Here is a 112,056-nt window from a genome sequence, read left to right as displayed (position 1 = left end):
GCCGTGGCAGCGCGGCGCCTCCTACTTCCGGCGCGCGCTGCTCGACTACGACCACGCGCAGAACCAGCTCAACTGGCAGTGGGTGGCAGGCACCGGCCGGGACGCGGCGCCGTTCTTCCGGATCTTCAACCCCGCGTCGCAGGCCGACCGCTACGACCCGGACCGCCGCTACGTCCAGCGCTGGGTCGCCGAGGTCGACACCCCCGCCTACCCCGCGCCGATGGTCGACCATGCCGCCGAGCGGGCCGTAGCACTCGCCGACCTCAAGCGCGGCAAGGCGGCCCGCGCATCGTCCTGACGTAACAGAGTTATTTCCCGGCCGTCACGTGCCCGACACACGCCGGCCGTAGCGTGGAGCCCGCCAGCGAGGGCGCCCCCGGGCGCACGGCCCCGGCCGCCGCCCTCCCTAGCGGCGCCGGGAAGGAGCTGCCATGACACCCGCACCCCCCGAGTACCTCGGCTACGTGGGACACCCCGAGCTGCCGCACGGCTACTACCCGTATCTCGGCCGCCGCCCCGGCGAGCGCAGGGACTGGCTCGCGGACGCCTCGGTGGCCGCCGGGGCCGCCCTGCTCTTCCCCGCCGCGATCGTGCTCGGCCACCTCGCCCTGCGCGCCGTCCGCGCGGGCGACGCGCGGGCCGAGAGCCGCGCGCGGCTGGGACTCACGCTCGGCTACGGCGTCGCCGCGGCCGCCAACGTCGTCTACCTCGTGCTCGCCGCGAGGCATGCGATGACGCCTTCAGCACCCTCCACCTGACCGACCGACGGCGCCGGGCCGGGATCGCCGCCGAGGGGCGATCCCACCCCGCCGCCATGTCCGATCACCGCGAGCGCGAGCACGCCCGCATGCGTCACACTCGTGGGCATGTGGGACGACGAGACGCGCTACGCGGTGATCCGCGGCAAGGACGCGCGCTACGACGGGCAGTTCGTCACGGCCGTCCGCACCACGGGCATCTACTGCCGGCCGTCGTGCCCCGCGCGCACCCCCGCGCGGGCGAACGTCACGTTCTACCCGAGTGCCGCGGCGGCGCAGCGGGCGGGCTTCCGCTCGTGCCGGCGCTGCTTCCCGGACGATGCGCCGGGCTCGCCCCGCTGGAAGGTGGGCGAGGACGTCGCGAGCCGCGCGGTGCGGCTCATCGACGACGGCGTGGTCGAGCGCGAGGGCGTCGCGGGCCTCGCCCGCCGGCTGGGCTACACCGAGCGGCACGTCTCCCGGGTGCTCGTCGACGAGCTGGGCGCGAGCCCGCAGGCGCTCGCCATCGCGCACCGGCTCCACCACGCGCGCACGCTGCTCGAGACGACCGCGCTGCCGGTCGCCGACGTCGCATACGCCGCAGGATTCGGCTCGGTGCGGCAGTTCAACGACGCCGCGCGGACCGCGTGGGCGCTCACGCCGAGCGAGGTGCGGCGCCGCGCGGGCGGGACGGCCTCCGCGGGCCCGACGACCCTCGAGCTGCGGCTGCGCCACCGGGCGCCCGCCGCCGCGGGTCGCACCCTCGCGTTCGTCGGCGCGCGGGCCGTCGAGGGCGCCGAGACCTGGGACGGCCGCACGTACGCGCGGACGATGCGCCTGCCGCACGGCGGTGGCACGGTCGCGCTCGAGGCAGCCGAGGGACACGTGCGGGCGCGGCTCGCCCTGGCGGACGTGCGCGACCTGGGCGCCGCGGTCGCGCGGTGCCGGCGCCTGCTCGACCTCGACGCGGACCCGGCGGCGGTGGACGAGGCGCTCGCCGCATCCTCCCTCCTCGCGCCGCTCGTCGCGGCCGTGCCAGGACTGCGCGTGCCGGGCGCGGTGGACCCGTTCGAGATGGTGGTGCGGGCGATCGTCGGCCAGCAGGTGAGCGTCGCCGGGGCGCGGCGGACGCTCGGCACCATGGTCGAGCGCTTCGGAGGAGTGCTGAGCGTCCCGGGAGAGGCGTCGGGCGCCGATCCCGGAGTACCAAGCGTCCCGGCCGGGGTGGGGCGCGTGTTCCCCTCCCCCGAGGCGCTCGCGGACGTCGACCCGGCGATCGGCCTCGTGCCGCAGGCGCGCTGGCGGGCGATCTCCGCGGCGGCGCGCGCGATCCTCGACGGGTCGCTGGACCTCGGGCCCGGCGCGGATCGCGCCCAGGCACGTGCGGCGCTGCTCGCGATCCCCGGCATCGGCCCGTGGACCGCGGAGTACGTGGCGTTGCGGGCGCTCGGCGACCCGGACGCGTTCCCGGCGGGCGACCTCGTGCTGCAGAAGGCGGCCGGGCTCGACGCCCGCGCCCTCGCGGCCTCCGCCGAGGCCTGGCGGCCCTGGCGGGCCTACGCGGCCATGCACCTGTGGACCGCGGTGACGGAAGGACGGATCCCATGACCACGCTCACGCGACGCGACGTCGCCACCCCGCTGGGCCCGCTCACGCTGGTCGCCGCCGACGGCGCCCTGCGCGGGGCCTACTTCGCCGACCACCGGCGCCGGCCCGAGCTCGACGCGCTCGAGGCGCCCGCGGCGGACGACGCGCTCGACCGCGCGGAGGCCGCCTTCGCGGCCTACTTCTCGGGCGAGGCCGCCGACGTGCCGGTCGACGCGGTCGCCCCGGGCACGGACTTCCAGCGCGAGGTGTGGGAGGCGCTGCGCGAGATCCCCGCGGGCGAGACCCGCACGTACGCGCAGGTCGCGGCCCGCATCGGGCGGCCGACCGCGACGCGCGCCGTCGCCGCGGCCATCGGGCGCAACCCGCTCACGGTCGCCGTGCCGTGCCACCGGGTGGTCGGCGCGGACGGGTCGCTCACCGGCTACGCGGGCGGCATCGAGCGCAAGCGGTGGCTGCTCGCGCACGAGCGGGGCTAGCCTCGAGGGATGGCGGACAACGAGGTCGACGCCTGGATGGCGTCCTACGACAACCCGATGAAGGACGTGGTCGAGCGGGTGCGCCGCATCGTGCTCGACGCGGACCCGCGCATGGGCGAGTGCATCAAATGGCAGGCGCCCACGTTCACGTACCGCGGCAACCTCGCGAGCTTCTTCCCGCGCTCGCGCCAGCACGCGACGCTGATGTTCCACAAGGGCGCGCTCATCCCCGGCGAGCACCCGCACCTCACGGGCGACGGCAAGGAGGCGCGGACCATGACCTTCGCGTCCGTCGACGAGGCGGAGGAGCGGCGCGAGGAACTCGCGTCGATCGTGGCCGCGTGGATCGCGCTCAAGGACGGCGACTGACGGATTCGCCCGGTTGGTCACGAAATGGTCACAACCGCCGCGCATCGGCGCCGACCTGTGCCTAGCCTGGCGGGGTGAGGCGCCCGCGGGTTCGACGGCCCGCGAGGGGCGCCACAGCTGAGGGGCGGTGCCTTCCCCGCGGAAGGGGGGCTTACGCGGGGAAGGCGCCCATCATCACGAAGTTGACCGGGTCGTCGCCGTGCCGTCGCGCCTCCACCTGCGCGCGCACGAGGTCCGTGTAGCGCCGGTTGGTGAGGTGCTCGACGCCGGCGACGTGCGGCACGATGATGCAGTTCGGCGCCGACCACAGCGCGTGACCCTCGGGCAGCGGCTCCGGGTCCGTGACGTCGAGCGCGGCGCGCAGGCGGCCGGTCGCGAGCTCCGCGAGCAGCGCATCGGTGTCGACCACCTTGCCGCGACCCACGTTGACGATCAGCGCATCGTCCCGCATCGCGGCGAGGAAGCCCGCGTCGACGAGCTTGTCCGTGTCCTCGCTGTGGGGGGTGACCACGATGACGAGGTCCTGGTGCGGGAGCAGGCTGAGGAGGTCGTCCGCGGCGTGGACGACGGTGCCGTCCGGCGCGATGCGCGCAGTGCGGGCGACGCCCTCTACCTGCACCTCGCACGCGCGCAGGCGGGCGGCGATCGCCGCACCGATGGAGCCGTAGCCCACGATCAGCGCGCGGGAGTCCGCGAGCGACGGTGCTTGGAAGTCCTGCTCCCACACGCCGCGGCGCTGCGCGTCGAGGAACTGCGGGAGGCGGCGCTGCGAGGCGAGCGCGAGGGCGAGCGTCATCTCCGCGACGCGGGTGTCGTGGACCCCGCGGGCGTTCGCGAGGGACACGCCCGGCGGGACGAACGGGACCGCATGCTCGTACCCGGCGGACGCGATCTGGATCACCTTGAGATCGGGGCAGTCCGCGAGGCGCCCGTAGAGGCGGCGGCCGCCCGTGAAGTGCGCGAGGCACGCGATGGTGATGCGCTCGCGCTCCTCTTCCGGCGGGTCGGACTCGGCGGGATCCCACACGATGACGCGGGCGTCGGGGCCGACGTCGCCGAGCGCGTCGGCGACGGCCTGGGAGGGCACGGAGACGGTGATCATGCCGCCAGTCTGCCAGGGACGGCGAAGTGCGCGGGCCGCGCGCCGGTCGCGCGTCGGCCGCACGTCGGCGAGGCGCGCGCTCGGGTCAGAGCGCGACGAGCGGGACGCCGGCCGGGTCCTGGAGGAGGGCCGCGAAGGCCCGCTCGGCCGCGCCGATGAGCAGGCGGTTCCCGCCGAGCGCGGTGCGGGCGATCGCGACGTCCTCCGCCTCGGGACGGAAGGCGAGCTCCGCCACCCGGGCGTCGACGAGGCCGCGGCGGACGTCGTAGAGCGCGCCGAGGTAGCCGCCGAGGAGCACGAGGTCGGGGTCGAAGGCGCACTCGAGGTTGGCGATCGCGGCCGCGAGGGTCGCCGCGAGCACGTCGAGCGCGGCGTCGTCGTGGGCGGCGGCGTCGAGCCGCTCCGCGTTGAGCTCGGTCTCGAGGCACCCGAAGCGGCCGCACGAGCAGCGATCGCCGTCGGAGCGGATCATCATGTGGCCGAACTCGCCGCCGTAGCCGCGGCCGCCGCGCAGCATGCGGCCGCCCACGAGGGCAGCGCCGCCGATGCCGGACGCCGAGCCGTTGAGGTACACCACGGTGTCGACGCCGCGCGCCGCGCCGAAGCTCCACTCGGCGCGCAGGCCCATGTTCGCGTCGTTGCCGACCACGACCGGCAGCGTGAGCGCCTCCGCGAGCAGCTCCCGGAAGTCGACGCCGCGCCAGCCGAGGTGGGGCGCGTCCACGACCGTGGCGCTGTCGACGGCGACCAGGCCGGGGACGGCCGCGGCGGCGCCGACGACCCGCAGGCCCGCGAGCTCGTCGGCGATCTCCCGCGCGGCCTCCCACGCGAAGGCCGCGGCGTCCTGCGGGGTGGGCGGCGCGTCGACCGAGGCGCGGCGGCGCGCGAGGACCGTGCCGTCGATCGCGACGGCGCCGAGCTCGATCGCGTCGACGTCGGGGTGCAGCGCGAGCGCGGCGACGTCTCGGCGGGGGCGGACGATGAGGCTCGGACGCCCCACGGCGCCGGTCTCCGCCGCGGCGTCCTCGACGACGAGGCCGAGCTGCGCGAGCTCGGTGACGAGCCCGCCGATGGTCGAGCGGTTGAGACCCGTGTCGCGCGTCAGCTGCGCGCGGGTGAGCGGTCCGCCGTAGTGGACGGCTGTGAGCAGGGACGACAGGTTGTGCCGTCGCGTGTTGTCGTTGCGGCTGCCGCGCGCCACCGACGTGTGCGCCGGCACCGCCGCGCTTGCCAGATCGTCGCCCATCGCTCCTCCTCCGTGCCCGCAAGTATGCCCGTCCCGCCGCCCCGACCGGGACGCGCCGCGCATGCGGCCGGGGCGCCCGGCGCTCGGTTCCGGGACGCCTCGAGACCGGGCCCGGGGCGCCCTGCACGCGGCTCGAGGCACCCCGGCACCCCGCGGGACGGCCGCCGCTCGGCCGCGGCCCGCATCGTGCCGTGGCGCTTTGACGGGACCCCGGCGCGGGTATATGTTTTCTGCGGGAACATTTTAACCCGCTCGACGACGACTGGAGAAGCGATGTCCTTCACCCCCACCCCCGCCGACCACTTCACGTTCGGCCTCTGGACCATCGGTTGGCCCGCCGCCGACCCGTTCGGCTCCGCCACCCGCGGCGCCCTGGACCCGGTCGAGGCCATCCACAAGCTGGCCGAGCTGGGCGCGTACGGCATGACCTTCCACGACGACGACCTGTTCCCGTTCGGGTCGTCGGACGCGGACCGCCGCGCGGCGATCGACGCGCTCAAGAAGGCGTGCGACGAGACCGGGATGAAGATCCCGATGATCACCACGAACACGTTCTCGCACCCCGTCTTCAAGGACGGCGGAGTCACCTCCAACGCGCGCGACGTGCGCCGCTTCACCATCCGCAAGATCCTGCGCAACATCGACCTCGCCGCCGAGCTGGGCGCGAAGACCTTCGTCATGTGGGGCGGCCGCGAGGGCGCGGAGTACGACTTCTCCAAGGACATCCGCGTCGCGCTCGAGCGCTACCGGGAGGCCGCCAACATCTTCGGCGACTACGTGCTCGAGAAGGGCTATGACCTCAAGTTCGCGATCGAGCCCAAGCCGAACGAGCCCCGCGGCGACATCCTGCTGCCGACCGTCGGCCACGCGATGGCGTTCATCAACACGCTCGACCACCCCGAGCTGGTGGGCCTCAACCCCGAGGTGGGCCACGAGCAGATGGCCGGCCTCAACTTCACCGCGGGCATCGCGCAGGCGCTCGACCACGGCAAGCTGTTCCACATCGACCTCAACGGCCAGCGCGGCATCAAGTACGACCAGGATCTCGTGTTCGGCCACGGCGACCTCATCAACGCCTTCTCGCTGGTCGACCTGCTGGAGAACGGCGGCCCGAACGGCTCGCCGGCGTACACCGGCCCGCGCCACTTCGACTACAAGCCCTCGCGCACCGAGGACTTCGACGGCGTGTGGGAGTCGGCCAAGGCGAACATGCGGATGTACCTCATCCTCAAGGAGCGCGCCGCGGCCTTCCGCGCCGACCCCGAGGTCCAGGAGGCCATCGCGGCCACCCGCCAGGGCGAGCTCGCGCAGACCACGCTCGGCGAGGGCGAGACCACCGCCGACCTGCTGGCCGACACCTCCGCCTACGAGGACTTCGACCCCGACGCGTACTTCGACGGCAAGGGGTTCGGCTACGTCCGCCTCCAGCAGCTCGCCGTCGAGCACCTCATGGGTGCCCGCTGATCCTTCCCCCCTCCCGGCGTCCCGCCCGTCCTTCCTCCTTGGGGCGGGCGGGGCGCCTCTCCCCTTCCTGACCGCTGAAAGGCCCGCCGCATGACGCTCGTCGCCGGAGTCGACTCGTCCACCCAGTCCTGCAAGGTCGTGGTCCGCGACCTCGAGTCCGGCGCCGTGGTGCGCCAGGGCCGCGCCTCGCACCCCGACGGCACGTCCGTCGACCCCGAGCGCTGGTGGGACGCGCTGCAGGCCGCGCTCGAGGAGGCCGGCGGCCTCGACGACGTCGCCGCGATCTCCGTGGGCGGCCAGCAGCACGGCATGGTCGCGCTGTCCGAGGACGGCACGGTGGTGCGCGACGCGCTGCTGTGGAACGACACCCGCTCGGCCGGTGCCGCGGCGGACCTCGTGGCGGAGTTCGGGGCGGAGGCGCTCGCCGAGCGCACCGGCCTCGTGCCTGTCGCGTCCTTCACCTCGACCAAGCTGCGGTGGCTGCGCGACGCCGAGCCGGAGAACGCGGCACGCGTGGCCGCCGTCGCCCTCCCCCACGACTGGCTCACCTGGCGGCTGCGGGGCTACGGGCCCGCCGCATCGTCCCCGCTGGGGCCGGTGCTGACGGAGCTCACGACGGACCGCTCCGACGTCTCCGGGACGGGGTACTGGAATCCCGCCACCGGCGAGTACGACCGCGACCTGCTGGTCGCCGCGCTGGGGCACGATGCGGTGGTGCCGCGCGTGCTCGGGCCCGGCGAGTCGGCGGGCACCGTGCACGGGCTCGGCTGCGTGGTCGGGCCGGGTGCGGGCGACAACGCCGCGGCCGGCCTCGGGCTCGGCGCGACCGTGGGCGACGTGGTCGTGTCGCTCGGCACGTCCGGCACCGTGTTCGCCGTGACCGAGCAGGGCTTCCGCGACGCGACCGGCATCGTCGCCGGCTTCGCGTCCGCATCCGGCGAGCACCTGCCGCTCGTGTGCACGCTCAACGCGTCGCGCGTGCTCGACGCGTTCGCGCGCGTGCTCGGCGTCGGCTACGACGAGCTGGGCGACCTGGCGATGGCGGCCGAGCCCGGCGCCGGCGGCCTCACCCTGGTTCCCTACTTCGAGGGCGAGCGCACCCCCAACCTCCCCGACGCCACCGCGACGCTGTCCGGGATGACCCTGTCGAACACCACGCGCGAGAACATCGCCCGGGCCGCGATCGAGGGCATGCTCGCGGCGCAGGCCGTGGGCATGGAGGCGATCCTGTCCGCGGGCGTGGTCGCGAAGCGGGCGCTGCTGGTGGGCGGCTCGGCGCAGAACGCCGCCGTGCAGGCCATCGCCGCCCAGGTCTTCGACGTGCCCGTCGAGGTGCCCGAGCCCGGCGAGTACGTCGCCGCGGGCGCCGCGGTGCAGGCCGCGTGGGCGCTGACCGGATCGCGTCCGGAGTGGCCGCTGGCCGTGGTCGCGGCGCCCGCCCAGGACACCCGGCCGGCGATCATGGAGGCGTACTCCGCCGCCGCGGGGGCCTACCTCTCCTGACCCCGCGGGCGTCGCATCGTCCCTCCCCAGGCGGCCGTCGGACCTCGCGCGTAATGTCAGCCTGAGGGGCCGACGGCGGCCCCGAGGGGGACGGCGATGGGGACCGAGCCATGACCGTGAGCTTCGTGCTCGAGGCCATCGTGGTGCTCGGGTCGATCGTGCTCGGCACCCGGACCGGCGGCATCGGGGTCGGCATCTGGGGCGGCGTCGGCACCTTCATCCTGGTCTTCCTGTTCGGCGAGGCGCCGGGCGCGGCGCCCATCACCGCCATCGGCATCATCCTCGGCGTGGTCACCGCGGCGGCGCTCATGCAGGCCGCGGGCGGGATCGACTGGATGGTCGCGATGGCGGCGAGGGTGATCGAGAGCCGGCCGAAGCAGATCACGCTCATCGCGCCGCTGACCGCGTTCCTGTTCTGCGCGGGCGCCGGCACGGGCAACATCGTGTTCCCGCTGCTGCCCGTGGTCTACGACCTCTCGGTGAAGAACGGGATCCGTCCCGCGCGGCCGCTGACCGTGACGGTGGTGCAGTCCGGCATCGCGCTGGCTGCCTCGCCGGTGTCCGCCGCGATGGCGGCGATGCTCGCGTTCACCGACGTCGCGCCCTACAACCTCGGGCTCGCGCAGATCCTCGCGATCACCTTCCCCGCCTGCGTCATCGGCATCGTGGTGACATCCCTCGTGGTGAACCGCATGTGGAAGAACATGGACGACGACCCCGAGATCCAGGAGCGCATCGCGGCCGGCGCGGTCGCGGCGCTGAGGGACGATGCGGGCACGCGCGCATCGTCCGCCCTCACCTACACCGCCCGCGGACGGAATGCGGCGGTCACGTTCCTCATCGGCGTGTTCGCGATCGTCGCGTTCGGGATCTTCGAGGGCCTGCGTCCGACGTACACGGTCGACGGCGAGAGCGTCCGCGTCGACATGGGGGTCACGATCATCCTGGTGATGCTCGTGGTGAGCGCGCTCATCGTCTTCGTGGGCCGCCCCAAGGTCGGCTCCGTGCCCGACCAGTCGGTGTTCAAGGCGGGCATGGTCGCCGCGATCGCCCTGTTCGGGATCGCGTGGCTCACCGCGACCTTCATCGCGGCGCACGAGGAGTTCATCGTCGAGTCCGTCGGCTCGTGGGTCACCAGCGTGCCGCTCCTCTTCGCGCTCGCGGTGTTCCTCGTGGCGGCGATGACCACGAGCCAGTCGACCGCGACGAACACCATCGTGCCCATCGGCCTCGCAGCGGGCCTGCCCGTGGGCGCGGTCGCGGGCATGTGGGCCGGCGGGCTCGGCGGCGTCTACACGCTGCCGGCCAACGGCCCGCAGATCGCGGCGGCGAACTTCGACGAGACCGGGTCCACCAAGCTGGGCACCAAGCTTCTCGACCACAGCTTCTTCGTGCCGATGCTCATCCTCTCGGTCACTACAGTCGTGGTCGGAGCGGTGATCGGCGCGTTCTTCTGACCCGGCACCCCACGACACCTCGACATCTCGAACGGAAGGCGACCCCTCATGCCCGCAGCGGAGATCCAGGAGAAGGTCCGGGCGCTCATGCCCGGCGTCATCGCGGACCTCGAGGAGCTCATCTCCATCCCGTCCGTCGCGTTCCCCGGCTACCCCGAGGAGCCGATGCACCGGATGGCCAAGCGCACCCTCGAGCTGTTCCGCGAGGCCGGGTTCACGGACGCGCACCTCGCGGAGGTGCCGCACGGCTACCCGCCGATCTACGCCGAGCTGCCCGGGCCTCCCGGGTCGCCGGTGGTCGTGCTGTACGCGCACTACGACGTGCAGCCGGCACCCGAGTCGCAGGGCTGGACCACGGACCCGTGGACGCCGACGCGCAAGGACGACGGCCGCGTCTACGGCCGCGGCGCCGCCGACGACAAGTCGGGGCTCGCGACGCACCTCGGGATGATGCGCGCCTTCGACGGCAAGCCGCCGGTCACCATCCGGCTCATCCTCGAGGGCATGGAGGAGACCGAGAGCAACCTCGAGGAGTTCGTCGAGGCGCACCCCGACCTGTTCCAATGCGACCTTTTCGTCGTGTGCGACATGGGCAACCTCGTCGCGGGCGAGCCGGTGCTCACCACGGCGCTGCGCGGCGACGTGTCCTGCACCGTGACCGTGCGCACGCTCGACCACCCGCTGCACTCGGGCGTCTTCGGCGGCGCCGCGCCGGACGCGATGATGGCGCTCGCCCGCCTCCTGTCCACGCTGGTGGACGATGCGGGCGACGTGGCCGTCGCGGGCGTCACCACCGGCACGTGGGAGGGCGCCCAGCAGAGCGAGGAGAGCTTCCTCGAGGGCGTGCCGCTGCTCGACGGGGTCTCGCTGATCGGGACCGGGACCGTCTCCGACCGCCTGTGGGCGAAGCCGTCGATCAACGCGATCGGCATCGACACGACCTCCATCGCGGGCTCCTCGAACGTCATCCTGCCGCAGGCGAGCGCGAAGATCTCGATGCGCATCGTCCCCGGGACCGACCCGGAGGCCGAGCTCGACGCGCTCGTCGCCCACCTCGAGTCGCACGCGCCGTGGGGCGCGCAGATCGAGGTGAAGCGGGTCAAGGCCGCGCCCGCGTTCCTGGTGCCGAGCGGCGGCGCGGGCGTCTCCGCCGCCCGCGAGGCGATGTCCGAGGCCTTCGGGTCGGAGGCGAGCGAGGTCGGGTCGGGCGGGTCGATCCCGCTGCTCCAGACGCTCCACGAGGCGTGTCCGGCCGCGGAGTTCGTGCTGTGGGGCCCCGAGGACATGGACAAGGCGCGCATCCACGCGTCGGACGAGAGCGTGGACCCGGCCGAGATCGAGCGCATCATCGTCGCGCAGGCGCTGCTGCTGGAGAAGCTCGCCTCACGCTGACCTCGGCGGCGTCAGCCGGCGACGTCCTCGGGCTTGAGGCTCACGCGCCGGAGCAGCTGCGCGTTCGCGGCGACCACGATGGTCGACAGGCTCATCGCGATCGCCGCGACCGCGGGCGGCATCGTGATGCCCGCCCACTGGAGCGCGCCCGCCGCGACGGGGATCGCGACGGCGTTGTAGCCGGTGGCCCACACGAGGTTCTGGCGCATCTTGCGGTAGGTCGCGTGCGAGAGCTCGATCACGCCGACGACCCCGCGCGGATCCGAGCCCGCGAGCACCACGCCCGCGGCCTCCATCGCGACGTCGGTGCCGGCGCCGATGGCCAGGCCGACGTCCGCGCGCGCCAGGGCCGGCGCATCGTTCACGCCGTCGCCCACCATCGCGACCCTCTTGCCCTTGTCCTGGAGGTCGCCGACGGCCTTGTCCTTGTCGTCGGGGAGGACCTCGGCGAAGACGTCGTCGATGCCGAGCTCGCCTGCGACCGCGTCGGCGACGGCCTGCGAGTCGCCGGTGATGAGGGCGACGTCGATGCCGCGGGCATGGAGCGCGTCGACGGCCTGGCGGGACTCGTCGCGGATCGGGTCGGCGGTGGTGAAGGCGCCCACGACCTCGCCGTCGGCCACCACGTGCAGGACGGCGCCGCCCTTGTCGCGCCACCCGGCCGCCGCATCGTCCAGGCTGTCGGGCGCCTCGATGCCGAGGTCGTCGAGCAGCGCGGGACCGCCGACGGCGACGTCCTTGCCGTCGACGCGTGCGCGGACGCCGCGTCCGGGGAGGGTGTCGGCGTCCTCGGCGGTCGGGATGTCGAGGCCGCGGTCCTGCGCGGCGGCGACAACGGCACGGCCGATGGGGTGCTCCGAGTCGCGCTCGACGGCGGCCGCGAGGGCGAGCATCGTGTCGTCGTCGATGGCGCCCGTGGTGGCCGTGTCGGTGAGCGCGTGCTCGCCGCGCGTGAGGGTGCCGGTCTTGTCGAAGAGGACCGCGTCGACGGTGCGCATCGCCTCGAGCGCGGCGGTGTCCTTGACGAGGATGCCCTGCTTGGCGGAGGTCGAGGTCGCGATCGCGATGACCAGCGGGATCGCGAGGCCCAGCGCGTGCGGGCACGCGATCACGAGGACGGAGACGGCCGCGGTGAGCCCTTGCGCGGGGTCGCCGAGCGCGGCGTGGACCGCGAAGGTGATCGCGGCGGAGCCGAGCGCGATCCAGAAGAGCCACGCGGCGGCGCGGTCCGCGAGCTTGCGGGTGCCGGAGCGGCTGTCCTGGGCGTCCTGGACCATGCGCTGGATTCCGGCGAGGGCGGTGTCGTCGCCGGTCGCGGTGACCTCGACGCGCAGCGAGCCGTCGGTCGCGACGGTGCCGGCGACGACGTGGTCGCCCTCCTTCTTGGCGACGGGGGCGGACTCGCCGGTGACCATGGACTCGTCGAGGCTCGCCTCGCCCTTGGCGATGGTGCCGTCCGCGGGGATGCGTCCGCCGGGGCGGACCACGACAGTGTCGCCCTCCTCGAGGTCGGCGATGCTCACGTGCTCGGTGCCGCCGTCCGCGGTAGTGCGCTCCGCATCGTCCGGCAGCAGCTCGGCGAGCGCCTGCAGGGCGCCCTGCGCCTGCCCGACGGCCTTCATCTCCTGCCAGTGGCCGAGGAGCATGACGACGATCAGGGCGGCCAGCTCCCTCCAGAAGCTCAGGTCGCCGATGCCGAGCGTGGCGGCGGCGGACGCTCCGAAGGCGACGGTGATCGCCAGCGAGATCAGGGTCATCATGCCGGGCTTGCGGACGGTGATCTCGTCGCGCCAGGCCATGCTGAGGAACGGCCAGCCGCCCCAGAGGAAGATCACGGTGCCGAGCACCGGCGGGATCCACGCGGAGCCGGGGAGGTCGTAGCCGAGCCAGCCCTCGACCATCTCGCTCGTCGCGATCACGGGTACCGCGAGGAGGAGGTTCCACCAGAACAGCCTTCTGAAGAGGGCGGCGTGGCCGCTGTGGTCCGTGCCGTGGTGGGCGTGGGCGTCGTGGTTCTCGTGGGTCTCGTGGTTGCTGTGGGCTTCGTGCTGATCGCGCGTGGAAGCGTCGTGCTGCATCGTGGCGTGGTCGTGTGCCATGGGGACCTCCTTGGAGTGGCAACAATTCCGCACGCTATTCCTTCCATCCCGCTGGAAGGTCAAGAGGCTGCGCGGCCGGGCGCCCCGCGTCGCCGGACGCCCCGGCGCGGCGTCGCGCCGGCTCGCCAGGGAGCTGATGCCCACAGGCCCCGGCTCAACGTGTTTTTCCACATCTACCTGGGATGATAGTCGGAGCGCGTTGTCAGACCCTGGTGATGTGATGGATCCATGGACGCCTCGTACCTGTTCGATGCCGATCCCGGTGGTGCCGCCGCCGGGGTCGATGCGTTCGGGCACGCGTGCCGAGACGCGCGTGCGGCGGTGGGGACGATGCGTGGGCTGGCCGCGTTGGGTGACGCCGGGGCTGCGGTCGCGAGGCTGGGGGATGCGGCGCAGCTGGCCCGCGAGGTCGACATGGTGCTGGCACGGACGGCGCGGGATATCGAGACCGGATCGGATGTGCCCGGAGGTGGGGTCGCGAAGCAGCACGGTCATCGATCCGCGGCGGATCTCGTTGCCGCGACGATGGGCACCACCCGCGCCGAGGCGTTCCGGCTGATCGAGGTCGGGCGGGCGCTCGAGGAGATGGAGAGCGGCAGGCCCGGGCCCGACGACCCCGAGGACGATCCGGATGACGCAGGCGACCCGGACAACAACCCGGACGACGATCCGGACGACGACCCGCCGCCGGCTCCCAAGCCGAAGCCCAAGCCTCAGCCGCGCTACCCCGCGGTCGCCGCGGCCCTGGACGCCGGTGAGATCTCCGCCGACTGCGGCGCCCAGATCATCACCATGCTCGACTCGCTCTCCCCCGACGTGCCTGCTGAGTTCAAGCAGGACGCCGCCGCCCAGCTCGTCGAGCGCGCCAAGGGGTTGGACGCGACCCGGTTCGCCCGTGTCGTGGGGCGGTTCAAGGCGGCCCTCGACGTCGAGCAGCACGAACGCAACCTCACGCGCATGCGCTCGCGACGCCACCTACGGATCTACGAGAACCGTGCCGGGATGCTGGTGCTCAACGCAGAGCTCGACCCCGAAACCGCCGCCCCCGTGCGCGCCGCATTGGACAAGCTCGTCGGCGATGCGATGCGCGCCAGCCGCGACATCCCCGGACTGGACGGGCGCACCACCGACCAGATGCGCGCCGACTCCCTGGCCGACCTCGCCCGCCACGCCCTGGGCTGCGAGACCACGACCGCGCTGTTCGGCACCACCACCGTCGTCGTGCGCGCCACCGCCACCGACCTGCAGCACGGCACCGGATTGGGTGAGGTCGACGGCTGCACGCAGCCCATCGGCATGACCACCGTGCACCGCATGTTCACCGCCGGCATCCTCGTCCCCGCGCTGGTGGGCGACAACGGCGAGGTCCTCAACCTCGGACGACGCCAATACCCCTTCTCACGCGCGCAACGCGTCGCCCTCGGCGAACGCGACGGCGGCTGCGCATTCTGCGGAGCCCCTCCCGCCTGGTGCGAGGCCCACCACATCGTCTACTGGTCCCGAGGCGGCCGCACCGACCTCGCCAACGGCGTCCTCTTGTGCTCCCACTGCCACCACGTCATCCACGACCAAGGCTGGCAGATCCGGGCTACCGACACCGAAATCTGGTTCATCCCACCCGCATCCGTCGACACCTCGAGAACACCCCGCCAAGGCGGACGCGCCAGATTCGGCACACCCCGACCCTGGAACACCACCCGCACCGGCGACAACAACGGCGAGGACGAACCCGGCGCTCCGCCTGAACCCTCGTAGCTGGCCCGCCCCGCGGCGCCACCCCTTCGGGGCGGTGCCGCACACGCACGTCCCAGCGCCCTCAACTCACGCCCGGAGGCCCCGAATGCACAAGCGGGCAGCTGGCCGGCGTGGACGTCGCGCGAGAGGACTGCGGTGGCTGCCGAGGTTCCTACGGCATCTCGGGAAGGACGAAGCTCCATCCCTCGTCGAGGCGCTCGGAGACCACCTCGATGACGGCGTCGACCGTGCCGGCGCGGTTGCCGCCGCCATCATGCAGGAGCACCAGCTCCCCCGGCACCATGGCGAGCCTCAACCGCGACGCCAGGACAGCAGGGTCCTGCTCGACCCAGTCCTCAACCGTGTTCGCGACGTCGAGCGGCTGCATCCCGAGCCGCACGGCGACGGGCGCGGTGACTCCCCACGAGCCGTTGGGCGCACGCCAATACGGGACGGGCACGTCGTCGCCGACCGCACCCTCGATGATCTCGAGGTTCTTCAGCATGTCGTCGCGCACGTCGAGGGCGTTCCACTGCCCCATGTCCTCGTACGAGGTGGCGTGGTTGCAGAGGATGTGCCCGTCGGCGACGATGCGGCGCAGCACGTCGGCACCGGAAGGGATCGTGGTGCCGTCGGCGGAGATCCCGGAGGGCCGCAGGATCTCCTCGCCGATCACGGCGAACACCGCGCGGATGACGCGCGACTTGAGGAAGTCGAGCAGCCGGATCGTGTCGAGGCCGTTGGGCCCGTCGTCGAACGTGAGGGCGCAGGCGGGGCCGGAGCGCGCGAGACCTCCGCTCGCGACGCGACGGACAGGGGTCTCGGTCAGCATGTTCCGAGGCTAACGCTGCGAGACGGTCGGGGCCGCCCGCAACGCACGCGACCCCGCCCGGAGCCGGGCGGGGTCGCGAGACGGTGCTGCGTGACGGGAGAGGTCAGCCCTCGACGCCGGCGCGCTGGAGGATGATCTCGCGCACGCGGCCCGCGTCGGCCTGGCCGCGCGTGGCCTTCATGACCGCGCCCACGATCGCGCCCGCGGCCTGGACCTTGCCGTCCTGGATCTTGGCGAGGACGTCGGGCTGGGCGGCCAGCGCATCGTCCACCGCCTTCTCGAGCGCCGAGTCGTCGGAGACGACCTCGAGGCCGCGCGACGCGACCACCTCGGCGGGCGAACCCTCGCCCGCGAGGACGCCCTCGAGCGCCTGACGCGCGAGCTTGTCGTTGATCTTGCCCTCATCGATGAGGCCCTGGAGCTCGGCGATCGCGTCGGGGGTGACGGGCAGCGCGGTGAGCGCGACCTCGCGGTCGTTCGCGACGCGCGACAGCTCGCCCATCCACCACTTGCGCGCGGCCTGGGCGGTCGTCCCCGCCTGCACGGTGGCGGCGATGAGGATGAGCGCGTCGGCCGCGACCACGTCGCGCATCTCGAGGTCGGAGAAGCCCCACTCCTCGCGCAGGCGGGCCCGCATCTTGGCGGGGTGCTCGGGGATGGTGCTCCGGAGCTCCTCGACCCACTCGCGCGAGGGCTCGACCGGCAGCAGGTCGGGCTCCGGGAAGTAGCGGTAGTCCTCCGCCTCCTCCTTCGAGCGGCCCGGCGTGGTCGACGAGGTGTCCTCGTGCCAGTGGCGGGTCTCCTGCACGACCGGCTGGCCGCCGAGCAGCAGCGACGCCTGGCGGGCGGCCTCGAAGTGCACCGCACGCTCGATCGCGCGCAGCGAGTTGACGTTCTTGGTCTCGGAGCGCTTGCCGAACGGCACGTCGTCCTGCGACTCCCCCGCGACCGCCTTGGGGCGCAGCGAGAGGTTGACGTCGGCGCGCACCGAGCCCTGCTCCATGCGGCCGTCCGAGATGTCCAGGGCGCGGACGATGTCGCGGATCGTGGCCACGTAGGCGCGCGCGACCTCGGCGGTGCGGGCACCCATGCCCGTGATGGGCTTGGTGACGATCTCGACCAGCGGCACGCCGCCGCGGTTGTAGTCGACGAGCGAGTAGTCGGCGCCCTGGATGCCGCCGGTGCCACCCACGTGGGTGTTCTTGCCGGCGTCCTCCTCCATGTGGGCGCGCTCGATGCCGATGGTCACCACGGTGCCGTCGTCGAGGACCACGTCGAGGGAGCCCTCGTAGCAGGTCGGCTCGTCGTACTGCGAGATCTGGTAGTCCTTCGCGAGGTCCGGGTAGAAGTAGTTCTTCCGGGCGAAGCGCGAGGACTCGCGGATCGAGCAGCCCAGGGCCAGGCCCAGGCGGATCGCGGACTCGACGGCCTTGTCGTTGGTCACCGGCATCGCGCCCGGCAGGCCCAGGCAGACCGGGCAGACCTGGGTGTTGGGCTCGGCGCCGAACTCGTTCGCGCAGCCGCAGAACATCTTGGTCTTGGTGTTGAGCTCGACGTGGACCTCGATGCCGAAGACCGGGTCGAACTCCTCCATCGCCTGCTCGTAGGTCATCGTGGTCACTCGGCCACCTCCAGCTCGGGCGCCTGCGCGGACAGCGGACCGCCCCACTCGGCGGTCAGCGACGCCTCGAGGGCGGCGCCGATGCGGTACAGACGGGCGTCCTCGTGCGCCGGCGCCAGGATCTGGAAGCCGGTGGGCAGGCCGTCCTCGGGCGCGACGCCCGACGGCAGCGACATGCCGGGGATGCCGGCGAGGTTCGCGGGGATGGTCGCGATGTCGTTGAGGTACATCGCCAGCGGGTCGTCGATGCGCTCGCCGATCTTGAACGGCGTGGTCGGCGTCGTGGGCGACACGAGCACGTCGCACTGCGCGAAGGCCGCGTCGAAGTCGCGCTGCACCAGCGTGCGGACCTTCTGCGCCGAGCCGTAGTAGGCGTCGTAGTAGCCGGCCGACAGCGCGTAGGTACCGAGGATGATGCGGCGCTTGACCTCGTCGCCGAAGCCCTCGGCGCGGGTCGCGAGCATCGTCTTCTCCACCGTGGTCTTCTCGACGCGGAGGCCGAAGCGCACCGAGTCGAACTTCGCGAGGTTGGAGGAGGCCTCCGACGGGAGGATCACGTAGTACGCGGCGAGCGCGTACTCGAAGGACGGGCACGAGACCTCGACGATCTCGGCGCCCATGCCCTTGAGCCGCTCGAGCGACTCGTCGAAGCGCTGGGTGACGCCGGCCTGGTAGCCGCCGTCCGCGCCGCTGAGCTCGCGCACCACGCCGATCTTCACGCCGGTGAGGTCCATCTGCGCGCCCTCGAGGGCCGCGTCGACGCAGGCCGGGACCGGCTCGTTGAGCGAGGTCGCGTCCATCTCGTCGTGGCCGCCCATGACCTCGTGCAGGAGCGCCGTGTCGAGCACGGTGCGGCCGCAGGGGCCGAGCTGGTCGAGCGACGAGGCGAGCGCGATCGCACCGAAGCGGGAGACACCGCCGTAGGTGGGCTTGACTCCCACGGTCGCGGTGACCGACGCGGGCTGACGGATCGAGCCGCCGGTGTCCGAGCCGATGGTCAGAGGCGCCTCGAAGGCCGCGAGCGCCGCGGCCGAGCCGCCGCCCGAGCCACCGGGGATGCGCTCGAGGTCCCACGGGTTGCACGTCGGGCCGTAGCCCGAGTGCTCCGTCGACGAGCCCATCGCGAACTCGTCCATGTTGGTCTTGCCGAGGATGGGCATGCGCGCCTCGCGGACGCGGCGGGTCACCGTCGCGTCGTACGGCGGGATCCAGCCCTCGAGGATGCGCGAGCCGGCCGTGGTGGGCAGGCCCTTCGTGACGAGGACGTCCTTGATGCCGATCGGCACGCCCGCCAGGCGGGGCAGCTCCTTGCCGGCCGCGCGGTCGGCGTCGACGGCGCGGGCCGTCTCGAGCGCGCCCTCGGCGTCGATGTGGAGGAAGGCATGGACGGGCCCGTCCACGGCGGCGATGCGGTCGAGGTGCGCCTGCACCAGCTCGACCGACGTGACCTCGCCGGCGGCGAGGGCGTCGGCCATCCGGGCGGCGGTGGCCCGGGTCCAGTCGACGGTGTGCTCCGACATCAGGCCTCCTCCCCCAGGATCTGCGGGACGCGGAAGCGCCCGTCCTCCGCCTCGGGGGCGGCGGCCAGCGCATCGTCCTGCGAGAGCGACGGGCGGACCTCGTCCTCGCGGTGGATGTTGGCCATCGGGATCGGGTGGCTCGTCGCCGGGACGTCCTCGCCGGCGACCTCGGCCACCTTGGCGACGGCGTCGACGATCACGGCGAGCTGGCCCGAGAGGCGGTCGAGGTCCGCGTCGGTCATGTCGATGCGGGCGAGCGCCGCGAGGCGCGCCACATCGGATCGCTCAAGGGAAGACATGGCGTCGAGTCTAGTGGCGCGAGGTCGGGCTCACTGCTCCGCTCAGGGTTCCCACGAGTAGCCCAGCAGTCGCACCGCGCCCTCGGGCGGCTCGCCGTGCTCGAGCGGCACCCGCGTGACCGAGCCGTCCTCGTTGTCGAACACCACCCAGTCGAGCTCCTCGCGCCGGCGGAAGCCCATCCGCTCGTACAGCCGGTGGGCCGCGTGCATCGTGTCGAGGGTCGACAGCACGATGCGCGTCGCGCCCTGCTCGACGGCGCGGTCCATCGCCGCCTGGGTGAGCGTGCGGCCGATGCCGCGCCCGCGCTCGATGGGCGACACCGCGAGCATGCGCAGCTCGAACTCGGCGTCCTCCGCGAGCTCGATGAACGGGCTGCCCGGCGGCACCAGCGTGATGGTGCCCACGATCGAGCCCTCGCCGCGCTCGCCGTCGATCATGGCGAGCAGCTCGGCGTCCTGGGCCCGCGCCGCGGCGTCGCGCAGCTGTGGGAGATAGGGGTGCGCGTGGTCGATCAGCCCGTCGGCGAGGTAGGCGAGAGCCGTGAGCTCTCCGATCTCCTGAAGGCGGGACTTCTCGTCCGGCCCGACCTTGCGCACCGCGAATCTCACTGTGGACCCTCCCGGGGATCGATGCGACGGTCCCACTGGGGCGTCGACGTGTCCGATGGCGTGCCCTCGACGGGGTCCGGATGCTGGCCCGTGGGCCCGCGTCCGGCGTCCTCCTCCGGCGATGGCGGCGGGGTCGTCTGGCGCTTGCCGACCGCGATCACGATCGCGATGACGAGCACCACGAGGACCACCACTCCGGCGACAGCGCCGATGATGAGTGCGGTGTTCATCGTGGCTCCTCACTCCCCCTCCCGGCCAGACTACCCACGGCGCCGCGCGGGCGGGTGGGGAATCTGCGGGGCGCTGCGCGGGCGATCGTGCGGGGTCGCGCATGCGTACCGGGGAACGGGCCGGGGGTCAGTCCAGCGCCGCGGGCCCGCCCTCGAGGAGCCTCACGAAGGCGGCCTCGTCGAGGGTCGGCACGCCCAGCTCCTCGGCCTTCGCGGCCTTCGAGCCCGCGTTCGCGCCCACGACCACGTAGTCGGTCTTCTTGGACACGGACGATGCGGCCTTGCCTCCGCGGGAGATGATCGCCTCCTTGACGGAGTCGCGGGTGAAGCCCTCGAGCGAGCCGGTCGCGACCACGGTGAGGCCCTCGAGGGTCCGCTGGACGGACTCGTCCCGCTCGTCCTCCATGCGGACGCCGGCGGCGGCCCAGCGGTCCACGATGTCGACGTGCCACGGCACCGTGAACCACTGCAGCACCGACTCCGCGATCACCGGACCGACGCCGTCGACCGCGGCGAGCTCCTCCTCGGAGGCCGCGCGGATCGCGTCCATCGACCCGAAGGCGGTCGCGAGCGCGCGGGACGCGGTGGGCCCGACGTGCCGGATCGACAGGGAGACCACCACGCGCCACAGCGGCTGGGTGCGGGCGCCCGCGAGGTTCTCCAGCAGCTTGAGGCCGTTCGCGGACACGTCGCCGGCCTTGCGCCCCTCGACGCCCGCCTCCTGCTGCTTCCTCGTGAGCTTCTCGTCCACCTCGTAGGTGAACAGCGGCACCCGGCGCAGATCCTCCTCGGTGAGGTCGAACAGCCCGGCCTCGTTGGGCAGCACGCCCGACTCGACGAGCGCCGCCGCGGCCTTCTCCCCCAGCACCTCGACGTCGAGCGCGCCGCGCGAGCCGATGAACGCGATGCGGTCGACGATCTGCGCGGGGCAGCCCTCGGCGTTCGGGCAGCGGAGGTCCTTGTCGCCCTCCTTCTGCTCGGCCAAGGGGGTCCCGCAGGACGGGCACTCCCCCGGCATCGTCCACTCGCGCTCCCGCCCCGTGCGGGCCGCGACCACCGGGCCGACGATCTCGGGGATGACGTCGCCCGCCTTGCGCAGCACCACGGTGTCGCCGATGAGCACGCCCTTGCGGGCGACCTCGTGCGCGTTGTGCAGCGTCGCGTAGGTGACGGTCGAGCCGGCGACGAGCACCGGGGTCATGACGCCGTAGGGGGTGACGCGGCCGGTGCGGCCCACGTCGACGCGGATGTCCTCGAGGGTGGTGTGGACCTCCTCGGGCGGGAACTTGTAGGCGATCGCCCAGCGCGGCGCGCGGCTCGTGGATCCCAGCGCGCCCTGAACGCCGCGGTCGTCGACCTTGAGCACCGCGCCGTCGATCTCGTGGATGAGCGCGTGGCGGCGCTCCTCGAGGTCCCGCAGGTACGCGTCGACCTCGTCGACGCCCGTGACGACGCGCGCGTGCTCGGTCACCGGCAGACCCCACGACGCGAGCACCTCGTAGATCCCGTGCTGCGTGCCGGCGCTCGGGTGAGGCTCGGTCGCCCCCCACTCGAGCGCGCCGAGCGCGTACGTCGTCACCGCGAGCGGGCGGGTCGCCGTGACCGCCGGGTCCTTCTGGCGCAGCGAGCCCGCGGCGGTGTTGCGGGGGTTGGCGTACGGCGCCTTGCCCTCCTCGAGCAGGCGCGCGTTGAGCTCCTCGAAGGCCGCGACCGGGAGGTACACCTCGCCGCGCACCTCGACCAGCGTCGGCACGTGGTCGCCCGCGAGCGTGCGCGGCAGGCCCGCGATGGTGAGCACGTTGGCGGTGACGTCCTCGCCCGTGGTGCCGTCGCCGCGCGTGACGCCGCGGACCAGGGTGCCGTTCTCGTACGTGAGCGAGATCGACAGGCCGTCGATCTTGGGCTCGCACACGACCGCCTGGACGCCCGCCTCCTTCTCGACGCGACCCAGCCACGCCTCGACGTCCTCGATGGAAAACGCGTTGTCGAGGCTCATCATCCGCTCGCGGTGCTTGACCGAGGCGAAGCCGGTCGCGACCGCGCCGCCGACCGTCTGGGTGGGGCTCTCCGGCGTCGCCAGCTCGGGGTGCAGCGCCTCGATCTCGCGCAGCTCGCGCTCGAGGGTGTCGTACTCGGCGTCGGAGACGGTGGGGGCGGCGAGCTCGTAGTAGGAGTGGCGGTGCGCCTCGATCTCCTGGACGAGCTCCTGGTGGCGGGCACGGGGGTCGGTCACCGTCCTATCCCACCACGTCCCCCCGACACCGGACGCCCCCCCGACACCCGGCGCCCACCCGGCCCTGGCATCGTCCCTCTCCGATCAGTAGCGTGTGCGCATGCGCTCCGCCGTCCTGGCCGCCTCCGCGGCCCTGCTCCTCGCCGCCTGCACGACGGCCGAGGCGCCGACGCCGCGCGCCACCGTGACCGCGACCCCCGAGCCCCAGCCCGCGATCACCGCGACCGTCACCCCGGAGCCGGTCGCCGATCCGTCCATCGACGTCGTCGCGAACCCGTTCGCGCGACCCGACTGGCTGGGCACCACCGTGCTGAAGAAGCAGGACAACGACCTCGGGAAGCCCGTCGCCACGCCCGAGGAGCTGCGCGACCGCCGCCTCGAGCCCGGCAAGACTTCCTACCCGGACCCCGAGACCGACGACTGGTTCGTCGAGATCTCGGCTATCCCCGACGACGTGCTCAAGCGCTCGAGCTGGCGCGAGCAGTGCCCCGTCGAGCCCGAGGACCTCGCCTACATCGTCATGCCGTTCTGGGGCTTCGACCTCCAGGCCCACACGGGCGAGATGATCACCAACGCGGCGCATGCCGAGGAGCTCGCGAGCGTCTTCGAGAAGATGTACGAGCGCCGCTTCCCCATCGAGGAGATGCGCGTCACCTCGTGGTCCGAGGTGCGCGGCGACCACACCGGCGACCAGAACGTCACCATCTCGTTCGAGTGCCGCAAGGTCACCGGCGGCTACGACGTCTGGTCCGAGCACGCCTCCGGGCTCGCTGTCGACATCAACCCGTTCCACAACCCGTGGGTCCGCGACGGCTACGTCTTCCCCGAGCTCGCGGGCGCGTACCGCGACCGCGAATGGCTGCGGCCGGGCATGATCGAGACGCAGCGCAAGATCATCGAGGACTTCGCGGCGGTCGGCTGGGAGTGGGGCGGCACCTGGACCGACCTCGACGACTGGATGCACTTCTCCGCCACCGGCCTCTGACGGGACGATGCGCGGCTCACCCTGGGAGGGTCCATGGCAGGCAGCACGCTGATCGAGGGCGGGTACATCGCGACGATCGACCCCGCCGGCACCGAGATCGCCCGCGGCTGGATCACCGTCCGCGGCGGACGCATCGTGTCGATGGGCGAGGGCGCCGCGCCGTCGGACGTGCGTGACGCCTTCCCCGACGTGATCGACGCGCGCGGCACGCTCGTGACGCCGGGCCTGGTCAACACCCACCACCACCTCTACCAGTGGCTCACGCGCGGGTGGGCGCAGGACTCGATCCTCTTCGACTGGCTGGTCGCGCTCTACCCCACGTGGTCGCGCATCGACGCCGACACCGCGGGGGCGGCCGCCGCCGGGGCTATGGGGGTGCTCGCGCGGTCCGGCTGCACCACCGTGGGCGACCACCACTACATCTTCCCGCGCGGCTCCGGCGACATCGTCGGGTCGATCGTGCACGAGGCGTCCGAGCTAGGGCTGCGGCTCCACGCCACGCGCGGCTCGATGGACCTGGGCGAGTCCGACGGAGGGCTCCCGCCCGACTTCGCGGTCGAGACGACGGACGATGCGCTGGCCGCCTCCGCGGAGGCCGTCACCCGGTACCACGACGCGTCGTTCGACTCGATGGTGCGGGTCGCGATAGCGCCCTGCTCGCCGTTCTCTGTCACGAGCGACCTCCTGCGCGAGTCAGCGTCCCTCGCGCGCGACCTCCACGTGCGCCTCCACACGCACGGCGCCGAGACCGTCGAGGAGGAGGCGTTCTGCCGCGAGCGCTTCGGCATGTCCCCCACCGACTACCTCGAGTCGCTCGGCTGGCTCGGGCCCGACGTGTGGATGGCGCACTGCGTGCACCTGTCCGACGCGGACGTCGCGCGCTTCGCCGAGACCGGGACCGGCGTGGCGCACTGCCCGTCATCGAACGCGCGCCTCGCCGCGGGGATCGCGCCCGTGCGTGCGCTGGTGGACGCGGGAGCACCCGTGGGCCTCGGCGTCGACGGCGCCGCCTCGAACGAGCACGGCCGGCTCGGCTCCGAGATCCGCCAGGCGGCGCTGCTCGCGCGCCTGCGCGACGGGGCCGGCGCGATGCCGGGGCGCGACGCGCTGCGGATCGCCACCATGGGCGGCGCGCGGGTGCTGGGACGCGAGAAGGAGATCGGCTCGCTCGAGCCGGGCAAGCTCGCCGACATCGTCCTGTGGGAGCTCGACGAGATCGAGCACGCGGGGATCGCGGACCCGGTCGCGGCGCTCGGGCTCGGCTCGCTCCCCCGCGTGCGGCGCATGCTGGTCCAGGGCGAGGACGTCGTGATCGACGGGCGGCTGGCGCGCGGCGACGAGACCGTCATCGCGGGCCGCGTCGTGGAGGCCGCGGAGCGGCTCAGGGGCTAGGCGGCCGAGGCTGCGCTGCTGAGACCGCCCGGCTCGCGCGACGCCCACCGGCGCGCTGCGAGGTGCTCAGCGCCCAGAATCGGCCGATCCGGGCACCGAGCGCCTCGCAGGATGCCTGGAGACGGGCTCGAGCCGCGCCGGGGGCGCCGAGGCAGGCGGCAGGCGCTACCGGACCTGCTGCTTCACCACCAGCAGCCGGTACGGGCCGCCCCACCAGCGGTGGCGGACCCCGCCCGCGTAGTAGACCGAGTCCCCCACGCCCAGCGCGTGGGCCTTCCCGTCGGTCTCGACCTCGGCCGCGCCCTCGACGACGAACACGAACTCGTCTTCGGCGTGGACGAAGACCTCGCCGGGGTCGACGGCCTCGGACTCGACCAGGATCGGCGTGAACGGCCGGGTGCCCCGGACCAGCGAGACCGCGGGACCGCGGGCGAAGCCCTGCGGCGTCGGGCGCCGCGATCCCGCGCGCGACACCTCGACCCGGCGCGGGGGCGCGCCGTCGTCGGCCTCGGCGGCCGCGACCAGCTCGACCGGGCTCGTCTCGAGCGCGACCGCGATCCGTCGCAACGACTGCAGCGACAGGTTCGCGAGGCCGCGCTCCACCTGCGACAGGAACGGATGCGACAGCCCCGTCGACTCGGCCAGCGACACGAGCGTGAGCCCGCGCGCCTTGCGCAGCTCCCGCAGGCGCGCCCCGAGCCGCGCGGCGGCCTCGTCGGGACCGTCCTGCGCGTCTCCCACGGTCACACCCGCTTCGACGGGTGCATGCCCATGCGCACGAGCACGGTGTTCTCGAGGATCTGCACGAGGTTGTAGAGCACGAGCGACACGAACGTCACCACGACCACGGACGCCCACAGCTCGTCGAACTTCGCCGAGGTGGCGTAGCCGTTGATGACGCCGCCGATGCCCGATCCGGTGGCGAGCCACTCGGCGAGCAGCGCGCCCGTGATCGCGCCCGGCACGGACACGCGCACCGCGGCGAAGAACGCCGGCAGCGACGCGGGCAGCGCCACCTTGACGAGCTGCTTCATCGAGCTGCCGCCGTAGACCTGCACCACCTCGAGCGTCTGCTGCGACGCCTGCTGGAGGCCGTACGCGATGTTCACGAGCGCGGGGAACAGCACCACGATGCCGCCCATCACCGCGACCGTCATGAACTCGCGTCCGAAGATCATGATGATGACCGGGGCGAACGCGATGAGCGGGACCGAACGCAGCAGCAGCGCGATCGGCATCATCGCGTGCTCGAAGCCCTTCGACAGGCGGAACCCGATCGCGCCCGCGAGCGCGAGCAGGAGGCCCGCGACGAAGCCGATGACGGCGTCGCCCAGGGTGACCCACAGGTTCGCCATGATCTCGGCGCGGTTCTCCGCCGCATCGTCCTCGACGAAGAAGAAGTTCCACACGTCCGCCGGGCCCTTGGCCACGTAGGGCGACAGGTCGGAGACCCACAACGCCACCTGCCACAGCACCACGACGGTGACGAGCGTGAGGCCGAAGGTGAGCAGCGAACTGCCGAGCGACTTCAGGGTGCTGCGGCGGGCCTGGCGGCGGACCTGGGCCGCGAGCTCCGCGGTCTGCTGGGCGTCGGCCTTCGATGCGGCGATCGTGTCGGTCATGCCGCGGCCCCCTTCGACCAGGGGGTCGACAGCCGCGTGAGCATGCCGACCAGGAGGTACAGGAGCAGCGCGATCGCGCCGGAGGCGAGGGCGATGCCCCACACGCGCGGCGAGTTGAGCGACTGCTGGGCGATGATCATCGCCGGACCGATGCCCGTCTCGACCTTGCCGAAGTACTCGCCGAGCACCGCGCCGAGGAAGGCCGCGGGCACCGCGATCTGGAGGGCGGTGAGCACCGCCGGCAGGGCCGCGATCACGCGCACCTTGCGCAGTTGCACCCACGCGTTGCCGCCGTAGACGTGCACGACGTCGAGGCTCGCCTTGTCCGCGGCGTGCAGGCCGAGCAGCGAGCCGACCACGGTGGTGAAGAACACCGACAGCGCCGCGATGAAGATCGCGGTACCGGACGGCTCGCCCTTCTTGGGCACCTCGAAGATCAGGACGAGCAGCGGGCCGATCGCGACGATCGGGATGCAGTACGAGATGACCGCGAGCTGCATGACGGCGCCCTCGAGGCGCGGCAGCACCATCACCAGCGCGGCGAGCACGAGCGCGACGCCGTTGCCCCACAGGTAGCCCTGCACGGCCTCGTTGAGGGTGACGGAGAAGTTGGTGACGTAGAAGTCGAAGCCGACGTTGCCGTACTCCTCGACCACCTGCACGGGGCTCGGGATCGCCTTGGTGTTGCCCGAGCCGACGTTCGCGAAGATCGTCACCGAGGCGATCCACCAGAACGCGACCAGCCCGAGGGCGCTGAGGGACGCGGTCGCCCACGCCGGCAGCCTGCGCCCCATCAGTGGTCCTCGGTGGCCGCGCCGCCGACGCCGAAGAGCAGCTCGGAGGCCTGGTCGACGTAGGCGTGGAACTCGGGGCTGCGCTGGATGTCGGGGGTGCGCGGGCGCGGCAGGTCGATCTGCATGACCTCCTTGACCCGGCCCGGGCGCGGGCTCATCACGGCGACCTGGTCGGCGAGGAAGATCGCCTCCGAGATGCCGTGGGTCACCAGCAGGGTGGTCGCCGGCTTCGCGGCGAGGATGCGCATGAGCTCGAGGTTGAGGCGCTGGCGCGTCATGTCGTCGAGCGCACCGAACGGCTCGTCGAGGAGCAGCACCGACGGCTTGAGCACGAGCGCGCGGGCGATCGACACGCGCTGGCGCATGCCGCCCGAGAGCTGCGCGGGCTTGGCCTTCTCGAAGCCCTTGAGGCCGACGAGCTCGATGAGCTCCTCGATGTAGTCGTGGTCGACCGGCTTGCCGGAGACCTCGAACGGCAGCTTGATGTTGTTGTACACGGAGCGCCACGGCAGCAGCGCCGAGTCCTGGAACGCGATGCCCAGCTCGTTGTACGCGCGCAAGTCCTTGGGCGAGCGGCCGTCGACGCGCGTCGAGCCGCTCGTCGGCTGCTCGAGGCCCGCGAGGATGCGCAGGATCGTCGACTTGCCGCAGCCGGACGGGCCCAGCAGCGCCAGGAAGGACCCGCGGTCCGTGTGGAGGTTCGCGTCCTGGAGCGCGGTGACGGTCTTCTTCCCGGAGGAGAAGACCTTGGTGAGCCCGGAGATCTGCAGGCCGGTGCCCGGGGCGGTCTCGCCCCGGGCACCGGTCTCGGTGACGTCGGTCACTGGTGCTCCCGCAGATCAGCCCGCGTAGGCGACGAGGTCGGGGTTCTCCTCGTAGACCTCGGCCAGGAGGCTGAGGTCGAAGAGGTCCGCGGCCTCGAGCTCGATGCCCGCGCCGGCGAGCGACTCGAGGGTGGAGGCCTGGAGCGCCTCGGAGATGGTGAAGAGGCCGTTCGCGACGGTCTCGTCCGAGACCACGAGGTCCTCGGCCTGCGCGATCGCGCCCGCGATCGAGTTCTCCGGGTTGAGCTCGAGGTCGGCGCCGTACTCCTCGTACGCGAGGCGGGCGCCCTCCTCCGGGTCGTTGACCGCGTCGGTCCAGCCCTTGATCTCCGCGACCAGGAACGCCTTGAGCGCGTCGCGGTTCTCCGCGATCGACTGGTCGGTGACCGTGATGGTCTCAGCGACGAACGGCAGGCCGTTGTCCGCGAAGGGCAGGTTGACGGTGTCGTAGCCGGCGGCCGCGACGGTGATCGACTCGTTGGTGAGGTACGCGATGAAGCCGTCGACCTCGCCGTTGGTGAGCGGCGCGGGGTCGTACTGGACCGGGACGATCTCGACGTCGTCCTCGGTGAGGCCGTTCGCGGCGAGCAGCGCCATGAAGAGCGCGGTGTTGGAGTCCTGGACGCCGATCTTCTTGCCGACCATGTCCTCGGCGGTCATGATGTTGCCGCCGTCCGCCAGCGACAGGACCGTGAACGGGTTCTTCTGGTACGTCGTGCCGATGATCTTCAGCGGCGCCTCCTCGGCGGCGACGGCCGAGCCGATCGAGACGGCGTCGGACAGCGCGACGTCGGCGGTGCCGGAGAGCAGCTCGGCGGCGCCGGTCGACGGTCCGGGCACCAGCTCGACCGCGTCGAAGCCGGCCTCGGTGTAGTAGCCCATCGAGTCCGCGAAGAACTCGCCGGAGAACTCCTCGTTCTTGATCCAGGACAGCTGGACGGTGAAGTCGCCGTACGCGGGCGCCTCCATCGCGTCCTCGGCGTCGGCCGAGGCGGACGAGCCGGTGTCGGCCTCGCCGGACGAGCACGCCGCGAGCGCGAGCGCGGCGACAGCCACGCCGGCAGCGGCGGCCGAGAGCCGCCCCGCCTTGCCGTTGATGAAACGCATGAGTTCTCCCTCGTGGTTGGACGCAAGGTCAGCCGAGGGAGCATCGTGGTGGGGTCTCTCCCGCGGCGCCCGGACATGACTCCGGCACGTCGGCACGACGTTATGGAATGTAGATTTCATGAACATGCGCCCTTGTGTTTCGCCCTCGTAAATTCAGGGTTCCGTGACATAACCGTGACATTGGCGCGTGGCAGACTCGCCCGCAGGTCACCCGTCGAGAGGAGGGCGCGATGGACCTCTCCGCCGTCACCGGCTACCGCGTCGCGACCTCCCGCGCGGATCTGGCGCTCGCGCCCGGCGAGCGCTTCCTCGCCGGCGGCACGTGGCTGTTCTCCGAGCCCAACCGCGACGTCACCGGGCTCGTCGACCTCGCCGGACTGCCCGGCCCGCGCCTCGAGGTGAGCCGCGAGGGCCTGACCATCGGGCCGTCGTGCACCATCGCCGACCTCCTCGCCCTGCCGCCCCACATCGGCTGGGCCGCGCAGCCGCTGTTCGCCGAGGCCGCGAACGCGCTGCTCGCGAGCTTCAAGATCTGGAACGAGGCCACGGTCGTCGGGAACATCTGCCGCGCGTACTCCGCCGGCGCGATGCTCGCCGCGTGCGCCACCCTCGACGCCGACGCCCTCCTGTGGACCGCGGACGGCGACGAGCGCATCGTCCCCGTCGCGTCCCTCCCGACTGGCAACGGCACCACCACCCTCGCGCACGGCGATCTCGTCCGCGAGGTGCGCATCGGCGCCGACGCCCTCCGGGCCCGCACCGCGCTGCGGAAGATCGCGCTCGCGGAGCTGGGTCGCTCGGGCGCTGTCGTCACCGGCCGCGCGCACGCCGACGGCCGCACCGTCATCGTCGTCACCGCCGCCACGCTCACGCCCGCCGTGCTGCGCTACCCCGCTCCCCCGTCGCCCGCCACCGCGCGGGACGATGCGCGGGCCGCCGAGGGCTTCTACACCGACGCCCTCGGCAGCGCGGACTGGCGCCGTCACGTCGCCGGCGTGCTCGCCGCCGAGGTCGCCGAGGAGCTCGCATGAGGCTCTCGGTCGACGGGGACGAGGTCGAGGGCGCGGCCGCGCCGGGCCAGTGCCTGCGCACCTACCTGCGCGAACAGGGCCGCTTCGAGGTGAAGAAGGGCTGCGACGCGGGCGACTGCGGCGCGTGCACGGTGCTCGTCGACGGCCGGCCCGTCCACTCGTGCCTCTACCCCGCCGTGCGCGCCGAGGGGCGGGAGGTGACCACGGCGGGCGGCCTCGCCCCCGGCGACGAGCCGCACCCGGTCCAGGAGTCCTTCGCGCGCCACTTCGCGTTCCAGTGCGGCTTCTGCACCCCCGGCATGACCGTCACCGCGTCGACGCTGACCGAGGAGGACCTGCCCGACCTCGACCGCCGCCTCAAGGGCAACCTGTGCCGCTGCACCGGCTACCGCCCCATCCGCGAGGCGGTCGAGCACGCGGTGAAGGGCTGCGGCGGCGGCTGCCTCGGCTGCCCCGCGGGGGACGATGCGCCATCCGGGGCGGACGATGCGGTCGCCGGCGGGGACGATGCGGCGGCCGGCGGCGACGATGCGGCGGCCGGCGGGGACGATGCGGCGGCCGGAGGAGGCGCCGAGGCTCGCCCGGGGGTGGGCGCGAACGCCCTGCCTCCCGCCGCCGCGCGCGTGGTCCAGGGCCGCGAGCCCTACACGTTCGACACCGACGTGCCCGGCCTCACGCACCTCAAGGTGCTCGGGTCCCCTCACGCGCATGCCCGCATCGTCGCGATCGACGCGTCCGCGGCCCTCGCCGTCGACGGCGTGGTCGCGGTGCTCACGCACGAGGACGCGCCCGCGGTCCGCTTCTCGACCGCGCGCCACGGCAACCGGCTCGACGACCCGCGCGACACGCGCATCCTCGACGACGTGGTCCGCTTCCGCGGGCAGCGCGTCGCCGCCGTGATCGCCGAGACCGCGGCCGCGGCGGAGGCCGGCTGCGCCGCGCTGCGCGTCGACTACGAGGTGCTCCCGGCGGTCACGGACCCCGAGGAGGCGCGCTCGCCCGGGGCGCCCCTGGTGCACCCCGGGCTGACCCCCGAGGACGGGGTCGAGGACGCCTCCCGCAACCTCGTCGCGGCCTGGCGCGGCGCGTACGGCAACGTCGGGAGGGGCCTCGCGCGGGCCACCGCGGTCGCGACCGGCACCTGGTCGAACGCGCGCGTGAGCCATGCCCAGCTCGAGACGCACGGCAGCCTCGGCTGGCTCGACGACGATGGCCGGCTCACGGTCCGCTCGAGCACGCAGGTGCCGTTCCTCGCGCGGGACGAGCTCGCGCTGATGCTCGACCTCGATCGCGAGCGCGTGCGCGTCTTCACGGCGCGCGTGGGCGGCGGCTTCGGCGGCAAGCAGGAGATCTTCACCGAGGACATCGTGGCGCTGGCGGTGCTGTGCACCGGACGACCTGTCGCGTACGAGATGACGCGCGAGGAGGAGTTCGTGCGCACCGCGACGCGCCACCCCTTCCGGGTCACCGCGACGCTCGGGGCCGACTCTGACGGCAAGCTCACCGCCATGGACATCGAGGTGCTGTCCAACACCGGCGCGTACGGCAACCACGCGATCGGCGTGATGTTCCACGGCTGCGCCGAGTCGCTCGAGGCGTACCGCTCCCCCGCCAAGCGCCTGCATGCCGAGGTGGTCTACACGAACACGACTCCCGCGGGCGCGTTCCGCGGCTACGGGCTGGGGCAGGTGATCTTCGCGGTCGAGTCCGCGCTCGACGAGCTCGCGCTGAAGCTCGGGATCGACCCGTTCGAGCTGCGGCGCCGCAACGCGGTCAAGGACGGCGACAAGCTGGGGGTCACCGAGCGGCGCCACCACGACGACCTCATCTTCGGGTCCTACGGGCTCGACCAGTGCCTCGACCTCGCGGAGGCCGCGCTCGCGCGCGGCAACGGCGTCGAGGCGCCGGCGGGCTGGGCCGTGGGCGAGGGCATGGCGCTCAGCATGATCGCGACCATTCCCCCGCGCGGGCACCGCGCGACCGCCTCGGTGACCGCGTACCCGGACGGCACCATGCTCGTCGCGGCGGGCACCGTCGAGTTCGGCAACGGCACCCACACGGTGCTCACCCAGATCGCGGCCGAGGCGCTGGGCATCGAGCCCGCCGCGGTGCGGCTGCGCACCTCCGACACGGACGCCACCGAGCACGACACGGGCGCGTGGGGCTCGACCGGCATCACGGTCGCGGGCAAGGCCGTGCATGCGGCGGCGGTCGCGCTCCGGTCGATGCTCGACGCCGGCGCGCCGGTCCCGGCCGAGGGCCTCACCGCGCACGGCGAGACCGACGGCAAGGTGCGCTCGCTCGCCTTCAACGTGCACGCCGTCCGGGTCGCGGTGGACGTCGAGACCGGCACCGTGCGGATCCTGCAATCGATCCAGGCGGCCGATGCGGGCGTGGTCCTCAACCCCGCCCAGTGCCGGGGCCAGATCGAGGGCGGCGTCGCGCAGGGCATCGGCTCCGCGCTGTACGAGGAGCTGATCATGGGCGACCACGGGGCGCCCACCAACCCCGCCTTCCGCGTCTACCGCGTCCCGCAGATGGCCGACGTGCCCGAGACGGAGGTGTACTTCGCCGAGACCTCGGACTCGCTCGGGCCGTACGGCGCGAAGTCCATGTCGGAGTCGCCCTACAACCCGGTCGCGCCCGCGCTGGCGAACGCGATCCGGCGGGCGATCGGCGCGCGGCCCATGGAGCTGCCGATGACCCGCGACCGGGTGTGGCGCCTCGCGTCCGGCCTCAGCCCGCGGACCGCGGATGGATGACGCCGCCCGTCTCGCGCAGCGGCCGCCCGCTCGCGCCCGTGTCGGACGCGATCACCTCGGCGAGGATCGCCACCGCGGTCTCCGCCGGGCTCGACCCGCCCAGGTCCAGGCCGATCGGCGAGCGGAGCCGGCCCAGCGCATCGTCCCCCACACCGGCCTCGCGCAGCCGTTCGACCCGGCGCTCGTGCGTGACGCGCGAGCCCATCGCGCCGACGTAGCCGGCGGGCGAGGCGAGCGCGACCTCGAGCGCGGGCACGTCGACGCGGTCGTCGTGGGTGAGCACGCAGATCACGGTGCCGTCCTCGATGTCGAGGCCGCGGAGGAAGGCGTCGGGCCACGCGACGTGGACCTCGTGCGCCGCGGGCAGCCGCTCGGGCGTCGCGAAGACCGGCCGCGGATCGACGACCAGCACGCGGTAGCCGAGCGCACGTCCGGCCGCGGCGAGCGCCGGCGAGAAGTCGACGGCGCCCACGATCACCAGGCGCGGGGCGCGCGGGCGGACGATGCGGTGGCCGCCCGGAAGGGCCAGGGTCACCTCGCCGTCGTCGAGGGAGGCCTCGAGCGCTGCCACGACGTCGTGGTCGCCGGGTCCCACGCGGAAGGCGATCACGTCGACCGCGCCGCCGCACGCGAGACCCGGGCGGTAGAGGTCCGGCTCGCCGCCGAGCGTCTCGGTCACCGGCGCCGGGTCCGCGTGGCGCGCGAGCGCGAGCTCGTAGGCCTCCGACTCGAGGCAGCCGCCGGAGATCGCGCCGATCGCGCGCCCGTCGGCGCACACTGCGATGGTGGAGCCGGGGGCGCGCGGCGTGGAGCCGTGGACGCCGGTCACCACGACGACGCCGAGCGCGCCGCCCTCGTGCAGCACCCCCAGCGCCTCGCGCGCGATCTCGAACACGTCCGCCAGTCTGTCAGCAGCCGTGGAGGGAAGCCATGACCCACGACCTCGTCATCCGCGCCGAGCGCGCCATCCTGCCCACCGGCGAGGAGCCGGCAGCCGTCGCGATCGATGCCGGCCGCATCGTCGCCGTGGGCGCGCTCGACGCGCCGATGTCCGCCGCCGCCGAGGTCGCGCTCGGCCCGGACGAGGTGCTCATGCCGGGCGGCGTCGACACCCACGTCCACGTCAACGAGCCGGGCCGCACCGAGTGGGAGGGCTTCGACTCCGCCACGCGGGCCGCCCGCGCCGGCGGCGTCACCACGCTCATCGACATGCCCCTCAACTCGATCCCGCCGACGACCACGCCCGACGCTCTCGAGGTCAAGCGCGCGACCGCCGCGGGCAAGTCGCACGTCACGGTCGGCTTCTGGGGCGGCGCGGTGCCGGAGAACCTCGGGTCGCTGCGCGCGCTGTGGGACGCGGGCGTGTTCGGCTTCAAGTGCTTCCTCGCGCCGTCGGGCGTCGACGAGTTCGGCTACCTCGACCGCGCCCTGCTGCGCGCCGCGATGGAGGAGATCGCGGGCTTCGGCGGGCTGCTCATCGTGCACGCGGAGGACCCCGAGGTGCTCGCCGCGCACGAGGACGGGGTCGGGCGCGGGTACGACACGTTCGTCGGCTCGCGGCCCGAGGAGGCCGAGACCAGCGCGATCGCGGCGGTGATCGACGGGGTGCGCGCGACCGGGGTGCGGGCGCACATCCTGCACCTGTCGGCGGCCTCGGCTCTTCCGCTTGTCGCCGAGGCCAAGGCCGAGGGGCTGCCTCTCACGGCCGAGACCTGCCCGCACTACCTCACGTTCGACGCGGAGCACATCGACGACGGCGCGACCCAGTACAAGTGCTGCCCGCCCATCCGCTCCGAGGCGAACCGCGAGGCGTTATGGCAGGCGCTCGCCGACGGCGTCATCGACTTCGTCGCGTCCGACCACTCCCCCGCGACCGCGGACCTCAAGCTCGCGGGCGCGGGCGACTTCTCGGTCGCGTGGGGCGGGATCGCGGGCCTCCAGGTCGCGCTGCCGGCCGTGTGGACCGGGGCGCGGCTGCGCGGCTACGGCCTCGCGGCGGTCTCGGAGTGGACCTCGGCGATCCCCGCCGCGTGGGCGGGGCTCGCCACCAAGGGCGCGATCGAGGCGGGCCGCGACGCGGACCTCATCGCGTTCGCGCCGGACGTGCCGTGGGAGGTGCACGCGGACGCGCTCGAGCACCGCAACAAGGTGACCGCGTTCGACGGTCGCGCGCTCGCCGGCCGGGTGCGCCGCGTGTGGATCGCGGGCTCCGAGACGAGCGAGGGCGAGCTCATCGAGCGGCCCTGAACCCTGGTGGGGCCGGGGCCCGGCAGAACGATGTGACCCCTCGAAATGTTGATGTAATCACCATCCTCTACGGTGCCAGCAGGCACCCACCTACTCGCGAGAGGCAGCCATGGCGATCATCCTCGGGGACCACCAGTACGGCAAGGCGGAGAACCGCATCGTGCGCATCGTGCGGGACAGCCCGCGCCACGAGATCCGCGACGTCAACGTCTCGACGTGCCTGCGCGGCGCCTTCGAGGAGGCGCACCTCACGGGCGACCAGGGCGCCGTGCTCCCCACGGACACCCAGAAGCAGACGTCGTACGCGTTCGCCAAGACCGTCGGGCTCGCCTCGCTCGAGCGCTACGCGCTCGCCCTCGCCACGCACTTCGTCGCGGACGTCGCGCCGGTGGACCAGGCGCGCGTCGAGCTCGAGGAGTTCGCGTGGGAGCGCGTCTCCGTCGGCGGTGCCGAGCACGACTTCAGCTGGGTGCGCTCCGGCCAGGAGGTCCGCACCGTCGCCGTGACCGTCGAGGACGGCGCGACGTGGATCACGGGCGGCCTCAAGGACCTCGTGGTGCTCAAGTCGTCCGGCTCGGAGTTCCACGGCTTCCTCGAGGACGAGTACACGGTGCTCGAGCCCACCTCGGACCGCATCATGGCGACGTCGCTCGTCGCCAAGTGGCGCTTCGGCGACGTCGACGCCGCGACCTTCGACTTCGACGAGAGCTACGCGGAGATCAAGGCCGCGCTGGTCGAGACCTTCGCCGGCTTCCACTCGCTCGCGCTCCAGCAGACGCTCTACGAGATGGGCAAGGCCGCACTCGAGGCGGTGCCCGAGCTCGTCGAGGTGCGCCTGTCCGCGCCCAACAAGCACCACTTCGCGTACGACCTCGCGCGCTTCGGCATCGCCAACGACAACGAGGTCTTCCACGCCGACGACCGGCCGTACGGCCTCATCCAGGCCTCCGTGACGCGCGACGATGCGCCGGACGCCGGGCCCGCGTGGCAGCAGTACTCCGGGCTGGTCTGAGCGAGGCGGGCTGAGCGCGGCCTGCTGCCAGCAGCGCGCGGCGGGCTGAGTGCGGCGGTCGGAGCGCGGCCCGCAGCCAGCAGCGCGCGGCCAGCAGCTCGCGGCTCGGGCTCTCCGGCCGATGATCCGTCAGGCGTGCCGGAACCGACTTCCATGTCGGAGCGACGCGAGGATGATCCGACATCCGCTCCGACACACGAAAGCGGCGGGACCCCACCGGGGCCCCGCCGCTTCCGTACGTCGGAGAGCTGAGACTCAGAAGTCCCAGTCGTCGTCGGTGGTCTCCTCGTGCTTGCCGATGACGTACGACGAGCCCGACCCCGAGAAGAAGTCGTGGTTCTCGTCGGCGTTCGGCGACAGCGCCGACAGGATCGCCGGGCTGACGTCGGTGACCGTGGACGGGAACAGCGCCTCGTAGCCCAGGTTCATGAGGGCCTTGTTGGCGTTGTAGTGCAGGAACTTCTTGACGTCCTCCGCCATGCCGAGACCGTCGTAGAGGTCGTGCGTGTACTGGACCTCGTTCTCGTAGAGGTCGTAGAGCAGGCTGAAGGTGTAGTCCTTCAGCTCCTCCTTGCGGGCCTCCGACTCGGTCTCGAGCCCCTTCTGGTACTTGTAGCCGATGTAGTACCCGTGCACGGCCTCGTCGCGGATGATGAGGCGGATGAGGTCGGCCGTGTTCGTGAGCTTGGCGCGGCTGGACCAGTACATGGGCAGGTAGAAGCCCGAGTAGAAGAGGAACGACTCGAGCAGCGTCGAGGCGACCTTCCTCTTGAGCGGGTCGTCGCCGTGGTAGTAGTCCAGGACGATCTGCGCCTTGCGCTGGAGGTTCTGGTTCTCGGTCGACCAGCGGAACGCGGCGTCGATCTCGGGCGTCGAGCACAGCGTCGAGAAGATCGACGAGTAGCTCTTCGCGTGCACCGACTCCATGAACGCGATGTTCGTGTAGACGGCCTCCTCGTGCGGGGTGAGCGCGTCCGGGATGAGCGACACGGCGCCGACGGTGCCCTGGATCGTGTCGAGCAGCGTGAGGCCGGTGAACACGCGCATCGTGAGCGTCTGCTCCTCCGGCGTGAGGGTGTTCCACGACTGGACGTCACCCGACAGCGGCACCTTCTCGGGCAGCCAGAAGTTGGCCGTGAGGCGGTTCCAGACCTCGACGTCCTTCTCGTCCTGGATGCGGTTCCAGTTGATGGCGTCCACGTGGCTGACCAGCGTGAGCTTCTCTGTCATGTCAGTTCCTTTTCAAGCACAGGCGAGGGACGCTACAGCATGCAGCTGACGCAGCCCTCGACCTCGGTGCCCTCGAGCGCCATCTGGCGGATGCGGATGTAGTAGATGGTCTTGATGCCCTTGCGCCACGCGTAGATCTGCGCCTTGTTGATGTCGCGCGTGGTGGCGGTGTCCGGGAAGAACAGCGTCAGCGACAGGCCCTGGTCCACGTGCTGCGTGGCCGCGGCGTAGGTGTCGATGATCTTCTCAGGGCCGATCTCGTACGCGTCCTGGAAGTACTCCAGGTTGTCGTTGTCCATGAAGGGCGCCGGGTAGTAGACGCGGCCCAGCTTGCCCTCCTTGCGGATCTCGATGCGCGACGCGATCGGGTGGATCGAGGACGTCGAGTTGTTGATGTACGAGATCGAGCCGGTCGGCGGGACGGCCTGGAGGTTCTGGTTGAAGATGCCGTGCTCCTGCACCTTCGCCTTGAGCTCGCGCCAGTCGTCCTGCGTGGGGATCGCGACGCCGGCGTCGGCGAAGAGCTCCGCGACGCGGGCGGTCGCGGGGACCCACTCCTGCTCGGTGTACTTGTCGAAGAACTCGCCCGAGGCGTACTTCGAGTTCTCGAAGCCCTCGAAGGCCGTGCCCTGCTCCTGCGCGATCCTGTTCGACGCCGCGATGGCGTGGAACAGCACCGTGTAGAAGTAGATGTTGGTGAAGTCGACGCCCTCCTCGGATCCGTAGTGGATCCGCTCGCGGCCGAGGTAGCCGTGGAGGTTCATCTGGCCCAGGCCGATCGCGTGCGCGCGGTCGTTGCCGTACCGGATCGACGGCACCGCGTCGATGGCGGACTGCGTCGACACGGCGGTGAGGCCGCGCACCGCGATCTCGACGGTCTGCTCGAGGTCGCCGCCGTCCATCGCCGTGGCGATGTTCATCGAGCCGAGGTTGCAGGAGATGTCCTTGCCGGTCTCGGCGTAGGTGAGGTCCTCGTTGAACTTCGAGGGCGTGTTGACCTGGAGGATCTCCGAGCACAGGTTCGACATGTTGATGCGGCCCGCGACCGGGTTGGCGTTGTTCACCGTGTCCTCGAACACGACGTACGGGTAGCCGGACTCGAACTGCAGCTCCGCGACGGTCTGGAAGAACTGGCGGGCCGCGATCTTGGTCTTGCGGATCCGCGGGTCGTCCACCATCTCGTGGTACTTCTCGGTGATCGAGATGTCGCCGAAGGGGACGCCGTAGACGCGCTCGACGTCGTACGGGCTGAAGAGGTACATCTCCTCGTTCTTGCGGGCGAGCTCGAACGTGATGTCCGGCACGACGACGCCGAGCGACAGCGTCTTGATGCGGATCTTCTCGTCGGCGTTCTCGCGCTTGGTGTCGAGGAACTTCATGATGTCGGGGTGGTGCGCCGACAGGTAGACGGCGCCGGCGCCCTGGCGTGCGCCCAGCTGGTTCGCGTACGTGAAGGAGTCCTCGAGGAGCTTCATCACGGGGATGATGCCCGAGGACTGGTTCTCGATGTGCTTGATGGGCGCGCCGGCCTCGCGGATGTTCGACAGCGACAGCGCGACGCCGCCGCCGCGCTTCGACAGCTGGAGCGCGGAGTTGATCGAGCGGCCGATCGACTCCATGTTGTCCTCGATGCGGAGCAGGAAGCACGAGACGAACTCGCCGCGCTGCGCCTTGCCCGCGTTGAGGAAGGTCGGGGTGGCGGGCTGGAAGCGGCCCGAGACGATCTCGTCGACCAGCTTGGTCGCGAGGTCGGTGTCGCCCGCGGCGAGGGTGAGCGCGACCATGACGACGCGGTCCTCGTAGCGCTCGAGGTAGCGCTTGCCGTCGAAGGTCTTGAGCGTGTAGCTCGTGTAGTACTTGAAGGCGCCCAGGAAGGTGGGGAAGCGGAACTTCTTCGAGTACGCGTGCTCCGTGAGGTCCCGGATGAAGGCGAAGTCGTACTGCGCGAGGACCTCGGGCTCGTAGTACTTCTTCTCGACGAGGTAGTCGAGGCGCTCCTTGAGCGAGTGGAAGAAGACCGTGTTCTGGTTGACGTGCTGGAGGAAGTACTCGCGCGCCGCCTCGCGGTCCTTGTCGAACTGGATCTTCCCCTCGGTGTCGTAGAGGTTCAGCATCGCGTTGAGCGAGTGGTAGTCCATGCCCGTGCGGGGCGCGTCGATCACTGTTGCTTCCACAGGTCTTCCAATCCATCGCGGACGGCGGTCACGTCGTCCTGCGTTCCGAAAAGCTCGAACTTGTACAGGTGCGGCACCTTGCACTTCTGGGCGACGATGTCACCGGCGATGCAGTAGGCCGAACCGAAGTTGGTGTTGCCCGCGCTGATCACTCCCCTGATGAACGAGCGGTTGTGCTCGTCGTTCAGGAACTTGATGACCTGCTTGGGCACGGCGCCGCGGTCGTTGCCGCCGCCGTACGTGGGGAGGACGAGCACGTAGGGCTCGTCGACCTTGAGGGGCTCGTCCGTGGGGTACAGCGGGATCCGGTCCGCCGGCACGCCCAGCTTCTCGACGAAGCGGTGGGTGTTGCCGGAGGTGGAGCTGAAGTAGACGAGCGAGGCCATAGGGCGGGGCTCTTAGGAGGCGACCCGCTCGGCGAGCGCGGCGATGCGGTCCGGCTGGAAGCCCGACCAGTGCTCCTCGCCGGCGATGACCACCGGCGCCTGGAGGTAGCCCAGCTTCATCACGGTGTCGTAGGCGTCCTGGTCCTCGGTGACGTCGAAGATCTCGAACTCGAGCTCGGCGCGCTCGAGCGCCTTCTTCGTGGCGGTGCACTGCACGCAGCTGGGCTTCGAGTAGACGGAGATCGTCATGGGGACGTCCTTTCGAGAGACGAAACGGGAGACAGCAAGCGCCACTATATATGGGGGCTGTACCTGAGTGCCACCACTAGATGGTGTGTTTCTCCACAGGTTTCCCCACATTTTTCCCACAGGCGCTCCCCCGGCCTGTGGGTAGTCGGGCGCGTCGCGCACGACACGCCGGAACAGCCTGTGGACAGCGCCGGCGCGCCCGAAACGCCGCCGAAACAGGCCGCCGTCTACGGTGACGGAAGACGTCCGTCCGATGCAGGGGCGGGCGCTGGGGGAGGAACACCGTCATGGCAGACCCGGGAGAGGTCGCATCGGGCGTCCGCGTGTACCGCGCGCACGTCTTCCACATCGCGGGCGCGCCCGCGCAGGCGGACGTGGCCGCGCACCTCGTGTCGCTTCCCGACGGCGCGCTCGTCGTCGACGGCGAGGGGATGGTCGCCTGGGTCGGGCCGTGGGCCTCGCTGCCCGCGCGGTACGTCGATGCGCCGGTCACCCGCGCGGACTACCTCCTGCCCGGCTTCGTCGACGCGCACGTTCACTACCCGCAGTCGTACGCGACCGCGGCGCACGGCGGCGGCCAGCTGCTCGAGTGGCTCGACCACTGCATCTTCCCCACCGAGGCGCGCTTCGCGGACCCCGAGTTCGCGGGCCGCGCCGCGCGGTACTTCACGCGCCGCCGCATCGCCGCGGGCACCACCGCGGCCATGGTCTTCGGCAGCGCCTTCCCCGTCGCGCAGGACGCCCTCTACCGGGCGACGCTCGATGCGGGCCTCCGCGTCGTGTCCGGCCGCGGCGTGCAGACCGTGGGGCCGCCCGCCGCATCGTCCCTCCTCACGTCGGAGGAGAAGGCCATCGAGCTGGTCGCCGACGAGATCGACCGCTGGCACGCCGTCGACACGGGCGACCCGTGCTCGGCGCTCGTCCAGGTCGCGATCGTGCCGCGCTTCTCGCTGTCGGTGACGCAGCGGACGCTGGCCGCGATGGGCGAGCTGTACGAGGAGGCGCAGCTGCACGGCGTCTACTTCCACTCGCACCTCAACGAGAACAACCGCAAGGGCGACGGCGAGATCGCGGCCGTGCTGGGCTCATACGGCGTCGAGGCGTACCTCGACACGTACGACGGACGCTTCCTCCCGGGCTCGCGGATGGGCGGGCGGTCGCTGCTCGGGCGGCGGTCGTCGCTCGCGCACGCCGTGCACTGCCAGCCGCGCGAGCTCGCCCGCATGGCGGAGACCGGCACCTCGATCGCGCACTGCCCCACCTCGCAGCTGTTCCTGGGCTCGGGGACGATGCCGTGGCGCTCCACGGTGGCGACGGGGGTGAACGTGGCGCTGGGCTCGGACATCGGGGCCGGCGACGAGTGGCTGATCTCGCGCGTGGCTGGCGACGCGTACAAGGTGCACATCTCCGAGGAGGGCGACGCGGGCACCGCGATCCACCCCGCCGAGCTGCTGTTCGCGGCGACGCTCGCGGGCGCCCGGGCGCTCGACATGGAGCATGCGTTCGGCAACCTCGACGCCGGCAAGGACGCCGACTTCCTCCTCATCGACACCTCCCGCTGGGAGCCGCTCGAGGGCATGCTCTCCATGGGGATCCGGTCGGACGACGAGGAGCAGGCCACGCTCGAGGAGCTGTTCACGCTGCTCGTGGGGCTGCGCCAGCCCGCGATCGCCGGGGTCTACGTCCAGGGCAGGCAGGCGGTCACGCCGGAGCTGTAGAGGCTGCCGGGCGTCCTGCGGATGTCGCCGGGCGTTCTGCGAGGTGCCCAGCGCCCGGAAATCCCGCGATCGGGCACGCAGCACCTCCCAGCGCGACAGCCGCCCCACGCTAGCCTCGAGTCATGCACCCGACGGCGAAGCGCTGCGTCCAGTGGGCCGTCGGCCTCGTGCTCGTCGGCACCGCCGCGATCGTCTTCGGCACCGAGCTCGTGATCCGCGCCTCCGAGCACCTCGGGCAGAACGGCGCCCTCGCCTTCTGGCTGATCGACTACGTGATCGGCGGCATCCGGCTGTTCGCCGTCCCCATCGCCGCCGCCCTCGTGGCCGCGGCCGTGGTCGTGCAGGCCCTCGCGCCCGCCCGCGACGTCGCCGACACGGAGGCCGCCGACCCCGAGACCGGGGAGCCCCGCACCCCGTGAGAGGATTCCCGCCATGGCTGTGGTGGGAGATCGGATCGCGGAGCGCGCCGCCGACGACTTCGGGCGCTCCGCCCCGCGCGTGGTGAGCGCGCTCGAGCGCCTCCCGGTGAGCCTGAGCGCGGACCCCGAACGCATCCAGGCCGCCGTCCTCATCGCCGCCCGCGGCGACCTCACGATGCTCGACGACGCTCTCGACCACGCGCGGGAGGACCACCGCGACCTGCTCGACCGCGCCGGCCTGGCGGGCGGCGACTGGCGCGAGCGGCTCGACGCCGCGCTCGGCCACGGCTGAGCGGCCCACCACCACCGCGCCGACCGGACGTCGCGCCCACCCGCCGACGACCCCGCCGCATCGTCCCGGACCAAGGTCCCGCGCCAGATTGACACGTGCTTCCTAGCGTGGAACCGGGTCCCCGACGAGCCCGGCAACGCCGCCGGGCGTCCACTGCCGAAAGGACGCGGGACCATGAACCACTTTGAGCACTACGACGACGTGATGTGCGGGATCGGCGCGCTGGGCGAGCACATCCCCGGCCCGATCAAGGGATTCTTCGACCTCCACCACGCCGCCCTCGAGGACGGCGCGCTCACCAAGAGCGAGAAGGAGCTCATCGCCCTCGCCATCGCGATCGCCGTGCGCTGCGGCGGGTGCATCACGTGCCACGTCAAGGACGCCCTCTCCTCCGGCGCCACGCCCGAGCAGATCTACGAGACCATCGGCGTCGCGATCCTCATGGGCGGCGGCCCCTCCGCCGTCTACGGCAACGAGGCCCGCAAGGCCGTCGAGGAGTTCATCGCGGCCCCCGTCTGAGCCCACCGACGGGGCGGCGGTCCTTGAGGGGCGACCGCCGCCTCGCGACCCCTCGCCCGGGACCGGGAGCGTCCGCCGCCCCAGGTCCCGGGCGCATCGTCGCCAACCGGACTAGCCTGGCAACCGTGACTGCACCCATCGATCCCACGACCACGTCCGCCTGGGCCGAGCTCGAGGCCCACCACGCATCGTTCACCCCGGACCTCCGCGGGTGGTTCGCCGCCGACGCCTCCCGCGTCGAGCGCATGTCCCTCCCCCTCGCCGACCTCCACGTCGACCTGTCGAAGAACCTCGTCACCGACGGGATCCTCGGCAGCCTCGTGAAGCTCGCCGAGGAGACCGGCGTCGCGTCCCGCTACCAGGCGATGCTCGCCGGCGAGCACATCAACACCACCGAGGACCGCGCCGTCCTCCACACCGCGCTGCGCCGCCCCGCCGGGGCCTCCCCCGCGCTCGAGGTCGACGGGCAGGACGTGGACAAGGACGTGCAGGACGTCCTCGCCGCGATCGACGCCTTCGCCGCGCGCGTCCGCTCGGGCGAGTGGAAGGGCGTGACCGGGAAGTCGGTCACGCACATCGTCAACATCGGCATCGGCGGCTCGGACCTGGGCCCCGTCATGGTCTACGAGGCCCTCGAGCCGTACGCGACCGCCGGCATCGAGGCGCGCTTCGTCTCCAACATCGACCCGACCGACATGGGCCAGAAGGTCAAGGGCCTCGACCCCGAGACCACCCTGTTCATCGTCGCGTCGAAGACCTTCACCACGCTCGAGACGCTCACCAACGCGCGCCTCGCCCGCGACTGGCTGTGGGACTCGCTCGCGGAGGCCGGCGTGCCCGTCGCCACCGACGCCGAGAAGGACGATGCGGTCGCGCACCACTTCGTCGCCGTCTCGACCGCGCTCGACAAGGTCGCGGCCTTCGGCATCGACCCCACCAACGCCTTCGGCTTCTGGGACTGGGTGGGCGGCCGCTACTCGGTCGACTCGGCGATCGGCCTGTCGCTCGCGATCGCGCTCGGCCCGGACGTGTTCCGCGAGCTGCTCGCCGGCTTCCACGCCGTCGACTCGCACGTCGCCGAGACGCCGCTCGAGCAGAACGTGCCCGTCCTCATGGGCCTGCTCAACGTCTGGTACTGCAACTTCCTGGGCTCGCAGTCGCACGCCGTGCTGCCCTACGCGCAGCAGCTGCACCGCTTCCCGGCGTACCTCCAGCAGCTCACGATGGAGTCCAACGGCAAGTCGGTCCGCTGGGACGGCTCGCCCGTCACCACCGACACCGGCGAGATCTTCTGGGGCGAGCCCGGCACCAACGGCCAGCACGCGTTCTACCAGCTCATCCACCAGGGCACGCGCCTCATCCCGGCGGACTTCATCGCCGTGGTGAACCCGGCGTACCCGCTGGAGGACGGCGGCCAGGACGTGCACGCGCTGTTCCTCGCGAACTTCCTCGCGCAGACCAAGGCGCTCGCCTTCGGCAAGACCGCGGAGGAGGTTGAGGCGGAGGGCACCACCGGCGCCCTCGTCCCGGCCCGCACGTTCGCCGGCAACAAGCCGACCACGTCGATCTTCGCCCCGTCGCTCACGCCGTCCGTGGTGGGCCAGCTCATCGCGCTGTACGAGCACATCACCTTCACGCAGTCCGTCGTGTGGGGCATCAACGCGTTCGACCAGTGGGGCGTCGAGCTGGGCAAGAAGCTCGCCCTCGAGATCGCGCCGGCGATCGAGGGGGACGATGCGGCGCTCGCCTCGCAGGACGCGTCCACGCAGGCGCTCATCGCCTACTACCGCGCGAACCGCGCCTGATCCCAGGCACGTCCTCAGACGCAGCGAAGGAGCCCGGTCCGTCTGGACCGGGCTCCTTCGTCGTGTGCGGCGGGACGGTTCCCGGCCCGTGGCGGGGCGGTCAGACCGCGGCCTCGCGGGCCTCCCGCGCCTTCGACAGCGCCAGCTCGAACGTCGACACCGGCTGGGCACCCGAGATCGCGAACGCGCGGTCGAACACGAAGAACGGCACCCCGGACGCGCCGTAGGCCGCCGCCTGCGCGATGTCGGCCTCGACCGCATCGGCGTAGGCGTCCGAGGAGAGCACGGCGCGCACCTCGTCCTCGGCCAGGCCGAGCTCCGCCGCGAGGCCCACGAGCGTGTCGTGGTCGGCGACCACGGCGCCGTCGACGAACTGCGCCCGCATGAGCCGCTCCTTCATGGCCGGCCCGAGGCCGCGCTCGTGCGCGAGGTGGAGCAGGCGGTGGGCGTCGCGCGTGTTCGACGACAGGTAGCGGTCGAAGTCGTACGCGATGCCCTCCTCCGCGCCCAGGTCGATGAGGCGCTGGTTCATCTCGCGCACGCGCTCGGGGGTGGTGGCGAACTTCTTCGCGAGCGCCTCGGCGTGCGGCGTGGCCTCACCGGCGGGGATGCTCGGGTCCAGCTGGAAGCTGCGGTAGCGGAGGGACACGTCCTCGCCCGAGGCCTCGACGGCCTTCTCGAGGCGGCGCTTGCCGAGGTAGCACCAGGGGCAGGCGATGTCCGACCAGATCTCGATCTCGATAGTCACGCCGCCACAACGTACACGTGCCGGCGCGCATTCCTGACGCGTCAACTACCCCGGTAGGTCGAGTAGCCGAACGGGCTGAGCAGCAGCGGCACGTGGTAGTGCGGGTCGCCGTCGACGCCGAACGCGATGCGCACCTCCGGGTAGAACGTCGCGACCCCGTGGTCGGCGAACCACTCCCCCGTGGCGAAGATCAGCTGGTAGGTGCCCTCGTGGAGGCGGTCGGGCCCGAGCGCGGAGATGCGTCCGTCCGCGTCCGTGACGCCCTTCGCGATCTCCGCGTCGCCGTGGAGCAGCCGCACGTGGATGCCGGCGGCCGGCCGCCCGTGCACCGAGTCGAGCACGTGGGTGGTGACGTGGCTCATGCGGCCTCCTCGCCGTACGTCGCGCGCAGCCGCAGCAGCGCGATGCCGCGCAGCTGGTCCGCCACCTCGGCGAGCTCGGCGACGTCGTCGTTCTCGAGCCTACGCTCGATCTCGCCCACGATCTCCTCGCGCGAGCGCCCCGCGGCGCGGATGAGGAACACCCGCCCGAAGCGCTCCTCGTACGCGGCGTTGAGGGACGCGAGCCGGGCCGCGAGCGCCTCGTCGGGCGAGGCGGACGACGCCTGCTCGGCACGGGAGAAGCGCGCCTCCGCGCCGTCGCCCTCGCGACGCTCGCCGATGCGCGGGTGCGCCGCCAGCGCCTCCTCGATCTCCTCCGGCGTGAGCGGCGTGCCGGCGGACACCGCCGCACGCTCCAGCTCGAGCATCGTCGGGTACGCGCGGGCCGCGAGCGCATCGGCCCAGCGGGACACGTTGAGGCACGCGAGAAGGTCCTCGCGCTGGGGTTCGATCATGTTCCCTCCCTAGGATGAACAGCATGGCAGACAGGCTGGTCGGCGTGGTGCTCGCGGCGGGGGCCGGCACGCGCTTCGGTGGACCGAAGGCCCTGGCACGCGATGATGCGGGGGCCTGGCTCCCGCGCGCCTGCACCCTGCTCGCGGACGCCGGGTGCGAGCCCGTGGTCGCGGTGCTCGGCGCGGGCGCCGACGAGGCCAAGCACCTCCTGCCCAAGGGCGCCCACGGCGTCATCGCGGACGCGTGGCACGAGGGCATCGGCTCGAGCCTGCGGGCGGGCATCGAGATCGCCCGGGCCGCGCACGCGGACGCCGTCCTCGTGACCCTCGTGGACCTGCCCGACCTCGCGCCCGAGGCCGTCGCCCGCGTCGCCGAGCGCTGGACCGGCGACCCGCGGGTGCTCGCCCGCGCGGTCGACGGCGGCACGCCCGGCCATCCGGTGCTCGTGGGCTCCGCGCACCTGGGCCCGCTGCTCGCGACCGTCGGCGGCGAGCGCGGCGCGGCCCACTACCTCGCCGGCCATCACGCCGAGGAGGTCGACTGCACCGGGCTCGGCGCCGCCTCGGACGCCGACTCGCGCTGAGCCCGGCTCAGGCCTCGGCTCAGGCCTCGATCGTCCCGGCGATCGCGACGTCCGTCGCGCCGCCGATCCACAGCTCGCCGTCCGCCGCGTCGACCGTGACGCGGCCGGCCCTGCCCATCGCGGTGCCCTGCGCCGCGACGTACGGCGCGGCCAGGATGCCCTCCTCGGTGAGCCACTGCGCGAGCGACGCGTTGAGGCTGCCCGTGACGGGATCCTCGCGCAGCGGGCCGTCGCCGCCCGTGAAGAACGCGCGCACCTCGATCGCGGCCTCGCCGCCGGGCGCGTGGGGACCCGCGACGCCGATGAACCGCTCGCCCGCGGTGACCGTCGGCTCGATCGCGAGCACCGCCTCGGCGTCGCGCAGCAGCAGCCCGACCCAGCCGGGCCCGTTGTCCACCCACCGGCTCGCGACCACGTCCTCGGGCGCCAGCCCGAGCTCGTCGCGGTAGCGCGCGAGCTCCGCCTCGTCGACCGGGCCCGAGCGCACCGTCGGCGGGGCCGCGAACGCGAGCGTGCCGCCCTCGCGGCGGACGGGCACGAGGCCCGCGCCGCACTCCTGCACGAGCAGTGCGGGATCGCGCGGGACGCCGCCCGCGTCGAGCCACGCCCGCGCGGTGCCGAGCGTCGGGTGCCCGGCGAACGGCAGCTCCTTGCGCAGCGTGAAGATGCGGACGCGGTAGTCGGCCTCGGGCGTGGTCGGCGGCAGCACGAACGTGCACTCGGAGAGGTTGGTCCACTCCGAGATGGTCGCCATCTGCTCGTCGGTGAGGCCCTCGGCGTCGAGCACGACGGCGACGGGGTTGCCCGTGAAGGGGCCGGAGCCGAACACGTCGACCTGGCGGAAGGGATGGGTCGTCATGACCGCGAGCCTAGGCGCGGGACGATGCGCGGGCACAGGGCCGCGCGGGTCCCCGGTGGCACCGGGCCGGGGGTGCCAGGCGGGGCGAGGGCGGCCCCGTGCGGGGCCGCCCTCGCGTTCGGGTCACTTGCCCGACATCGGCGACAGGTTGTCGTCGAAGGTGAGCGATGGGATGTTCTCGACGTCGCCCGTGAGCGTGGACGGCGTGTCGGAGCCGCTCGAGGCGACGATGGCGATCCAGACGATCGCGGCGATGATGGCGGCCGCAGCCAGGCCCACCATGATGCGGATCCGGGTGTGCGACTGCGCCGAGTGCGTATCTGCCATGTCCATCTCCCGGGGACATGCGCCGTGAGGCGCGGGCAGTGGCTGGTGGCGGGGAGGCGTGCGCCGCGGGCGCCTGCGGGGTCGGGCGAAGCGTCCGGCCCGGCGCTCGCGCCCGCACTCCCCCTCGAAGGCCCGGACCCGTGGGCCCGACCTGTTCCGAGAGCGCTGCTCTCGTTGCGCGTCTTCGACGCTACGCCCGCGTCGGCACGGCCGAAAGCCCCCAGAAATGGTGTCAACCTCGCGCGCGGCTCGCGCGTCGGCGGCGGTACTCGGGGCCTCGGCGGCGCGCTCCGGTCACTCCGGCGCGGGCTCGTCCGGGTCGTCCGGCTCCTCGAACAGCCACGCCGGGACGGCGACCGCCGCGAGCGCCCGGTCGCGGTCGACCGCGTCGGCGGGCGCGAGACCCCGCCTGCCCAGCGCGAGGTGCCGCTTCCACCCGAACTCGGTCGCGGGCGTCGCATCGGCCGCGAGCGTGCCTGACGTCAGCGCGAGGGTGACGAGGTCCGCCGCGAGGACGTCCTCCTCGAGCAGCCCCGCGGCCTTGCCCTCCGCGACGAGCGCGCGGAGCGCCTCGCGGACCCGCGGGTCGCCCGAACGGCCGGGACGGATGCGCGCGCCGCGGACGGCGAGCTGAGGGTAGGAGCGGTGGCGCGCGAGCGCGCCGACCATCGCGTCGAAGAACGCGTCGAGCTTGGCGGCCGCGTCCTGACCCGGCACCGCGAGCGCGGCGAGCACCCGCTGCTCGACGCGCGTCATCGCGATCGCGTACATCTCGAGCACCAGCTCGTCCTTGCCCGCGAAGTGGCGGTACAGCGTCGCCTCGCCCACGCCGGCCCGCTGCGCGACGGCGGACAGCGGCGCCTCGATGTCGGTGTCGTCGAACACGGCGAAGGCCGCGTCGATGAGGCGGATGTGGTTCGCCCGGTAGTCGCCCCGCTCGGCGCGCGGGCGTCGAGACGTGGCGGGCTGGGTCATCACGCCACCGTAGCCGCTCCCTGCCGCTGCGCGATAGAGAGGACCGCGGCCTCGAACGCGTCGATCGCGAGGGCGACGTCCTCGACCGTGACGATCTCGTCGGGGTGATGGCTGATCCCGCCGTTGCCGTTGCGCACGAAGAGCATCGCGTACGGGGCGAGCGACGCGATCGCCATCGCGTCGTGGCCCGCCTTCGACTGCAACTCCATCGCCTCGTCCTCGCCGGTGACCGCGCGGACGCCGTGCTCGACCGCCTCGCTCAGCCGCCGCTCGGACGAGGTCGCGCGCGCCACGTGGCGCAGCGTCTCGGAGAACTGGAGACGGCGCCGGCCCGCGGCCTCGACCGCGTGGGCGCGGATCCGCTCCCACGCGCCGTCGCGCTGCGCGTCGGAGGCGGCGCGCACGTCGAGCGAGAACTCCGCGCGCCCCGGGATCACGTTGGCGGCGCCCGGCTCGACCCGCATCTCGCCGACCGTGCCCACGACGCCCTCGGTGAGCGCGACCTGCTCGACCGCGAGCGCGGCCTCGGCGGCGCCGAGCAGCGCGTCGCGGCGGTGCAGCATCGGCACGCCGCCCGCGTGGCCGGCCTGGCCCTCCATGGCGAGGTCGAAGCGCTTGGCGCCCATGATCCCCGACACGACGCCGAGCGGACGGCCCGCGTCGAGCAGCAGCGGGCCCTGCTCGATGTGCGCCTCGAGGTAGCCGAGCACCCCCGCGGGGTCGAGCGCGGCCTCGACCACCCGGTCGGGGTCGAGCCCGAACGCGGCGAACGCCTCGCGCATCGTCACGCCGTCGGCGTCGGCCAGCTCGAGCCACTCGTGCTCGAACGTGCCGGCGACCGCGCACGAGCCCAGCAGGGTGCGCCCGAAGCGGACCCCCTCCTCGTCGGCGAAGCCCAGCACCTCGAGGCCGAACGGCAGGCGCACGCCGTGCTCGCTCAGGCGCGCGACGACCGCGAGCGCGATCATCACGCCGAGGACGCCGTCGTAGCGGCCCGCATCGGGCACCGTGTCGAGGTGGGAGCCGAGGAGCAGCACCGGCGCCTCGGCGGTCTCGGCCGGGTACGAGCCGCGCGCGTTGCCCGCCTCGTCCTGCCACGCGCGCATGCCGGCGGCCTCGATCCATTCGGCCACCCGGGCGTTCGCCTGCGCGTGCTCGGGTGACAGGTAGACGCGCTCGATGCCGCCCTCCATCGACGACAGGCCCGCGAGGACGTCGCACCGCCGAAGTGCCTCGCGCGCGTCCGCGAGCGCGGCCTCGGACGGGCCCTTCGCCCGCGACCGGCGGCTCATGCGGCGGCCCCGTACACGTCGTAGGCGGCGTCCACTCCCCCGCCCGGCGGCACGGGCACGCCCTGGCGCCGGAGCACGGCCTCGAGGGCCGCGAGCGTGGCGAGCACCGCATCGGTGCGGGCGTTCCAGCCCATCGTGCCGATGCGCCACACGCGCCCCGCGAGCGGCCCGAAGGACGTGCCGATCTCGATGCCGAAGTCGCGCAGCAACGACCCGCGCACCGCCTCGCCGTCGACTCCGTCGGGGATCTCGACGGCGACGATGTTCGCCATGCGGTGCGCGCGGTCGCCGTAGACGGCGAGCCCCAGTCCCTCGACGCCGGCGAGCATCGCCCGGCCGTGCAGGTCGTGCCGCGCCTGGTACGCGTCGAGGCCCTCCTCGAGGATGATCCGGGCGCACTCGCGCGCGCCGTAGAGCATCGTGGTGGCCTCGGTGTGGTGGTTGAGGCGGCGGGGCGACCAGTAGTCGAAGATCATCGCGAGATCGAGGTAGTTCGAGCGGATCGGGTGGGCCACGGTCGGGTCGCCGGGCTCGCGGATCCCGGCCTCGATGCTGCGCCGCGCCTCGATCACCTCGACCGCGCGCGGCGAGAACGTGGCCGGTGCCGACCCCGACGGCCCGCCGAGGCACTTCTGCAGCCCCGCGGTCGCGGCGTCCACGCCCCACGCGTCGGTGGGGAACGGGTTGCCGCCGAGGGTCGCGGTGACGTCCGCGTACAGCAGGCAGTCGTAGCGGTCGCACAGCTCGCGCAGGCCGTCGAACGGCTGGCGCATCGTGGTCGAGGTGTCGCCGTGGACCATCGCCAGCACCTTGGGCCGCGCGCGCTCCATCGCCGCGGCGATCGCCTCGAGCGGCACGACCTCGCCCCACGGCGCGTCCACGGTGTGCACCTCGGCGCCGCACCGCTCCGCGATCTCGACGAGCAGGTGGCCGAAGCGCCCCATCACCGGCACGAGCACCCGGTCGCCGGGCTCGAGCAGCGACACCAGCGCGGCCTCGATCGCGCCGCGCGCGGTCGAGTCGACGAGCAGCGTGTGCGTGTTCGCGGTCGCGAAGACCCCGCGGTACAGGTCCTGGACCTCGCCCATCGCCCCGGTCATGAAGGGGTCGTACTGCCCCACCAGCTGCGCCGACATCGCCTGCAGCACGCGCGGGTGCGCCGTGATGGGGCCGGGCCCCATGAGCAGGCGCGCGGGCGGGTCGATCGGGCCTGGCAGGGACATCGGGGCCTCCCCGGAATGTTGATGTGGCTTACACAGTCTGCCCGAGCGATGTTTCGCCGGGATTGCGCAGCACGGCCTCGATCGCGAGCCCCGCGTCGATGAGCGCGAGGTCCGAGCCGCGGGGCCCGACGAGGCACAGGCCCACGGGCCCGTCGGGGGTGTCGAGGAGCGGCACCGACAGCGCCGGGCGTCCGGTGAGGCCGGCGATCGCGGTGATGGAGAGGGTGGCGCGGCGGCGCGACTCGAGCTCGGCCTCGCTCGCGTCGAGCCGCGGCGCGGACGATGCGGCGGCCGGGACGAGCAGGATCCCGTCGCCGAGCTCGAGGTCGAGCCGGGCGGCGAGCAGCCCCGCGTCCGCGAGCGCGTGCTCCTCCTGGTCGGGCGTGACGTCGCGGGCGAGGTCGAAGCGCTCCTGGATGTCCGGCGCGAGCGCGCCGGGGTGGGCCTCGACCCACGCGCCGTCGGCGCGCCACGCCTCGGCCTGCTGCGTCACCCGGAACGCGGTGAGCAGCGCGTCGAGCGGCGGCAGGTCGACCGGCGCGACGCGCGTCCCCGCAGCGCCGAGCGCGGCCAGCGCCGCGTCGAACGCGTCGCGCACCCCGGCGTCGCAGGACATCATGGCGGACGGCGCGGCAAGGAGGTCGCCCGAGACGGGGACCGCGTCGACGCCCGCGAGCCCGACCGCGGCGACCCGGCGCATCGTCTCCCCGTCGCGGGTGATCCAGCCGGCCGTGTCGTAGCGGGGCGCGAGCGGCGCCACGCGCTCGAGGCTCACCGCGCCGTGCGTGGGGCGCAGCCCCCACAGGCCCATGTAGGAGGCCGGGACGCGGATGGAGCCGGCGGTGTCGGTGCCGAGGCCGATGCTCGCCTGGCCGAGCGCGACCGCGGCGGCCGGGCCCGAGCTCGAGCCGCCCGGGATCGCGCCGGGGACGGCGGGGTTGGGCGGGGTGCCGTAGTCGGGGTTGAGGCCCGCGATCGAGTACGCGAACTGGTCGGTCTGCGCGATCCCGGCCACGTCCGCGCCGGCGTCGAGAAGCGCCTGGACGGCGGGCGCGCTCTCGTCCTCGACGGGGGCCTCGGCGAGGTACGCGCGCACCCCGACGCCGATGCGGTGGCCGGCGACCGCGAAGAGGTCCTTGACCGCGACGGTCTCCCCGGCGAGCGGGCCGTCGCCCGCGCCGGCGACCAGCGGAGCCCCGACGGCGCGCCACACGCGGGTGTCGAAGGCGGGCGCGGGCGCGGTGACGTGCGCGGCAGCGATGCGCCATGCGCCGTCGTCGGCGCGCCGCCACAGCTGCGTGACGAGGCCGCGACCCCCGCCCGACGGGACGTTGACGGTGGTGACGTGTGCCGCATCGTCCCCCGCGAGGTGGACCCGCAGCTCGGCGACCTCGCGCGCGCCGGCGCCGCCGCGGCGGGCACGGAAGCCGGTGATCCGGGCGTGCCCGACCAGGAGCCCGCCGCGGTCGCCACGCACGGCGTCCGCGCCGCGCTCGAACGCGTCGGCGAGCGCGTCCAGGTCGTCGGCCGCGAGCGCCGCCTCGTACGCGAGCACGGCGTCGATCAGGCCCTCGGGCGCGGGCGCGCCCCCCTCGATGCGAACCCTCACCTGACCCCCTCGAAGTCGGCGCGACGGATGCGGGCGTGGACGCCCGTGACCAGGTCGACGACCTGGGAGATCTCGAAGTCCGTGGCGGCCGACAGGTACGCGTACGCGAGGTGCGGCGCCATCCCGTAGCGCGCCCCGAGCAGCGCGATCGCCTGCCGCACGCATGCGCGCATCGCCTCGTCGAGGTCCGCGTCGAGGCCGGTGGGCATGAGGTGCGTCGCGTCCGCCGCGAGCGGGGTCGCGAGGTCGCCGAACTCCCGCGCCGCCTCGCTCGCGTCGAGCACGTCGAGCCGGATGCGCACCCGGAGCGAGGCCTCGAGGGCGGTGAGCGCGACCTCGCCGTTGCCCTGCGCGAAGTGCGGGTCGCCCACGTAGGCGAGCGCGCCGGGGACCTGGACCGGGATGTGGAGCGTCGCGCCGGCGGTGAGGTGGCGGATGTCGATGTTGCCGCCGTGCGGGCCGGGCGGCACCGAGTGGGCGGCCTCCGCGGTGTCGGTGGCGACGCCCATGATGCCGAGGAAGGGCGCGAGCGGGAACGACACCGCGCGCTCGCCGCCCTCGGTGAGCGGCAGGCGCCCGCGCCACTCGCCGTGCTCGTCGGGCGAGATGGGGGTGAAGACGGAGACGTCGGCGGGGCCGGCGGGCATCTCCCCGGGGAGGGCGCCGCGGCCGTGACGGTTCGAGATGACGCCGTAGTCGACGCGCGGCGTGGCGTCGAGCAGCGTGATCGCGAGGAGGTCGCCGGGCCGTGCGCCGCGCACCTCGACGGGCCCGGTGACGACGTGGGGGCCGTCCTCGGGACCGCGCGCGCCGGCGGCCGCGATGGCGATCGCGTCCTCGAGCACGTCCTCGCGGGCCACGCCGTGGCCGTCGAAGAACGCGGCGGGGTCCGAGCCCTGGTCCGGCAGGAGCCCCTCGTGGCTCACCGTGTCGACGGTGAGCGCCGTGCCGGGGTCGACCGTGAGGACGGGCGCGTCGCCGCGCTTGGGGAGTCGCCCCCAGCGCACGGCGCCGGGCTCGGCCGGGAGGTACACCGCATCGTCCACGCGCGCGCCGGGCTGGAGTGTGCCCTGGTAGTCGCCCACGCGGCCTCCCCTCGGTGCGCGCTGAACGGCGTGCCCTAGTCTTGGGCCGAGACTACAGCCGCCCCGGGGCGAGTCCTCGGAGCCCGTCCCGGTGCCCTGCCTTCCGGAGGTCCCGTGCTCGACCGCATGCGTCGCAACCCCGCCAGCGCCCACCTGGGCCTCATGCTCGCGCTCACGTTCTCCACGGGGATCATCGACGCCGTCGGCTACCTGGGCCTCGACCGCGTCTTCACGGGCAACATGACGGGAAACGTGGTCATCCTCGGCATGGGTCTCGCGGGCGACACGGGGCTGCCGGTCTTGGGACCGCTCATCGCGCTCGCGGGCTTCATGGGCGGCGCGGCGCTGGGCGGGCGCGCGCTGCGCGGCTCGGCGGACGCCTGGACCGCCCGGCACACCGTGCTGTTCGCGGCGGTCGGGATCGTCATCGCGCTCGCCGCCGTGCCGGCCTCGGTCGTCGAGGAGCCGGGCGAGCTGCTGCAGTACGCCATCACGCTCGCGCTGGGCGCCGCGATGGGCTGCCAGGCCGCGGTCGCGCGCCACGTCGCGGTCAAGGACGTCACCACCGTCGTCGTCACCTCGACCATCACGGGCCTGGCGTCGGACTCGGTGCTCGGCAAGGGCGGCGGCCAGCCGTGGAGGCGGCGCGCGGGCGCGATCGTGCTCATCGGCGCGGGCGCGCTCACGGGCGCGCTGCTGCTCAAGCTCCACATCGGGGCGGGCATGGCGCTGTCGGCGGTCATCACGATCGTGGTGGCGTGGCTCGGCCACGTCTCGCACCCCAGCCGCCTCGCGCGCCTGCCCTACGACCAGGTCTGAGGCGCCCCTCCGCGGCCACGCGCCCGCGGCCACCGACCCGCGGCCGCCGGCCCGCGGTCGCCGACCTGCCGCCTCCTACCCGCGGCCACCTACTCGTCTGCAGGACCCTCGCCCGAACGATCCGTCTGGCGTGCCGGAACCGGCCTGCTGGTCGGCACGACGGCCCGATGATCCGTCACACAAGCAGGGCCGGAACACCACTCTGCCAGGCGCGACGCAGAGACTTGAGCGAAGGCGGCTCAAGTCCTATCCTGGAGGCGGAGCGCCACGATGCGCTCGCCCGCGAGGGCGCCATCCCACGCGGGCCTACAGCTCCCTGAAGGAGGTCAGATCATGGCACGAGAGGTTCTCCGTCGCTCCGTTCCGGCCAGCGCCGCCAGCCCGTGGCCGGACGAGTTCCAGCGCCTCGTCCAGCAGTTCTTCGGCGACACCGACACGTCGCTCGCCGGCGCCTTCTCCCCCGCCCTCGACGTCGAGGAGACCGAGGACGGGTACACGATGCACGTCGAGCTCCCGGGCGTGAAGCCCGAGGAGGTGGACGTCTCCCTCGAGGAGAACGTGCTCACCGTGTCCGGTGAGAGGAACTTCTACGAGGAGAAGACCGCGGAGGGCTTCCGCCGCGTGGAGCGCCGCTTCGGCCGCTTCCACCGTGCGGTCCGCCTGCCCGACCGCGTCGACCCGGACAACGTCAAGGCGACCTACAAGGACGGCCTGCTGACCGTCACGGTCCCGAAGTCCGAGGCCGCCAAGCCGCGCCGGATCGAGGTCGGCACCGACTGATCCGGCACGAGTCCGCGAGGGCCCGGGAGGCGTCGCCTCCCGGGCCCTCGCGCGCTCAGCCGATGATCTCGTCGTCCGCGTGCGCGCCGTAGAACTCGCTCTGGCCGCGCAGGAGCTCGCGCATCGTGGTGCTGCGGTCGACGCCGTAGACGGTGCCCGTGAAGTCGAGCTGCTGCTGGATCGCCCACACCTCCTCGTGCCGGTCCGGCGGCAGCGTGGTCGCCGGGTTGCCCGCCGCGATCCACCCGATGGGCACCATCGCCTCCGCCGGCAGGTGCGTGTTGACCTGCACGACGCCGCGGATCCTCACCTCGCAGCCGTGCTCGAGGACGGCGCCCGGGAACAGCGCGGCGCCGGTCGCGACAAAGCACTCGTCGCCCACGACGGCGCCGTTGACGTGGACGTGGGGTCCGAGCACCACCGCGTCGCCGATGCGCACGTCGTGCCCGGAGCGCGCCTTCACGAGGGCGTTCTCCATGACGACGGTGTCCTCGCCGACGACGATGCGGCCGTCCTCGGCCGTGAGCACCGCGCCGTGGAGGACGCGCACGCCGGGTCCGAGCACGACGTCGCCGCATACGACGGCGGTGGGCGCGACGGTCGCGGTCGGATCGATGGACGGGGACTTCCCTCGATGAGTGACGATCATGCCGACCATCGTAGGGAGGGCGGGCCGGACGCACGAGGGCCCCGGGTCGCCCCGGGGCCCTCGTGGGTGGAGACGGCGTGCCTCAGACGGCGGACCAGCCGCCGTCCGACGGCAGGATGACGCCGTTGACGTTGACGCCGTCGTCGCTCAGCAGGAAGCAGATCGAGGCCGCGAGCTGGTCGGCCGTGACCGGCGTCGGCAGGATCGCCATCGCGACCTCGAGGCGCTCCTGCGCGAGGTCCGAGTCGTAGCTCATGGTGTCGCCGATGTTCGTGGCGACGCCGCCCGGGGCGACCGCGTTGACGCGGATGCCGTGCGGCCCGTACATGAACGCGCTGCTCTTGGTCATGCCCGCCACGGCGTGCTTCGAGGCCGTGTACGCGACACCGGCCGCCGACCCGCGCAGGCTCGCCTCGGACGCGACGTTGACGATCGAGCCGGACCGTCGCGGCAGCATCCGCTGGATCACGGCGCGCGACAGCCGCATGACCCCGTCGACGTTGACGGCGAAGACGCGGTCCCAGACCTCGTCCGACACCTCGCCGAGCGGCGTCATGTTGTCCATGATCCCCGCCACGTTCGCGAGCGCGTCGATGCGGTCGCCCGCGGCCTCGATCACGCGCGCGATGTCGTCCTCCTTGGTGACGTCGGCTGTGACGACGGTGATGTCGAGGCCGTCGTGCGATGCCTGGAAGTCCTTGAGACGCGCCTCCGAGATGTCGAGCGCGATGACGCGGCCGCCCTCGCGCGCGACGCGGGACGCGGTGGCCCGGCCGATGCCCGAGCCTGCGCCCGTGACGATGACGGTCTGGCCGGTGAAGCGGCCCTCGGTGATGCGCTCGACCCACTCGGGGGCCTCGGCCGGCGCCTCGGCGGCGGCCGGCTCGGGCGCCGGCGCGGCGGGGGTGGCGGCGACGGGCTCGCCGCCGTCGGCCATGCGACGCGCGGTCTCGGCCATCATGCCGTCGAGCATCTCCTGGGTGAACTTGCCGCCGCTGACCTTGATCAGCTTGTTGAACGAGAGCCGCTTGGCGGGCGCGATCGAGCGCTCGCTCGCGCCCTGGTCGGCCAGCCACTCGCGGACGACGGCGCCGGCGACGGGGTGGGAGAGCCACTCGGCGACCTTGGAGTCTCCGGTGGGTGCTGCGATGGGGGACATGCGATTCCTTTCCTCAGGGCTGAGCGCAAGGGTGGCGGCCGGCGACGCGGCGCCGGACGTGTCGGGGACGGGAAGGGCGTGCGAGGGCGTCGTCGCAGCGATGCGGCGCCTGCGGCGTCGTTGCTGTCAGTCGTCCGTCCATGCTCTTCCCCGCGTCAGAACCGGACATCCTTGTCCGGTGCCTTCACCCTATACATTCGACGCATGGCGACAAAGTCGAACCGCGGGCCCAAGGCGGCGGCCGAGAACAGGGCCGCGCTCGTGGCCGCGGCGCGGGACGTGTTCGCCGAGCAGGGTGTCGACGGCCCCATCTCCGCGGTGGCACGCCGCGCCGGCGTGGGCCAGGCGAGCCTCTACCGCCACTTCCCGTCGCGGCAGGAGCTCGCGTTCGCGGTGTTCGAGGAGAACCTCGTCGCGATCGAGCGGCTGGCGGCGGATCCCGGCGCGTCGCTGCGCGACCTCACCGACCTCATCACGCTTCAGATCGAGGGCAGCGCCGCCGTCATCACGTACTTCGCCCGCGAGGGCGACCCGCTCATGCGCGGCTTCGAGGACCGCATGGCGGCCGCCCTGTCCCCCAAGGTGGACGCCGCGCGCTCGAGCGGCACGCTCGCGGACGCGACGACGGTCGCGGACGTCCTCATGGCCGTCGGCATGCTGGCCGCGCTGGTCGCTCGCGTGCCCGCCGAGCGGCGCCACGCGCGCGTCGAGGACGCGTGGGCGCTGCTGATGCGGGGCCTGGGCCCGGCCTGACGCGCCGACCGCTACGCGGACTCGCGCACCACCAGCGCGGTCGGCAGGATGAGGTCGCGCGGCACCTCGGGCTCGCCCGCGAGCACCTTGATGAGGATGTCGGCCATGTGCCAGCCCATCTCGCGCGAGGGCTGCCGCACCGTCGTGAGCGGGACGCCCGCCGTCAGCGCCGCGGCACTGTCGTCGAAGCCCACGATCGCGATGTCGTCCGGGATGCGGATGCCGCGGTCGAGCAGCACCGGCACGGCGCCGGCCGCCATGAGGTCCGACGCAACGAAGACGCCGTCGACCGCCTCGCGGCCCTCGAGCATCTCGCGCATCGCGCTGGTGCCGCCGAACATCGTGAAGTCGCCGTCGACCACGGGTCCGGCCTCGACGCCGGCCTCGTCGAGGGCCTGGCGCCAGCCCGTGACGCGGTCGATCGAGCTCTGCATGGTGAGCGGCCCGGCGATGAGGCCGATGCGGCGGCAGCCCCGGTCGATGAGGTGCCGGGTCGCGGTTGCGGCGCCGGCGACGTTGTCGACGTCGACCACGTACGTGTCGAGACCGGACACCGACGGCCGGCCGCCGAAGACCACCGGCAGCGCCTCGGTGATGCGCCGCAGGAAGCGGTCGCTCGTGTGGTGCGACACGACGATGGCGCCGTCGACGGCGCCGCCGCCGAGGTAGCGCATCGTCTTCCCGCTCGGCTCATGGTTGGCGATCATGAGGTTGAGCACGTAGTCGGAGTCCTCGAGGCGAGAGTCGATGCCCGCGACGATGTCCGCGAAGAACAGGTCCCCGAAGAAGCGGTTGACGTCCTCGGGCGCGACGAGCGCGATCGCCTGCGACTGCTGGCTCACGAGGGAGCGCGCGGCCCGGTTGGGCACGTAGCCGAGCTCCTGGACGGCGCGCCGCACGGCGTCGGCGATGGGCGCCGACACCGACGTCGAGCCGTTGACCACGCGCGAGACGGTCGCGCGCGAGACGCCCGCTCGGGCCGCGACGAGCTCGAGCGTGGGCGCCGGGTGCCGCCCGGGGGCGGTCACCAGGGGGTCCTCATCCACAGGCATGGGGCCATCCTTGCGGAGATGGCCCCACGCCCGGTGACGACGCGCGGCATGGCCGCCTAGCCCTTCACCGCCCCCGCCATGATGCCGGAGACGAGCTGACGCCCGGCGAACATGAACAGGAGGAGCAGCGGCACCGTTGCCAGCAGCACGCCCGCGAGGACAAGGGAGTAGTCGACGAAGTAGTTCGCCTGGAGGATCGACAGCGACACCGGCAGGGTCGGGTTCGTCGAGTCGAGCACGATGTACGGCCACATGAAGTTGTTCCACGACGTCACGAAGGTGAAGAGGAACAGCATCGCCGCGGCCGGCCTGGCGGCGGGCAGGCCCACGTGCCAGAACGTGCGGATCATCGAGCAGCCGTCCACGCGCGCCGCCTCGATGAGCTCGGTGGGCAGCGATTGCGAGATGTACTGCGTCATCCAGAACACCCCGAAGGCCGTTACGAGGCCGGGGATGATCACCGCGCCGATGCTGCCGGTCCACCCGAACTTCTGCATGAGGATGTACAGCGGCACGACGCCGAGCTGGACGGGCACCGCCATCGTCGCGACGACGCCGATGAGCAGCGCGTTCGAGCCCTTGAAGCGCAGCTTCGCGAACGCGTAGCCGGCGAGGGTCGAGAGCACGACGGTCGACACGGCCATCGTCGTGGAGACGATGATCGAGTTGCTCAGCGCCTTCCAGAAGTTGACCGCGGGGTTGTCGATGACGGTCGCCGCGTTCGCGAGGAAGTTGCCGCCCGGCCACCACGACATGTTGGGGTCGTTGATGGTGTAGCGGTCGCCCGACGCGATGAGGAACGACCAGTAGAACGGGAAGACCGACGCGATGAGGAAGACCGCGAGCGAGGCGTACACGAACCAGCCGGGCCGCATCGTCGCGACGGCGCTGGCGCCCGCCTTCTTGCGCTTGAGGGGGTTGGCGATGGCGGTCACTTCGTCACCTGCTTCGGCTTCTTCGGCTGCGCGGCGGTCTCGCCCGCGATGAACCGCCTGGTGATGGCGAAGTTCAGCAGGCCGAACGCGACGATGATGAGGAACAGGATCCAGGCGACGGCGGCCGCACGGCCGAAGTTGAACTCGCCCCAACCCATGTTGTAGAGGTACAGCGTGATGGTCTCCCACTGATGGTTGGAGCCGCCCCTGCCGTTGGTGTCGTACATGCGCGGCTCGTCGAAGATCTGCAGGCCGCCGATGGTCGAGGTGATGATGACGAAGATCATCGTCGGGCGGATCTGCGGGAGCGTGACGGAGAAGAAGCGGCGCATCGTGCCCGCCCCGTCGATCGCCGCGGCCTCGTACAGGTCGCGCGGGATGGCCTGCATCGCCGCGAGCAGGATCAGCGCGTTGTAGCCGGTCCAGCGGAAGTTCACCATGGTCGCGATCGCGACGTGGCTGGGGATGACGTCGACGTGCCAGCGGATGCTGTCGATGCCGATGTCGTTGAGCAGCGAGTTGATGAGGCCGTACTTGTCGCCGAACATGTTCGAGAAGATGAGCGCGACCGCGACGGGCGCCACCACGTAGGGCAGCAGCACACCCATGCGCCAGAACGTCTTCGCGCGGATGTTCTTGTCGAGCATCGCGGCGATGAACGTGGCGACGATGATCTGCGGCACCGACGACAGCAGGAAGATCGAGAACGTGTTGCGCAGCGACAGCCAGAACTCGCGGTCCTGGAGCACGAAGGCGAAGTTGTCGAAGCCGGTGAACGTGCCGGTGTTGCGCACGAGGTCCCAGTCCTGGAACGAGATGACCGCGGTGTAGACGATCGGGAAGAGCCCGACCAGCGCGAAGACGATCCAGAACGGCGAGATGTAGAGGTAGGGCGAGAGCTTGACGTCCCAGCGTCCCAGGCGCTGCCTCCAGGTGAGGGGCGCGCGCCCGCGCGGGGGCTCGGGGGGCGTCGGGGCCTCGGTCTGAGGCTGGGTGGTGGTCATGAGGGGTCCCCTGGTCGTGACGGTCCGTGCGACGGGTGCGGGCCGCCTCCCGAGGGAGACGGCCCGCTCCGTGCGTCCTGCTAGCCGATCGCCTGGACGTCGGCCTCGAACTGCGACCAGGACTCGTCGGCGGACATCGTGCCCTCGTCCACGCGGCGCAGCGCGTTGACCATGGCGTCGTTCACCTCGAAGTAGTGGGCGCCCTTGTACGGGGACACCGCGACCGCGGCGGCACGCTCGGTGAAGATCTGACCGGCCGGCGCGTCGTTGTAGTACTCGCGGACGTAGGACTGGACCGCGTCGGACTCGGCCGCCTCGGGCGAGCTCGGGAAGGCGCCGACGTTCTCGAACGCCTTGGCCTGCTGCTCGGGAGCGGTGAGCCATGCGGCGAACTCGGTCGCCGCCTCGACGTTCTCACCGTTGGCCGGGACGGTCAGGTACGAGCCGCCCCAGTTGCCGCCGCCGTTCGGGAAGACGTTGGCGATGTCCCAGTTGCCGTCGGGGGCGTTGCCCTCGATGATGCCGAGGAACCAGGCCGGGCAGAGCGTGACGGCGTAGTCGCCGTTGGCCATGCCGGCCGCCCAGTCGTCGCCCCACTGCTGGAGACCCGAGGACAGGCCCGCCTCGGAGGCCGCGGTGAGGGTGTCGTACGTGGCCTTCACGTCGGCGTTGTCGAGCGCGATGATCTCGTCGGTCTCGGGGTCCTCGTAGGGCGCGTCGAGCTGGCCGATCATGCCCTGGAGGATCGCGGCGTTCTCCTCGTAGAAGGCGTTGCCGGTCGCGTCGTAGTAGTCCTGGCCCACCGAGAAGAAGGTGTCCCAGTCGCCGTCGAACAGCGCGGCGACCTCGTCCGGGTCGGTCGGCAGGCCGGCCTCCTCGAACAGGTCCACGTTGTAGCAGATGGCCTCGGGGCCGATGTCGGTGCCGTAGCCGATGAGGCGGCCGTCGGCGTCGGTGGCGGCGTCGACCTTCCAGTCGAGCCAGTTGCCGTCGAGGTCGGCGTTGGTGAGGTCCGCGAGAAGGTCCGAGTACGTCATGGCCTCGGGCAGCCAGTCGACCTCGATCGCCTCGACGTCGGCGAGACCGCCGGGGCCGAGCTTCGTGAAGAAGTTCTCACGCGCGGTGTTCGAGGTGTCCGCGACGTTGTAGACGATGGTGACGTTGGGGTGCAGCTCCTCGTACTCCGCGATGAGGTCGTACGCGTAGTCCGCTCCGCCCTCGGAGTCGGCCGAGTAGCCGAACTGGTTGAAGGTGGCGAGGGTCAGGGTGACCGGCTCGTCCATGGAGCCGCCCGCGGCGGCGGAGTCCGACGACTCCGGCTCGCTGGACGACCCGCACCCGGCGAGCGCGATCGCGAGGGTTGCCGCTCCGGCGGCGAACCCGAAGGTGGTCTTGCGGCGTGAGAGGCTCACGTTCACTCCTTTGTGTCCGTACTGCTGGCGGTGATCGTGAGAGCGCTCTCCGTGTGAGAGCGCTCTCTCGCATCGCCTTCAAAGTATTGCGGAGGGCGTGGCGTGTCAAACCGTTTCGATAGCGCGTTGACATTCGTGGCCGAAACGTTACGAACGGCTTTCGGGGCCCGTGCGGGGGCACGATGCGGCGGTGGCCGGATCGTGACCGGGCGCCCCTGGCGGCCGCGTCCGCGACGCGCCACGATGGGTCCATGAAACGTTGCCTAGCAGGGGTGATCCTGCTTGCGCTGGCCGGTTGCGCCGCGCCCGCCGGAGGCGACCTGGACACCCCCGACAGCCCGGTCGCGCGCTACGACTGGGACCCGGCGGACGGCGGCGACGCGGCGCTCATGGAGGGCGTGCTGGAGCTGCGCGACGGCTGCCTGTACGTCGTCGGCGCCGACGACTCCGCGGGTCTCGCGACCGTGCCGGTGCTTCCGCGCGGGCTCGCCGCGTGGGACGCGGAGGCCGAGGTGCTGACCTATGCCGGCCGCGACTACGCGATGGGGGACGCGGTCTCGGCGGGCGGGGGCTGGGGCCCGCCCACCGAGGACATGACGATCCCCGAGGCCTGCGAGCCCGACGCGTGGGGCGAGGTCATGCACGTCCAGGACGTGGACCTCGAGCCCTACGCGGGCTGACGGACCAGGGTCGCCTGGCCGAGCACGCGCGAGCCCCGGTAGAGGACCAGCGACTGGCCGGCGGCGACACCGCGCATCGGCTCCTCGAGCGCGACGGTGACCCGCGCATCGTCCCTCACGACGGTGCCCGCGACCGGGGTGCCGTGCGCGCGGACCTGCACCTCGACGGGGGTGGGCTCGCGGGCGCCGACGTCGTCCGCGAGCCACACGACGGACTCCCCCACGAGCTCGCGCACGCTCAGCAGCGTCTCGGGGCCGACGGTCACGACGTTGCGGGCGGTGTCGATGCCGGTGACGTAGCGCGGCGCGCCGTCGGCGGCCGGGCGCGGCAGGCGCAGCCCCTTGCGCTGGCCGACGGTGAACGCGTACGCGCCCTCGTGCGCGCCGACGACCTCGCCGGTCTCGTCGACGATGTCGCCGGGCCGCTCCCCCAGCTCGCGCGCGAGGAAGCCCTTGGTGTCGCCGTCCGCGACGAAGCAGATGTCGTACGAGTCGGGCTTGTTCGAGACGCCGAGCCCGCGGGCGACTGCCTCGGCGCGCACCTCGGCCTTCGACGCGACGGTCCCCAGCGGGAACATCGCGCGGGCGAGGCGCTCGGGGCCCATGACGGCGAGCACGTACGACTGGTCCTTGGCGGCGTCGGCCGCGCGGTGGAGCTCGCGGCCGCCGTCCTCGCGCACGTCGATGCGCGCGTAGTGGCCGGTGCAGACCGCGTCGAAGCCCAGCGCGATGCCGCGCTCGAGCAGCGTGTCGAACTTGATGTGCTCGTTGCAGCGGACGCACGGGTTGGGCGTGCGGCCCGCGGCGTACTCCGACAGGAAGTCGGCGACGACGGTGTCGTGGAACTCGTCGCTGAGGTCCCACACGTAGTACGGGATGCCCAGCCGGTCGGCGGCGCGGCGCGCGTCGTTGGCGTCCTCGATGCTGCAGCACCCGCGCGATCCGGTGCGGTGCTCGGCGCGGCTGCGCGAGAGCGCCATGTGCACGCCGACGACGTCGTGGCCCGCGTCCTTCGCGCGCGCGGCCGCGACGGCGGAGTCGACCCCGCCGGACAGGGCGGCGAGCACGCGCATGAGGGGACCTCCTGGGAACGGGACCCGTCAAGTGTACGAGGCGCGGGTTCGGGGGCCTCTCGCTCCCTCCCGGCGCCCGCCGTCGGATCACTGCGCGATCGATCCGACGGGCAGGTCGGAACCAGCATGCTGGAAGGACCGATGCAGTGATACTCCGACCCTGCGGCTGGTGAAGCGCGGGGTGAAGGACGGCACGATGCGGCGGCTGGGAACCGCGGCGTGGCGCGGGTTCGCCCCCCTCCCGCAGCCCGTCGGATCAGAGCGCGATCGATCCGACGGGCAGGTCGGAACCAGCACGCTGGCAGGACCGATGCGGTGATACTCCGACCCAGCGGCTGGTGAAGCGCTAGGTGAAGCGCGGCACGATGCGGCGGCTGGTGAAGCGCGGGGCGCAGCGCGCGTTCAGCGGCGGCCGATGCGGCGCTCGAGCTCGGTGGCGTCGCGTCCGACGGCCGACACGAGCGCCGCGCGGCGTCCCGCGTCCGCCCGGTCCGCCGCGAAGGTCACCGCGATCGCCGCGACCGGCCAGCCGGTGTGGTCGCGCACCGCGGTCGCGACCGACGCGAGGCCGGGGGTGACGTCGCCGTCCTCCCACGCATGCCCGCGGTCGCGGGTCTCGCGCACGAGCGTCTTGAGCTCGCGGTACGAGCGCGGCGACCCCGCGGGCGCCGCGGCGAAGGCGTCGCGCCCCGGGTAGGTCGCCCGGATCTGGGCGTCGGGCAGCGCCGCGAGGATGGCCCGCCCGGTCGCGGTCGCGAGCGCGGGCAGGCGCACGCCGACGTCGGTGACGAGCGGCGGGCGCCGCGGCGCGCGCTCCTCGACGATGTAGACGACGTCGCGTCCCTCGAGGACCGCGAGGTGTGCGGACTCCCCCACCCGGTCGACCAGGCCCGCGAGCACGGGCGCGCCCAGGCGGGACAGCGGCTGCTGGCGCGCGTAGCCCGAGCCGAGCTCGTGCGCGGCGACCCCGAGGCCGTAGCGCGACTCCTCGGGCACGTGCACCACGTAGCCGTGGTCGATCATCGCGGCGAGCTGCCGGTAGAGCGACGCCCGCGGGATGCCCAGCGCGGTCGCGAGCGCCCCGGCGGAGACGGGACCGCGCTGCCGGCCGAGGTGCGTGAGGATCGCGAGCGCCTGGTCGACGGCCGGCGCCGCGGCGCGCGGGGGCGCCGTTGTTTCGGACATGTCACCAGTCTCACATATGAGACACGAGTGGCCCGGAACGGCGAGCGAGGCCGCCCCGGTGGCGGTGGGATGGGACCCATGACCGTCCTGCACTCCTCCGTCGCCACCGTCACGCTCGGCACCGGCGCCCCGACCCCCGCCGACGTCGCCGCCATCGCCCGCGACGACGCGCGCATCGTCATCGACCCGGCCGCCCTCGACGCGATGGCCGCCTCGCGCGCCGTCATCGAGGCGCTCGCGCAGGACCCGCAGCCGCACTACGGCGTCTCGACCGGCTTCGGCGCGCTCGCCACCACGTTCATCGACCGCGAGCGCCGCGCGCAGCTCCAGCTCAGCCTCGTGCGCTCGCACGCGGCCGGCTCGGGCCCCGAGGTCGAGCGCGAGGTGGTCCGCGCCCTCGCGACGCTGCGCCTGTCGACGCTCCTCACCGGCCGCACGGGCGCCCGCCCGCTGGTCGCGGAGACCTACGCCGCGATGCTCAACGCGGGCATCACCCCCGTGGTCCACGAGTACGGCTCGCTCGGCTGCTCGGGCGACCTCGCGCCGCTCAGCCACGTCGCGCTCGCCGTGATCGGCGAGGGTCCGGTCCGCGACCGCGAGGGCACCCTCATGGACTCCGGCGACGCGCTCGCCGCGGCCGGCATCACCCCCGTCGCGCTCGAGGAGAAGGAGGGCCTCGCCCTCATCAACGGCACCGACGGCATGCTCGGCCAACTCATCCTCGCGCTCGCCGACCTCGACCGCCTCGTCACCACCGCGGACGTCACCGCCGCCATGAGCGTCGAGGCGCTGCTCGGCTCGGACTCGCCGTTCGCGAAGGACCTCCAGCAGCTGCGGCCGCACCCCGGTCTCGACGCCGCGGCGGGCAACATGCGCCGCGTGCTCGCGGGCTCGCCCATCGTCGCGAGCCACCAGGGCCCCGAGTGCACCCGCGTCCAGGACGCGTACTCGCTGCGCTGCGCGCCCCAGGTGGGCGGCGCGGTCCGCGACACCATGGCGCACGCGCGCCTCGTCGCCTCGCGCGAGCTGGCCGCCGCGGTCGACAACCCCATCGTCACGCCCGACGGCCGCGTCGAGTCCAACGGCAGCTTCCACGGCGCCCCGGTCGCGTACGTGCTCGACTTCCTCGCGATCGCCGTGGCGGACCTCGCGAGCATGTCCGAGCGCCGCATCGACCGCCTGCTCGACCCCGCCCGCAACCACGGCCTGCCGCCGTTCCTCGCGCACGAGGTGGGCGTCGACTCGGGCCTCATGATCGCCCAGTACACGGCCGCCGGCATCGTGTCCGAGCTCAAGCGCCTCGCCGCCCCCGCCTCGGCGGACTCCATCCCGTCCTCCGCGATGCAGGAGGACCACGTCTCGATGGGCTGGCACGCGGCCCGCAAGCTCCGCACCGCGGTCGACGGGCTCGCCCGGGTCCTCGGCATCGAGCTGCTCGCGGCGTCCCGCGGCCAGGCGCTGCGCGCCCCGCTCGAGCCGTCGCCCGCGACCGGGGCCGCCGCGGCCCTCGTCGCCGACGCCGCCCGTCCCGGCGCCGACCGCTTCCTCGCCCCCGAGATCGACGCGGCCGCCCGCGCCGTCCGCTCGGGCGCCGTCCTCCGTGCGGTCGAGGACCGCATCGGTCACCTCGACCACGCCTAAGGAGCACCTCATGACCGAGACCCCCATCCGCACCGTCCGCGCGGCGCGCGGCAGCGAGATCACCGCGAAGTCCTGGCAGACCGAGGCGCCGATGCGCATGCTCATGAACAACCTCGACCCCGAGGTCGCGGAGCGCCCCGAGGACCTCGTGGTCTACGGCGGCACCGGCCGCGCGGCGCGCAGCTGGGAGGCGTACGACGCCATCGTCGCGACGCTCAAGGACCTCGAGCCGGACGAGACCCTCCTGGTCCAGTCCGGCAAGCCCGTGGGCGTGTTCCGCACGCACGAGTGGGCGCCCCGCGTGCTCATCGCGAACTCCAACCTCGTGGGCGACTGGGCCACGTGGCCCGAGTTCCGCCGCCTCGAGGCGCAGGGCCTCACCATGTACGGCCAGATGACCGCCGGCTCGTGGATCTACATCGGCACGCAGGGCATCCTCCAGGGCACGTACGAGACGTTCGCCGCCGCGGCCCGCCAGCGCGCCGAGCGCGAGGGCCGCGACCCCCGCACGGCCTCGCTGCGCGGCACCCTCACCCTCACCGGCGGCGCCGGCGGCATGGGCGGCGCACAGCCGCTCGCCGTCACGCTCAACGAGGGCGCGTGCCTCATCGTCGACGTGGACGCGAGCCGCCTCGAGCGCCGCGTGGCGCACGGCTACCTCGACGTGGTCGCGGCGGACCTGGACGATGCGGTGGCCCAGGCGGTCGCGGCGAAGGAGGACGGCCGCGCGCTGTCCGTCGGCGTCGTCGGCAACGCCGCCGAGGTCTTCCCCGAGCTGCTGCGCCGCGGCGTGCCCATCGACCTCGTCACCGACCAGACCTCCGCGCACGACCCGCTCAGCTACCTCCCGATCGGCTACACGGTCGAGGAGTGGCACGCGCGCGCCGAGGCGGACCCCGAGACGTTCACCGCCGACGCCCGCGCCGCGATGGCGGCGCATGTCGAGGCGATGGTGGGCTTCATGGACGCCGGCGCCGACGTCTTCGACTACGGCAACTCGATCCGCGCCGAGGCGGAGCTGGGCGGCTACGACCGCGCGTTCGCGTTCCCCGGCTTCGTGCCCGCGTACATCCGCCCGCAGTTCGAGGAGGGCCGCGGCCCGTTCCGCTGGGCGGCGCTCTCGGGCGACCCCGAGGACATCGCGAAGACGGACCGCGCCCTCATGGAGCTCTTCCCCGAGCACGAGTCGCTGCACCGCTGGCTCACGGCCGCGGGCGAGAAGGTCCACTTCGAGGGCCTGCCGGCGCGCATCTGCTGGCTCGGCTACCAGGAGCGCCACCTCGCGGGCCTCAAGTTCAACGAGATGGTCGCGTCCGGCGAGCTGTCCGCGCCGATCGTGATCGGCCGCGACCACCTCGACTCGGGCTCGGTGGCCTCGCCGTACCGCGAGACCGAGGCCATGAAGGACGGCTCGGACGCGATCGCCGACTGGCCGCTCCTCAACGCGCTGCTCAACACCGCCTCCGGCGCGACCTGGGTGTCGCTGCACCACGGCGGCGGCGTCGGCATCGGCCGCTCGATCCACGCGGGCCAGGTGATCGTCGCGGACGGCACCGACCTCGCCGCGGAGAAGATCGCGCGCGTCCTCGTCAACGACCCGGGCACGGGCGTGATGCGTCACGTCGACGCGGGCTACGAGCACGCGAAGGACGTCGCGCGCGAGCGCGGCCTCCACGTCCCGATGCTGGACGCCTGATGGCAGACGTGCAGGCCCCCGCGGTCCTCGACGCGGTCGCCGCGCTCGCCGAGCTCGCCCCTGTGGGGGCGGACCCGGTCCGCGGCGGCTGGTCGCGGCACCTGCTCGACGACGCGGATCGCGCCATGCGCGCGTGGTTCGTGCGCACCGCGACCTCGATGGGCCTCGAGGTGGAGGCCGACCGCAACGCCAACCTGTGGGCCACGTGGCGCGCTGAGGGCGCCACGGGCAAGGCGGTCGCGACCGGCTCGCACCTCGACTCCGTCCCCGGCGGCGGCCCGCTCGACGGCCCGCTCGGCGTGGTCTCCGGCCTCGCGGCCGTGTCGCGGCTCATGGCCGAGGGCCACACGCCGGCGCACCCGATCCGCGTCGCCAACTTCGCGGAGGAGGAGGGCGCCCGCTTCGGCGTGCCCTGCCTCGGATCGCAGCTGCTCGCGGGCGAGATCGACACCGACCGCGTCCGCGCGCTCACCGACGCGACCGGCGCCACGTGCGCCCAGGTGCTCGAGGACGGCGGCTACGACCCGGCCGCGATCGGCCACGACGCCGACCGCCTCTCCGACCTGGCGCTCTACCTCGAGCTCCACGTCGAGCAGGGCTGCCAGCTCGCGCCGCTCGGCCACCCCGTGGGGCTCGCGACGAGCATCCTCGCGCACGGTCGCTGGCGCGTCACGATCACGGGTCGCGGCGACCACGCGGGCGCCACCGAGCTCGTCTCGCGCCACGACCCGATGCTGGTCGCGGCCGCCGCGATCCAGGCGGCGCGGGCCCGCGCGGTCGAGACCGCGCCGGAGGCGCGTGCGCGCGCCACCGTGGGCAAGGTGCAGGTGGTCCCCGGCGGGTCCAACGCGATCGCATCCGAGGTGCGCCTGTGGCTCGACGCGCGTGCGGAGCACGACGAGGAGGTGAGGGACCTGGTGGCCCGCGTCGTCGCGGACGTCGAGGGGGCGAGCGCGGCCGAGGGCTGCCAGGTCGCCGTCTCCGAGGAGTCCTTCAGCACGCGCGTCGAGTTCGACGGCGCGCTCACCGACCGCATCGGCGCGGCCCTCGTGCCCGCGTTCGGCGACGTGCCGCGCATCCCCACCGGCGCGGGGCACGACGCGGGCATCCTCGCGGCGCACCTGCCGACCGCGATGCTGTTCGTGCGCAACCCCGACGGCGTCTCGCACTCGCCGCTCGAGGGCGCGTCGGACGACGACATCCGCGCCGGCGTCGACGCGCTCACGGACGCGCTCCGGGCGCTCACGTGAGGATCGCCTGCGCGCGGCTCGTCCTGCCGGACGAGGTGCGCACCGACGTCCTCGTCGAGCTGGACGATGCGGGGGTCGTGACCGCGGTCGAGACGGCCGGCCCGGGCGCCGCCGCGGACCTCTCCGTCGCGCTCGCCGCGCCCGCCTTCGCCAACACGCACAGCCACGCGTTCCACCGGCTGCTGCGCGGCCGCACCAACGGGGGCGGCGGCGACTTCTGGCGCTGGCGCGACGTCATGTACGGCATCGCGGGCACGCTCGACCCCGACGGGCTGCGCGCGGCCGCCACCGCCGTCTACGCGGAGATGGTCGCGGCCGGCTACTCCGCCGTGGGCGAGTTCCACTACCTCCACCACCGCCCGGACGGCACGCCGTACCCCGGTCACGACATGGAGCTCGCGCTCGCGGACGCCGCGGCCGACGCCGGCATCCGCCTCACCCTGCTCGACACCGTCTACCTGCGCGGCGGCTTCGACCGGCCCCTCGAGGGCGCGCAGCGCCGCTTCTCGGACGGCAGCCTCGAGCGGTGGCACGAGCGGTGGCACGCGCTGGACGATGCGCTGCGCGCCGCCCACCCCGACGTCACCCTGGGCGCGGCGATCCACTCGGTGCGCGCGGTCGTCCCCGACCACCTCGCCTACATGGTGGCCGGGCTGCCGCACGAGATCCCCCTGCACCTCCACCTGTCCGAGCAGACCCGCGAGAACGAGGAGTGCCTGGCAGAGACCGGGCTCACCCCCACCGGGCTGCTCGACCGCGCGGGCGTGCTCGACGCGCGCACCACCGTGGTCCACGCGACCCACCTCACCGACGGCGACGTGGCGACGCTCGGCGCCGCTCGCGTCTCGGTGTCGATGTGCCCCACCACCGAGGCGGACCTGGGCGACGGCCTGGGCCACGGCGAGGCGCTGCGGGACGCGGGCGCGCGGCTCACGGTGGGCTCGGACCAGAACGTCGTCATCGACCCCTTCGACGAGCTCCGCCGCCTCGAGGGAGGCGCGCGCCTCGCGTCGCACCGCCGCGGCGTGCTCTCCCCCGCCGACCTGTGGCGCGCGGGCACGGCCGACGGCCACACGTCCGTGTCCCTCACGGACGCGCCCGCGCAGGCGCTCGCGCCGGGCCACCCACTCGACCTCGTCGTCCTCGACCCGCGCTCGCCGCGGACCGTCGGCTCGGACCCGCACGAGCTGGTGCTGAGCGCATCGTCCGCGGACGTCCTCGGCACCGTGGTGCGCGGCGTCCACCGCGCATCGTCCGACCTGCGCCGCCTCGCGGTGGACGCCTACCCGCGACAGGAGCACCTCCGTGACCAGTGAGGCCATCGTCAACATCGGCGTCCTCGCCACCATGGACGACGGCGAGGGCCCCCTCGGCCTGCGCCGCGACGCCGCCGTGGTGATCGAGGACGGACGCGTCGCCTGGATCGGCGCCTCCGCCGATGCCCCCGCGGCCGACTCCTCGTACGACGCCGCCGGCGCCGCGATGATCCCCGGCTTCGTGGACTCCCACACCCACGCCGTGTTCGGCGGCGACCGCTCGGCCGAGTTCGACGCCCGCATGTCGGGCGCCCCGTACACCGCGGGCGGCATCCGCTCCACGGTGGCCGCGACCCGCGGCGCCTCGACCGAGGAGCTCGCGGCCCGCACGCGGCACCTGCTCGACGAGGCGCTGCGCCAGGGCACCACGACCGCCGAGATCAAGAGCGGCTACGGCCTCGACCTGGACACCGAGCGCCGTCTCCTCGAGGTCGCCGCGCGCTTCACCGAGGAGACCACCTTCCTGGGCGCGCACGTGGTCGCGCCCGAGATGGCCGACCGCCGCGGCGACTACGTCGACCTGGTCGCGGGCGACATGCTCGCCGCCGCCGCGCCGCTCGCGCGGTGGATCGACGTGTTCTGCGAGGAGGGCGCCTTCGACGTCGAGGAGACGCGGCGCATCCTCGCGGCGGGCCGCGACGCGGGCCTGGGCCTGCGCCTCCACGCGAACCAGCTGACGATGTCCGGCGCCGCCGCGCTCGGCGTCGAGATGGGCGCCGCGAGCATCGACCACTGCACGTTCCTCTCGGACGAGGACGTCGACGCGCTCGCCGCGTCCGACACCGTCGCGACCTTCGTGCCCGGCGCCGAGTTCTCGACGCGCCAGCCGTACCCGCGCATCGAGCGCCTCCGCGACGCCGGCGCGACGTGGGCGCTCGCCTCGGACTGCAACCCGGGCTCGTCCTTCACGACGTCGATGCCGTTCTGCATCGCCCTCGCGGTGCGCGACATGGGCATGACGCCGTCCGAGGCGATCCGCGCGGCGACGCGCGGCGGGGCGCAGGCGCTGCGCCGCAACGACGTGGGCCGCGTCGCCGTGGGCGCCCGCGCGGACCTCGCCCTGCTCGACGCGCCGGACCCCGTCCATCTGGCCTACCGCCCCGGCGTGCCGCTGGTCGACCGGGTGTGGCGGGACGGAGTCGCGACGACGTCCTGGGAGCCGCGCGCGTCCTGAGCGGCGGGCTCAGCCGAGCAGCCGCTCCCGCAGCGCGTCGAGGTCCGCGGGCGTGCCGCCGCGCGCGAGGAACCAGGGCTCGGCTCCCCCCGCGGCCGCCCACGCGTCGAGCACCGACTCGATCGCGGCGGCGGGCGCGGTGAGCATCTCGGTCGGGATGCGCGACAGGTCCACCCCGTGGCCGCCGCCCGCCCAGCCGGCGCTGATCCGCGCGATCACGCCCTGCATGTTGGCCGCCGTCGCGACGTAGTCGGCGACGATGCGCTCGCGCGGCGCGCCCACGAGGCTGAGGACCAGCGCCACCGAGACGCCGGTGCGGTCCTTGCCCGCCGAGCAGTGCACCAGCACCGGCCCGGGCGCGGTCCCCACCGCGACCGCGACGCTCGCGAGCGCGCGGCCGGCCGCGCCGGTGATCATCGCCCGGTAGAGGGTCACGAGCTCCGACCCGGGCGCGGCGGCGCCCAGCCCCGCCTCGGCCAGCAGGGGGATCGACCGGATGCTCGCCGCGGCGGCGAGCGGGTGGTGCGCGTGCGCCTCGTCGGCGTCGCGGAGGTCGACGACCGTGGCGGGCGGCCACGGCGCCAGACCCGCGGGCGCATCGTCCCCCGCGAACGGCGCGTCGGACCGGAAGGCGACCCCGCCGCGCAGACCCGGCCACGCGGCCGCGATGTCGCGGGCGTTGGCGAGCACGGGCAGGGTGTCGGTGGTCATGGCGGCTCCGGTCATGGGGCGAGGGTCGGGTGTCGCCTCCATGCCTACCACCTCGGCCACGCGGCATCCCAGGTGCCATGGTCCCGTCCCCGACCCCCGTGGCGCGACGATGCCCCGGCGGGCGCGGGGCCCGCCGGGGCATCGGGACGGGGTCGGGCGCGCACCCCCCGGAGCGCGCCCGACCCGGGGCTCAGCCGAGCAGCCGCTCGCGCAGCGCCGCGACGTCGGCCGTGGTGCCGCCGTGCGCGAGGAACCATGCCTCGGCCCCGCCGGCGGCCGCCCACGCGTCGAGCACCGCCTCGATGGCGGCGGCGGGCGCGCTCATCATCTCGCGCATGATCTCCTCGAGATCGACCCCCTCGGGCAGCGGCGGCATCTCGCCGTTCCACGAGCTCCGCGACCGCGCCATCACGCCGCGCATGTTCGCGTGCGTGGCCACGTAGTCCGCCACGATGGCCTCGCGGTCGACGCCGACGAGCGCCAGCGTGAGCGCCACCGACACCCCGGTGCGGTCCTTGCCCGCGGTGCAGTGCACCAGGACCGGGCCGGGCTCGCCTGCGATCGCGACCACGGCGCGGACGATCGCCCGGGCGGGGGCGCCGACGACCATGTCGCGGTACAGGTCGACGAGGGACCTCTTCATCATCGACGGATCGAACACCGCGTCGCCGAGCACCGGGATCGCGTGGATGGTCGCGGAGTCCGCGAACGGGTGCGCGCCGTCGAACTCGCGGGCGTCGCGCAGGTCGACCACCGCGGCGGGCGGCCAGGGCGCGAGGCCCTCGGGCGCATCGTCCCCCGCGAAGGGCGCGTCGGAGCGGAACACCGCGCCGGCGCGCAGGCCGGGGGCGGCGCCCGCGAGGTCGCGGGCGTTGGCGAGCACGGGCAGGATCTCGGTGGTCATACGAACCTCTTCCGGACGTAGGAGGACAGCAGGTCGAGCGACATGACGACGACCAGGACGACGAGCACGATGGTCATCACGGAGCCGTACTCGAACAGCCGCAGCTGCTGGTTGAGCTCCATGCCGATGCCGCCGGCGCCGACGAGGCCGAGCAGGGACGCCGCGCGGACGTTGCCGTCGAGGACGAGCAGCGTGTAGCTCGCCATCGTCGGCAGCTGCTGCGGGAGCAGCACCCATGCGATGCGCTGGGACTTCCGCGCGCCGGTCGCGGCGGCCGCGTCCCAGGCCCGCATGTCGGCGGTCTCGAAGATGTCCGCGAACAGGCGTGCCACGCCGAACGCCGTGCCCACCATGATCGCGAGGGTTCCCGCGAAGGCTCCGAGGCCCACGGCGGACACGAACAGCAGCGCCCACATGAGCTCGGGGATCGCGCGGAACACGTTGACGACCACGCGGGTGGTGTCGCGGATCCACGGCTGCGGGAAGATGTTCCGCGCGGCCAGGAGGCTCAGCGGGATCGCGAGCAGCACGCCGAACACGGTGCCGGTGATCGCGATGCCGAGCGTCTCGAACATGAGCTCGATCGCGACCGGCAGCTCCTCGAGGTTCGGCGGGAACATGCGGCCCACGAAGTCCGCCACGTGCGGCAGGCCGTCGACGAGCGCCGGGCCGGAGAAGCCCGTCGAGGTCGAGGACCAGCCCAGCAGCGCGACCACGCCCACGGCGCCCGCGATGGTGCCCCAGCTGGGGCGGCGCAGGCGCGCGAGGCGCTCGATCTCGTCGCGGCGGGTGGGCGCCTGCCGCGGCGCCTTCTCGGGCGCCGGGTCCGGCGCCTTCTCGATGGTCGCGGTCATGCCGCCACCTCCTCTCGCTCCGCGGCCTGCGCCGCGAGGCCCTCGTTCGCGTACAGGTCGGCGAGCAGCGCGTCCGTGACCTCCCCGACGGGCAGGTCGAACACGACGCGGCCCTCGCGCATCCCGACGATGCGCTGCGCGACGCGGCGCGCGAGCGAGACGTCGTGCAGGTTGAGGACGGCGGTGAGCCCCTCTTCGCGCACCATGCGCACGATGTCGTCGATCACGCCGGTCGCGAGCACCGGGTCGAGGTTCGCCACGGGCTCGTCCGCCAGCAGCAGCTCGGGCCGCTGCGACAGCGCGCGGGCCAGGGCGACGCGCTGGCGCTGGCCGCCGGAGAGCGAGTCTGCGCGCTTGCGCACCTGCTCGCCGAGCCCGACGCGGGTGAGCAGCTCGACCGCGAGCGTGCGGTCGCGGCGGCTCATCCAGTGCACGAGGCTCGTCACCGGGTTCGCGGTCGCGAGGCGCCCGACGAGCACGTTCGACAGCACGCTCGCGCGGCCCACCAGGTGGAACTCCTGGAAGACCAGCCCGATGCGGTGGTGCGCGAGGCGGCGCTCCCGGCCGCGCAGCCCCGCGAGGTCGACGTCCTCGACCCTGACGACGCCCGCGGTGGGGCGCTCGAGCCCCGCGAAGCACTTGAACAGCGTGGACTTGCCGGCGCCCGAGGGGCCGAGCACGGCGACGATCTCGCCGCGCTGGACCCCGACGCTCACCTCGGTGAGCGCCTGGGTGCCGTCGGGATAGCGGAAGGTGACGTCCGCGGCCTCGAGGACGGTCACTCGACGTCCTCGAGGTTCACGCCCAGCTCCTTGGCGGCGTCCTCGAAGATCGTCCAATCCGCGTCGGCGGGGTCGATGACCTCGGTCGCGCCGCCCATGACCTGGAGGACCTCCGGGTCGGAGCTGCCCACGAAGACCTCGGAGACCTGCTGGTAGATCTCCTCGGACAGGCCCTCGCGGCCCACCACGACGGTCGAGATCGGGATCGGGTCGGACTCCGCGACCTTGGTGACGAGCGACTCGTCCAGCGCGCCGGCCTCGACCATGTAGTCCCACAGCTGCGAGGCCACGCCCGCGCAGTCCGCGCTGCCCTGCATCACGGCGATCGCCGCGGTGTCGTGACCGCCGGCGTAGGTCTCGTTGAGGCCGTCGAGGTCGACGCCCGCCTCCTTGAGGACCAGCTTGGGGATGAAGTTGCCCGAGGTGGAGCCCGGGTCGACGAAGGCGACGGTCTCGTCGTCGATGTCGGACAGCTCCTCGACGCCCGAGGCGGTCGAGCAGATGATGAGCGACGAGTACGGCGCGCCGGTGGCGGCGGCGATGAGCTCGACGTCCGCGACCTTCTGCGCGAGGACGGCGGGGAACGGGCTGAAGATCGCCATGTCGATGAGGTCGGAGCGCATGGCCTCGACGATGCCGAGGTAGTCGCCGGTCTCGGTGAGCTCGACGGGGATGCCGGTGGCCTCCTCGATGATGCCCGCGAGGGGCTCGAGCATGTCGAGGTACTCGGCGTCGGCCTCACCCGGGGGCACTCCGAGCTTGAGGACCTCGGGGGTCTCGTTCGCGGCGGCGGCCGAGCAGCCGGCGAGGAGGGCGGCGGCGAACGCGGCGCCGGCGGTGACGCCGGCGATCTTGCGGGAGCGGATCATTTCCTGCCTTCGGTGAGAAGTTCGTGGCCGGTCGTCTAGACGACTCCGACGACGGAGAACGTAGCGACGGCGCCTCAACCGGCGGTGAATCCGCGGTGACGCCCAGGTGAACGCACATGTCGTCTAGATGAATTCTCGATCCGCGCCCTAACCTGGCCCTATGACGATCGACCGGTCCCTCGCGACGCCCCTGCATGTCCAGGTCGAGGAGCAGCTGCTCGACGACCTCGACGCGGGGGTGTGGGCCGCCGGCGAGCGGCTGCCCGCCGAGCCCGAGCTGGCCGCCCGCTTCGGTGTCAACCGGCTCACGGTGCGCGAGGCGATCGCCTCGCTGCGCCGCACCGGCCGGGTGGTGGCACGCCAGGGAGCCGGCACGTTCGTGACCGCCCCCCCGTTGCGCATCGACCTCGACGCTGCCGGGCGCCCCACGGGCGACGCCGCCGACGAGGCCATGAGGACGTTCCGCGAGTCCGTGCTCGAGGTCAGGCGTGCGCCGCTGCGCGGCGAGGCGCGCGCCGAGCTCGGCCTCGACGAGGGCATCGAGCTCGAGACCCTCGCGCATCTCGGGGACGCGCCCGTGATGCGCACCGTCTACAGCCTCGTCACGCCGATGGCTGCCGACGAGGTCCGCGCGCGCCTCACGGGGCCGTGGATGCCCGAGCACTTCGACGCGATCGTGGGAGCCTCGCTGCGCTCCGGCTGGCGCGCCTTCGACGCCGTGCCCGCGCCGCGCCGCGTGGCCAACCTGCTCGACATCGAGGTCGGCGCCCCGGTGCTGCGCCGCAGCGGCGTCAACGTCGACGCGGACGGGGTCGCGCGGACCTTCCACGTCCGGTCGTACCGCTCGGACCGCCTGCGCATCGTCCTGCGCGACACGGCGGCCTGAGCGTCAGCGCCCCGACGCCGCCCGCGCCCGCGCGACGGCGTCCGGCAGCGCCGCGACCACGGCCGCGACGTCCTCCTCGGTCGAGGTGCGGCCGAGGCTGAGGCGCACCGTGCACGCCGCATCGTCCGCGGACCAGCCCATCGCCATCGCGACGTGGCTCGACTGCACCACCCCGGCCGTGCACGCCGAGCCGGAGCTCGCGGCGATGCCGGCCGCGTCGAGGAGGAAGAGCACGGACTCGGCGCGCGCCCCGGGCACGACGAGGTGGACGATGCCGGGGAGACGATGCGCGGAATCGGCGGGCCCGGACAGGGTCGCCTCGGGCACGTGCGCCCGCAGCGCCTCGGCGAGCCGCGCGCGCAGCCGCTCGAGGCGGGCGGACTCGGCGGCCCGCTCGGCCACCGCCTCGTCCAGGGCCGCCGCGAAGGCCGCCGCGCCGGGCGCGTCGAGCGTCCCGGAGCGGACCGACCGCTGCTGACCGCCGCCGTGCGCGAGCGGCACCAACGGGAGGCCGCGTCTCGCGAGCAGCGCGCCCACGCCCACCGGGCCGCCCACCTTGTGCGCGGACACGGTCATCGCGTCGAGTCCCGAGCGGTGGAGGTGGACGTCGAGGTACGCCACCGCCTGGACCGCGTCCGCGTGGACCGGGACGCCGTGCACGCGAGCGGCCTCGACCACGTCGGCGACGGGCTGGACGGCGCCGACCTCGTTGTTCGCCCACATGACCGAGACCAGGGAGGTCGCCGGGCCGACGGTCGCCGCGAGCGCGGCGGCCTCGACGCGGCCCGTGGGGTCGACCGGCAGCTCGACCAGGTCCGCGTCGCCGCGCTCCGCGAGCCACCGTGCCGGATCGAGCACCGCGTGGTGCTCGACAGCGGACACGACGACGTCCCGGCGGGACGGTTCCTGCGCGAGGCGGCCCCAGTGGAGGCCCTTGATCGCGAGGTTGTCGGCCTCGGTGCCGCCGGACGTGAGGATCACCTCGGGGGCGTCCGCGCCCAGCGCCGCCGCGATGCGCTCGCGCGCGTCCTCGACGATCGCGCGGGCGCGCCTGCCGGCGGCGTGCAGCGACGACGGGTTGCCCACCTCCTCCGCCGCGGCGAGCCACGCCTCCCGCGCGCTGGCACGCAGGGGCGTGGTCGCCGCGTGGTCGAGGTAGGTCACGCCGCCAGTCTAGGAATCGGTCCTCCTTCCCACCGGGCCCCCGCGCCGCTAGCGTGTGCCCCACGGCGAAGGGGACGGGATGGACGACAGCTACAACGACCGCATGGCGGCGGAGGCGCGGCTCCACCACGAGCAGATGGAGCGCCTGCACCACCAGCAGGCGGTGGACGATGCGGCGCTCGCCGCGGGCGTGGCGCAGCCCTTCGCCTTCCTGCGTCACCGCGGCGCGGGCGCGGCGGGCGACGTCCCGGTCGCCTCGGCGATCCGCGTGGTCGGGGCGGTGCTCGCCACCGCCCGGATCGTGTTCGGGCTCGCCTTCGCGGGCATGTTCCTCTACCTCTTCCTCAGCATCATGGGCTCGTGGGACGCGGCGCCGGGCTCCGGCGACACGGTGCTGATCGAGACCGACGACGGGACCGTCGTCGCCCCGTAGCCGGGACCCGCGCGCGCTAGCGTGGCCGGAGACCCACGGCTAGCGAAGGAGCCCCCATGGCCACCTGGTTCATCACCGGATGCTCGACCGGCATCGGCCGCGCGACGGCGGAGAAGGCGGCGGTGGCCGGCCACCGCGTCGTCGCCACGGCGCGCCGCCCCGAGACCCTCGACGACCTCGTCGCGCGCTTCCCCGACACCGTCCTCGCGCTCCCGCTCGAGGTGCGGGACGATGCGGCGATCGAGGCGGCCGCCGAGGCCGCCCTCGCGCGGTTCGGCCACGTCGACGTGCTCGTCAACAACGCGGGCATCGGCTACTTCTCCACGATCGAGGAGTCCGACCCGGAGGATGCCCAGGAGGTGATGGACGCGAACTTCTGGGGCGCCGCCAAGGTCACCACGGCGCTGCTGCCCCACATGCGCGAGCGCCGCACCGGGCACGTGTTCACGGTGTCCTCGATCGCGGGCGTGCGCGGCTCCGCGGGCCTGGGCTACTACTGCGCCTCGAAGTTCGCGGTGTCGGGCTTCATGGAGGCGCTCGCCGCGGAGGTGCGGCACCTGGGCATCAATGTCACCGTGCTGGAGCCGGGCCCGATCCGCACGCTGTGGATCCCGAGCGGCGCCAAGAACGAGGAGATCCTGCCCGACTACGCGCAGGTGATGGAGCCGTTCTGGGACCGCATCCACGCGCTGCCGGGCAACCAGCCGGGCTCCCCCGCCGCGGCCGCCGAGGCGATGCTGCGCCTGGCCGGCGAGCCCGAGCCGCCGATGCACCTCATCTGCGGCCGGCATGCCGTCACGCAGACGCGCGCGAAGCTCGAACGGCTGGGCGCCGAGGTCGACCGGTGGGAGGACCTCTCCCTCAGCATCGATCGGGAGGACTGAGCGATGGCCGGCATCCCCGGAGGCGAGAACCTCCACCGGCTCGTGTTCGCGGTGCTCGAGCACGGCATGCGTTCCGTCGGCACGCCCGACGGCCTCGCGCCCGCGCTGGTCGAGGAGACCGGCACCGGCGCGCGCACCATCAAGTCCTACTCAGGAGGCGCGCTCGACACCCTGGTGCAGGCCGCCCGCAAGGGCGCCACGGCCAGCACCGCCGAGCGCGTCGCGATCTGCTGGGACGGGATGCTCGCGGGCAAGGACGGCGACGAGCGCGCGGTCATGGTCGTCGCGCAGGAGCGCGGCCAGCAGCGCTCCCTGGTCTTCGCGCAGCGCTACACGCTCGACGGCGCCACGGTCGTGCCCGAGGGCCGGCCGGGCCTGGTCGCCGAGCGCGCCTCGATGCTCGGCTGACACGGCGCGGGCGTGCCGCGGGGCCGTCAGGCCCCGCGGACCTCCTTGATGCGCGCGATCGCCTGCGGGATCACGTCGCCCAGGTCGCCGACGACGCCGAAGTCCGAGATCTCGAAGATCGGCGCGTCGGGGTCGATGTTGACCGCGACGATCGTGCCGGAGGCCTGCATGCCGCCGCGGTGGTGCACGGCTCCAGAGATGCCGCACGCCACGTACAGCGCGGGGGTCACGGTCGTGCCGGTCTGCCCGACCATGTGCTCGTGCGAGATCCAGCCCTCGTCCGTGGCGTCGCGCGACGCGCCGACGGCGCCGCCGAGCACCTCCGCGAGCTCCTTCACCAGGGTGTAGTCGCCGTTGGTGCCGCGGCCGCCGGAGACCACGACGGGCGCCTCCGCGAGCGGCACGCCCTCGGGCGCGGGCACGGGCTCGAGCGCCACGATGGTCTCGCGCGTCTCGGGCAGGTTGTCGGCCACCTCGACCACGGTCGCGGCGCCCGGCGTCTCCGCGGGCGTCGCCTGGGTGGTGTTGGGACGGATGCCGACGATCGCCTTGTCGGTCGCGATCCGCGTGCGGACGTTCCAGGTGGCGGCGAAGACGGTCTGCAGCGTCTCGACGTGACCGTCGACCAGCTCCGCGCCGGCGGCGTCGACCACGACGCCCGCGCCGGTCGCGAGCGCGAGCCGGGTCGCGATCTCCTTGTTGACGAAGGTCGAGATCATGAGCACCACGTCGGCGTCGCCGGTGGCGTCCGCGAGCGCAGCCGCGGCCTTGGCGGGCAGGCGGGCGTCGTCGCCGACGGCGACCACGCGCACCTCCTCGGCGCCGTGGACGCCGAGGCGGGCGGCCTCCGCGTCCGCCGGAGCGTCGCCGATCCACACGGCGACCGGGGTGCCGAGCGTGCGCGCGAGCGTGAGCGCCTCGAACGTGGGCTGCGTGACCGTGCCCTCGCGGGCCTCGACCAGGACGGCGACGGTGGTCATGCGAGCCCCTTCCCCAGCAGGTAGTCGGCGAGGGCGACGCCGCCCTCCCCCGTGTCGGTGACGACCGTGCGGTCCTCCTTCGGCGGCCGCGGCGAGGCGTCGACGACGACCGTGCGCGCGGCGCCGGCGCCCACGGCCTCCGGCGCGATGCCCACGTCCGCCAGCGACCACGTGGTCACCGGCTTCGAGCGGGCCGCCATGATGAGCTTGAAGTTGGGGTAGCGCGGCTTGTTCGCCTCGTCGGTCACGGACACGACGGCCGGCAGCGACGCCGACACGGTCTCGTGGGCGTCGGGCAGGTGCCGCACCACGGTCGCGGTGGTGCCGTCGACCGTGAGGCCCGAGGCGAGCGTGAGCTGCGACCAGTCGAGCTCCGCCGCGAGCGCGGTCGGCAGCATCGACGTGAGCCCGTCGAGCGCGGCCATGCCGGTGATGACGAGGTCGAGCGGGGCCTCCTCGTCGATCTTCTCGACGGCCGCGGCGATCACCTTCGCGGTGCCGAAGACGTCCGAGCCCGCGATCGCGGCGTCGGACACGTGGACGGCGTGGTCGACGCCCAGCTGGAGCGCCTTGCGGACGGCCGCCACCGCATCGTCCCCGCCCACGGTGAGGGCGTAGACCTCGCCCTCCCCGGCGGCCTCCTTGAGCTGCAGGGCCGCCTCGACCGCGTTCTCGTCGAGCTCGTTCATCGTGCCGTCGTCCCCGGTACGCGTCACCGAGCCGTCCGTGAAGGACCGCTGGGACTGCAGATCGGGGACGAACTTCACCGTCACCAGGATGCGCATGGGCCTCAGCCTAGCGGGGGCGCGTCAGGCAAGCCCCGGGAGGTATGTCACCCCCGTGAGGCGCGCGGGCACGGGCCATGCCCGCCACCAGCTCGACGCCGTACCAGTGCGACGCGTCGACGCGCACGGACAGGCACGCGTCGCCGGCCGCGACCTCGGCGGCAGCGTCCCAGCCGAGGTCGAGAGTGCGCGCGCACAGCACGCGGTCCTGCTCCGCCTCCGCGGCGTCGCGGCAGCGGTCGAGCCGCAGCCCGTCGCCGACGCGGGCGAACGATGCGGGGGCCGCCGACGGCGCGACCCACCGCGGGTCGAGCGCCGGGCCGGCGAACGCGTCCGTCCACGAGCGGTCGCGCGCGGGCACGTCGAGGCGGTCCTCGACCACGACCGGCCACTCGTCGACCCACTCGACGCCCGCGACGAAGGTCTCGCGTCCCAGCACGTGGAAGCGCGGGTGCGAGCCCGCCTGCCGGATCCCGAGGTGGACCATCGCCCAGGTGCCGTCGGGCCGCTCGACCATGTCCGCGTGCCCGACGGCCTGCACGGGGTGGTGGGTGCTGCGATGGCTGAGGATCGGGTTGCCCGGGTGCACCTCGAAGGGCCCGCGCGGGCTGCGCGAGCGGGCGACGGAGACGCCATGCCCCAGGTGCGTCCCGCCCTCGGCGACCACGAGGTACCACCAACCGCCGCGCTGGAGAAGGTGCGGCCCCTCGGTGTCCGCGAGGCCGGTCCCCTGCCAGACGACCGCCTCCTCGCCGAGCCGCGCGCCGGTCTCCGGATCGATCGGGACCTGGTGGATCCCGGGCGGGCCGAAGCCGCGCCACGTGAGCAGGCACGTGCCGTCGTCGTCCCACGCGAGGTCGGGGTCGATGCCGAGCGTGCCCGGGACGAAGACCGGCGTCGACCAGGGCCCGGAGGGGTCCTCGGCGTGGGCGACGAGCTGCCCCTCGCCGATGCGGCGGATCGAGGTGGTCGCGAGCCAGAACCGGCCGTCGTGGTGGCGCAGGGTGGGCGCGAAGATGCCCGAGCTCGCGCCCGCGGCGCCCGGCGGCGCCGCGACGATGTCCGCGTCCGCGATCGCGTGCCCGACCAGCTCCCAGCTCACGAGGTCGGTGGACCGGTGGATCGGCACGCCCGGCACGTACTCGAACGAGGAGCTCGCGAGGTAGTACGCGTCGCCGGCGCGGCAGATCGACGGGTCCGGGTGGAAGCCCGGCAGGATCGGCGTCGTCGCCACGTCAGTCCTCCGTCTCGTCGGCGATCGTGAGGACGATGCGGGCGTACGCGGTGAGCGGCGGCTCGCCCCGGTCGGTCGCCTCGAGGATCACGTGCACAGTCTGCCCGGGCACCGCGTCGGCCGGGACGTGCACGGTCACCTCCGCATCGTCGCCGCGCGTGAGGGTCGCCGCCGACGGGCAGGTGCCCGCCTCGCGGTACTGCCACGCGAAGACGTCCACGGGATCGCCGTCCGGGTCCTCGACCCGCCAGCGGACCACGACGCGCTCGCCGGCGGTCGCGGCGACGTCGAGCCCCGTCGCCACCTCGATGCGGGGGGCGTGGTTCGCGCCCGCGTACTCGTCCGTGACGCTCCACCGCAGGCGCGCCGCGAAGTCGTTCTGGAACGCTGGCACCCATCGCGCGGCGTCCCCCCAGTCGACCGGCGGCTTCGAGAAGTCCATGCTGAACCCGTCCGAGCTCCACCGGTGCGGGTCCTCGGCGTCGGGCACCTGCCGGCCTCCCCAGCCGCCCCAGGTCGGGTGCTGCCAGCTCCTCAGCCCGTTGGCGACGTGCAGCGCGAAGTTGGAGGAGTCGCCTTCCGAGATGAACGCCCCGGGCTCCTCGACCGGGAAGAACACCTGGTAGCCGCGGTCCTCGAGCTCCTCGCGGGACAGCCCGCGCAGGCCGAAGAAGTCCTCCTTGTCGAAGCCGTCCGCCATCTGCAGACCGTCGCCCCACACGCGGTACGCCGCGCCGATCGGGCCGACCCGGGACACGTGCTCCCGGGTCCACGCGGCCGAGTAGAAGCGGTGCGTCGCGGGCGGCGTCACCTGACGTGCCCCGTAGCCCCACACGACGGTCGCGACCTGGCGCAGCTCGAGCTCGGGCCAGCGGGGTCGGATGCACTCCGCGAACGTCGAGTCCTGCTCGCCCCAGCTGGTGAGGACGGTGCGCGCCATGATGCGGGCGCGGAGCGCGTCCCAGCCGGGAGAGCCCGCGTGGCGCTCCTCGACCGACATGAGCGCGCGGGCGATCGTGTTGAGCCCGCCCCACGCCTGGAGCACCAGCGTGCCGGGCTCGTCGTCGGCGAGCAGGTCCGCGATGAGGTCAGATCCGGGCGTCGCGTCGCGGGTGTCGCCCTCGGTCGCGACGTTGCCCTCGCGCACGAGCGCCCGCAGGTCACCCGGAGCCGGATAGCGCGCGTCGTGCACCCGGAGCGTGTCGTGGACGCGCTCGTAGGCGTCGATCGCCTGGTCGATGTGGCCCCGCGCGCCGGCGGGCGGCCACCGGAACGGCTCGACGCCCCGCGCCGGGTCGCCGGCCCAGTGGAACATGCTCGAGCTGTACACGAGCCCGGCCAGCTCGATCTCGTTGCTGTAGAGCACCAGCCGCAGCATCGAGTTGAGGTCGTCGAGCTCCGGGTCCGTGGTCACGACCACGCGCACCCGGTCGCCGCCCGGCGTCCCCGCGGAGGTCACCAGCGCGCGTCCTCGTAGCCCGCGAACGCGTCGACCGGGCTCTCGCCGCGGAACGCGATCTCGCCGGTGAGCGCCGCCGCGACCGCCTCGACCGTCTCCGCGTTGTTCGCGTACGCGTTGACGTACGTGCGGACGAACGGCACGTCCTGGAGGTGGAACGGGCTGCCGAGCGACACGACCAGCGTGGGGATCTCCGTGATGTGCCGCGGCAGGTTGCCCGCCGTGAACGGCGCCCACGCGATCCGGGCGCTCGTGACGTTCGACCGCGGCTGGATGTCGACGAGGTAGATCACGGCGTCGTAGTGGTCGAGCAGGTCGGCGCCGTTGACGCCGCCGTCGACGCCCACACGCTTGAACATCGTCGATCCGGGCGGGCCCTCCTCGAACAGCGTCGCCTCGAACCCGCGCGAGCGCAGCGCCTCGCAGAACGCCTCGGCGGGCCCGGTGCCCGACAGGAAGCCGCGCAGCGAGTACACGAGCACGCGGGGCGTGCGCTCAGCCGACAGCGGCAGCAGGCCCTCCTCCTTGTCCTTGACCAGCGTGATCGCGGCCTCCGCCTGGGCGCGGGCCCACGCGCGGTGGGCCGCGGTGTCGAGGCCGTCGAGCCCGGGCACGAGCTCCTCGGGGGACGATGCACGGTGCAGCCCGAGCGCGGCCTTGAGGGCGAGCACGCGGGTCACCGCCTCGTCGAGGCGGGCGGCGCTGATGACGCCCGACTCGACACCGGCGCGCATGTGCGCGAGGTCCTCGGCGTAGTCCGGAGTGAAGAGGAACATGTCGCAGCCGGCGGCCACGGTCGCGGGGACGAGGTCGCGGCGCGGCATGCGCATGAGCAGGCCGCCCATGAGCGAGGCGTCGGTGATGACCACGCCGTTGAAGCCCATGCGCTCGCGCAGCAGCTCGGTCGTGAGCTCGGGCGCGAGGGACGCGGGCATGATGTCCTCGTCCGCGATGCCGGGGCGGAGCGCGCGCGAGTACGCCGGCAGCGCGATGTGGGCCGCCATGATCGACAGCGCCCCGGCCGCGATCGACGCACGGTAGGCCTCGCCGAACGTGGCCTCCCACTCCTCCACGCTCAGCGTGTTGACCGAGGTGAGGAGGTGCTGGTCGCGGTCGTCGACGCCGTCGCCGGGCCAGTGCTTGACGGATGCGGCCATGCCGTGGTCCTGCAGCCCGCGCACGAACTCGACGCCCATCCGGCGCACGCGCTCAGGGTCCGATCCGAAGCCGCGGTTGAGGACGATGGGGTTGCGGACGTTGGACTGGATGTCGATGATCGGCGCGAAGTCCCAGGTCACGCCGAGCGCGCGACCCTCGACCGCGGCGACCTGGCCCATGCGGTACGCGCACGAGTCGTCGCCGGTCGCGGCCGCCTGGAGCGGGGTGCCCACCTGGGTCGCCGCGAAGCTGGCGCCGTCGGCGCCGTTCTCGAGGTTGCCGGCGATGAGCGCCGGGAGGGACGAGGCGGTCTGGATATGACGGTTGAGGCTCACGGCCTCGTCGACGGGCGCGGGGCGGCGCATCCAGCCGCCGGGCTCGGCGACCGCGATGTCCGCGTCGACCTGCTCGGGGGCGTTGGCCATGAGGAAGAACAGCTGGCCGACCTTCTGCTCGACCGTGAGGCCGGCGAGGGTGTCGCGCACCCAGGCCTGCGCCGCATCGTCCAGGTGGAACGGCGCGGCGTCGAGCCGCACGGTCGTGCCGGTGATCATGGTCTCCTCCTCGAGACGTGGCGCGGGCCTGCCCGCGAAGGTGATGCCGCGCGCCGCGAGGGCGTCGACGGCGTGGAGCCCGGGGATGACGGCGTCGGCCTCGGTGAGGACGGCCGGGTCGCCGATGCCGACAGCGGTCATGCCGGCCGCCTTGGCCGCCTGCACGCCGGCGATGGCGTCCTCGAAGACGAGGCACGCGGCGGGGTCGACGCCGAGCGCCTCGGCGCCGGCGAGGAAGACCCGCGGGTGGGGCTTGGCCTCGGTCACCACGGAGCCGTCGACGATCGCGTCGAACAGGCCCGCGATGCCGAGCCGGTCGAGGATCAGCGGAGCGTTGCGCGAGGCCGATCCCAGCGCGGTGCGGACGCCGCGGGCGCGCAGGTCCTCGAGGACCTCCCGCGCGCCGGGCAGCAGGTCGGTCGGCGTGATCGACGCGATCGCGTCGACGTAGCGGGTGTTCTTCTCGTCCGCGAGGCGAGCGGCCGTGGCCTCGTCGACCTCGACGCCGCCGATCTCGAGCACGATGCGCAGGGCGTCCATGCGGCCGACGCCCTTGAGCCGCTCCTCGTCCTCGTCCGCGAGCGTGAAGCCCAGCTCCGCGGCCGTCCGCCGCCACGCGGCGAAGTGGTGGACGGCGGTGTCGACGATGACGCCGTCGAGGTCGAACAGCGCCGCCGAGGCGGCGACCGGCGGGGCCACGGTCATCGGCCCGCCCCGGTCACCGCCGGGGCGCGGCGGCGGATCTCCGCCGCGTAGACGCCCGCCGACTCCTTGGGGGTGCGGACGAACGTGTCGCGGTCCACCGCGTGCAGCCCGAACCTGGGCCCATACGCGAAGATCCACTCGTAGTTGTCGAGCAGCGTCCAGTGGCAGTACCCGAGCACCGGCACGCCGTCCGCGATCGCGCGGTCGAGGCTTGCGAGGGCGGCCGGCAGGAAGGCGCAGCGCTCCGCATCGTCCTGCGTGTTGATGCCGTGCTCGCTCACGAGGATGGGCGCGCCGGACGCCTCGTGGACGTAGCGGACCGCTCCCCCGAGCGAGTCCGGCTCCGGCGGGGTGTGCCCGCCCTCCGCATCCGCCCGGCCGTCGGGACCGTGGACGATGCGCTCGTAGTTCTGCACGCCGATGAAGTCGTCCTGCGCGCACAGACGGATCCAGCGCCCGTAGCACTCCTCGCGCACGCGGTCGCGCTCGGCCTCGCCGCCGGGCGCGGCGACATCGTCGGCGACGGCGAGCGACAGCCCCACCGGCAGGTCGGGGCGCACGGCCTTGATGGCGGCCCGCGCCGCGACGTGGGCCCGCTCGAAGCCCTCCTCGAAGACGCCCAGCTCCTCGAGCACCTGGACGTTGCCCGCCCGGTAGCGCTCGACGCCCGCGGCCGCCGAGGCGGCGTCGAGGTTCGCGCGGTGCGCCTCCCACACCTGCGGCGGCAGGAAGCCACCCGCGAGCTGGCGCTGCAGGTTGGGCTCGTTGAGCGTCACCGCGAGCGCGATGCGGTCGCCGATGCGCTCCATCACGACGGTGCAGAAGCGCGCGAAGTCGGCCGCCGCCTCGTCCGCGAGCCAGGACCCGCGGCACGCGAACCAGTGCGGCGCGGTGAAGTGGCTGAACGTCACGATCGGCGCGAGCCCCCGCGCGAGGCAGCCGTCGATGACGTCCTCGTAGTGCGCGAGGGCGGCGTCGTCGATGCTCCCCTGCTCGGGCTCGACGCGGCACCACTCCACCGAGAAGCGGAAGGCGTTGAGGCCCATCGCGACGGCGAGGTCGAGGTCCCTCTCCCACAGCTCCCAGCTGTTGCAGGCGCTCCCCGCGGGCTCGGCGAACACGCTCGGCTGTGTGAGCTCGAGGAACGAGGTGTCCGACGTCGTGTCGCCTCCATCGGTCTGGTGGCCGGCGGTGGCGACGCCCCAGAGGAACGATGCGGGGGTCGAGGCGGTCATGATTCTCCTTCGGGCCGCGACAGGGCGGCGGGTGGGTCGTTCGGGTACGTCGTGCTCAGGCCGCGCCGGCCTGGAGGCTCTGGTCGGCGTGGAGCTGCTTGAGGCGCAGCCGGTCGGCCCGCCGCTGCTCCTGCGCGATCGGGTCCGGGACCGGCGACGCGAGCAGCAGCCGCTGCGTGTACGGGTGCTCAGGCTGCGACGTGACCGTGTCGCCGTCGCCCCACTCGACCAGCTCGCCGTGGAGGAGCACGGCGACCCGGTGCGACATCTCGCGGACGACCGCGAGGTCGTGCGAGATGAAGAGGTAGGCCACGCCCGTCCGCTCCTGGATCTCGAGGAACAGCTCGAGCACTCGGGCCTGCGTGGACAGGTCGAGCGCGGAGACCGGCTCGTCGCAGATGATGAGCGTCGGATCGAGCGCGAGGGCCCGGGCGATCGCGACGCGCTGACGCTGGCCGCCCGAGAACTCGCGCGGCATGCGGTCCGCGGCGTCGGACGGCAGCCTGACCATGTCGAGGAGCTCGCGGACGCGCGCCTGGGCCTCGCGCTTCGGGGTCTTGCGGACGATCATCGGCTCGGTGAGCGAGTCGCCGATCGTGAGCGAGGGGTTGAGCGACGAGTAGGGGTCCTGGTAGACCACCTGGATGTCGCGCGTGAGCTCGCGGCGGCGCTGCTTCGTGGGGTGCGAGATGCCCTCGCCCTTGAACGTCACCGTGCCGGCGGACACGGGCGCGAGCCCGAGGATGGCGCGGCCGATGGTGGTCTTGCCGGAGCCGGACTCCCCCACGAGACCCACGGTCTCGCCGGGCTTGATGTCGAAGCTCACGCCCTTGACGGCGCGGAAGGGCTGCGCGCGGAACCCGCGGCCGGGGTACTCGACCTCGAGCCCGTCGACGGTGAGCAGGGAGTCGGTCATGGTGTTGTCCTTCACTTCAGGGTCCCCGTTCCAAGCATCCCGGCGCTCGTGACGCCCGCGAGGGGCACGCGTGGCGCCCCCTTGGGGATCGCCTCGAACAGCGCGCGGGTGTAGGGGTGGCGGGGGTCGTCGAACACGTCGCCGGTGGCGCCGGTCTCGACCATGACCCCCTGCTGCATCACGGAGACGCGGTCGCAGATGTCGGCCACGACGCCGAAGTTGTGGGTGACGATGAGGATCGCCATCCCGAGCTCGTCCTGGAGGTCGCGGAGCAGGTCGAGCACCTCGGCCTGCACGGTGACGTCGAGCGCGGTGGTCGGCTCGTCGGCGATGAGCAGGTCGGGGTGGGACGCGACCGCGCCCGCGATGAGCACGCGCTGGGCCATGCCGCCCGAGAGCTGGTGCGGGTACGAGCCGAAGGCGCGCTGCGGGTCGGGGATGCCCACCCGGTCGAGCAGCGCCAGCGCGCGCTCCTTCGCCTCCGTGCGGGACAGGCCCGCCGCCTTGACGAGCGGCTCGGTGAGCTGGTGGCCCACAGTGAACGACGGGTCGAGGTTCGACATGGGCTCCTGGGGCACGTACGCGATGCGGGTGCCGCGGAGGCGGTTCATCTGCGCGTCGGTGAGCCCGGTGAGCTCCTGGCCGTCGAAGACGATCGAGCCGGCCATCACCTTGCCGCCCTTGGGCAGCAGCCCGAGCACGGAGAACGCGGTCTGGGTCTTGCCCGAGCCCGACTCGCCGATGAGGCCGTGGGTCTCGCCGCGGCGGACGGTGAGCCGGCCGCCCTTGACCACCGTGGAGTAGCCGTCCCCCGCCTGGTAGGCCACGGCGAGGTCGCGGACCTCGAGGAGCGGCTGCGCGCCGTCCTCGCCGCCGTGGTCGACCACCGCGGGGACCTCCTCGTCGAGCGACCAGGCCGGTGCCTTGCGCGAGCGTCGACGCTCCGACGTGCCCTCGAGCTCGTCGCGCAGCGCCGTGCCCAGCAGGGTGAGCGCCACGGTGGTGATGCCGAGCGCGAGCGCGGGCCACATCACGAGGGTCGAGGAGCGGGTGATGTTGTAGAAGCCCTCGTTGAGCATCTGGCCCCACGTCGGGATCGTGGGGTCGCCCAGGCCGAGGAAGTCGAAGCCCGCCTGCATGCCGATGCCGGCGGCGATCACGCCCGACATCAGCAGGATCACGGGAGCACGGACCGCGAGCAGCACGTGGCGGCCGATGATGCGGCCGTCGCCCAGGCCCGAGGTGCGGGCCGCGTCCACGTAGAGCTCGTTCCGGACGCCGCGCACCGAGGTGTAGACGACGCGGTAGTACACGGGCGAGATGAAGAGTCCGAAGATCGCCATCGTCCACCACATCGAGGGGCCGATGACGGCGCGTGCGGCGATCAGCACGATGATCGACGGCAGCGACATGGTGAGCGCGGTGAACCAGGCGCCGACCGCGTCGACGAATCCCCCGTAGTAGCCGGCGACAAGGCCCGCCGTGACGCCCACCAGGGAGGCGACGGCCATGACGAGCAGGCCGCCCGCGAGCGAGAACGCGGTCGCGATGAGCAGGCGCGACCAGATGTCGCGCCCCGCCGAGTCGCCGCCGAGGAGGTACTCCCCGCCCGGCTCCGCGAAGATCATGCTGAGGCTGGTCTCGGTCGGGTCATGCGGCGCGATCCACGGCGCGATCACGCCGACGACCACGATGACGGCGAGGACGATCATCGAGACGCCACCGAGCGGGTGGCCGAGCAGGCGACGCAGGAGGCCGCGGCGGGGGATGCCGGTGGCGGGCGTCGCGGTGGTGGTCGGGGTGCTCATGAGACACGCACCTTCGGGTTGACCCAGGCCTGGATGACATCGACCAGGGTGTTGACGACGACGACGATGACGCCGGTCACGACCACGATGCCCATGACGACGGGGATGTCGCCCTGGGACGTGCTCGCCAGCGCCAGCGGGCCGAGGCCGGGGATGGAGAACAGCTGCTCGACGATGACGGCGCCGCCGAGCAGGATGACGAACTGGAGTCCCAGCACGGTGAGGGCGGGCCCGGCCGCGTTGCGCAGGACGTGCTGGTACACGACGCTGCCGCGCGGGAGCCCGCGGCTGCGCAGCGTGCGGACGTAGTCGCGCTCGAACGCGTCGATCATCGCCCCGCGGACCTGCTGGGCGACGCCGCCGATCGAGCCGAGGGTCAGCGCGATCACGGGCAGCGCGATCGACAGCAGCCACTCGGAGGGCGACTCGGAGAAGCGCGTGTAGCCCGTCGCGGGGAACCAGTCGAGCTCGATCGCGAACACGAGGACGAGGGCCATCGCGAGCAGGAAGCCGGGGATCGCCTGGCCGATGACGGCGAGGACCTGGACCGTCCGGTCGAGCCAGCCGCGGCGGGTGGCCGCGAGCGCGCCGAGCGTGATGCCGAGGAGCGCGGTGAGGAGCACCGACCCGACGGCCAGCGTCACGGTGACGGACATCCGGGTGGTGACGGCCTCGGTGACCTCCTGGCCGCTGAACCACGAGCGGCCGAGGTCGCCGGTGAGGGCCGATCCTGCCCAGTCGAAGAACTGGACGATCGCGGGCCGGTCGAGTCCGAGCCGCTCCTCCACGACCGCGACCGCGTCGGGTCCGGCCTGCTGGCCGGCGATCCGCTGCGCGGTGTCGCTGTTGCCGAGCTGGAGGAAGAAGAACGTGAGCACCGCGAGGGTGACGATGAGGCCGACGCCTGTGGCGAGGCGCTTGCCGACGAAGCTGAGCATGATGTCTCCGAGGGGGGTGGAGACCGGTGGGGGCGGGCGCGCCCGCCCCCACCGGCGTTCCGGTTATGCGGGGGTGATGTCCCAGAGGTTGGCCACGGCCTGGCCGGACTTGTTCGTCACGGCGAAGCCGTCCGCGGTGACGATCACGCCGAGCACGCGGTAGAAGGGTGCGAACCACGCCTCCTCGACCATGTACGCGTTGAGCTCCTGCGCCGCAGCGGCACCGTCCTCACCGCCGAGGCGGATGCGGGCGGCGAGGCCCTCGACGGTCTCGTCGGCCTGGTGGAAGACGTTCCACGCGGCACCGGGCGCGATCGCCTGGTTGTAGGTCTGCCACGCGAGGGGCTCCTGGTTGAGGCCGAAGTTGAACGCCGACCAGGTGCCGCCGAGCAGGTCGCCGAAGAAGCTCTCGCCGGCCTGCTCGTACTCGATGAAGATGTTCGACTCGGCCAGGACGCCGGCGATGAGCTCGTACTCCGAGGCGGGCACGAAGCCCGTCTGCGGCATCACGATGGTGACGCCGTCGGCGTAGCCGGCCTCGGCGAGCAGCGACTTCGCCTTCTCCGGGTCGTACGGGTAGGCCTCGTCGAGCGCGGAGTCGAACGCGTCGCCCTCGGTGTTGAAGATCTGCGTGGTGACCTCGCCGTAGCCGGCCTCGAGGCCCTGCAGCAGGCCCTCGCGGTCGAGCGCGTAGTTGATCGCCTGGCGGACGCGCACGTCGCCGAGCGCCTCGTTGTTCATGCCCCAGCGGTCCGCGAGGATGATGCCCTTCCAGTTCACCGGCTCGGTGTTGATGGTGTAGCCGGCGGACTCGGCGTCGGGGATCTGGGTCACCGAGTTGAGGTTGGCGACGTCGACCTGGTTGTCGCGCAGCGCGTTGAGCAGGGCCGAGGCGTCCGCGTAGTAGTTGATGGTGAGCGACTCGTAGTGCTGGTCCTCGGGGGCCCAGTAGTCCTCGTTGGGCGTGAACACGTAGGTCGCGCCGATGGTCGACGCGGCGGAGTCGAGCATGTACGGGCCCGTGCCGACCGGGGTGGTCTGCGCGTCCTCGGCGTCGAAGGTCGACGGCGATGCGATGAGGCCGGCCTGCATGGAGAGGTTGATCTCGAGCGCCGGGTCCGGGGCGGACAGCGCGATGACCACGGTGTCCTCGTCGGCCGCGGTCACGTCGGCGACCGCGTCGAGGAGGCCGCGGTCGGGCGAGGCGCCCTCGCGGAAGCGGTTGAGGTTGTCCACCACGACCTGCGCGTCGAGCGCGGTGCCGTCGGTGAACGTCACGCCGTCGCGGATGTCGAGGGTGAGCTCGGTGAGGTCGTCGTTGTACTCCCACGCCTCGGCGAGTCCCGGCTCGATCTCGTTGGTCGCGGACGTGCGCAGCAGGCTGTCGTAGACCGCCATGTAGTAGGTCGCCTCGTTGCCCCACGCCGCGTCTGCGGCGATCCAGGTCGAGATATCGACGACCGAGCCGTAGCGGAGATCCCCGCCCTCGACGACGGTGCCGGTCGAGTCGCCGGTCGCGCCGGTGCTCGGCTCTTCGTCGGAGCCCGTGGACGAGCAGGCGGTGAGGGTGATGGCTGCGGCACCTGCCAGTGCGGCGAGCCGTGTAGTGCGAAGCATCGTTGCTTTCCTCCTTGAGGTGACGTCATCGGCGACGTGAGGGTGACACTAGCACGCAATTTCTTAAGGGTTCAAGATTTTCGTTTCACGACCTGATAACCTCGCCCCATGGCAACGCAACGGGGCGCCTACAAGAAGTCGGCGAAGCGTCGGGAGGAGATCCTCGACGCCGCCTTCGACGTGTTCTCGCGCCAGGGGTACACGGCCGCATCGGTCAACGAGATCGCGCGCACGGTCGGGATGACGCAGCCCGGGCTGCTCCACCACTTCGGGTCCAAGCTCGCGCTCCTCGAGGCCGTGCTCGAGCGTCGCGACCAGCTCGCGCTCGACATCCTGTCGGGGCGCCACGACGTCGAGTTCCTGCGCGGACTCCTCGAGATCGCGCGCCGGAACAAGGCAGTACCAGGCCTTCTGCGTCTCTACTCGATCCTCGCGGCGGAGTCCTCGGCCCCGGATCATCCCGCGCACGAGTACATCTCGCGGCGCTTCGGCTTCGTCGTCGCCGGCACCGCTCGCGCGTTCGAGGAGATCAGGGACCGCGGACTGCTGCGCGACGGCATCGACCCGCGGACCGCGGCGCTCGAGACCACCGCGATGGCGGAGGGCCTCCAGCTGCTGTGGCTCCAGGACGTCGACGTCGACATGGAGAGCATCGTCCGCGGGCACTTCGACGGCTACCTCACGGCCCCCCTCGCCCAGCTCGACGCGACGCCCGTCGCCGGGTCCTGATCCACCCCGCATCTTTCACCCATAAGAAATTGACGGCGCCCGCGCGCCGCCCGAGGAGCACCATGCAGCCCACCGCCTCCCTCCGCCTCACGCGCCACCCCGACGGCGTCGCGACCGCCGCGGCGCCCACCCTCGGCTGGCGCGTCGACACCGACACGCCCGGCTGGGCCCAGTCGTGGGCGGAGCTCGCCGACGGCACGGGCGCGGTCCACCGCATCGACGGCTCGGACGCCGTCGCCGTCGCGTGGCCGTTCGCGCCCCTCGCCCCCGGCGAGCGGCGCGCGCTCACGGTGCGTGTCGCATCGTCCGGCGGCGAGGAGACCTCGTGGAGCGCGCCGCTCGCCGTGCGCGCGGGATTCCTGGGCGACGGCGCGTGGACGGCAGCGTTCGTCGGCCTCGCGGGCCCGGACCGCGTCGCCCAGCCGGCGCTGCTGCGCCACGCCTTCGACCTGCCCGAGGCGCCGGTCGAGGCGGTGCTGTACGCGAGCGCCATCGGCGCCCACGCGACCAGCATCAACGGGGTGCGCACCGACGACCGGGTGCTCGCGCCGGGCTGGAGCGCGTACGACAAGCGGATCCAGCTCGACAGCACCGACGTGACCGCGCTGCTGCGCGCCGGCACGAACGCGATCGGCGTCATGCTCGCGGGCGCGTGGCGCACCGAGGGCTACGGCTTCTTCGGCCGCCCGCAGCGCGTCTACGGCGAGCAGCCGTCCTACGCCGCCCAGCTGTGGATGCGCTTCGCCGACGGCACCGAGCGCACCGTCGTCACCGGCCCCGCGTGGCTCGCGCGCGGCGACGGCCCGATCACGGACTCGAGCATCTACGCCGGAGAGACGGTGGACCTGCGCCGCGCCGTCGACGGCTGGGACGAGCCCGGCGCGGCGACGGACGGCTGGACCCCGGTCGCCGTCGAGGAGGTCGCGCTCACCCCCGAGCCGCGCCTCGCTCCCCCGGTCCGGGTGACCGAGGAGCTCGCCGTCGTCGAGGTGATCACCACCCCGTCGGGCGCGACGGTCCTCGACTTCGGCCAGAACCTCGTGGGTCGCGTGCGCGCGGTCGTCGACGGCCCCGCGGGCGCCGTGGTCACGCTGCGGCACGCCGAGGTCCTCGAGCACGGCGAGATGGGCATGCGCCCGCTGCGCGCCGCGGTCCAGACCGACGCCTTCACGCTCGCGGGCACCGGCACGGAGGTGCTCGAGCCCGAGTTCACCTTCCACGGCTTCCGCTACGTCGAGGTCTCCGGGTGGCCCGGCCAGCTCGACCCCGCGGCGTTCACCGCGCGCGTGCTCCACAGCGACATGGCCCGCACCGCCCGCTTCGACAGCTCGCACCCGCTGGTCAACCGCCTGCACGAGAACGTCGTGTGGGGCATGCGCGGCAACTTCCTGTCGATCCCCACCGACTGCCCGCAGCGCGACGAGCGCCTCGGCTGGACCGGCGACATCCAGGTCTTCTCCCCCACCGCCGCGACGCTGCACGACTGCGACGCGTTCCTCGCGGACTGGCTCGTCGACCTCGCGCGCGAGCAGGAGGCGCATGGCGGCGTCGTGCCGATGGTCGTGCCCGACGCTCTCCGGGGCCACGCGCGCCCCGCCGCCGCGTGGGGCGACGCGGCCACCGTGGTGCCGTGGGAGCTCTACCGCCGCTACGGCGACCGCGAGGTCCTCGCCGACCAGCTGCCGAGCATGCGCGCGTGGGCCGACGTGCTCCTCGAGCAGGCCGGCGAGAGCCGCCTGTGGGAGGGCTCGATGCAGTTCGGCGACTGGCTCGACCCCGACGCCCCGGCGGACCAGCCCGGCGCCGCCAAGGTGTCGCGCGACATCGTCGCGACCGCGTACGTCGCCCGCTCCGCACGCATCGTCTCGCAGGCCGCCGCCGCGCTCGGGGACGATGCGACGGCCGCCGCGTATGCGCGGCACGCCGACGAGGTCGCCGCGGCCTTCCGCGCCGCCTACGTCACCCCCGCCGGGCGCATGATGTCCGACGCGCCCACCGCGTACGCGCTCGCGATCGGCTTCGACCTCGTCACGGACCCGGAGCTGCGGGACGCGCTCGGCGCGCGCCTCGCCGAGCGCGTCCGCGCCACGCGCTACCGGATCAGCACGGGCTTCGTCGGCACGCCGCTCATCCTGGGCGCGCTGTCCGCGACGGGCCACGCCGACGCCGCCGCGCGCCTGCTGCTCCAAACCGACTGCCCGTCGTGGCTCTACCCCGTGACGCTCGGCGCCACCACGATCTGGGAGCGCTGGGACTCGATGCTCCCGGACGGCTCGATCAACCCCGGCGAGATGACGAGCTTCAACCACTACGCGCTCGGCGCCGTCGCGGACTGGCTCCACCGGACCCTCGCGGGCCTGGCGCTCGCGACGCCCGGCGGCACGCGCCTCACCATCGCGCCGACGCCCGTCGCCGGCTTCGACCACGCGTCCTCGATCCAGGAGACGCCGCTCGGCACCGCATCGTCCTCGTGGCGCCGCGACGGCGACGAGGTCGTCGTCGAGGCCGTGGTGCCGCCGAACGCGACCGCGACCGTCGTCCTGCCGTGGGGCGGCGAGCCGGTCGAGGTCGGCTCCGGCACGCACGCCTTCCGCGGCACGGTCCCGGCGCCCACGCCCCCCGCGGGCCCGTACTCGCTCGCCACGCCGCTGTCGGCGATCGCGGACGACCCGGACGCCTTCGCGACGCTCATGGAGACGCTGCGCGGTTTCAGCGAGGGCTACGCGGCCGGCTTCGCCGCGCGCACCTCGTGGACCGAGGGCAGCGCGCTCCAGGACGTGCTCTTCGGCGTCCCGCCGCACACCCTGGAGCAGCTCGACCAGGCGCTCGCCGCCGTCTGACGCCCGTCGCACCGAGGCCGGGGCCCCGCGCACCACGCGGGGGCCCTGGCCTCCGTCGGGTCGCCACGGATAGGCTGACCCTCACGATCGGGGCGACGAGGCCCCGCTCGCCCCGGAGGTGGTCGGTGGACGTCTCGGTGCCCACGCTGCGGTACTTCCGCGCGCTCGCGCAGGAGCTGCACTTCGGCCGCGCGGCCGAGCGCCTGTCCATCTCCTCGCCCTCGCTGAGCCAGCAGATCGCCGGGCTCGAGCGCACCGTGGGCGGACTCCTGTTCGAGCGGACCTCGCGCTCCGTGACGCTCACGCCGCTGGGCGCGGCGATGCTGCCCCACGCCACGCGGGTGCTCGACGCGCACGACGACCTCACCGCGTGGATCGCGGAGCAGCGGACGCCGACCGAGACGACGCTGCGCCTCGGGGTGGTCGCGGCGGGCGCGGGCCCGCTCACCGCGGCGATCATGACGGCGGTCGCGGAGATCCCCCATCTGCGGCTCGAGATGCGGCGCGTCGGCTTCTTCGACGTCGAGCGCGAACTCGTCGCGCGACGCGTGGACGCGGTGCTCGCACCCGCGCCGCTGCCCCACGACCAGGAGGTTCTCGCCACCGCGCCGCTGTGGACCGAGCCGCGCGTGCTCATCATGCGGGCCGACCACCCGCTGGCGGGACGCGACTCGATCTCGATCGACGAGGTGCGCGACGAGACCTTCGTCGCGGTCTCCGGCGACCATGCCGACGCGATCGCGTGGTGGACGGTGGATCCCCGCCCCGACGGCTCGCACCCGCGGCTCGGGCCGCGCGCCGACGACATCGAGGGGCTGCTCGAGCTCGTGTCCGCGGGCATGGGGGTCAACATCGCCGCCGCGTCCGCGGCCGCGCACTACCCGCGCGCCGACCTCGCGTTCGTGCCGATCCACGACATCGAGCCCGCGACCATCCTGCTGTGCACGCGCCGGCGTCGCGAGCCGACCGTGGCGGCCTTCACCGAGATCGCGCAGGCCGAGGCCGGTCGCGCGCGCCGCGAGGACCGATAGGCGCCGCCTTCCGATCTGTAGGGATCTCGAACTTCCGCTCCGGGACCTTCGTCCCGGATGCTGGTGCCCAGCGGCCCGACGACGAGGTCGGCCGCGGACCAACAAGGAGGTTGGCTCGATGTCCCCGAACGAGACCCCGGCCCTGGCGCCGCTGCACGCAGGGATCCTGCCCGGAGAGCCCAAGCCGTTCTACCTGGACGACGGCGAGGGCGAGAAGTCCGTCGTCTTCGACACCCTCTTCACCATCCTGCTCACCGGCGACGAGACCGACGGCCAGTACGACGTCTTCAGCTGCGAGGGCAACGCGGGTGACATCATCCCCGCCCACATCCACCCGTTCACCCACGAGATCTTCTTCATCATGGAGGGCGCCGTCCACCTGTGGATGGACGACGAGCAGGGCTTCAAGGACGACAAGGTCCTCACCACCGGCGGCTTCGGGTACGTCCCCAAGGGCACGATCCACGCGTTCCGCATGGAGGCGACCTCGAAGATCATGGGCGTCAGCTCCGCGGGCTTCGCGCGCTTCTTCCACGGCATCGGCCGCCCCACGGACAAGCCGGGCATCCCCACGCCCGAGGAGTTCTACATCCCCTCCTTCGACCAGATGAAGGCGGCCGGCGAGATCTACGGCACGGTCTTCCGCCCCGACTACAACTTCCTCGACGACTGATCACGGACGCCCGTGACGACGGAGATCGCGTCACCGGCCGTGCTCCGCGACCTCGTGTTCGCCGAGCCGGTCGGCTTCCGGCCGCTCACCCTGGACCTCCATCCGGCGCCGAGCCCCGGCGCGCCGCTGGTCGTCTTCATCCACGGGGGCGGCTGGAGGGTCGGCAGCCGCCGCACCCTGACCCCGACCATGCCGGGCGACGCGCCGTTCGCGCGGATCGCGGCGGCCGGGCTCGCGGTGGCCTCCATCGACTACCGGCTCAGCGGCGAGGCATGCTTCCCCGCCCAGGTGGACGATGCGGCGGCCGCCCTGGACTGGCTGCGCACACACGGTGCCGACCACGGCGTCGACACCTCCCGCATCGTCCTGTGGGGCGAGTCCGCGGGCGCGACCCTCGCGGCGCTCGTCGCCCTGGGTCCGGTCGAGGGGCGCGCCGGGGTGCGCGGGGTCGTGGACTGGTACGGCCCGTCCGACCTGGAGGCGCTCGCCTCGTCGCAGGGCGGGCTCGACGATCCGGGCCTGCGCGAGGCGGGCTGGCTCGGCCATGCGGTCGGCGCCGACCTCGAGCGCGCGCACGCCGCCAGCCCGACCTTCCACGCGACGCCCGCGGCCCCGCCGTTCCACATCGCGCACGGGACGTCCGACAGCGCCGTGCCGGCGACGCAGAGCGTGGCGCTCGCGCAGGCGCTGCTCGCGGCGGGCGCGGACGCGGAGCTCACGCTCGTGCCCGGCGCGGGGCACCTGTGGCAGGGCGACGTCGATCGGGACGCGATCCTCGACGCCGCGATCGCGTTCGCGCGCCGCGTGACCGCGTGAGCGGGTCAGAGGGCGCGCAGGCGCAGCGAGATGTCGTCCGCCGTGGCGCGCAGCGCCTCGAGCAGCGGACCCCTCAGGTCCTCGACGTCGTGACGGTTGGCGGCGACCGCGATGTTGACGGCGGCGGCGGGGCTGCCGTCGCGCCCGAGCACCGGCACGGACACGGACCGCAGCCCGGCCGCGACCTCCTGGTCCTGCAGCGCGTAGCCGTCGGCACGGATCTGAGCGAGCGCGGGCTCGAGCTCCGCCGCGGAGCGCGCGGCGTTGGGTCCGACCGCGCGCGAGAAGTCGTAGCCGGCGAGGACGTCGCGGCGCTCCTGCTCCGGCAGGTAGGCCAGCAGCAGCTTGCCCATCGAGGTCACCGGCGCCGGCAGGGTCGATCCGACCTGCACGTTGGCCGTCACGAGGTCCGAGTTGCGCAGCCGCACGAGGTAGAGCACCTCGTCGCCGACGAGCACGCCCATGTTGACCGTCTCACCCGTGGACTCCGCGAGGCGGCGCAGGGGCTGCTCGCTCACCTGCACGAGGCTCGAGCCGCGCAGCGCGGCCGAGCCGAGCGTGAGGACGGCGACGCCCGGACGGATGACGCCGTCCTCGGAGCGCTCCACGAAGCCGCCCTCCTCGAGCGTCGCGACCACGCGGAAGGCCGTGGGCATGGGGATCCCCGTGCGGTCGCTGATGTCCCGCAGCTTGAGCTCGGTCACGGTCTCGTCGAAGAGGCGGAGCACGTCCAGGCCCTTCGCGAGCGCCTCGATGCGGTAGCGGCTGCCCGCCTTGGCGTCGGCATCGGCTTTCATAGTGTGAAACCTAATCCTTTCGAATGGTCACGGTCGACGTCACACGCCGACGCGGAAGACGCGCAGCTGGAGCGCGAGGGTCGCGTAGTAGCCGACGAGCGTGCTGAGCTCGAGGACGCCCGCCGCGCCCAGCGCCTCCTCCGCGTCCGCCCATGCGGCGTCGTCGAGGTCGCCGTCGAGCAGCGCGACGGTCGCGCGCGCAACCGCGCCCTCGACGCCCGCGAAGGCGGCGGCATCCTCGCGGCGCAGCGCGGCGAGCTCGTCGTCGGCCAGGCCGGTCGCGCGCCCCACCGCCTCGTGCGCCTCACGCTCGAACGCGCTGTCCCAGCGTGCGGCGACCAGCAGGATCGCGATCTCGCGCGCGCGGTCGGTCAGCGTCCCGCGGTAGCGGATCGCGGCGCCCAGGTCCTGGAGCGCGGCACCCAGGCCCGGCGCGAGCAGCATCGCGTTGAACGGTCCGCGCAACGATCCGTCGGGGTTGGTGAGGGCGAAGTGCTGGGGGCCCGCGGCGCGCGGACCGCCCGCGATGGAGTCGTACAGCGCGCGTCCGTCAGACGTCAGCCGCTCCGGGACCAGGTCGGGGATCCGCCCCATGCCGCACCTCCTCGTGCTCGCCGCCGCGTCCACCTTGACGCGGCCCGGCCTCCGTCATAGATTCAACCATCGAAAGCCACTTTTACACAATGATGTGTGAGGAGCAGTCACATGACCCAGATCTTCCCCCGCTTCGCCGGCAAGACGGTGCTCGTCACGGGCGCCGGAACCGGCTTCGGCGCCGAGATCGCGGTGCGCGCCGCGCAGGAGGGCGCGCGCGTCGCCGTCCACTACCGCAGCTCCCGCGCGGGGGCCGAGCGCACGCTCGAGCGCATCCGCGAGGCCGGCTCCGACGGGATCCTCGTCCAGGCCGACATCATCAGCTGGGACGAGATCAAGCGGATGGCCGACGAGGTCTGGGAGGCCTTCGGCGGGCTCGACGTGCTGGTCAACAACGTGGGCGACGTGTCCAGCGAGCAGATGTCCTGGAAGGAGCTCACCCAGGAGGCCCTCGACGCCGTGGTCGACGTGGACGTCAAGGGCACGCTGCTCATGACCCACGAGTTCGGCGCCCGCATGCTCGAGCAGGGGCACGGCAGCATCGTCAACGTCGGCTCGACGGTCGTCGTCAAGGGCTCGCCCCGCGCACCCCAGTACGCCGCCGCGAAGTACGCGATCCTCGGCATCACCAAGTCCTACGCCAAGGCCTTCGCGCCCGCGGTGCGCGTCAACACGTTCGCGCCGGGCTTCATGGAGACCGAGCGCCTGCTCCAGCGCGAGGACTGGAAGAGCGGGCGCCGCGAGGTCCTCATCTCGCAGACCCCCATGGGCCACATCCCGCCGCCCGAGTTCGTCGCCGGCGCGTGCCTGTGGCTCGCGACGGACGAGGCGGCCCACCTCACCGGCGGCTACATGCTCGCCGACGGCGGCTTCAACATGGTCGGCGCCTGAGCGCGGACCCCGGACACCCCTAGGAGAGACATGAAGCTCATCACCTTCGACGAGGGCCGCGTCGGCCGCCTCGAGCTCGAGGAGGGCGTCGTCATCGAGCTCGACGTGCCGTCCACCCGCGAGTACTTCGAGCGCGGCGGCCAGGTCGGCGAGACCGGCGAGCGCCTGCGCTACGAGGACGTCACGCTGCGCGCCCCCATCCGCCCCAAGAAGTTCTTCCACACGGCGGGCAACTTCATCGACCACCACAACGAGCTCACGGCCGTGGACTGGTCGCACCCCGTCCACAAGGGCATCGTCTTCTTCCAGAACCTCGACGCGATCATCGGCCCCGAGGACCCGATCGTGTACCCCGAGGGCCTCACCAAGGAGCTCGACTACGAGCTCGAGCTGGCCATCGTCATCGGCAAGGGCGGCAAGTTCTTCGGCCCCGACGAGGCCGAGGACTACATCGCGGGCTTCACCGTCTTCAACGACATCACCGCGCGCGACATCCAGCGCAAGGAGATGGAGTCCGGCGTGTTCTCGTTCTCCAAGGGCATCGACACGTTCTGCCCCATCGGCCCGTGGATCGTCACCAAGGACGAGATCCCCGACATGCACCACATGGCGATGGAGCTGCGCGTCAACGGCGAGGTGCGCCAGCAGGGCAACACCAGCGCGACCCGCATCACGTGGCCGCACCTCGTCGCCTACCACTCGCCGCAGATCTACTCCCCCGGCGACCTCATCACCACCGGCACCATCTCGGGCGTCGCAGCGGTGCAGAAGAACCCGTTCGACTTCTACCTCAACCCCGGCGACGTGGTCGAGGCGGAGATCGAGGGCATCGGCGTGCTCCGCAACCCCGTGATCTCCTGGCAGGACGCGTACGGCGAGCCCGCTCCCCAGCGGGTCGACTGGTGAGGATCGCGAACCTGGCCGACCGTCTCGTCCTCGTCACCGAGGACGAGCGGGCGGTCGACGTCGCCGAGGCCTCGGGAGGCCGCTTCGGGCCCGATCCCATGGCCGCGTTCGCGGACTGGGGCGCGTTCCGGACCTGGGCGGCGGAGCTGCTCGCGGACGACCGCCCGGGCCTGCGCCGCGCGCCGCTCGACCGGTCGCGCCTCGGACCGCCCGTGCCGCGGCCGCCGCAGATCCTCGCGATCGGCGTCAACTACCGCGAGCACGCGGACGAGGCCGGCTACCCGCCCGACAGCCTCCCGGTGACCTTCACCAAGTTCGCCTCGAGCCTCGTCGGCGACGAGGCGGAGGTGGCCCTCCCCGACGGCAACGTCGACTGGGAGGTCGAGATGGTGGTCGCGATCGGCGTCGGCGGTCACGGGCTCGCGCGCGAGGACGCGTGGGACCACGTCGCGGGTCTCACGGTGGGACAGGACCTGTCGGAGCGCATCGCGCAGCTCGAGGGCGCCAAGCCGCAGTTCAGCCTCGCGAAGTCCCACCCCGGCTTCTCGCCGACGGGGCCGTGGCTCGTCACGCCGGACGCGGTGCCGGACCCGGACGACCTCGCGATCTCGTGCGCGATCGACGGCGAGACGATGCAGGACTCGCGGACCTCGCGGATGATCTACGACGTCCCGGAGCTGATCGCGCGCCTGTCGGCCGTGGTGACGCTCCTGCCCGGCGACCTCATCTTCACCGGCACGCCCGCCGGGATCGGCAACCGGCGCACGCCGCCGCGGTTCCTGCGCGCCGGAGAGACCCTCGTGAGCACGATCCCAGGGGTGGGCGCGCTCACGACGCGGCTCGTGTAGCCGCCGCCGTCGGGGAGGCTCGACCGCTCCTCCGCGGGCCTCCCCGACGGCCTGCCCACCCGCCCCCCGGCCGCCTCGGCGCGCCGCGCATCGTCCCTCCCGGGAAGCAATCCTGGGTTTGCGGGCGTTCCTGGCTGACAATATGGACATGACCTCCCCCACCGTCGCCCCTTCTCCCGACCCGCATCGCCTCGGCGTGCACCTCGTCGACGGCGGGGCGATCGTCGCGGTGTACGCCGCGCACGCGACCGCGATGCACCTGTGCCTGTTCTCCGACGACGACCGCACGGAGACCCGCATCCAGCTGCACGGCCCCCAGAACGGCATCTGGCACGCCTTCGTGCCCGGCATCGAGGTGGGCCAGCGCTACGGCTTCCGCGCGTCGGGCCCGTGGCTGCCGAAGCAGGGCCACCGCTACAACCCCGCGAAGCTGCTGCTCGACCCCTACGGCCGCGGCATCGAGGGGCGGCTCACGCCGATGACCGAGCCGGGCGCGAAGGCCCTGCTGAGCTCGCGCGACGCCACCGACTCGGCCCCGCTCATGCCGCGCTCCGTGGTGACGGAGAAGCCTTCGGGCCCGTGGCAGACCCCGCACCCCCGCGTGCCGTGGGCGGACACCGTCGTCTACGAGACGCACGTCAAGGGCCTCACCAAGACGATGCCGGGCGTGCCCGAGGAGCTGCGCGGCACGTACGCGGGGCTCGCGCACCCCGCCGCGATCGAGTACCTCACCGACCTCGGGGTCACCGCGGTCGAGCTGCTGCCCGTGCACGCGTTCGCGCCGGAGCCGCACCTCGAGCACGGCGGGCTCGACTCGTACTGGGGCTACTCCACGCTGGGCTTCTTCGCCCCGCACGCGGGCTACGCCACGGAGGCCGCGCGCGCCGCCGGCGCCCAGGCCGTCCAGGACGAGTTCTGCGGCATGGTCGACCTGCTCCACCAGGGCGGCCTCGAGGTCATCCTCGACGTCGTCTACAACCACACGTGCGAGGGCTCGAGCTCGGACCGCGTGCTGTCGTGGAAGGGCCTGGACAACCGCGTCTACTACCGCAACCAGGTCCACGCCCCGCAGCACTACGACGACACCACCGGCACCGGCAACACGCTCGATTTCGCGCACCCGATGGTGAGCAAGATGGCGCTCGACTCGCTGCGCTACTGGGCGACCGAGATGCACATCGACGGCTTCCGCTTCGACCTCGCGGCGACGCTGGGGCGCACGATGCAGGGCTTCTCGAGCGACCACCCGTTCCTCGTGGGCCTCATCACGGACCCCGTGCTCGGCGGCCTCAAGCTCATCGCGGAGCCGTGGGACATCGGCCTCGGCGGCTGGCAGGTGGGCAACTTCCCGCAGCCGATGAGCGAGTGGAACGATCGCTTCCGCGACTACACCCGCGCGTTCTGGCTCCAGTGGGGCGCGGCGAGCTCCGGACAGCGCCACCACCCGACGGCGCCCGAGCTCGCGACCCGCATCGCCGGCTCGTCGGACCTCTTCGGCCACTCCGAGCCGTACGGCATGCGCGGCCCCATCGCGTCCGTCAACTTCATCACCGCGCACGACGGCTTCACCGCGCACGACCTCACGGCCTACAACCACAAGCACAACGAGGCCAACGGCGAGGACAACCGCGACGGCACCGACAACAACCGGTCCTTCAACCACGGCGTCGAGGGGCCGACCGACGACCCGCTGATCCTGCACGCCCGGCGCCGGTCCATCCGCAACATGCTGGGCACGCTGCTCATCTCCGCGGGCACGCCGATGCTCCTGGGCGGCGACGAGTTCGGGCGCAGCCAGGGCGGCAACAACAACGCCTACTGCCAGGACAACGAGATCTCGTGGTTCGACTGGGACCTCGAGGAGTGGCAGGTCGACCTCCGTGCCTCGATCGCGGAGCTGCTGCGCCTGCGGCGCGAGAACCGGGTGCTGCGCCCGGGCCGCTTCTACGACGGCGTCGACGAGGACCCCACCGACCAGCTCTACCGCGCCGACTCGGCGTGGTTCCGCCACGACGGCGAGCACGAGGACGAGGACTGGTGGGAGGACCCCGAGACGCGCGTCGTCCAGTTCATGCGGTCGCTGTCGCGCCCCGCCGAGGCGGACGCGCTCGTCGTGGTCAACGGCTACAATGCGGCGGTCGAGGTGCGCATCCCGGAGGACCAGGGCGCGCCGTGGCGGCTCGCGTGGGACAGCGCGTGGGACTCGCTGTCCGAGCGCACGTCCGAGGTGGTCGAGCCCGGCACCACCCAGACCATGGAGGCGCTGTCGCTGCGCCTCTACCTCACCGAGCCCGAGGCGTGAGCTCGCGGGGCGGCCGGTGCGGCCGCCCCGCGAGCGCGGCTCATGCGACCGCGCACTCCCGGCCGTCGAGCGTGAACGCGTCGACCGGCAGCGGGTCGCCCGTCCCCGTGACCTTGACCACGACGTGCTTGCCGGGACGGATGGCGGCCGTGTGGCCGCCGTCCACCACGACGACGTCCGCGCCGGACTGGAGGAACGCGCCCGGCTTCACGGCCGTGACCGCCTCGTCGCCCGCGAACGACCACGCGAGCCACCAGCCGTCGAGGGTCTCCGCGGTGTCGTTGCGCACCTTGACGGTGGCCGCGAAGCCGGTCGTCGTCGGCTCGGTCGTGTAGGTCACGGTGCACGGCGCGGGGATCTCCCCGAGGCCGTCGAGTGCGGCCCCGAGCAGCGCGGACGCCTCGTCGGCCTGGTCCTGCGTGGGGGACGATGCGGCGAGGACGATGCGCGCCTTCTCGAGCGCGTCGTCGAGCGCCGCGAGCGCCTCGGCCGGGTACGCGCCGCGGTCGACGGCCTCCGCCTCCGCGACGAGGTCGTCGAGCGTCGCGGTGTCGACCGCGGTCGGGGCCCGGGTGACCGAGAGGTCGTCGGCCCAGAACCAGTCCTCCGCCCCGCCGGTCGCGCGGAGGGCCACCGTGAGGGTCTCGCCCTCGGCGATCTCGACCGTGGTCGAGGGCCTGCTGTAGGCCTCCCACCCGGCCATCGTGAACGGCTCGACCGTCTCGGTGCCGTCGACGCCCGCGACCAGCTCCACTGCGAGGGTGGCGGTCGCCCCGCCGTGCGCGACGCCGGTCACCGTGTAGGCGCCCGCGGGCAGGCCCGCGACGTCCTGCGTGACGGAGACCTCGAAGCCGGCCGCGTCGTAGACGTTGACCGCCCAGTCACCGCCCTCGCTCGCGGGGTTGGCGAAGACCCAGAAGGTCGACGGCCACGGGTCGGCCGCGAAGGTCCAGCCCGTGTCGTCCCCGGTCTCGAAGCCGGGGTTCACCAGCCACTCGCGGGCGGTGACCGTGACGTGCGCCGTCGCCGTCCAGCCGCCGTCGGTGACGCCGGTGACCACGTACTCGCCGGGCGAGGTGATCCACGCGAGGGAGTCGGACCAGGTCACGGTCTCGGTCGAGGCCGTGCCGTCGTACGCGACCACGGTGACCGTGTCGGGCATCACGAGCGCCTCGCCCTCGACCGCCTCGACGGAGACGTCGCCCACGGTCGGGTCGGGCAGCTCGGCACCGTCGCGGACCTCGAGGCCATCGAGCGCGGCCTGCATGAGCGCCTCGGTCGCCGCCACGTCCTCCTCAGTGGGGCGCGACGAGGCGAGCACGTTGCCCGCGGACTCGAGCGCGGCGTCGAGCATCGCGATCGAGTCGTCGGTGTAGACCGAGCGGTCGATCGCGCCGGCCTGGTCGACCAGGTCCGCGAGCGCGGAGGTGTCGACGTCGGAGGCCCCGGCCTTGACGAGGGCAACCTCGTCGATCCATCCCCACGCTCCGGCCTCGCCGGCGCCGTAGATGCCGATGGCGAGCTCGCCGGAGGCGCCCACCTCGACGTCGAGCGACGGCTGCCGCCACTCCTGCCAGCCCGCGAGAGCCTGATCGACGGATCCGCCGGACGCGTCGGCCGCCCAGGCCCACAGGGTCAGCGCCAGGCCCGGGTCGCCGTGCGCCTGGAAGGACAGCGTGTACTCCCCCGGCTCAAGGCCCGCGAGGTCCTGCGTCATGTCGAACTCGAAGGCGGCGCCGTCGTAGACGTTGACCGCGTAGTCGTCGATCGCGTCCCCGCCGCCGGCGGCGACCCAGAACGTCGAGGGCCAGGGGTCGGCCGAGAAGACCCACGGCTCGACCGAGGACTCGCCGTTCTCGAAGTCGCCGTTGACCACCAGGTTCTCGGCCTCGACCACGACGGTCGCGACGGTCGCCTGGCCGGTGGCGGTGGTGCCGCTCACGGTGTACTCGCCCGGGCCGGAGATGAAGGCGGCGGAGCCGGACCACGTCACGGCCTCGTCGACCACGCTGCGGTCGTTGTAGGTGACGGCCACCGTGGCGGGCAGCACGATCTCCTCGCCGTCGAGGAAGGTCAGCGCGGGCTGCTCGACGGTCTCGACCGCGAGGTCGGTGACCGCGCCGGTGTCGACGTAGTCGAAGACCTTGAGCGACTCGAGGGCCGTGCCGTCGAAGCCGAACAGCGCCTGGTTGTCCCAGGCCGAGCCGCCGTACCAGACTCCCGCATCGTCCGGGTCGTACTCCCCCGCGTAGCTGGAGGCCCAACCGGAGCCGTAGGTCTCCCACAGCACCTGGTTGCGCGCGAGCTGGTCCGGCGTGCCCACGGGCAGCCAGGCCGGCTCCCAGTAGAAGACGCCGATGCCGGCCTCGTCGGGAACGTCCGCGACGGCTTGGATCACGTCGGCGATCTCATGCGCCTGACCCTGGACGCTCACGGGGTACGCGGTGGCCTCCGACGGCAGGTCGATGACGTTGCCGTGGCCGTCGCCGTCCTCGAGCGTGTACGCCCACGAGGTCTCCGCGACCATCACCTGCTTGCCGTAGTCCTCGGCCACCGTGGACAGGGTGTCCGTGAGGTTGTCGAGCGTGCCGTGCCAGAACGGGTAGTACGAGCTCGCGAACACGTCGTAGTCGACGCCGCGCTCCTCGAGCCGCGCGGCGTAGCCCGGGTAGCTGCCGCGCTCGGGGTTGGTGAAGTGCACCGCGACCAGCGCGTCGGGGTAGACGTCGCGCACCGCCGCGGAGCCCGCGGAGAACACCTGCGCCATCGCGTCCCAGCCCGTGAGGCCCGCGACGCCGTTGTTGGTCTCGTTGCCCACCTGCACCATGCGCACGTCGATGCTCTTCTCGCGCATCGCCTCGAGCGTGGAGCGCGTGTACTCCTCGACCGCGGCGGCGGTCTGGGCGGCGTCGTAGCCCTCCCACGCCTTGGGCGCCTGCTGCTTGCCCGGGTCCGCCCAGAAGTCCGAGTAGTGGAAGTCGACGAGCACGCCCAGCCCGGCGCGGGTCGCGCGCTTGCCGATCTCCACGGCCCGCTCCGCGTCGACGGTGCCGCCGCCGTAGCCGTTGCCGGCGGCGTCGAACGGGTCGTTCCACACGCGGATGCGCACGTCGGTGACGCCCGAATCCGCGAGGATGCGGAACAGGTCGCGCTGCTTGCCCGACTCGTCGCGGAACACGACGCCGGACTCCTCGAGCGCGATCACGGACGACACGTCGACGCCCTTCATGAAGCCGTCGGCGAGGTTCTCGACCTGGTCGACGAAGATGCCCGCGTCCACGGGTCCGTCGTCGACGGGCGGCTTGGCGGCGGCCGGGGCGGCGAGGACCGCCCCCAGTGCGGCGACGGCCGCGGCCGTCGCTCCCGCGCGGATGCTGCGAAGCATGGAGATTCCCTTCGATCGTCGTTGATCGGGCCGGGCGCCCGGATGGCTGGGACCGCTCTCAGCATGGCAGAAGCGCGGCCGGCGCGCGAGGCGAGGAGCGCGCATCGTGACCGATCTGTGACCGGTCCCACGGGAAGCCCGGACCTGCGGCGCCGTGTCGACTCCCCATGACGCTTGTGACAGCGACGCGCTTGTGTGGCTGCTGTGCCGTCCTCACCCGCCCCGCTGGTGCTCACCAGCCACAAGCGTCATGGGGAGTCACCGCGCCGAGACGCGCGAACGGGGCCCGGGCTGCGCTGCGCAGCCCGGGCCCCGTCCCTGGAAGGAGTGCCTGTCAGCCCTTGACGGATCCCGACGTGAGGCCTCCCACGATGAGCTTCTGCAGCGAGAGGAACAGGACCAGGATGGGCGTCGCGGCGATCACCGCGCCGGCGGAGAAGATGCCCCAGCGCGCGGTGAGCTGGTCGGACACCCAGTTGTACATGCCGATCGCGAGCGTCCAGTTCTCCTGCGAGACGAGCACCACCCTCGCGAGGATGTAGTCGTTGAACGCCGCGATGAAGGCGAGCAGGCCCACCACCGCGAGGATCGGGCGCACCAGCGGGATGATCATGCCCCAGAAGATCTGCGCGTGGCTCGCGCCGTCGATCTTCGCGGCCTCGTCCATCTCCGCGGGGATGGAGTTGAAGAAGCCGTACATGAGGAACGTGTTCGCGCCGAGCGCGGTCCCCAGGTACACGCAGATCAGCGCGATCTTCGAGTTGATGCCCAGCGACGGGATCACCTCGCCGAGCGAGATCAGCAGGAGGAAGATCGCGACGAACGCGAGCGTCTGCGGGAACATCTGCAGGATGAGCAGGCCGGTCAGCGACGAGCGGCGCCCCTTGAAGCGGAAGCGCGAGAACGCGTACGCGGCCGCAGCGCCCATGAGCACCGCCCCGACCGCCGCCGCGACGCCGATGACGAGCGAGTTGCCCATCCACGTCCAGAACAGCGTGTCGTTGAGCTCCTGGTAGTTGGTGAGGCTGATCGACGAGAACAGCTTCGAGGCGCTCGCGAGGCTGCCGCGCTCGTCGAGCGAGGCCGACAGCACGAACACGAGCGGGAACGCCGCGTAGAAGATGACGAGGGCGGCGAAGGGGTACTTCCATCCGACCTCGGCCCACCAGCGCTTGCGGCGCGTGGCGTTGCGGCGGGCGTCCTTGCTGGGAGCGGGGGCGTCGGTGGCCATCAGATCTCCTCCAGCTTCTTGGTCTGTCGGAAGGCGAGCGCCGAGACGATGCCCACGACGACGAACACGACGATCGACAGCGCGGAGGCGAGGCCGTAGTCGGCTCTACCGCCTTGGACTCCGGATATCTGATAGATCGCCGTGATGAGCAGGTCCGTCGCGCCGAGCGGGATGCTCGTATCGTCGAAGTTCGGCCCGCCGTCGGTGAGCATGAAGATGATGTTGAAGTTGTTGAAGTTGAACGCGAACGATGCGATCGCGAGCGGGGCGGTCGACACGAGCAGCAGCGGGAACGTGATCGACCGGAACTGGCGCCAGCGGCCGGCGCCGTCGATCTTCGCGGCCTCGAGCGTCTCCGACGACAGCGACTGGAGCGCGCCGGTGCAGATGAGGAACCAGTACGGGTAGCCGAGCCACAGGTTCACCATGATGACCGAGAGACGCGCGAGCCAGGGGTCGCCGAGCCAGTCGATGTCGGCCCCGAAGAAGAACCAGTCGTTGATGATGCCGAACTC

The 112,056-nt window shown here is 72.9% G+C and carries 103 protein-coding genes (2 of these 103 only partly in view); 44 read left to right on the top strand and 59 right to left on the bottom strand.

The features are described from left to right. The 5 genes from AOM07_RS07765 to AOM07_RS07745 all read left to right on the top strand — a co-directional run. Positions 1–298: the 3' portion of a cryptochrome/photolyase family protein gene (locus tag AOM07_RS07765; protein WP_062312483.1), read on the top strand. The gene continues 1,031 nt to the left of window position 1, outside the view; 298 of the gene's 1,329 nt are visible here — the last part of the coding sequence; its start codon lies beyond the left edge, outside the window; it ends in the stop codon at positions 296–298. 133 nt (positions 299–431) lie between these two features. Further along, on the top strand, positions 432–758 hold the full coding sequence (locus tag AOM07_RS07760; protein ID WP_062312481.1) for a hypothetical protein: 327 nt from the start codon (positions 432–434) through the stop codon (positions 756–758). Positions 759–866: 108 nt separating this feature from the next. After that, positions 867–2,345, top strand: coding sequence for a DNA-3-methyladenine glycosylase 2 family protein (locus tag AOM07_RS07755; RefSeq protein ID WP_156171860.1), 1,479 nt, complete (start codon positions 867–869; stop codon positions 2,343–2,345). Then, complete coding sequence (locus AOM07_RS07750) at positions 2,342–2,821, top strand: methylated-DNA--[protein]-cysteine S-methyltransferase (protein ID WP_062312477.1); 480 nt, start codon at positions 2,342–2,344, stop codon at positions 2,819–2,821. Before AOM07_RS07755 ends, AOM07_RS07750 begins: the two co-directional genes overlap by 4 nt. A 9-nt stretch (positions 2,822–2,830) precedes the next feature. Next, positions 2,831–3,190 carry a DUF1801 domain-containing protein gene (locus tag AOM07_RS07745; RefSeq protein WP_062312475.1) on the top strand — a complete coding sequence of 120 codons (360 nt, stop codon included), beginning with the start codon at positions 2,831–2,833 and terminating at the stop codon, positions 3,188–3,190. Positions 3,191–3,341: 151 nt separating this feature from the next. Here the strand turns inward: AOM07_RS07745 and AOM07_RS07740 are convergent, their stop codons facing one another. Together AOM07_RS07740 and AOM07_RS07735 are read right to left on the bottom strand one after the other, a co-directional pair. Next, positions 3,342–4,292 (bottom strand): 2-hydroxyacid dehydrogenase, encoded by a 951-nt coding sequence (locus AOM07_RS07740; RefSeq protein ID WP_062312473.1) that lies wholly within the window; start codon positions 4,290–4,292, stop codon positions 3,342–3,344. 85 nt (positions 4,293–4,377) lie between these two features. Further along, complete coding sequence (locus AOM07_RS07735) at positions 4,378–5,538, bottom strand: ROK family protein (RefSeq protein ID WP_062312471.1); 1,161 nt, start codon at positions 5,536–5,538, stop codon at positions 4,378–4,380. Positions 5,539–5,811: 273 nt separating this feature from the next. On the opposite strand from AOM07_RS07735, the gene xylA reads away from it, so the two are divergent. From xylA to AOM07_RS07715, 4 genes are all read left to right on the top strand, one after another. Beyond that, positions 5,812–7,002, top strand: a complete 1,191-nt coding sequence (xylA, locus tag AOM07_RS07730) for a xylose isomerase (RefSeq protein ID WP_062312469.1) — start codon at positions 5,812–5,814, stop codon at positions 7,000–7,002. Between the two features lie 90 nt (positions 7,003–7,092). Then, positions 7,093–8,505 (top strand): xylulokinase, encoded by a 1,413-nt coding sequence (locus AOM07_RS07725; RefSeq protein ID WP_062312467.1) that lies wholly within the window; start codon positions 7,093–7,095, stop codon positions 8,503–8,505. 110 nt (positions 8,506–8,615) lie between these two features. Then, entirely contained in the window at positions 8,616–9,962 is a 1,347-nt protein-coding gene (locus AOM07_RS07720; RefSeq protein WP_062312465.1) for an anaerobic C4-dicarboxylate transporter family protein, read from the top strand. A 48-nt stretch (positions 9,963–10,010) separates the two neighbouring features. Then, complete coding sequence (locus AOM07_RS07715; protein ID WP_062312463.1) at positions 10,011–11,354, top strand: M20/M25/M40 family metallo-hydrolase; 1,344 nt, start codon at positions 10,011–10,013, stop codon at positions 11,352–11,354. 11 nt (positions 11,355–11,365) lie between these two features. Here the strand turns inward: AOM07_RS07715 and AOM07_RS07710 are convergent, their stop codons facing one another. Next, positions 11,366–13,453, bottom strand: coding sequence for a heavy metal translocating P-type ATPase (locus AOM07_RS07710; RefSeq protein WP_084830177.1), 2,088 nt, complete (start codon positions 13,451–13,453; stop codon positions 11,366–11,368). A 228-nt stretch (positions 13,454–13,681) separates the two neighbouring features. Between AOM07_RS07710 and AOM07_RS07705 the strand changes: the two genes are divergently transcribed. Beyond that, positions 13,682–15,208 (top strand): HNH endonuclease, encoded by a 1,527-nt coding sequence (locus AOM07_RS07705; protein WP_062312461.1) that lies wholly within the window; start codon positions 13,682–13,684, stop codon positions 15,206–15,208. A gap of 151 nt (positions 15,209–15,359) precedes the next feature. Here the strand turns inward: AOM07_RS07705 and AOM07_RS07700 are convergent, their stop codons facing one another. From AOM07_RS07700 to ligA, 7 genes are all read right to left on the bottom strand, one after another. Continuing rightward, on the bottom strand, positions 15,360–16,019 hold the full coding sequence (locus AOM07_RS07700; RefSeq protein WP_062312459.1) for a polysaccharide deacetylase family protein: 660 nt from the start codon (positions 16,017–16,019) through the stop codon (positions 15,360–15,362). A gap of 103 nt (positions 16,020–16,122) precedes the next feature. Further along, positions 16,123–17,631 (bottom strand): Asp-tRNA(Asn)/Glu-tRNA(Gln) amidotransferase subunit GatB, encoded by a 1,509-nt coding sequence (gene gatB / locus AOM07_RS07695; RefSeq protein WP_062312625.1) that lies wholly within the window; start codon positions 17,629–17,631, stop codon positions 16,123–16,125. 5 nt (positions 17,632–17,636) lie between these two features. Continuing rightward, on the bottom strand, positions 17,637–19,160 hold the full coding sequence (gene gatA / locus AOM07_RS07690) for an Asp-tRNA(Asn)/Glu-tRNA(Gln) amidotransferase subunit GatA (protein ID WP_062312457.1): 1,524 nt from the start codon (positions 19,158–19,160) through the stop codon (positions 17,637–17,639). Beyond that, positions 19,160–19,459 (bottom strand): Asp-tRNA(Asn)/Glu-tRNA(Gln) amidotransferase subunit GatC, encoded by a 300-nt coding sequence (gene gatC / locus AOM07_RS07685; protein WP_062297965.1) that lies wholly within the window; start codon positions 19,457–19,459, stop codon positions 19,160–19,162. Before gatC ends, gatA begins: the two co-directional genes overlap by 1 nt. 42 nt (positions 19,460–19,501) lie before the next feature. Further along, complete coding sequence (locus AOM07_RS15110; RefSeq protein ID WP_228374406.1) at positions 19,502–20,068, bottom strand: GNAT family N-acetyltransferase; 567 nt, start codon at positions 20,066–20,068, stop codon at positions 19,502–19,504. Further along, positions 20,065–20,298 carry a DUF6479 family protein gene (locus AOM07_RS15105; RefSeq protein ID WP_062312455.1) on the bottom strand — a complete coding sequence of 78 codons (234 nt, stop codon included), beginning with the start codon at positions 20,296–20,298 and terminating at the stop codon, positions 20,065–20,067. The genes AOM07_RS15110 and AOM07_RS15105 overlap by 4 nt, the downstream gene beginning before the upstream one ends. Positions 20,299–20,425: 127 nt before the next feature. Next, a complete protein-coding gene (gene ligA, locus AOM07_RS07670) occupies positions 20,426–22,531 on the bottom strand; it encodes an NAD-dependent DNA ligase LigA (protein WP_062312453.1) in 2,106 nt (701 codons plus the stop codon). 100 nt (positions 22,532–22,631) lie between these two features. Between ligA and AOM07_RS07665 the strand changes: the two genes are divergently transcribed. Both AOM07_RS07665 and AOM07_RS07660 read left to right on the top strand, forming a co-directional pair. Continuing rightward, the gene (locus AOM07_RS07665) at positions 22,632–23,516 is read left to right on the top strand and encodes a M15 family metallopeptidase (RefSeq protein ID WP_062312451.1); all 885 of its coding nucleotides are present in this window, start codon (positions 22,632–22,634) and stop codon (positions 23,514–23,516) included. Positions 23,517–23,549: 33 nt separating this feature from the next. Further along, complete coding sequence (locus tag AOM07_RS07660) at positions 23,550–24,908, top strand: 8-oxoguanine deaminase (protein ID WP_062312448.1); 1,359 nt, start codon at positions 23,550–23,552, stop codon at positions 24,906–24,908. A gap of 165 nt (positions 24,909–25,073) precedes the next feature. Here AOM07_RS07660 and AOM07_RS07655 read toward each other — a convergent pair whose 3' ends face one another. The 5 genes from AOM07_RS07655 to AOM07_RS07635 are packed head-to-tail and all read right to left on the bottom strand — an operon-like array spanning position 25,074 to position 29,255. After that, positions 25,074–25,655, bottom strand: coding sequence for a helix-turn-helix domain-containing protein (locus tag AOM07_RS07655; RefSeq protein WP_082101371.1), 582 nt, complete (start codon positions 25,653–25,655; stop codon positions 25,074–25,076). Then, positions 25,652–26,530, bottom strand: coding sequence for an ABC transporter permease (locus AOM07_RS07650; protein WP_062312446.1), 879 nt, complete (start codon positions 26,528–26,530; stop codon positions 25,652–25,654). The genes AOM07_RS07655 and AOM07_RS07650 overlap by 4 nt, the downstream gene beginning before the upstream one ends. Then, complete coding sequence (locus tag AOM07_RS07645; RefSeq protein ID WP_062312444.1) at positions 26,527–27,324, bottom strand: ABC transporter permease; 798 nt, start codon at positions 27,322–27,324, stop codon at positions 26,527–26,529. Before AOM07_RS07645 ends, AOM07_RS07650 begins: the two co-directional genes overlap by 4 nt. Next, positions 27,324–28,148: an ABC transporter ATP-binding protein gene (locus AOM07_RS07640; protein WP_062312442.1), complete on the bottom strand. Its 825-nt coding sequence runs from the start codon at positions 28,146–28,148 to the stop codon at positions 27,324–27,326. Before AOM07_RS07640 ends, AOM07_RS07645 begins: the two co-directional genes overlap by 1 nt. A gap of 15 nt (positions 28,149–28,163) precedes the next feature. Next, on the bottom strand, positions 28,164–29,255 hold the full coding sequence (locus AOM07_RS07635; protein ID WP_062312440.1) for an ABC transporter substrate-binding protein: 1,092 nt from the start codon (positions 29,253–29,255) through the stop codon (positions 28,164–28,166). Positions 29,256–29,485: 230 nt separating this feature from the next. Between AOM07_RS07635 and AOM07_RS07630 the strand changes: the two genes are divergently transcribed. Both AOM07_RS07630 and AOM07_RS07625 read left to right on the top strand, forming a co-directional pair. Then, on the top strand, positions 29,486–30,286 hold the full coding sequence (locus tag AOM07_RS07630) for an FAD binding domain-containing protein (RefSeq protein ID WP_062312438.1): 801 nt from the start codon (positions 29,486–29,488) through the stop codon (positions 30,284–30,286). Then, a complete protein-coding gene (locus tag AOM07_RS07625) occupies positions 30,283–33,048 on the top strand; it encodes a molybdopterin-dependent oxidoreductase (RefSeq protein ID WP_062312436.1) in 2,766 nt (921 codons plus the stop codon). The genes AOM07_RS07630 and AOM07_RS07625 overlap by 4 nt, the downstream gene beginning before the upstream one ends. Here AOM07_RS07625 and AOM07_RS07620 read toward each other — a convergent pair. After that, complete coding sequence (locus AOM07_RS07620; protein ID WP_062312434.1) at positions 33,023–33,943, bottom strand: XdhC family protein; 921 nt, start codon at positions 33,941–33,943, stop codon at positions 33,023–33,025. The two genes, AOM07_RS07625 and AOM07_RS07620, sit on opposite strands and share 26 nt — an antisense overlap. Positions 33,944–33,978: 35 nt before the next feature. Between AOM07_RS07620 and allB the strand changes: the two genes are divergently transcribed. After that, positions 33,979–35,295 carry an allantoinase AllB gene (gene allB / locus AOM07_RS07615; protein ID WP_062312432.1) on the top strand — a complete coding sequence of 439 codons (1,317 nt, stop codon included), beginning with the start codon at positions 33,979–33,981 and terminating at the stop codon, positions 35,293–35,295. 109 nt (positions 35,296–35,404) lie between these two features. Continuing rightward, positions 35,405–36,307 (top strand): factor-independent urate hydroxylase, encoded by a 903-nt coding sequence (gene pucL / locus AOM07_RS07610; RefSeq protein ID WP_062312430.1) that lies wholly within the window; start codon positions 35,405–35,407, stop codon positions 36,305–36,307. 255 nt (positions 36,308–36,562) lie between these two features. Here pucL and nrdF read toward each other — a convergent pair whose 3' ends face one another. Genes nrdF through nrdH form a run of 4 tightly spaced genes read right to left on the bottom strand, consistent with a single transcriptional unit; the run spans position 36,563 to position 40,346 of the window. Beyond that, positions 36,563–37,537: a class 1b ribonucleoside-diphosphate reductase subunit beta gene (nrdF, locus tag AOM07_RS07605; RefSeq protein WP_062312427.1), complete on the bottom strand. Its 975-nt coding sequence runs from the start codon at positions 37,535–37,537 to the stop codon at positions 36,563–36,565. Between the two features lie 32 nt (positions 37,538–37,569). Further along, the gene (gene nrdE, locus AOM07_RS07600; RefSeq protein ID WP_084830194.1) at positions 37,570–39,675 is read right to left on the bottom strand and encodes a class 1b ribonucleoside-diphosphate reductase subunit alpha; all 2,106 of its coding nucleotides are present in this window, start codon (positions 39,673–39,675) and stop codon (positions 37,570–37,572) included. Between the two features lie 20 nt (positions 39,676–39,695). Beyond that, positions 39,696–40,097: a class Ib ribonucleoside-diphosphate reductase assembly flavoprotein NrdI gene (gene nrdI / locus AOM07_RS07595; protein WP_062312425.1), complete on the bottom strand. Its 402-nt coding sequence runs from the start codon at positions 40,095–40,097 to the stop codon at positions 39,696–39,698. Positions 40,098–40,109: 12 nt separating this feature from the next. Then, a complete protein-coding gene (nrdH, locus tag AOM07_RS07590) occupies positions 40,110–40,346 on the bottom strand; it encodes a glutaredoxin-like protein NrdH (RefSeq protein WP_062312423.1) in 237 nt (78 codons plus the stop codon). 287 nt (positions 40,347–40,633) lie between these two features. Between nrdH and AOM07_RS07585 the strand changes: the two genes are divergently transcribed. The 5 genes from AOM07_RS07585 (at position 40,634) to pgi (ending at position 45,099) form a co-directional block, all read left to right on the top strand. After that, a complete protein-coding gene (locus AOM07_RS07585) occupies positions 40,634–42,064 on the top strand; it encodes an amidohydrolase family protein (RefSeq protein ID WP_062312421.1) in 1,431 nt (476 codons plus the stop codon). Between the two features lie 122 nt (positions 42,065–42,186). Next, positions 42,187–42,483, top strand: coding sequence for a hypothetical protein (locus AOM07_RS07580; protein ID WP_062312419.1), 297 nt, complete (start codon positions 42,187–42,189; stop codon positions 42,481–42,483). A 13-nt stretch (positions 42,484–42,496) separates the two neighbouring features. Further along, positions 42,497–42,775 carry a hypothetical protein gene (locus AOM07_RS07575; protein ID WP_062312417.1) on the top strand — a complete coding sequence of 93 codons (279 nt, stop codon included), beginning with the start codon at positions 42,497–42,499 and terminating at the stop codon, positions 42,773–42,775. 174 nt (positions 42,776–42,949) lie between these two features. Then, positions 42,950–43,294, top strand: a complete 345-nt coding sequence (locus tag AOM07_RS07570) for a carboxymuconolactone decarboxylase family protein (RefSeq protein ID WP_062312415.1) — start codon at positions 42,950–42,952, stop codon at positions 43,292–43,294. 125 nt (positions 43,295–43,419) lie between these two features. Then, a complete protein-coding gene (gene pgi / locus AOM07_RS07565) occupies positions 43,420–45,099 on the top strand; it encodes a glucose-6-phosphate isomerase (RefSeq protein ID WP_062312413.1) in 1,680 nt (559 codons plus the stop codon). A 100-nt stretch (positions 45,100–45,199) separates the two neighbouring features. On the opposite strand, the gene AOM07_RS07560 is transcribed toward pgi, so the two are convergent. The 3 genes from AOM07_RS07560 to uraD are packed head-to-tail and all read right to left on the bottom strand — an operon-like array spanning position 45,200 to position 46,682. Further along, positions 45,200–45,847 (bottom strand): DsbA family oxidoreductase, encoded by a 648-nt coding sequence (locus tag AOM07_RS07560; protein ID WP_228374405.1) that lies wholly within the window; start codon positions 45,845–45,847, stop codon positions 45,200–45,202. Between the two features lie 41 nt (positions 45,848–45,888). Continuing rightward, the gene (uraH, locus tag AOM07_RS07555) at positions 45,889–46,209 is read right to left on the bottom strand and encodes a hydroxyisourate hydrolase (protein WP_062312411.1); all 321 of its coding nucleotides are present in this window, start codon (positions 46,207–46,209) and stop codon (positions 45,889–45,891) included. After that, positions 46,206–46,682, bottom strand: coding sequence for a 2-oxo-4-hydroxy-4-carboxy-5-ureidoimidazoline decarboxylase (uraD, locus tag AOM07_RS07550; protein ID WP_062312409.1), 477 nt, complete (start codon positions 46,680–46,682; stop codon positions 46,206–46,208). Before uraD ends, uraH begins: the two co-directional genes overlap by 4 nt. Positions 46,683–46,705: 23 nt before the next feature. Here uraD and AOM07_RS07545 point away from each other — a divergent pair, with 23 nt between their 5' ends. Next, on the top strand, positions 46,706–47,266 hold the full coding sequence (locus AOM07_RS07545; RefSeq protein WP_062312407.1) for a nucleotidyltransferase family protein: 561 nt from the start codon (positions 46,706–46,708) through the stop codon (positions 47,264–47,266). Between the two features lie 19 nt (positions 47,267–47,285). Here AOM07_RS07545 and AOM07_RS07540 read toward each other — a convergent pair whose 3' ends face one another. The 7 genes from AOM07_RS07540 to AOM07_RS07510 form a co-directional block, all read right to left on the bottom strand. Next, positions 47,286–48,125, bottom strand: a complete 840-nt coding sequence (locus tag AOM07_RS07540) for a PhzF family phenazine biosynthesis protein (protein WP_062312405.1) — start codon at positions 48,123–48,125, stop codon at positions 47,286–47,288. A 123-nt stretch (positions 48,126–48,248) separates the two neighbouring features. Further along, positions 48,249–48,452, bottom strand: a complete 204-nt coding sequence (locus AOM07_RS07535) for a hypothetical protein (protein WP_062312403.1) — start codon at positions 48,450–48,452, stop codon at positions 48,249–48,251. A 294-nt stretch (positions 48,453–48,746) separates the two neighbouring features. After that, complete coding sequence (locus AOM07_RS15100) at positions 48,747–49,427, bottom strand: TetR/AcrR family transcriptional regulator (protein WP_062312401.1); 681 nt, start codon at positions 49,425–49,427, stop codon at positions 48,747–48,749. Then, positions 49,427–50,719 (bottom strand): allantoate amidohydrolase, encoded by a 1,293-nt coding sequence (locus AOM07_RS07525; protein WP_062312399.1) that lies wholly within the window; start codon positions 50,717–50,719, stop codon positions 49,427–49,429. The genes AOM07_RS15100 and AOM07_RS07525 overlap by 1 nt, the downstream gene beginning before the upstream one ends. Beyond that, positions 50,716–51,942, bottom strand: coding sequence for a pyridoxal-phosphate-dependent aminotransferase family protein (locus AOM07_RS07520; protein WP_228374404.1), 1,227 nt, complete (start codon positions 51,940–51,942; stop codon positions 50,716–50,718). Before AOM07_RS07520 ends, AOM07_RS07525 begins: the two co-directional genes overlap by 4 nt. A gap of 28 nt (positions 51,943–51,970) precedes the next feature. Then, positions 51,971–53,551, bottom strand: coding sequence for an AtzH-like domain-containing protein (locus AOM07_RS07515; RefSeq protein ID WP_062312397.1), 1,581 nt, complete (start codon positions 53,549–53,551; stop codon positions 51,971–51,973). Further along, positions 53,548–54,636, bottom strand: a complete 1,089-nt coding sequence (locus AOM07_RS07510) for an acetamidase/formamidase family protein (RefSeq protein WP_062312395.1) — start codon at positions 54,634–54,636, stop codon at positions 53,548–53,550. The genes AOM07_RS07515 and AOM07_RS07510 overlap by 4 nt, the downstream gene beginning before the upstream one ends. A 114-nt stretch (positions 54,637–54,750) precedes the next feature. Between AOM07_RS07510 and AOM07_RS07505 the strand changes: the two genes are divergently transcribed. After that, complete coding sequence (locus AOM07_RS07505) at positions 54,751–55,455, top strand: YoaK family protein (RefSeq protein WP_228374403.1); 705 nt, start codon at positions 54,751–54,753, stop codon at positions 55,453–55,455. Positions 55,456–55,788: 333 nt separating this feature from the next. Then, the gene (locus tag AOM07_RS07500; RefSeq protein WP_062312393.1) at positions 55,789–56,235 is read left to right on the top strand and encodes an Hsp20/alpha crystallin family protein; all 447 of its coding nucleotides are present in this window, start codon (positions 55,789–55,791) and stop codon (positions 56,233–56,235) included. A gap of 55 nt (positions 56,236–56,290) precedes the next feature. Here AOM07_RS07500 and AOM07_RS07495 read toward each other — a convergent pair whose 3' ends face one another. Both AOM07_RS07495 and AOM07_RS07490 read right to left on the bottom strand, forming a co-directional pair. Beyond that, positions 56,291–56,884 (bottom strand): gamma carbonic anhydrase family protein, encoded by a 594-nt coding sequence (locus AOM07_RS07495; protein WP_062312391.1) that lies wholly within the window; start codon positions 56,882–56,884, stop codon positions 56,291–56,293. An 82-nt stretch (positions 56,885–56,966) separates the two neighbouring features. Next, positions 56,967–58,043 (bottom strand): SDR family NAD(P)-dependent oxidoreductase, encoded by a 1,077-nt coding sequence (locus AOM07_RS07490; RefSeq protein WP_062312389.1) that lies wholly within the window; start codon positions 58,041–58,043, stop codon positions 56,967–56,969. Between the two features lie 204 nt (positions 58,044–58,247). Between AOM07_RS07490 and AOM07_RS07485 the strand changes: the two genes are divergently transcribed. Beyond that, positions 58,248–58,796: a TetR family transcriptional regulator gene (locus AOM07_RS07485; RefSeq protein ID WP_062312387.1), complete on the top strand. Its 549-nt coding sequence runs from the start codon at positions 58,248–58,250 to the stop codon at positions 58,794–58,796. Positions 58,797–58,807: 11 nt separating this feature from the next. On the opposite strand, the gene AOM07_RS07480 is transcribed toward AOM07_RS07485, so the two are convergent. The 4 genes from AOM07_RS07480 to AOM07_RS07465 form a co-directional block, all read right to left on the bottom strand. Then, complete coding sequence (locus AOM07_RS07480) at positions 58,808–59,848, bottom strand: LacI family DNA-binding transcriptional regulator (protein WP_062312384.1); 1,041 nt, start codon at positions 59,846–59,848, stop codon at positions 58,808–58,810. A 56-nt stretch (positions 59,849–59,904) separates the two neighbouring features. Then, positions 59,905–60,723 (bottom strand): carbohydrate ABC transporter permease, encoded by an 819-nt coding sequence (locus AOM07_RS07475; RefSeq protein ID WP_082101395.1) that lies wholly within the window; start codon positions 60,721–60,723, stop codon positions 59,905–59,907. A 56-nt stretch (positions 60,724–60,779) separates the two neighbouring features. After that, on the bottom strand, positions 60,780–61,787 hold the full coding sequence (locus tag AOM07_RS07470) for a carbohydrate ABC transporter permease (RefSeq protein WP_062312381.1): 1,008 nt from the start codon (positions 61,785–61,787) through the stop codon (positions 60,780–60,782). An 80-nt stretch (positions 61,788–61,867) separates the two neighbouring features. After that, on the bottom strand, positions 61,868–63,199 hold the full coding sequence (locus AOM07_RS07465; RefSeq protein WP_062312379.1) for an ABC transporter substrate-binding protein: 1,332 nt from the start codon (positions 63,197–63,199) through the stop codon (positions 61,868–61,870). Between the two features lie 272 nt (positions 63,200–63,471). On the opposite strand from AOM07_RS07465, the gene AOM07_RS07460 reads away from it, so the two are divergent. After that, positions 63,472–63,879, top strand: coding sequence for a hypothetical protein (locus AOM07_RS07460; protein WP_062312377.1), 408 nt, complete (start codon positions 63,472–63,474; stop codon positions 63,877–63,879). Here the strand turns inward: AOM07_RS07460 and mnmA are convergent. Both mnmA and AOM07_RS07450 read right to left on the bottom strand, forming a co-directional pair. Continuing rightward, positions 63,867–64,952, bottom strand: coding sequence for a tRNA 2-thiouridine(34) synthase MnmA (gene mnmA, locus AOM07_RS07455; RefSeq protein ID WP_062312375.1), 1,086 nt, complete (start codon positions 64,950–64,952; stop codon positions 63,867–63,869). The genes AOM07_RS07460 and mnmA overlap by 13 nt on opposite strands. 402 nt (positions 64,953–65,354) lie before the next feature. Then, complete coding sequence (locus AOM07_RS07450; protein WP_062312373.1) at positions 65,355–66,137, bottom strand: IclR family transcriptional regulator; 783 nt, start codon at positions 66,135–66,137, stop codon at positions 65,355–65,357. A 78-nt stretch (positions 66,138–66,215) separates the two neighbouring features. On the opposite strand from AOM07_RS07450, the gene hutH reads away from it, so the two are divergent. Genes hutH through hutI form a run of 5 tightly spaced genes read left to right on the top strand, consistent with a single transcriptional unit; the run spans position 66,216 to position 73,214 of the window. After that, complete coding sequence (gene hutH, locus AOM07_RS07445; RefSeq protein ID WP_062312371.1) at positions 66,216–67,778, top strand: histidine ammonia-lyase; 1,563 nt, start codon at positions 66,216–66,218, stop codon at positions 67,776–67,778. Between the two features lie 10 nt (positions 67,779–67,788). Continuing rightward, positions 67,789–69,474 (top strand): urocanate hydratase, encoded by a 1,686-nt coding sequence (hutU, locus tag AOM07_RS07440; RefSeq protein ID WP_062312368.1) that lies wholly within the window; start codon positions 67,789–67,791, stop codon positions 69,472–69,474. Further along, positions 69,474–70,724, top strand: coding sequence for an allantoate amidohydrolase (locus AOM07_RS07435; RefSeq protein WP_062312366.1), 1,251 nt, complete (start codon positions 69,474–69,476; stop codon positions 70,722–70,724). Before hutU ends, AOM07_RS07435 begins: the two co-directional genes overlap by 1 nt. After that, a complete protein-coding gene (locus tag AOM07_RS07430) occupies positions 70,721–72,040 on the top strand; it encodes a formimidoylglutamate deiminase (RefSeq protein ID WP_062312365.1) in 1,320 nt (439 codons plus the stop codon). Before AOM07_RS07435 ends, AOM07_RS07430 begins: the two co-directional genes overlap by 4 nt. Continuing rightward, entirely contained in the window at positions 72,030–73,214 is a 1,185-nt protein-coding gene (hutI, locus tag AOM07_RS07425) for an imidazolonepropionase (RefSeq protein WP_062312362.1), read from the top strand. The genes AOM07_RS07430 and hutI overlap by 11 nt, the downstream gene beginning before the upstream one ends. 9 nt (positions 73,215–73,223) lie before the next feature. Here the strand turns inward: hutI and AOM07_RS07420 are convergent, their stop codons facing one another. The 5 genes from AOM07_RS07420 to phnD all read right to left on the bottom strand — a co-directional run bounded on the left by AOM07_RS07420 (position 73,224) and on the right by phnD (position 77,334). Continuing rightward, complete coding sequence (locus AOM07_RS07420; protein ID WP_169748139.1) at positions 73,224–73,940, bottom strand: tyrosine-protein phosphatase; 717 nt, start codon at positions 73,938–73,940, stop codon at positions 73,224–73,226. Between the two features lie 175 nt (positions 73,941–74,115). Then, a complete protein-coding gene (locus AOM07_RS07415; protein WP_062312360.1) occupies positions 74,116–74,829 on the bottom strand; it encodes a tyrosine-protein phosphatase in 714 nt (237 codons plus the stop codon). Next, the gene (gene phnE / locus AOM07_RS07410; RefSeq protein ID WP_084830173.1) at positions 74,826–75,683 is read right to left on the bottom strand and encodes a phosphonate ABC transporter, permease protein PhnE; all 858 of its coding nucleotides are present in this window, start codon (positions 75,681–75,683) and stop codon (positions 74,826–74,828) included. The genes AOM07_RS07415 and phnE overlap by 4 nt, the downstream gene beginning before the upstream one ends. Beyond that, on the bottom strand, positions 75,680–76,465 hold the full coding sequence (phnC, locus tag AOM07_RS07405; RefSeq protein ID WP_062312358.1) for a phosphonate ABC transporter ATP-binding protein: 786 nt from the start codon (positions 76,463–76,465) through the stop codon (positions 75,680–75,682). Before phnC ends, phnE begins: the two co-directional genes overlap by 4 nt. Next, positions 76,462–77,334 carry a phosphate/phosphite/phosphonate ABC transporter substrate-binding protein gene (phnD, locus tag AOM07_RS07400; RefSeq protein ID WP_062312355.1) on the bottom strand — a complete coding sequence of 291 codons (873 nt, stop codon included), beginning with the start codon at positions 77,332–77,334 and terminating at the stop codon, positions 76,462–76,464. The genes phnC and phnD overlap by 4 nt, the downstream gene beginning before the upstream one ends. Positions 77,335–77,494: 160 nt before the next feature. Between phnD and AOM07_RS07395 the strand changes: the two genes are divergently transcribed. Next, complete coding sequence (locus AOM07_RS07395) at positions 77,495–78,220, top strand: GntR family transcriptional regulator (RefSeq protein ID WP_062312353.1); 726 nt, start codon at positions 77,495–77,497, stop codon at positions 78,218–78,220. Between the two features lie 3 nt (positions 78,221–78,223). Here the strand turns inward: AOM07_RS07395 and AOM07_RS07390 are convergent, their stop codons facing one another. Next, on the bottom strand, positions 78,224–79,384 hold the full coding sequence (locus tag AOM07_RS07390) for a cysteine desulfurase family protein (protein WP_062312351.1): 1,161 nt from the start codon (positions 79,382–79,384) through the stop codon (positions 78,224–78,226). Positions 79,385–79,463: 79 nt separating this feature from the next. Between AOM07_RS07390 and AOM07_RS07385 the strand changes: the two genes are divergently transcribed. The 3 genes from AOM07_RS07385 to AOM07_RS07375 are packed head-to-tail and all read left to right on the top strand — an operon-like array spanning position 79,464 to position 81,109. Continuing rightward, positions 79,464–79,817, top strand: a complete 354-nt coding sequence (locus AOM07_RS07385; RefSeq protein WP_062312349.1) for a hypothetical protein — start codon at positions 79,464–79,466, stop codon at positions 79,815–79,817. A 56-nt stretch (positions 79,818–79,873) separates the two neighbouring features. Continuing rightward, positions 79,874–80,701, top strand: coding sequence for an oxidoreductase (locus AOM07_RS07380; protein ID WP_062312347.1), 828 nt, complete (start codon positions 79,874–79,876; stop codon positions 80,699–80,701). Between the two features lie 3 nt (positions 80,702–80,704). After that, entirely contained in the window at positions 80,705–81,109 is a 405-nt protein-coding gene (locus AOM07_RS07375) for a hypothetical protein (RefSeq protein WP_062312344.1), read from the top strand. A 26-nt stretch (positions 81,110–81,135) separates the two neighbouring features. Here the strand turns inward: AOM07_RS07375 and AOM07_RS07370 are convergent, their stop codons facing one another. The 10 genes from AOM07_RS07370 to AOM07_RS07325 all read right to left on the bottom strand — a co-directional run bounded on the left by AOM07_RS07370 (position 81,136) and on the right by AOM07_RS07325 (position 94,498). After that, positions 81,136–82,089, bottom strand: coding sequence for an electron transfer flavoprotein subunit alpha/FixB family protein (locus AOM07_RS07370; RefSeq protein WP_062312342.1), 954 nt, complete (start codon positions 82,087–82,089; stop codon positions 81,136–81,138). Next, entirely contained in the window at positions 82,086–82,874 is a 789-nt protein-coding gene (locus tag AOM07_RS07365) for an electron transfer flavoprotein subunit beta/FixA family protein (protein WP_062312340.1), read from the bottom strand. The genes AOM07_RS07370 and AOM07_RS07365 overlap by 4 nt, the downstream gene beginning before the upstream one ends. A gap of 10 nt (positions 82,875–82,884) precedes the next feature. Beyond that, a complete protein-coding gene (locus AOM07_RS07360) occupies positions 82,885–84,108 on the bottom strand; it encodes a glycoside hydrolase family 43 protein (RefSeq protein WP_062312338.1) in 1,224 nt (407 codons plus the stop codon). Position 84,109: 1 nt separating this feature from the next. Beyond that, the gene (locus tag AOM07_RS07355) at positions 84,110–85,567 is read right to left on the bottom strand and encodes a nucleoside hydrolase-like domain-containing protein (RefSeq protein ID WP_228374402.1); all 1,458 of its coding nucleotides are present in this window, start codon (positions 85,565–85,567) and stop codon (positions 84,110–84,112) included. Then, complete coding sequence (gene pgmB / locus AOM07_RS07350) at positions 85,564–87,984, bottom strand: beta-phosphoglucomutase (RefSeq protein ID WP_084830172.1); 2,421 nt, start codon at positions 87,982–87,984, stop codon at positions 85,564–85,566. Before pgmB ends, AOM07_RS07355 begins: the two co-directional genes overlap by 4 nt. After that, a complete protein-coding gene (locus tag AOM07_RS07345; RefSeq protein ID WP_062312333.1) occupies positions 87,981–89,219 on the bottom strand; it encodes a glycoside hydrolase family 1 protein in 1,239 nt (412 codons plus the stop codon). The genes pgmB and AOM07_RS07345 overlap by 4 nt, the downstream gene beginning before the upstream one ends. Before the next feature lie 55 nt (positions 89,220–89,274). Continuing rightward, the gene (locus tag AOM07_RS07340; RefSeq protein ID WP_062312610.1) at positions 89,275–90,135 is read right to left on the bottom strand and encodes an ATP-binding cassette domain-containing protein; all 861 of its coding nucleotides are present in this window, start codon (positions 90,133–90,135) and stop codon (positions 89,275–89,277) included. 11 nt (positions 90,136–90,146) lie between these two features. Then, a complete protein-coding gene (locus tag AOM07_RS07335; RefSeq protein ID WP_062312331.1) occupies positions 90,147–91,943 on the bottom strand; it encodes a dipeptide/oligopeptide/nickel ABC transporter permease/ATP-binding protein in 1,797 nt (598 codons plus the stop codon). Next, a complete protein-coding gene (locus AOM07_RS07330) occupies positions 91,940–92,881 on the bottom strand; it encodes an ABC transporter permease (RefSeq protein ID WP_062312330.1) in 942 nt (313 codons plus the stop codon). Before AOM07_RS07330 ends, AOM07_RS07335 begins: the two co-directional genes overlap by 4 nt. Positions 92,882–92,944: 63 nt before the next feature. Then, positions 92,945–94,498: an ABC transporter substrate-binding protein gene (locus tag AOM07_RS07325; protein ID WP_062312328.1), complete on the bottom strand. Its 1,554-nt coding sequence runs from the start codon at positions 94,496–94,498 to the stop codon at positions 92,945–92,947. Positions 94,499–94,606: 108 nt separating this feature from the next. On the opposite strand from AOM07_RS07325, the gene AOM07_RS07320 reads away from it, so the two are divergent. The 5 genes from AOM07_RS07320 to AOM07_RS07300 all read left to right on the top strand — a co-directional run bounded on the left by AOM07_RS07320 (position 94,607) and on the right by AOM07_RS07300 (position 100,587). Then, on the top strand, positions 94,607–95,227 hold the full coding sequence (locus AOM07_RS07320) for a TetR/AcrR family transcriptional regulator (protein ID WP_062312326.1): 621 nt from the start codon (positions 94,607–94,609) through the stop codon (positions 95,225–95,227). A 62-nt stretch (positions 95,228–95,289) separates the two neighbouring features. Continuing rightward, positions 95,290–98,067 carry an alpha-L-rhamnosidase gene (locus tag AOM07_RS07315; protein WP_062312325.1) on the top strand — a complete coding sequence of 926 codons (2,778 nt, stop codon included), beginning with the start codon at positions 95,290–95,292 and terminating at the stop codon, positions 98,065–98,067. A 125-nt stretch (positions 98,068–98,192) separates the two neighbouring features. Beyond that, complete coding sequence (locus tag AOM07_RS07310; RefSeq protein ID WP_062312323.1) at positions 98,193–99,098, top strand: LysR family transcriptional regulator; 906 nt, start codon at positions 98,193–98,195, stop codon at positions 99,096–99,098. A gap of 118 nt (positions 99,099–99,216) precedes the next feature. Continuing rightward, on the top strand, positions 99,217–99,771 hold the full coding sequence (locus AOM07_RS14945; RefSeq protein WP_062297798.1) for a quercetin 2,3-dioxygenase: 555 nt from the start codon (positions 99,217–99,219) through the stop codon (positions 99,769–99,771). A 12-nt stretch (positions 99,772–99,783) separates the two neighbouring features. Continuing rightward, positions 99,784–100,587 (top strand): alpha/beta hydrolase, encoded by an 804-nt coding sequence (locus AOM07_RS07300; RefSeq protein ID WP_062312321.1) that lies wholly within the window; start codon positions 99,784–99,786, stop codon positions 100,585–100,587. Between the two features lie 5 nt (positions 100,588–100,592). Here AOM07_RS07300 and AOM07_RS07295 read toward each other — a convergent pair whose 3' ends face one another. Then, positions 100,593–101,384: an IclR family transcriptional regulator gene (locus AOM07_RS07295; RefSeq protein WP_062312318.1), complete on the bottom strand. Its 792-nt coding sequence runs from the start codon at positions 101,382–101,384 to the stop codon at positions 100,593–100,595. A gap of 39 nt (positions 101,385–101,423) precedes the next feature. Beyond that, positions 101,424–101,978 carry a carboxymuconolactone decarboxylase family protein gene (locus AOM07_RS07290; RefSeq protein WP_062312316.1) on the bottom strand — a complete coding sequence of 185 codons (555 nt, stop codon included), beginning with the start codon at positions 101,976–101,978 and terminating at the stop codon, positions 101,424–101,426. 111 nt (positions 101,979–102,089) lie between these two features. On the opposite strand from AOM07_RS07290, the gene AOM07_RS07285 reads away from it, so the two are divergent. The 4 genes from AOM07_RS07285 to glgX all read left to right on the top strand — a co-directional run bounded on the left by AOM07_RS07285 (position 102,090) and on the right by glgX (position 106,925). Next, positions 102,090–102,869, top strand: coding sequence for an SDR family NAD(P)-dependent oxidoreductase (locus tag AOM07_RS07285; protein ID WP_062312314.1), 780 nt, complete (start codon positions 102,090–102,092; stop codon positions 102,867–102,869). 30 nt (positions 102,870–102,899) lie between these two features. After that, positions 102,900–103,775, top strand: coding sequence for a fumarylacetoacetate hydrolase family protein (locus AOM07_RS07280; RefSeq protein WP_062312313.1), 876 nt, complete (start codon positions 102,900–102,902; stop codon positions 103,773–103,775). After that, positions 103,772–104,623 carry a fumarylacetoacetate hydrolase family protein gene (locus AOM07_RS07275; RefSeq protein WP_062312311.1) on the top strand — a complete coding sequence of 284 codons (852 nt, stop codon included), beginning with the start codon at positions 103,772–103,774 and terminating at the stop codon, positions 104,621–104,623. The genes AOM07_RS07280 and AOM07_RS07275 overlap by 4 nt, the downstream gene beginning before the upstream one ends. A 148-nt stretch (positions 104,624–104,771) precedes the next feature. Beyond that, positions 104,772–106,925: a glycogen debranching protein GlgX gene (glgX, locus tag AOM07_RS07270; RefSeq protein ID WP_062312308.1), complete on the top strand. Its 2,154-nt coding sequence runs from the start codon at positions 104,772–104,774 to the stop codon at positions 106,923–106,925. Between the two features lie 40 nt (positions 106,926–106,965). On the opposite strand, the gene AOM07_RS07265 is transcribed toward glgX, so the two are convergent. From AOM07_RS07265 to AOM07_RS07255, 3 genes are all read right to left on the bottom strand, one after another. Next, a complete protein-coding gene (locus tag AOM07_RS07265) occupies positions 106,966–110,310 on the bottom strand; it encodes a glycosyl hydrolase 53 family protein (RefSeq protein WP_062312306.1) in 3,345 nt (1,114 codons plus the stop codon). Positions 110,311–110,644: 334 nt separating this feature from the next. Further along, positions 110,645–111,541, bottom strand: a complete 897-nt coding sequence (locus AOM07_RS07260; RefSeq protein WP_062312305.1) for a sugar ABC transporter permease — start codon at positions 111,539–111,541, stop codon at positions 110,645–110,647. Continuing rightward, positions 111,541–112,056, bottom strand: partial view of an ABC transporter permease subunit gene (locus AOM07_RS07255; protein WP_062312302.1) — the 3' portion only. The gene runs 1,083 nt beyond the window's last position; 516 of the gene's 1,599 nt are visible here — the last part of the coding sequence; its start codon lies beyond the right edge, outside the window; it ends in the stop codon at positions 111,541–111,543. The genes AOM07_RS07260 and AOM07_RS07255 overlap by 1 nt, the downstream gene beginning before the upstream one ends.

This window comes from Demequina rhizosphaerae (assembly GCF_000971255.1).
Lineage (GTDB): Bacteria > Actinomycetota > Actinomycetes > Actinomycetales > Demequinaceae > Demequina > Demequina rhizosphaerae.
The sequence above is the reverse complement of the archived record's forward strand: the minus strand, read 5'-3'. Positions and strand labels throughout refer to the sequence as shown.

What these genes read in the sequence shown, in the direction of transcription:
- AOM07_RS07760 (WP_062312481.1), top strand. Translation starts at nt 432, where the DNA reads ATGACACCCGCACCCCCCGAGTACCTCGGCTACGTGGGACACCCCGAG.
- AOM07_RS07755 (WP_156171860.1), top strand. Translation starts at nt 867, where the DNA reads ATGTGGGACGACGAGACGCGCTACGCGGTGATCCGCGGCAAGGACGCG.
- AOM07_RS07750 (WP_062312477.1), top strand. Translation starts at nt 2,342, where the DNA reads ATGACCACGCTCACGCGACGCGACGTCGCCACCCCGCTGGGCCCGCTC.
- AOM07_RS07745 (WP_062312475.1), top strand. Translation starts at nt 2,831, where the DNA reads ATGGCGGACAACGAGGTCGACGCCTGGATGGCGTCCTACGACAACCCG.
- AOM07_RS07740 (WP_062312473.1), bottom strand. Translation starts at nt 4,292, where the DNA reads ATGATCACCGTCTCCGTGCCCTCCCAGGCCGTCGCCGACGCGCTCGGC.
- AOM07_RS07735 (WP_062312471.1), bottom strand. Translation starts at nt 5,538, where the DNA reads ATGGGCGACGATCTGGCAAGCGCGGCGGTGCCGGCGCACACGTCGGTG.
- xylA (WP_062312469.1), top strand. Translation starts at nt 5,812, where the DNA reads ATGTCCTTCACCCCCACCCCCGCCGACCACTTCACGTTCGGCCTCTGG.
- AOM07_RS07725 (WP_062312467.1), top strand. Translation starts at nt 7,093, where the DNA reads ATGACGCTCGTCGCCGGAGTCGACTCGTCCACCCAGTCCTGCAAGGTC.
- AOM07_RS07720 (WP_062312465.1), top strand. Translation starts at nt 8,616, where the DNA reads ATGACCGTGAGCTTCGTGCTCGAGGCCATCGTGGTGCTCGGGTCGATC.
- AOM07_RS07715 (WP_062312463.1), top strand. Translation starts at nt 10,011, where the DNA reads ATGCCCGCAGCGGAGATCCAGGAGAAGGTCCGGGCGCTCATGCCCGGC.
- AOM07_RS07710 (WP_084830177.1), bottom strand. Translation starts at nt 13,453, where the DNA reads ATGGCACACGACCACGCCACGATGCAGCACGACGCTTCCACGCGCGAT.
- AOM07_RS07705 (WP_062312461.1), top strand. Translation starts at nt 13,682, where the DNA reads ATGGACGCCTCGTACCTGTTCGATGCCGATCCCGGTGGTGCCGCCGCC.
- AOM07_RS07700 (WP_062312459.1), bottom strand. Translation starts at nt 16,019, where the DNA reads ATGCTGACCGAGACCCCTGTCCGTCGCGTCGCGAGCGGAGGTCTCGCG.
- gatB (WP_062312625.1), bottom strand. Translation starts at nt 17,631, where the DNA reads ATGACCTACGAGCAGGCGATGGAGGAGTTCGACCCGGTCTTCGGCATC.
- gatA (WP_062312457.1), bottom strand. Translation starts at nt 19,160, where the DNA reads ATGTCGGAGCACACCGTCGACTGGACCCGGGCCACCGCCGCCCGGATG.
- gatC (WP_062297965.1), bottom strand. Translation starts at nt 19,459, where the DNA reads ATGTCTTCCCTTGAGCGATCCGATGTGGCGCGCCTCGCGGCGCTCGCC.
- AOM07_RS15105 (WP_062312455.1), bottom strand. Translation starts at nt 20,298, where the DNA reads ATGAACACCGCACTCATCATCGGCGCTGTCGCCGGAGTGGTGGTCCTC.
- AOM07_RS07665 (WP_062312451.1), top strand. Translation starts at nt 22,632, where the DNA reads ATGCGCTCCGCCGTCCTGGCCGCCTCCGCGGCCCTGCTCCTCGCCGCC.
- AOM07_RS07660 (WP_062312448.1), top strand. Translation starts at nt 23,550, where the DNA reads ATGGCAGGCAGCACGCTGATCGAGGGCGGGTACATCGCGACGATCGAC.
- AOM07_RS07650 (WP_062312446.1), bottom strand. Translation starts at nt 26,530, where the DNA reads ATGACCGACACGATCGCCGCATCGAAGGCCGACGCCCAGCAGACCGCG.
- AOM07_RS07645 (WP_062312444.1), bottom strand. Translation starts at nt 27,324, where the DNA reads ATGGGGCGCAGGCTGCCGGCGTGGGCGACCGCGTCCCTCAGCGCCCTC.
- AOM07_RS07635 (WP_062312440.1), bottom strand. Translation starts at nt 29,255, where the DNA reads ATGCGTTTCATCAACGGCAAGGCGGGGCGGCTCTCGGCCGCCGCTGCC.
- AOM07_RS07630 (WP_062312438.1), top strand. Translation starts at nt 29,486, where the DNA reads ATGGACCTCTCCGCCGTCACCGGCTACCGCGTCGCGACCTCCCGCGCG.
- AOM07_RS07625 (WP_062312436.1), top strand. Translation starts at nt 30,283, where the DNA reads ATGAGGCTCTCGGTCGACGGGGACGAGGTCGAGGGCGCGGCCGCGCCG.
- allB (WP_062312432.1), top strand. Translation starts at nt 33,979, where the DNA reads ATGACCCACGACCTCGTCATCCGCGCCGAGCGCGCCATCCTGCCCACC.
- pucL (WP_062312430.1), top strand. Translation starts at nt 35,405, where the DNA reads ATGGCGATCATCCTCGGGGACCACCAGTACGGCAAGGCGGAGAACCGC.
- nrdF (WP_062312427.1), bottom strand. Translation starts at nt 37,537, where the DNA reads ATGACAGAGAAGCTCACGCTGGTCAGCCACGTGGACGCCATCAACTGG.
- nrdE (WP_084830194.1), bottom strand. Translation starts at nt 39,675, where the DNA reads ATGGACTACCACTCGCTCAACGCGATGCTGAACCTCTACGACACCGAG.
- nrdI (WP_062312425.1), bottom strand. Translation starts at nt 40,097, where the DNA reads ATGGCCTCGCTCGTCTACTTCAGCTCCACCTCCGGCAACACCCACCGC.
- nrdH (WP_062312423.1), bottom strand. Translation starts at nt 40,346, where the DNA reads ATGACGATCTCCGTCTACTCGAAGCCCAGCTGCGTGCAGTGCACCGCC.
- AOM07_RS07585 (WP_062312421.1), top strand. Translation starts at nt 40,634, where the DNA reads ATGGCAGACCCGGGAGAGGTCGCATCGGGCGTCCGCGTGTACCGCGCG.
- AOM07_RS07580 (WP_062312419.1), top strand. Translation starts at nt 42,187, where the DNA reads ATGCACCCGACGGCGAAGCGCTGCGTCCAGTGGGCCGTCGGCCTCGTG.
- AOM07_RS07575 (WP_062312417.1), top strand. Translation starts at nt 42,497, where the DNA reads ATGGCTGTGGTGGGAGATCGGATCGCGGAGCGCGCCGCCGACGACTTC.
- AOM07_RS07570 (WP_062312415.1), top strand. Translation starts at nt 42,950, where the DNA reads ATGAACCACTTTGAGCACTACGACGACGTGATGTGCGGGATCGGCGCG.
- uraH (WP_062312411.1), bottom strand. Translation starts at nt 46,209, where the DNA reads ATGAGCCACGTCACCACCCACGTGCTCGACTCGGTGCACGGGCGGCCG.
- uraD (WP_062312409.1), bottom strand. Translation starts at nt 46,682, where the DNA reads ATGATCGAACCCCAGCGCGAGGACCTTCTCGCGTGCCTCAACGTGTCC.
- AOM07_RS07545 (WP_062312407.1), top strand. Translation starts at nt 46,706, where the DNA reads ATGGCAGACAGGCTGGTCGGCGTGGTGCTCGCGGCGGGGGCCGGCACG.
- AOM07_RS07540 (WP_062312405.1), bottom strand. Translation starts at nt 48,125, where the DNA reads ATGACGACCCATCCCTTCCGCCAGGTCGACGTGTTCGGCTCCGGCCCC.
- AOM07_RS07535 (WP_062312403.1), bottom strand. Translation starts at nt 48,452, where the DNA reads ATGGCAGATACGCACTCGGCGCAGTCGCACACCCGGATCCGCATCATG.
- AOM07_RS15100 (WP_062312401.1), bottom strand. Translation starts at nt 49,427, where the DNA reads ATGACCCAGCCCGCCACGTCTCGACGCCCGCGCGCCGAGCGGGGCGAC.
- AOM07_RS07525 (WP_062312399.1), bottom strand. Translation starts at nt 50,719, where the DNA reads ATGAGCCGCCGGTCGCGGGCGAAGGGCCCGTCCGAGGCCGCGCTCGCG.
- AOM07_RS07520 (WP_228374404.1), bottom strand. Translation starts at nt 51,942, where the DNA reads ATGTCCCTGCCAGGCCCGATCGACCCGCCCGCGCGCCTGCTCATGGGG.
- AOM07_RS07500 (WP_062312393.1), top strand. Translation starts at nt 55,789, where the DNA reads ATGGCACGAGAGGTTCTCCGTCGCTCCGTTCCGGCCAGCGCCGCCAGC.
- AOM07_RS07495 (WP_062312391.1), bottom strand. Translation starts at nt 56,884, where the DNA reads ATGATCGTCACTCATCGAGGGAAGTCCCCGTCCATCGATCCGACCGCG.
- AOM07_RS07490 (WP_062312389.1), bottom strand. Translation starts at nt 58,043, where the DNA reads ATGTCCCCCATCGCAGCACCCACCGGAGACTCCAAGGTCGCCGAGTGG.
- AOM07_RS07485 (WP_062312387.1), top strand. Translation starts at nt 58,248, where the DNA reads ATGGCGACAAAGTCGAACCGCGGGCCCAAGGCGGCGGCCGAGAACAGG.
- AOM07_RS07480 (WP_062312384.1), bottom strand. Translation starts at nt 59,848, where the DNA reads ATGCCTGTGGATGAGGACCCCCTGGTGACCGCCCCCGGGCGGCACCCG.
- AOM07_RS07475 (WP_082101395.1), bottom strand. Translation starts at nt 60,723, where the DNA reads ATGCGGCCCGGCTGGTTCGTGTACGCCTCGCTCGCGGTCTTCCTCATC.
- AOM07_RS07470 (WP_062312381.1), bottom strand. Translation starts at nt 61,787, where the DNA reads ATGACCACCACCCAGCCTCAGACCGAGGCCCCGACGCCCCCCGAGCCC.
- mnmA (WP_062312375.1), bottom strand. Translation starts at nt 64,952, where the DNA reads ATGCGCGTGCTCGCCGCCCTGTCCGGCGGGGTCGACTCCGCCGTCGCG.
- AOM07_RS07450 (WP_062312373.1), bottom strand. Translation starts at nt 66,137, where the DNA reads ATGTCCGAAACAACGGCGCCCCCGCGCGCCGCGGCGCCGGCCGTCGAC.
- hutH (WP_062312371.1), top strand. Translation starts at nt 66,216, where the DNA reads ATGACCGTCCTGCACTCCTCCGTCGCCACCGTCACGCTCGGCACCGGC.
- hutU (WP_062312368.1), top strand. Translation starts at nt 67,789, where the DNA reads ATGACCGAGACCCCCATCCGCACCGTCCGCGCGGCGCGCGGCAGCGAG.
- AOM07_RS07435 (WP_062312366.1), top strand. Translation starts at nt 69,474, where the DNA reads ATGGCAGACGTGCAGGCCCCCGCGGTCCTCGACGCGGTCGCCGCGCTC.
- AOM07_RS07420 (WP_169748139.1), bottom strand. Translation starts at nt 73,940, where the DNA reads ATGACCGGAGCCGCCATGACCACCGACACCCTGCCCGTGCTCGCCAAC.
- AOM07_RS07415 (WP_062312360.1), bottom strand. Translation starts at nt 74,829, where the DNA reads ATGACCACCGAGATCCTGCCCGTGCTCGCCAACGCCCGCGACCTCGCG.
- phnE (WP_084830173.1), bottom strand. Translation starts at nt 75,683, where the DNA reads ATGACCGCGACCATCGAGAAGGCGCCGGACCCGGCGCCCGAGAAGGCG.
- phnD (WP_062312355.1), bottom strand. Translation starts at nt 77,334, where the DNA reads ATGATCCGCTCCCGCAAGATCGCCGGCGTCACCGCCGGCGCCGCGTTC.
- AOM07_RS07395 (WP_062312353.1), top strand. Translation starts at nt 77,495, where the DNA reads ATGACGATCGACCGGTCCCTCGCGACGCCCCTGCATGTCCAGGTCGAG.
- AOM07_RS07385 (WP_062312349.1), top strand. Translation starts at nt 79,464, where the DNA reads ATGGACGACAGCTACAACGACCGCATGGCGGCGGAGGCGCGGCTCCAC.
- AOM07_RS07380 (WP_062312347.1), top strand. Translation starts at nt 79,874, where the DNA reads ATGGCCACCTGGTTCATCACCGGATGCTCGACCGGCATCGGCCGCGCG.
- AOM07_RS07375 (WP_062312344.1), top strand. Translation starts at nt 80,705, where the DNA reads ATGGCCGGCATCCCCGGAGGCGAGAACCTCCACCGGCTCGTGTTCGCG.
- AOM07_RS07370 (WP_062312342.1), bottom strand. Translation starts at nt 82,089, where the DNA reads ATGACCACCGTCGCCGTCCTGGTCGAGGCCCGCGAGGGCACGGTCACG.
- AOM07_RS07365 (WP_062312340.1), bottom strand. Translation starts at nt 82,874, where the DNA reads ATGCGCATCCTGGTGACGGTGAAGTTCGTCCCCGATCTGCAGTCCCAG.
- pgmB (WP_084830172.1), bottom strand. Translation starts at nt 87,984, where the DNA reads ATGACCGTGGCCCCGCCGGTCGCCGCCTCGGCGGCGCTGTTCGACCTC.
- AOM07_RS07345 (WP_062312333.1), bottom strand. Translation starts at nt 89,219, where the DNA reads ATGACCGCCTCGACCCCCGCATCGTTCCTCTGGGGCGTCGCCACCGCC.
- AOM07_RS07340 (WP_062312610.1), bottom strand. Translation starts at nt 90,135, where the DNA reads ATGACCGACTCCCTGCTCACCGTCGACGGGCTCGAGGTCGAGTACCCC.
- AOM07_RS07335 (WP_062312331.1), bottom strand. Translation starts at nt 91,943, where the DNA reads ATGAGCACCCCGACCACCACCGCGACGCCCGCCACCGGCATCCCCCGC.
- AOM07_RS07330 (WP_062312330.1), bottom strand. Translation starts at nt 92,881, where the DNA reads ATGCTCAGCTTCGTCGGCAAGCGCCTCGCCACAGGCGTCGGCCTCATC.
- AOM07_RS07325 (WP_062312328.1), bottom strand. Translation starts at nt 94,498, where the DNA reads ATGCTTCGCACTACACGGCTCGCCGCACTGGCAGGTGCCGCAGCCATC.
- AOM07_RS07320 (WP_062312326.1), top strand. Translation starts at nt 94,607, where the DNA reads ATGGCAACGCAACGGGGCGCCTACAAGAAGTCGGCGAAGCGTCGGGAG.
- AOM07_RS07315 (WP_062312325.1), top strand. Translation starts at nt 95,290, where the DNA reads ATGCAGCCCACCGCCTCCCTCCGCCTCACGCGCCACCCCGACGGCGTC.
- AOM07_RS14945 (WP_062297798.1), top strand. Translation starts at nt 99,217, where the DNA reads ATGTCCCCGAACGAGACCCCGGCCCTGGCGCCGCTGCACGCAGGGATC.
- AOM07_RS07295 (WP_062312318.1), bottom strand. Translation starts at nt 101,384, where the DNA reads ATGAAAGCCGATGCCGACGCCAAGGCGGGCAGCCGCTACCGCATCGAG.
- AOM07_RS07290 (WP_062312316.1), bottom strand. Translation starts at nt 101,978, where the DNA reads ATGGGGCGGATCCCCGACCTGGTCCCGGAGCGGCTGACGTCTGACGGA.
- AOM07_RS07285 (WP_062312314.1), top strand. Translation starts at nt 102,090, where the DNA reads ATGACCCAGATCTTCCCCCGCTTCGCCGGCAAGACGGTGCTCGTCACG.
- AOM07_RS07280 (WP_062312313.1), top strand. Translation starts at nt 102,900, where the DNA reads ATGAAGCTCATCACCTTCGACGAGGGCCGCGTCGGCCGCCTCGAGCTC.
- glgX (WP_062312308.1), top strand. Translation starts at nt 104,772, where the DNA reads ATGACCTCCCCCACCGTCGCCCCTTCTCCCGACCCGCATCGCCTCGGC.
- AOM07_RS07265 (WP_062312306.1), bottom strand. Translation starts at nt 110,310, where the DNA reads ATGCTTCGCAGCATCCGCGCGGGAGCGACGGCCGCGGCCGTCGCCGCA.
- AOM07_RS07260 (WP_062312305.1), bottom strand. Translation starts at nt 111,541, where the DNA reads ATGGCCACCGACGCCCCCGCTCCCAGCAAGGACGCCCGCCGCAACGCC.